Origin of the sequence: Streptomyces sp. NPDC048650, from assembly GCF_043199095.1 — a bacterium.
GTDB lineage: Bacteria > Actinomycetota > Actinomycetes > Streptomycetales > Streptomycetaceae > Streptomyces.
Window position 1 is genome coordinate 57,672 of the sequence record NZ_JBICVM010000005.1, and the last position, 113,798, is coordinate 171,469.

Genomic DNA, 113,798 nt, shown 5'->3' on the forward strand with positions numbered 1-113,798 from the left:
CGGGGGTGTGCGGGAGGGGCATCACCTGGGGGTGCACGCGGCGTCAGGTGGTGGGCGTGGTCCTCGACTCGGCCAGGTTCGCCGTCAGCTGGAGCCCGTCGAGCGTGGACCGCGGATCGCCGTGCGCCATGACCGCGTCGCCGATCCGGTCCCGTACGGCGTCGCGGACCTTGGGCCAGGAACTCCGGTTCACCGGGTGGAACTCGGCCTTCGGCATCTGGTCGACGAACTTCCACAGGGGCCGCTGCGTCTGCTGCCGGTGCAGCGACTCCGAGCCGGAGACCGTCACCGGCAGGGTTCCCTGGCCCGCCGCGAACCGGGCGGCGTCCTTGTTCGTGAACAGGAAGGCGAGAAAGGCCGCGCACTCCTTGCGGTGGCCGCCCCGGTTGAACGCCATCAGCCAGTCGCTGAGCCCGACCGGGGGAGCGGCGCCGTTGCCGTGCCGCATCGGGAAGGCGGCGTGTCCGTAGGCGAGTCGGGCCTGCTCGGCCGCCTTGATCAGTACCGGATGGGCCAGCATCATGCCGACCTCACCCTTGAGGAACGCCGCGTACGCGGGCGTCCGGCTGAACCGCGCCGGGTCGTCACCGGCCAGCCCCGGCGCGACCAGCCGGCTCTTCAGCCAGTCCAGCGTCTCGACGTTCTCCTTCTTCGCGAAGTCGTATCCGGACGGGCCCGAATAGCCGCCGCCCGCCGCCAGCATCCACGCCAGGGCTTCGTCCTCGGCCGCCTCCGGGCCGAGTTGCAGCCCGTACGGGGTCTTGACCCCGGCCGCCTTGAGCGCCGCTGCGGTGCTGCGCAGCTCGGCCCAGGAGGACGGCGGGCCGGCGACGCCCGCCCGGGCGAAGAGGCCCTTGTGGTAGAAGAGCCGCGGCGTGCTGGCCAGGAACGGGATCCCGTACTCGACGAAGCCGACCTCTCCGGCGCGGGCGAAGGAGGTGATGAAGTCGGCCTGTGTGGTGACGTCGAAGAGCTCCTCGGCCCGGTACAGCTGGTGGGCCTCGGCGTAGTCGGCGAAGGCGTAGGACTGTGCGATGTCGGGTGCGTTGCCGTTCCTCACCCGGCGGGCGAGCGTCGCGTCGATCCGGCCGATGGGGACGAGTTCCAGGTCGATCCTGATGTGCGGATGCCGCTTCTCGAAGGCGGCGATGGTCGCGTGCCAGCGGTCGACGATGGAGGCGCCCACGCTCTTGCCGTAACTCGCCGCCAGCAGGGACAAGGTGACGTCCCGGCCGCCCGTGTCGCCCTCCGAGCCGCAGCCGGTGAGCCCCCAGGCCGCCGCGCCCGCCATACCCGCCGTACGAGAGAGAAAGAGCCGTCGACGCACTGCTGTTGCCACCTCTGCTGCGCTGCCCGAGCCCAAGGATGGGCCACCAACCGTATGGATCAAGGGTCACGGTACGCGGTGAATGGCAGAACGTGCCATGCAGGCATGGCTTGTCACTACAGACTCGCCCTGATCGTCAACTTCGGGTTGACGTTCAGAGGATCGTCAACTTATGGTTGACGCATGGGGAATTCAGAGCGCACCACCAATCCGGTCCGCCTCGACGACCTGATCGAGGCCATCAAGAAGGTTCATTCCGACGAGCTGGAGCAGCTCTCCGACGCGGTCCTCGCCGCCGAGCACCTCGGTGACGTCGCCGACCACCTGATCGGCCACTTCGTGGACCAGGCGCGACGCTCGGGCGCGTCCTGGACGGACATCGGCACGAGCATGGGGGTCACCAAACAGGCGGCGCAGAAGCGCTTCGTGGTGAAGGGCTCCGGCGAGCCGTCGGACCTCGACCTCCAGCAGGGGTTCAGTCGCTACACGGATCGCGCACGCAAGGTCGTCGTGGCGTCCCAGGAGGAGGCCCGCGCGGCGTCCGGCGTGGATATCCGCCCGGAGCACCTCGTGCTGGGGCTGCTGGCCGAGCCGGAAGGGCTCGGCGCCCGGGCGATCGCCTCGCAGGGGGTCACCGCGGAGGCCGTACGGGAGGCCGTCACCGCGCTGCTGCCGCCCGCGGCCGAGAAGATCCCGGCCCTCATCCCGTTCGACGCCGGGGCGAAGAAGGTCCTGGAGCTCACGTACCGGCAGGCCCTGCGGCTGGGGCACAACTACATCGGTACCGAGCACGTCCTGCTCGCCCTGCTGGAGCAGGAAGCCGGTGCGGGGGTGCTCACCGGTCTCGGTGTCGACAAGGAGGCCACCGAAACGGCCATCGGCGCCGCCTTGGCCGCGATCCACGCCGAACGCGGGCAGGGCGGCTCCTGACAGACGGTTTCCTCCCCCGCACCGGGGGTGCCCAGCGGCACCGCCGGTGCGGGGGAGGTCGTCGCCGTGCCGGTTGCGGGGCGGTCGGCGCCGCGGTCAGGTCGCGGCGAGGTCGCGCTGGATGACCTGCGCGGCTCCTTCGATGGTGGCGACGCCGTAGTCCATGGTGCGGTTTCCGTGCGAGAGGACGGCCATGCCGTAGTCGTGTCCGCTACCGGTGAAGGCGCCCACGCTGTGCACCCGCCAGCCGTTGGTCGTGCGCGGCAGCCAGCCGTTCTTCACGTGCACCGTGGCGGAGGCGGGCGCCCCGGCGGGCACCCCCCACTGCTGGTCGCGCTCGACGTGGTGCATCAGGCCGAGGGCGTAGGCGCGGTCGGAAGCGGTGAGCACGGTGTTGTGCTCGGTCAGCAGCCGCATCAGCTTCAGCTGGTCGCCCGCGGTGATCTGGGTCAGACCCCACGAGCCGCCCTTGCCCGGCACGGTGTGGCGCATGCCCGCCAGGTCCAGGAAGTGCTTGATGCCGGCGGGGCCGATCCGGTGCCAGAGGGCGTTGGTCGAGGCGTTGTCCGACTTGGTGATCATGGCTGTGGCCCAGTGCGCCTCCTTCGGCGTGAGGTGGCGGTGGGCCTCGCCGGCCTGGCGGAGCAGTGCACCGAGCACGGTGACCTTGATGACGCTCGCGGAGTCGAAGTGGGTACCGGCCTGGTAGCGGCAGCTCGTCCCGGTCGGCCGGTCGTAGACGGCCAGCGCCGACCGGCCCCGGCGCCCGTCGAGGGCGCCGGCTATGTCATGGGACAGCTTGGGCGCCAGGCCCGGCTTCTTCGACGTGCACACGACCCGTGAGCCGCCCGCCGGGGAGCTCGCCGTGCTCGCGGCGGCCGGGCTTGTCGCGTGGAGCACGGACAGGAGGACCGACCCGCCGGCCAGCACCGCGACCAGCCCGCGGCGTGCGCAGCGAGAGATGCGCGATGCGTGCATAAGGGATTCCGTTCCGGCCGCCCGGTGCGGGGTGCGGCTCTGACTTCCGTTCATGGGCGACGGTGACGATACGGGGCCCGACAGGGTTCACCTCGAATAAATCGGGCGGAATGTCCGTATTTGTCGGCTCCGCCGACATGTGACGTTCGTCAAAATTGGTCCGGTTTCTCCGTCCCCTTCTACTGGCCCGCCAGTACCTCCGGGCGCAGCAGCTCCGCGAGCCGCTCGGCCGGCAGCAGCCCCTGCTCCAGTACCAGCTCCGCCACCCCGCGCCCGGTAGACAGCGCCTCCTGTGCGATGGCGGTGGCGGCGAGGTAGCCGATGTGCGGGTTGAGCGCCGTGACCAGGCCGATGGAGCTCTCCACGCTCCTGCGCAGCGCCTCGGTATTGGCGGTGATGCCGGACACGCAGCGCTCGGCGAGGGTGTGGCAGGCGGCCCGCAGGTGGGTGATGCTCTCCGACAGCGAGTGCAGAATCACCGGTTCGAACGCGTTGAGCTGGAGCTGGCCCGCCTCGGCGGCCATGGTGATGGTGACGTCGTTGCCGATCACCTCGAAGGCCACCTGGTTGACGACCTCGGGGATCACCGGATTGACCTTGCCGGGCATGATGCTCGAACCCGCCTGCACCGGCGGCAGGTTGATCTCCGCGAGCCCCGCCCGCGGCCCCGAGGAGAGCAGCCGCAGATCGTTGCAGCTCTTGGAGAGCTTCACCGCGATCCGCTTCAGGACGCCGGACAGATGGACGAAGGCCCCACAGTCCTGAGTGGCCTCCACCAGGTTCGCCGAGGTGACCAGCGGCAGTCCGGTGAGGTCCGCGAGGTGGCGGCGGGCCGCCTCCGCGTAGCCCCGGGGAGCGTTGAGCCCGGTGCCGATGGCGGTGGCCCCGAGGTTGATCTCATGGATGAGGAGAGCGGCCTCGGCCAGCCGCCCCTGGTCCTCCTCCAGCATCACGGCGTACGCGGAGAACTCCTGCCCCAGCGTCATCGGCACGGCGTCCTGGAGCTGGGTGCGTCCCATCTTGAGGACGTCACGGAACTCCGCCGCCTTCGCGGCGAACGCCTCCCGCAGCACGGTCATCGCGTCGAGCAGCTCATGTACGGCGATGACCGTCGCCACCTTCACGGCGGTCGGGTACACGTCATTGGTCGACTGGCCGAGGTTGACGTCCTCGTTGGGATGCAGCGGGCCGTAGTCGCCCTTGGACCGGCCCAGGATCTCCAGCGCCCGGTTGGCGATGACCTCGTTGGCGTTCATGTTGGTCGAGGTGCCGGCGCCGCCCTGGATGACGTCGACGACGAACTGGTCGTGCAGCAGCCCCTCTTCGCGGATCTCCCGGCAGGCGCCCGCAATGGCGTCGGCCTTCTCCGCGGTGAGCAGCCCGAGGTCCTGGTTCGCCCGCGCCGCCGCCTCCTTGACGGCGGCGAGCGCGTTGATCAGATGCGGGTAGGCGGAGATCGGCGTCCCGGTGATGGGGAAGTTCTCGACGGCGCGCAGGGTGTGGATGCCCCAGTACGCGTCGGCGGGTATCTCGCGGTCCCCGAGGAGGTCGTGTTCGCGGCGGTGGCCGTCGACGGCAGTCATGGCGCAAGTGGTCCTTCGTGAGAGGGGAGGGGAGGGGAGGGGAGGGGAGGGAAATACGGAGGTGCGGGCGGAGGGGGGGACGCCGGCGCGCGACGGGGACGCGGTCAGGGCGCCGGGTGCAGGAATCGGCTCACGCGTGTCCGTGGTACGCAGGAATCGGTGAAACCATCGCCCCCGCAGCCCGCAGTGAACCGATCTGCTCGCCGCCCCCGACGACCGGCGCGGTGGCGAAGACGGCCAAGGTCCGGGGATCGAGGCCGCAGCGTTCGAGGGCCGCGGCGGCCACCGGCATCCGGGCGCGGTCGGCGCCGTCGGCGATCTTCACGCCGATCGCCCGGCCGTCCGGCAGCGCGGCGATCTGCACCCCCTCGAACCCGTCCTTGGCGATCAGGCCGGGCACCGCACGCATCAGCCGGGTGACGTCCCGGCCTTCCCCGGCGACCATCTCCGGGTGGTCGCGCATGGCGTCCGCCACCCGCCCCTCGGCGGTGCCGGGCGCCGCCGTCGCCAGCCGGGCCATGGCCCTGGTGAGACCGTGCAGGGACACGGAGAACAGCGGCGCACCGCAGCCGTCGACCGTGACATGGGCGATGCCCTGCCCGGTCAGGTCCTCCACCGTCGCCGCGAGCGCCCACTGGAGTGGATGACCGGGATCGAGGTAGGTGTCCAGGCTCCAGCCCCGCGCATGGGCGGTCATCAGCATGGCGGCGTGCTTGCCGGAGCAGTTCTGGGCGAGCCGGGACGGCCCGAGGCCGCGCCCCAGCCAGGTGTCCCGGGCTGCCGGTCCGTACGGCAGATCCGGCACATTGCGCAGAGCGTCCTCGTTCAGGCCGGCCGAGTGCAGCATCCGGCGGGCGGTCGCCAGATGCCGCTCCTCGCCGGAGTGGCTGGCGGCGGTGAGGGCCAGGGACGCGGCGTCCAGCGGCGGCAGTCCCGCACGCAGCAGGCCGACCGCCTGGATCGGCTTGAGTGCCGAGCGCGGCAGGAACGCGGCCTCGATGTCGCCCGCCTGGAACTCCACGCTGCCGTCCGCCGCCAGCACGACGACCGAACCGTGGTGGACGCCCTCGACGATCCCGCCGCGCACCATCCGGGCGACCGGGACATGGCCCGGATCCCGGACGTCGGGCGGCGCTCCGGGGGCCCTGCGGGGCGTCGCCGCGATGTCCTGACTGTCCATCACTTTCCTTCGCTCTCCGTACCCTTGAGGCCCGGTACCGCTCCGGTCGCGCCGTCGCCGGTGGCCGCTGCCCTGATCGCCCCGACCCGCTTCCGCACCAGGAACCAGCCCGCGACGAGCGCGGCCGCAATCACCGGGAGGCAGGCGACCGTGGTCCGTCCGGCCCCGCCGTCGGCCCACATGAGCACCAGCACCAGCGCCAGGAAGGCCAGCGTCACGCACTCGGTCCACGGTGAGCCGGGGAGGCGGTAGCCGGGGCGCGCGAGCCGTCCGGCGCGGGCCTGCCGCCAGAAGAGCAGGTGGCAGATCATGATCATCGCCCAGGTGCTGAGGATGCCGATCGCCGCGAAGTTCAGCACGATCTCGAACGCCTGGCTCGGCACCACGTAGTTGAGGCCGACGCCCAGCACACAGATGCCGGAGGTGAGGAGGATGCCGCCGTAGGGGACCTGGCTGCGGCTCATCACGCCGGTGAACCGCGGCGCGGATCCGGACATCGCCATGGAGCGCAGGATCCGACCGGTGGAGTAGAGGCCGGAGTTGAGGCTGGACATCGCGGCGGTGAGCACCACGAGATTCATCACGCCGCCCGCCGCGGGCACCCCGACATGCGACAGCACGGTCACGAAGGGGCTCTCGGCCGCCGAGTACGCGCTCCACGGCATCAGCATCGCCAGCAGCACCACCGAACCGACGTAGAACAGCGCCACCCGCCACATGATCGAGTTGATCGCTCTGGGCATGACCTTCTCCGGCTCCGCCGTCTCGCCCGCCGTGACCCCGACCAGCTCGACCGAGGCATAGGCGAAGACCACGCCCTGGACGACCAGCAGCATCGCGAGCGTGCCGGTCGGGAAGAGGCCGCCGTGGTCGGTGATCAGCGAAGGGCCGGGGGAGCGGCCGTCGACCGGGTGCCCGGTGGACAGCAGGAAGATGCCGATCAGCAGGAAGACGACCAGTGCGCCGACCTTGATGATCGCGAACCAGAACTCCAGCTCGCCGAAGATCTTCACGGAGATGAGGTTCACGGTCACCACGACCGCCAGCGCTATCAGTGCGACCACCCACTGGGGCACGCGGGCGAACATCCCCCAGTAGTGCGTATAGGTCGCCACCGCGGTGATGTCGGCGATCCCGGTGGTCGCCCAGTTCAGGAAGTACATCCAGCCCGCGACGAACGCCCCTTTCTCGCCGAGGAACTCCCTGGCGTACGAGACGAACGCACCCGACGACGGCCGGTGCAGCACCAGCTCGCCCAGCGCCCGCACCACGAGGAAGGCGAAGAGCCCGCAGACGGCGTAGGCGACCGCCAGCGACGGGCCGGCATCGGCGAGCCGGCCGCCCGCGCCGAGGAACAGCCCGGTGCCGATGGCTCCACCGATGGCGATCATGTTCACATGCCGGGACGTCAGGGACTTGCGGTACCCGGCGTCGCCGGCGTCGACATGTCCGCCGCCCGAGTGCCCCGGATCCGGTGGCTCGTGCTGTGGTCCGGACTGTCGGAGGGACTGTTCGCTCACGGCTGGTCCTCGTCGTCGGGGGCGGGTGTCGTGCGGTCGGGCGGCCGCACGATGGTGGTCAGCGTCGACTCGACGCGGGCCAGATGGTGGGTCATGGCGTCCACCGCGTCCTGCTCGGAGCGGTCGATCAGCGCCTCGACGATCGCCCGGTGCTCACGGTTGGACTGCTCGCGCCGCCCACCGAGCTCGTTGAGGAAGGCCGACTGGCGGGCCAGCGCGTCCCGGATCTCCTCGATGACCCGCCGGAAGACCGGGTTCCGCGCCGCCTGGGCGACCGCCAGGTGGAAGAGGGTGTCCATCGCCACCCATGCGGTGGTGTCGGTCTCGCGCTCCATCCGCTCCAGCAGATGGGTGAGGTGATCGACGTCCTCGGGCGTACGGCGCACGGCCGCGTAACCGGCCACCGGGATCTCCACGTGCCGCCGCACCTCGAGGAGGTCGCTCGCCGCGTAGTCGCCGAAGGTCGGGTCCGCCACCGCGCCGTCGGACACCACAAAGGTGCCCTTGCCGGTCCGCGAGACGGTGAGCCCCATCGTCTGCAGCGCGCGCAGCGCCTCCCGGAGCACGGGCCGGCTCACCTCCAGCCGGCGGCACAGTTCCGCCTCGGACGGCAGCTTGTCCCCGACCGCGTATTCGCCGCGTTCGATCGCGCCGCGTAGATGGGTCAGCACCGCTTCCATGGCGCTGACCCGCCTGGGCATATCGCCAGCTGTCTGGCTGTCTGACAGGTTCACCCTGGGATGGTCGTTCGGGTGGGGGCGAGGTGTCAAGGGGGTGCGCGTGGCGGAGATCGCACGGCGCCCGTTGCGACGACGGGGGCGCTTCTGTGATCGTCGTGCGCCCTGTCCGGATGTCGGACCCGCCCGCCACCATGGGGGCAGCAGCGCCCACGACCGGCTCGGAGGCCGCCTGATGGACGTCCACACTCTCACCCGGCTCGACGACGCCACCTATGAACGGCTTGTCCTCGACAACGCCCACCCTCCGGCGCGTGACCAGGAGATCTGGGGATTACTCCTCGGCCGGCCGCTCATCGACCGCACCCGCGACACCCTCTCCGCGCTGGTGCAGCGCAATGTCTCGGCCCTGCGCAAACGGAAGGCCGAACGTGACGCGTTTCAGGCCGCGTGCTTCGCCCGGGGGCCGGCCGGCAAGAAGGACTGGTTCGATACCCGCAACGACTACGAGGAGTGGCGGCACCGCGCCGCGAATTTCGCCCGCACCGTGCAGAACGCCCTCGCCGACGTCAACCGCGCCCGGCGCGACCTCAATCGCGCCGCGAATCACAGCGTGGCGCAGGAACACCGCGAGTGCCTGCGGGATCTGGCCCTCGCCGTGCAGCGGCACCAGGCCGCCCACGCCCGGGCCGGCGGCATCGCCGAGCAGCCCGACTACGAGCTGTGGCAGGCGCTGGACCGGATCACGGTACCGATGGGCCCGAGCTGCGAGCCGACGTCGCTGCGGACGATGCTCGACATCTACTGGACCGACGTGGCGTCGGTGGAGGGCGGGGCCGAGCAACGGGCCGGTGCGGAACGGGTGATGCGGTCGGCGCCGGCCGGCCGGTCCGGACGGTTCAGCGGAGTGCCCAAGGCCCGCCATGTGGACAACGGCAAGCGACTGGCCTGAAGACGTCGTTCTCTTTGGTGGAACGCCGCTACGACGTCGGGCTGCCCTGGGCGCTGTCGTCCCCCGCACCTGACGGGGCCAGGACCGAGGCTGCCAAGCGGTCACGGAACCAGCGGTGCCCCGGGTCGGTCGAGTTGCGGGGGTGCCAGGCCATTCCGAGGTCGAGGGGTGCCAGGTCGAGGGGGATGGGGAAGGTGCGCAGCCCCAGTGCGGAGACGGCCTCGGGGAGCCAGTCGGCCAGGGCGAGCGCCACGAGGTCGGTGTCCCGGGCGAGCATCATCGCGCTCGTGTGGCTGGGGACGACGACCGCGGTCCGGCGCCGCAGCCCGAGTTCCGCGAGCGCGCTGTCGATGGGCCCGAGGCGCTTGCCGAGCCGCGAGATGCCGATGTGGTCGGCCGCGGCGAAACGGCGGGCGTCGATCCGCCCGCCGAAGAGGGGATGACCGCTGCGGGCGATGCCGAGCAGCGTCATCTCGGTGAGCCGTTGGGTTCGGATCTCCGGGTCCAGGTGTCCGAGGACGCCCAGTTCGACGTCCACCCAGCCCTGCCGCAGCGCGGGGCCGCCCTCCAGGGCCTCCGGCAGGAAGACCACGTTCACCTGCGGGGCCTCCGCGTGGATCTGCTCGGTCAAGGTCCCGGCCAGCCCCACCAGGAGCAGGTCGGTGGCCTGCACGGTGAAGGTGCGCTGGAGATGCGCGGCGTCGAAGCCGGCCCCGGGCCGCAGGACGTTGTCGCAACCGCGCAGCACCTCGCTCACCTCCTCCCGGAGTTCCAGGGCTCGCGGGGTCGGGACCATCCCCTGGCCCGCGCGGACCAGCAGGGGGTCACCGACGGCGCGGCGGAGCCGGGCCAGCGTGCGACTGGCTGCCGCGGGTGACGTGCCGAGTCGCTCCGCGGCGCGGGTCACGCTGTTCTCCTGGAGCAGCGCGTCCAGGGCTCGTAGCAGATTGAGATCCATTGACGCTCCTGAGCTGCAGTTTTACGCCTGAGTCAACTATGAGATGCCAATCTTTGCATTGCTGCGAAATCCTCTCGCGCCGAGAGTGGAGGTGTCCGCGAGGTCGCGTGACATCCCCTTCGCCCGTTCAAGGAGCCCTCTGTGCAACAGTCCCCCCGCGCCGGTCGAGAAGGCGATGTGCTGGCCGTGGTCAGTCAGAGTGGTCCGACGGTCTCGTTCTTCGACGCCGCCCATGACCGGCACATCGGTACGACGGAAATCCTCGCCGAGCCCCATGAGTTGTGCTTCGACCCGACGCAGCGACTGCTGTGGTGCACCACGGCCTATCACTCGGGCTACTACCACGCGAACAGCGGCCGACGCACCGAGCTGACCGTCATCGACCCCGACACACGCCGCATCGTCGAGGTCATCGACCTCGCCCCGGAACACGGGCCGCACGGGCTGGCGTTGGACACCGCGCGTCGTCGCCTCTACGTCAGCGTGGAGGGCTCGGCGGATCGCCCCGGCGGTGTCGTGGTGATCGACACGGAGACCCGTCGGCCGCTGGGCAGGATCGACACGGACGCGCCGGGACCGCACTGGTTCGCCATCGACCCGGCGGGACGGACGGGTTACGCCTCCAACAAGGAGGCGCCGTTCGTGTCGGTCGTCGATCTCGAACGGGGCATCCTCACCGCGAAGGTCGAGGTGCCGGGCAGTGAGGGGCTCGCCGTCTCCGCCGACGGCGCGCACGTCTTCGTCGCCGCGCCCTACGGCGGTTCCTTCTCCGCCACCCTCGAGGAGCGGCCGGCCACGGGAGTCCGGGTCATCGACGCCCGGACGGCGTCCGTCGTCGACACCCTGCCCACGGAGGACATCGTCCTGCCGGTGCACCTGACGTCGTCGGGCAAGCTGCTCGCCGGCGAAATGCGCAGCGAACCCGACCCGGTGGCCCCACTCGGGCGCCACGCGCCGGGCCGCCTCACGGTGTTCTCCGCCGACACCCACAAGCAACTGGGGGAGGTCGAGGTGGGGCTCTGCCCGCTGACCATCACCTCCTCGCCCGACGGCCGGCTCGCCTATGTGGCCTGCGTCGCCTCGTCCACCGTCGACATCGTCGACCTGGAGACGCTGCAGCGCCTGGCCCGGCTGGACATCGCCAGGCTCGGCGAGCCCGGCGCCCACGGCCTGGCCTACATCCCGCGCCCGGCCTCACCCCTGTGAGGACAGGGCGCCATGCCGTCGGCGGCTGAACCCCGCCGCGATGCCGCGGTGGCCGCACAGCGCAGTCCCCCCGGGCCTCCGACGGCCCGTTCGTTCATGGACGTCGAACCGGGCCTGCCCTCGACGTGGCGCCCCCGTCGCCCACCGACACCCAGGAAGAGAAAGAGACATACGTGATCGTCATCACCGCACCCACCGGCACCATAGGCCGCCGGCTCGTCGACGACCTGCTCGATCGCGGGGCACCGCTGCGCCTCGTCGCCCGCGACCCCTCGCGGCTCGCACCCGAGGTTCGTGAACGGTCCGAGGTCGTCGAGGGCTCGCACGGCGACGCCGCCGTCATCGACCGGGCGTGTGACGGCGCCGAGGCCGTCTTCTGGCTCGCGCCGGACGATCCGGCCGCACCGAGCGTCGAAGCCGTCTATGTCGACTTCACTCGCCCCGCATGCGAGGCGTTCGCCCGCCACGGCGTCCAGCGCGTCGTCGGCATCTCCGCACTCGGCCGCGGAACGCCGATGGCCGATCAGGCCGGCCTGGTGACCGCATCGCTGGCGATGAACGATCTGATCGCCGCCTCGGGCGTCGCCTACCGAGCGGTGAGCTGCCCGTCGTTCATGCACAACCTGCTCCGCCAGGTCGGCGCGATCAAGAACCACGGAACGTTCTCCTTGATGATCGACCCGGACCTGAGGAGCCCCACCGTCGCCACCCGCGACATCGCCGCCACCGCCGCGCGGCTACTGCTCGACGATTCCTGGGAGGGGGCCGGCCAGGTCCCCTGCCTCGGTCCCGAGGACCTGACGCCCATCGAGATGGCACAGATCCTCTCCGAGGTCCTCGGGACCGAGATCGGCTATCGGCAGATTCCGGGTTCGGCGTTCAAGGAGCGCCTCACCGGCTTCGGGACGACCGACGCGATGGCGCAGGGGATGGTCGACATGTTCGACGCGAAGAACAAGGGCCTCGACAACGCCGAGCCGCGCACCGCGGAGTCGACGACCCCGACGACGTTCCGGCAGTGGTGCGAGGAGGTCCTCAAACCGGCCGTGACGGCCTGAACGCGCAGCCCGACGGATTCGCCACCGATCACTCTGCGCCGCGTCACCCGCCGGCGCGAGCGATCGGTGGGAGTCGGCGGCCGGGCCGGGCCGGGCCGCGCTGCCCGGCCCGGCCCCCCTGCCCCACTCCGGCTTGACCTCAACTCGACTCGAGGTCGGAGACTGTCCCCATGGCTGCAGAACCGACCGATCGCATCACCCTCATTCGCGAGGAACTGGCCGTCCTGGGTCTCACCCAGCCCCAGTACTGGATCCTCCGTTACCTCGCCCCGGACGATCTGGGGCCCGCTGTTGCCGGCCGCAGCCTCGACGAACTGACCGGCATCCTCCAGGAGTACCTTCTCTCGGGCGACGACCTCCCGGCGGACGCGGCCGACCTCGCCGCCCGGGCCCTGATCACGCGGACCCCCGAGGGCCGTCTTCAGCTCACCCCCAGTGGCCGGGCGGCCCACACCCGGGTGAAGGCGAGCCTCCCGGCCATACGGGCCCGCCTCGGCGAGGGGCCGCCCTCGTGACGAGGGCGATGTGTCAGGAGGCGAGCACTTCCGTGTTCTGGCAGGCGACCAGGCGCCATTGCCCGTCCTCCTTCGCCATGACGTAGAGCGGAGTGCCCGGGTTTCCGATCGGTCGGCCGTCGAGCGTCCAGTACTGCGCGTGCGCCTTGACCGCGGCGACGTCGGGCCGGATGAACAGCACGTGCAACACCTCGTACGTGGCCGTCGAGTCCTTCATCGCACCGGGGAGCACGTGGTGGGTGAAGGCCGAGATCTCCTCTCGACCGGTGAGGCGCTTGCCGTGGCCCGTTGTCCAGATCGCGTCGGCCCGGAACAGGCCGACGAACTCCTCGGGGAGTTCGTTCTGTTGGGAGTGCTCAAGAGTGGCGATCACCTGCTTGATCGCTTCGATCTCGGTTTCCTGCGTCTGCTCGTCCATGACTGTCGTCTCCATGCCGATCATCATGGAACCTCAACTCGACTTGAGGTCAAGTCCTCCAGTCAAGGAAATCACCCCCAGCACGCCTCAGTTGGTCGCCGGCTGTGCCTCGCGGCCGAGTTCGCGTCGCAGGCGCATGAAGGGGCGGGGGCGGTTGAGGGCGAGTACGGCTGTGGTGTGGCCGTCGCGTTCGTAGCGGGCGAGGAAGCTGCGGTCGTCGGGGGAGCCTTCGATGATGCGCGGCCGGTCGGTGGGCAGCCGCCGACCGGCGAACTGCAGCCGCACGCCGTACTGGTCGGACCAGAAGTACGGCACCGCCCGATGGGTGGCGACGGTGCGGCCGGCGAGGAGGTTCCGGGCGGCGACGGCGGCCTGTTCGGTGGCGCTGGTCCAGTGCTCGGCGCGGGTGCCGTCCGCCCTGGCCACGTCGCCGACGGCCACGATGCCGGGGACCGGGGTGACGCAGCCCGCGTCGCACCGCACCCCGTCGTCCAGCGGCAGCCCGGAGTCCGCCAGCCAGTCGGTGCGGGGGCGGACGCCGATGCCGATGACGGCCACGGAGGCGGGGAGCAGCCGGCCGTCGGCCAGTTCGACTCCGCGCAGGCGGCCGTCCGTGCCGCCGCTGTGCAGTTGGGCGACGCCGGTGCCGGTCAGCAGCCGGACCCCGTGATCGGCGTGGAGGGCGGCGCAGATCCGGGCCATGCCCTCGCCGAGCTGGGGAGCCAGGGGGAGTGGGGCGGCCTCGACCACGGTGACGTCGTGGCCCAGGGCGGCACAGGACGAGGCGACTTCGGCGCCGATGAAGCCGCCGCCGATCACCACGACCTCGGTGCGGCCGCGGGCGAGATCCGCGCGCAGGGACCGCGCGTCGTCGAGGGTGCGCAGGGTGTGGGTGCCGACGGGCGCGGGGCCCGGGAGGCGGCGCGGGGTGGCTCCGGTGGCGATGACCAGGCCGTCGGTGACGAGGGAGCGGCCGTTGTCGAGCAGGACCGTGCGGGAGCCGGTGTCGAGTCCGGTGGCGCGGGTGCCGAGCAACCATTCGGCGTCGAGTTCGGCGATCTCCTCGGCGTCGGTCAGGGCCAGTTGTGCCTCACTGGCGGTGGCGTCCGTGAGGAATCCCTTGGACAGCGGCGGCCGGTCGTAGGGGCGGTGCGCCTCCTCCCCGACGATGACCAGGCTGCCGTCGTAGCCCTGGGAGCGCAGGGCCCGTGCGGTGTACAGCCCCGCCAGCGAGGCCCCGATGACAGTGATGGACTTCATGTGGCGGTGTCCTCCCGAAGGGTGTGGCGGACGTGGCCCGCGCCGGACCGTGCGGTCACGGTGCGGTGCGGTGGGGCCGGGCGGGCCGCTGCCCTGCTGCGGAAACCGAATGAAGCGGTGGGCAGCGGGCATCCGACCAGACACCCCTCCGGCCGGTCGGTGCGATGTGCGGCGTCCCGGCGGTTGCTGGTGTCGTCGGCGGAGCGCGGCGCTCCGTCGGTGTGACGGACGGCGATCGGAGGAGCGGAAGTGGTGTGTGCGGATACGGCGCGGACGGATGTGGGTGCGTCGTCCTCGGGCGGACGGCGGAGGCGGCGGACGGGCATCACGAGGCCCCTCAGTTACTGTTCGGTACAGTTCCGGTTTCGCGGTGCGCACGGTGAAGCGTTATGCGCAACAGAATCCAGATGGGGAGCCGGTGCGTCAAGCACTCCCCGTGAATGCCGGCCCGGATCGGGCCGCCGGGGCGGGAGGCCGAGCGGATGACGGACGCGACAGCGGCGGGGTGTGCGGCGGTGGAGCCGCCGAAGGGCCCGGTCAGCGCGGTGCGGTCGGTGGACCGGGCGGTCACCGTCCTGGAGATCCTGGCGCGGCTGGGCGAGGCGGGGGCGAGCGGGATCGCCGAGGAGCTCGGCGTGCACAAGTCGACGGCGTTCCGGATCCTGGGGGTGCTGGAGAACCGGGGGCTGGTCACGCAGGAGCAGGAGCGCGGCAAGTACTACCTCGGCGCGGGGGTGTTGCGGCTGGCCGGTGCGGCCGCCGTACGGCTCGACATCGCGCAGGAGGGTGCGGCACTCTGCCGGGACCTCGCCGACGAGCTGGGTGAGACGGTCAACATCGCGGTCCTCGACGGCACCGCGGCCGTCAACATCATGCAGGCGCACGGCCCGGCGGCGGTCACCGCGCAGAACTGGCTCGGACGGCGCACCGCGCTGCATGCGACGTCCAGCGGCAAAGCGCTGCTCGCCTTCCAGCCCGAGCCGGTCCGACAGGCCGTCCTGGACGGCGCGTTGCCGCGGCTGACCGGGCGGACGATCACCTCACCGGCCGCGTTGCGCCGCGAGCTGGCGGAGGTCGCCGAGCGGGGATTCGCCCTGGCGACCGAGGAGTTGGAGGTCGGACTGCGCGCGGTGGGCGCGCCGGTGCGGGCGCACGACGGCGCGGTCATCGGGGCGATCAGCGTGTCGGCGCCCGCGTACCGGCTGTCCGAGGAGCACCTCACGGAGGTGGTCGAGCGCACTGTTGCGGCCGCGTGGGAGCTCTCGCGGCGGATGGGATACGTCCGTTGAGCGGATGACGAGGGCGGGGGGCGTACGCGGGGCCGGAGCGGTGAGCCGGCCCCGCTGTCGTGTGTGCGGCCGTAACCAGCCCTTTACGAAGAGCTAGCCCGGACCTCTTGACGCTGCCGAGTCGGCGCTCCCACGATGTCTCTCATCGCGCAACCATTCGTGCACTGCGCAACACCGAGCATTGCTGAGGGGTAGGGCATGCCACACGAAGTCCGTGCCGTCGTCGCGGCGAAGAGGGGCGCACCGGTCGAGGTGCGAACGGTCCTGGTGCCGGATCCGGGCCCGGGGGATGTGCTGGTGAATGTGCAGGCCTGCGGCGTCTGCCATACCGATCTGCACTACCGCGAGGGCGCGGTCGGGGACGACTTCCCCTATGTGCTCGGCCACGAGGCGGCGGGTGTGGTCGAGGCGGTCGGCCCCGGCGTGAACGGACTGGCGCCCGGCGACTACGTGGTGCTGGCCTGGCGGGCGCCCTGCGGCGGCTGCCGATCCTGCCGCCGCGGCCGCCCCTGGTACTGCTTCGACTCCCGTAACGCCGGCCGTCCGATGACCCTCTTGGACGGCACCCCGCTCACCCCCGCCCTGGGCATCGGCGCCTTCGCCGAGAAGACCCTGGTCGCGGCCGGGCAGGCGGTGAAGGTCGACCCCGCCGCGCGTCCCGAGGCGGCCGGACTCATCGGATGCGGGGTGATGGCCGGCTACGGCGCCGCCGTCCACACCGGCAACGTCGGCAGCGGCGACACCGTCGCCGTCATCGGCTGCGGCGGCGTCGGCAACGCCGCCATCGCCGGGGCCGCCCACGCGGGCGCCCGCCGCGTCATCGCCGTCGACATCGACGACGGCAAGCTGGACGCCGCCGAACGGTTCGGCGCCACCGACACCGTCAACTCCCGCGGCACCGACCCCGTCGAAGCGGTCCGCCGGCTCACCGGCGGCCACGGCGCCGACGTCGTCATCGACGCCGTCGGCCGGCCCGAGACCTACACCCAGGGCTTCGCCATGCGCGACCTCGCCGGAACCCTGGTTCAGGTCGGCGTCCCCGAACCCGACATGACCATCGAGCTCCCGCTCATCGACCTCTTCTCCCACGGCGGTTCCCTCAAGTCCTCCTGGTACGGCGACTGCCTCCCCAGCCGCGACTTCCCCGTCCTCATCGACCGCTACCTCAGCGGACGGCTCGACCTCGACGCCTTCGTCACCGAGACCATCGCCCTCGACGAGGTGGAGTCCGCCTTCGACGCGATGCGCGCCGGCCGGGTGCTGCGCTCCGTCGTCGTCCTCTAGCGGCGCCGCACCCCGGCCGGTCCCCTTCCGGACGGCCACTTCCCAGACGACCACCCGATACCCAGGAGGAGGGTCATGTCCCCTACGCCCGCGCACGGTTCCCGTGTGGTGGTCATCGGCGCCGGCATCGTCGGCTGCTCCCTCGCCGACGAGCTGACCGCCCGCGGCTGGACTGACGTCACCGTTCTCGAACAGGGTCCGCTGCCGGCCCCCGGTGGCTCCACCTCGCACGCTCCGGGCCTGGTCTTCCAGACCGGTCCGTCCAGGACCATGACCGAGTTCGCCGCGTACACCGTCGAGAAATTCCGCTCCCTCCACGTCGACGGACTGCCCTGTTTCCATCCCGTCGGCGGCCTGGAGATCGCCACCACCGAGGCCCGCTGGGCCGATCTGCACCGCAAGGCCGGACTCGCCGCCTCCTGGGGCGTACGTGGGGAACTGCTCACCCCGCGACAGTGCAAGGAACTCTGGCCGATGCTCGCCGAGGAGCGGATCCACGGCGGCTTCCACACCGAGGACGACGGCCTGGCCCGCGCCCTGCTCGCCTGCCGGGCCCAGATGGCGCGGGCCGAGAGCCGCGGCGCCCGTTTCCTGGAGCGGCACACCGTCACCGGCATCGAACGCGCGGCCGGCCAGGTCACCGGAGTGGTCACCGACCGCGGCACCTTCCCCGCCGACCACGTCGTCTCGGCCGCCGGATTCTGGGGCCCGGTGATCGGTGCCATGGCCGGCGTCGACGTCCCCCTCCTCCCACTGGCCCACCAGTACGCCAGGACCGAGCCACTGCCCGAGCTCGCCGGCGCCAACGAGGAAGCCGGCCGGCCGATCCTGCGCTTCCAGGACCGCGACCTCTACTTCCGCGAGCACCACGACCGGATCGGGATCGGCTCCTACGCGCACCGACCGATGCCCGTCGACCCCTTCACCGTGCCCGCCTTCGACGACACACCGGTCATGCCGTCCGCGCTGCCGTTCACCGCGGAGGACTTCGCACCGAGTTGGCAGGACAGCGTCGGACTGCTCCCCGCACTGGCCGGCTCCCGGATCGAGGAGGGTTTCAACGGGGTCTTCTCGTTCACCCCCGACGGGATGCCGGTACTGGGCGAGTCCCGTGAACTGCGCGGATTCTGGCTCGCCGAGGCCGTCTGGGTCACCCACTCCGCGGGCGTCGCCAAGGCCGTCGCCGAATGGATGACCGACGGGCGGCCCGCCATCGACATCCACGAGTGCGACCTCTACCGCTTCGAGGACGCCCAGCGCTCACCCGCCTACATCGAGGACCGCGGCGCGCAGAGCTTCGTCGAGGTCTACGACGTCATCCACCCGCTCCAGCCCATGGAGGCACCCCGGCCACTGCGTACCAGCCCCTTCTACGCCCGCCAGCAGGACCTCGGCGCGTACTTCCTGGAGGCCGGCGGCTGGGAGCGCCCGCACTGGTACGAGGCCAACGCCCCACTCGCCGACGGGCTCCAGCTCCCCGAGCGGGACGCCTGGTCCGCCCGCTACTGGTCGCCGATCGCCGCGGCCGAGGCCAGGGCGACCCGCGAGAAGGTCGCCCTGTACGACATGACCCCACTGCGCCGGCTGGAGGTCACGGGCCCCGGCGCGCTGGACTTCCTGCAGCGCATGACCACCAACAACCTCCGCAAGAAGCCCGGAGCGGTCACCTACACCCTGCTCCTCGACGAGGCGGGCGGTATCCGTTCCGACCTCACCGTCGCCCGCCTGGCCCCCGACCGCTTCCAGATCGGCGCCAACTCCCCGGCCGACCTCGACCACCTGCTGCGGCACGCCCCGGACACCGGGGTCCAAGTCCGCGACATCACCTCCGGCACCTGCTGCATCGGCGTCTGGGGGCCACTCGCCCGCGACCTCGTCCAGCCGCTGACCCGCGACGACTTCTCCCACGAGGGCTTCGGCTACTTCCGCGCGAAGCAGACCTCCCTCGGCCACGTACCGGTCACCGCGATGCGGCTGTCCTACGTAGGCGAGCTGGGCTGGGAGCTGTACACCACCGCCGACCTGGGGCTGCGGCTGTGGGACACGCTCTGGGAGGCGGGCCGGGAGCACGGCGTGATCGCCGCCGGCCGCTCGGCCTTCAACAGCCTGCGCCTGGAGAAGGGGTACCGCTCCTGGGGACACGACATGACCACCGAGCACAACCCGTACGAGGCCGGGGTCGGGTTCGCGGTCCGCACGGACAAGGAGTTCCTGGGACGGGCCGCACTGGAGGGCAAGGAGATCCCGACGCGCAGGCTCACCCCGCTGCTTCTCGACGACCCCGCCGCCGTCGTCCTGGGCAAGGAGCCCGTGTACGTCGACCACGTCCCGGCGGGCTACGTCACCAGCGCCTCCTACGGCTACACGCTGGGCCGGTGCATCGCGTACGCCTGGCTGCCGACACTCCCCACCGGCACTGGCGTGCACCTCGAGTACTTCGGCGAGAAGATCCCGGCGACGGTCGCCGACGAGCCGCTCTTCGACCCGAAGATGACCCGTATCCGCCGGTAGCGCCCCGACCCGCCCGACCGCCCGACCCGCCCGATACGCCGAAAACGCCAGGAGGCCCCGTGTCCCCCACCTACGACGTCATCGTCCTCGGCCTCGGCGGCATGGGCAGCGCCGCCGCCCACCACCTCGCCGCCCGGGGTGCCCGCGTCCTGGGGCTGGAGAAGTTCGGTCCGGTGCACAACCGCGGCTCCAGCCACGGCGGTTCACGGATCACCCGCCAGTCCTACTTCGAGGACCCCGCCTACGTTCCGCTGCTCCTGCGGTCGTACGAACTCTACGAAAAGCTGGAGCGGGACACCGGCCGCGCGGTGGCCACCCTGTGCGGCGGGGTGATGGTCGGCCGCCCGGACAGCCGTACGGTCGCCGGCAGCCTGCTCTCCGCCCGGCAGTGGGACCTCCCGCACGAGCTGCTCGACGCGAAGGAGATCCGGCGGCGCTTCCCGACCCTGACCCCCGCCGACGACGAGATCGCGCTGTACGAGGCGCGGGCCGGGCTCCTGCGGCCCGAGAACACCGTCGCCGCCCACGTCCAGCTCGCCACCCGGGACGGCGCCGAGCTGCACTTCGAGGAGCCGGTGATCCGCTGGGACGAGCTGCCGGGCGGGGCCGGCGTCCGTGTCCACACCCCCGAGGACACCTACACCGCCGGGCAGTTGGTCATCTGCCCCGGGGCATGGGCACCCCGGCTGCTCACCGACCTCGGCGTGCCCTTCACCATCGAGCGGCAGGTCATGTACTGGTTCGCCCCCGAGGGCGGCACCGCACCGTACGAGCCCCATCGTCACCCCATCTACGTCTGGGAGGACGCGGCAGGCGTCCAGATCTACGGCTTCCCCGCGATCGACGGCCCGGACGGCGGCGCCAAGGTGGCGTTCTTCCGCAAGGGGACGGTCTGCACGCCGGAGACGATCGAACGCACCGTCCACGACGACGAGGTACGCGCCATGGCCGACCAGGTCCGCCCTCGCATCCCCGCGCTCGCCGGCCGCTTCCTCAAGGCCGCCACCTGCATGTACTCCAACACCCCCGACGAACACTTCGTGATCACCCGGCACCCGGCGTACCCGGAGACCGTCACCGTGGCCTGCGGATTCTCCGGCCACGGCTTCAAATTCGTACCGGTGGTCGGCGAGATCGTCGCCGACCTGGCCCTGACCGGTGCCACCGAGCACCCCATCGAGCTGTTCGACCCTTCCCCCCGCTTCGCCGGGGAGACCCCTGACCGGCCCGCCACCGCGGCCGTTTGAGGAGGGCACCCATGACGACCTCACCCCTGACGACCGCCGCCGCCCAGCCCGCGCCCGCCGGCACGCCGAGCCTGATCGCCACCCTCCCCGGCCGCTACTACACGGACCCCGAGATCTTCCGGCAGGAGCAGGAGAAGATCTTCGAGCGGCTGTGGTTCTGCGCGGTGCGCGGCGCCGATCTGGCGAAGCCGGGCGCCTTCCGCACGGTGCGGATCGGCCGGGAGAGCGTACTGATCACCCGCAACCGGGCCGGTGCGCTGCGCGCCTTCCTCAACGTCTGCCGGCACCGGGGCGCGCAGCTGTGCACCGAGGAAGCGGGCGAGGTGCGGCGCAACCTCCAGTGCCCGTACCACGCCTGGACCTACGACCTGGACGGCCGGCTGATCGCCGCGCCCAATCTGCAGAGCATGCCGGACATCGACCGCACCGAACGCGGCCTGGTCGCCGTGCCGCTGCGCGAATGGCTCGGCTATGCGTGGGTGTGTCTGGCCGACGAGCCGCCGTCGTTCGAGGAGTCGGTGATCGGCGCGGCGGTGGAGCGGCTGGGCGACTCGGCCGCCATCGACCGCTACCGCACCGAGGGCCTCGCCCTGGGCAAGCGCCTCACCTACGACGTCCGGGCCAACTGGAAGCTCATCATCGAGAACTTCATGGAGTGCTACCACTGTGCCACCATCCATCCCGAACTGACGGATGTGCTGCCGGAGTTCGCGGACGGCTTCGCGGCGCAGTACTACGTGGGCCACGGCGCCGAGTTCGCCGCGGAGGCAGAGGGGTTCACGGTGGACGGGGGCGCGGGCTTCGGGCGGCTCCCCGGCATCGAGGACACCCAGGACCGCCGCTACTACGCGATGACGGTCCGGCCGCAGGTGTTCGTCAACCTCGTCCCCGACCACGTCATCGTCCACCGGATGTTCCCGATGGCCGCCGACCGGACCGTCGTGGAGTGCGACTGGCTCTATCTGCCCGAGATCGTCGATGCAGGAGTCGATGTCTCCCACTCCGTCGAGCTCTTCCACCGGGTCAACACCCAGGACTTCGACGCCTGCGAGCGCACCCAGCCCGCCATGGACTCCCGCGCCTACCGGGACGGCGGGGTGCTCGTGCCCAGCGAGCACCACATCGGCGCCTTCCACGGGTGGGTACGGGACTGCCTGCGGTGAACGGGAGCGCACCGCCCGCCGACGGGATGCCTTCCGTCGGCGGGCGGTGCGCCGGATGCGCCGTGCCGTCCCTCAGTCCTGTGCCTCCGCCGCGACCGGCTTGGGGATCAGGAACGACGTCGCGATGGCGAGTGCCAGGATGACGACGCCCGCGATCATGCCCGCCGTGTAGCCGGCGGTCGACGACGGGTCCGCGGGGGCGCAGGCGGTCTTGACCGCGTACAGGGCGGCGAAGCTGAGGCCCGCGCCGAGGTTGAAGGCGCCGGCGTTCAGACCGGGCAGGAAGCCCGGGTTCTCGCTGGGGGAGAGGACGATGCCGAGCCCGTTGAGGACGATGTTCGCGACACCCGCGTAGGTGATGCCCACCAGCAGGGAGGCGGCCAGCAGCAGGAGGTGCGAATGGCTGCCGAGGGTGAGGAACATCAGGACGACGGTCGCCACCGAGCCGATGAGGCCCAGCCGCAGGATCCGGCCGTAGCCGAAGGTGGCGGCGAGCCGGCCGGCGACCGGTCCCATGGCCAGACCGGCCAGGGCGTACGGCGTCAGGGTCCACCAGGCGGACTGTTGCGCGCTCATGCCGAGCCCGGCCTGGGCGTCCTGGGCGAACGCCGGGATCAGCCCGTTCATCACGGCGAAGACGCCCGTCATGGTGAGCACGGTGGTCAGCAGGGTCGCCCAGGTGGCGCGCTGCTTGAGGTGCCGGGTGGCGACCAGCGGGTGGCCGCTGCGGTTCTCGGTCCGCCAGAAGAGGGCGAACGCGGCCGCGGCCACGACCACCAGCACGGCGACCAGCGACCAGTCGGCGGCGGCCAGCTTGCCGGCCTCGTTCAGCGCGGTCAGCAGCGAACCGATGGAGACGACGAGGAAGGCAACCCCGGGCCAGTCCATGCGGGAGGCGGCGGCCGCCCTGGATTCCGGGGTGAGGGTGGCGACCAGGGCCGTGGCCACGGCCGCGACGCCCGCCATCGCCCAGAAGACCGACTGGAAGCCGTGGTTGTCGGCGAGGTAGCCGCCCGCGAGGGAGTCCACGCCGGCGATGCCGCCGTTCACGGCGGTGATCACACCCAGCAGGGTGCCGTACCGCTTCGGCTCCGTCACCTCGACCCGCAGCATGATCAGACACAGCGGGACCACCGGACCGGACGCACCCTGGATGATGCGGCCGACGAAGAGCATCGGGACGCTGGTCGCGAGGGCCGCGACCACACAGCCGACGACCATCAGGCCCAGCATCCCGGCCAGCACCTTGCGGCGGCCGATGATGTCGCCCAGCCGGGGCAGGAACAGCGAGAAGAGGGCCGCCGAGGTGAAGAACGCGGTCTGGGTGAGACCGATCTCCGCGGAGCTGGCGCCGAGGGTGTTCTGGATGCTCGTCAGCGCGGGGCTGAGCATGCTGGCGTTGAGCTGGAAGGCGAAGCAGGCCACCAGCAGCGCGGTGACCAGCACGCCTATCCGTACGCCGGAACCCTTCGGCGCCGTGGCCGGGCGGACCGATGTCGTGGTGGTGCTCATGCGGCCACGTCGCCGATCCGCTGGAGCGCGTCCACCACGAGGTTCCAGAACCGCTCGTGGTCGAGCGTGACGGCGACCTGGGTCGTGCAGTCGGCGGGGGCCGGCGCACGGAAGTCCGTCACGGTCATGCCGAGGGTGAGCTCGCCACGGAGCTCGATGTCGACCGGGGCCTTGCGGACGGTCATCACGTCCGGGTCGATGACATACGCGACCGCGCACGGGTCGTGCACCGGCGGGTGGTCGAAGCCCTGGTTCTCCCGGTAGGCCTCGCGGAAGAAGTCCAGCAGCTCCAGCACGAACGTCGCGGGCTTGGTGCCGACGGCGGCGATCCTCGCCTCGACCTCGGGGGTGGCCAGCGCCTGGTGGGTGAGGTCCAGGCCGACCATGGTGACCGGCCACCGCTCGTTGAAGACGATGTGCGCGGCCTCGGGGTCGATCTTGATGTTGAACTCGGCGACCGCGCTCCAATTGCCCTCGTGGTAGCCGCCGCCCATCAGCACGACCTCGCGGACCCGCTCCGCGATCCGCGGCTCCTTGCGCACGGCCATCGCGATGTTGGTCAGGCCGGCGGTCGGCACGATGGTGATCTCGCCCGGCTCATGGGCCATGACCGTGTCGATGATCAGGTCGACGGCGTGCCGGCGGTCCAGCTCGATGTCCGGCTCGGGCAGGTCGGGGCCGTCCAGGCCGGTCTCACCGTGGATGTCCGGGGCGGTCTCGATGGCCCGTACCAGCGGTCGGGGGCAACCGGCGGCGAACGGGACTCCGGTGATCCCGGCGATCCGCGCCACGGACAGCGCGTTACGGGTGACCTTCTCCAGGGTCTGGTTCCCGACCACGGTCGTCACCGCGACCAGCTCGACGTCGGGATTGCCGTGCGCCAGGAGCATGGCGACCGCGTCGTCGTGCCCCGGGTCGCAGTCGAGGATGATCTTTCTGGCCATCGGAAGAGCCCCTTTGCTCTGCGGAACGGTGCGGCGGTGGAGAACCGCTGCGAGTGAACTCGATCTCTGGGGTGCGCCGCAGGAGGCTGCTACCTCGGGAAAACGTTCTCCGGAAATTTCGCTCACCACGCGCGTGGATGTCAACGGAGTGTGAGGCACCTGACCTGCTACCGACCGGTAGGGAGCCGGGGCGAGGGCGGTGATAACGTTTGCCGCCAACATCCGGGACGGTGCCGTCCGCGCGGCCGGAACCCGTAGTGGAAGGGCGCGCCACCGTGGCCGAAGTCACCTTGCGAGACGTCGCGCAGGCGTCCGGCTGCTCCGTCGCCACCGTCTCCCGGGTCCTGGCCGGCACCCGCCCGGTCGGCGCCGAGACCGCCCGCACGGTCCGCGCGGCCGCCGAACGCCTCGGCTACCGCCCCAACCAGGTCGCCCGCGCCCTGCGCAGCCGCTCCACCGGCACCGTCGGCCTCGTCCTGCCGCAGATCACCAACCCCTTCTTCCCCTCCCTCGTACGGGAGTTGGAACACGCCCTGCATGCCGAGGGCCGGGCCGTCCTGCTCGCCGACTGCGACGACGACCCGCTGACCGAGGCCGCCCGGATCGGCGCGCTGCTGGACCGGCAGGTCGACGCCCTGCTGCTCATACCGGTCGACGAGCGCCACAGCCGGGACGCGGTGACGGACGCGGCGGCCCGGGTCCCGCTGGTGCTGCTCGACCGGGGCTGCGGCCCCGGCGTCGCCGACTCGGTCGCCGTCGACAACGCCGCCGGGACGGCCCTCGTCCTGGCGCACCTGGCGGCCACGGGCCGCCGCCGCCCCTGCTTCGTCGGCGCGGCCGGTACCGCCTCGGCGGCCGTCGAGCGGCGGGCGGCATACGTGGCGGGGGCCGCGGCGCTCGACCCGCAGGCTCCCGGCCGCGTCGCGCTCGGCGACTTCTCGGTGGAGTGGGGGCGCGCCGCCGTCGACCGCCTCTGGCCCGAGCGCCCCGACGCCCTCGTCTGCGCCAACGACCTCATCGCCGTCGGCGCCCTCCAGCGGCTGCGCCAGCTGGGCGCCGACGTCCCCGGCGAGATCGCGGTCACCGGCTTCGACGACATCCCCCTGGCGGGCCTGGCCGACCCGGCCCTGACCACCGTCCGCCAGCCCGTCGGCGAACTGGCCGCCGAGGCCACCCGGTTGCTCACTCGGCACACCGGCGCGGCCGGGCCCCGGCGGGCCGTCCGGCTCACCCCCGAACTGGTCGTCCGCGCCTCCAGCACGCCGGCCGCGCCCGGCACGCCGGCCGAGCGCGCGGCCGGCCTCAGGACTTAGGGCCTGTGTGGTGGCTGCGGATGCCGGGGCGGTGAGGCAGCGGCCGCTGGCCGCCGTCGCCGTAGGCGTCGCGGAGACGCACGTGCACGGCGGCCGGCTGGGTCCGGGCGCCCCCGTAATGGCTCCGTGGGCACCCGCGCACAATAAGGGCTGCTGCGCTGCCGCCCGAGGGCGGCGCCACAGGGGGGAGCTGAGGTGCAGAGGGTGAATGGCGAGGCAGCCTTCGTCGTACTCGTGGTGGTGGTCGGCTTGGTGATACGTCAGCAACTGCGCACCCGTCCGGTGCGGCGCATCGGATCACTGATCGCCCCGGGGGGCCTGGGCGTCCTGGGGGTCGCGGGAATCGCCTTGGGCGTCCTGTCGGTCGTCAAGGACCACTCGCTGACCGCGCTGCCGGTCGTCCTTCTGGTGGTGAGCCTGGCCGTCGCGGCGGGCTTCGGTGCTGTCAGGGCGCGGACCGTGCGGGTCTGGCGTGGCCCTCAGGACGTCGTGCTGCGCAAGGGGACGGCGGCCACTACGGGACTGTGGCTGGCCTCGGTGGGCGTACACCTCGGGCTGGGTCTGTGGATCGATCATGCGACCGGGGTCGGCGTGCTCGGGGCTGTGTCGCTCTACGCATATCTGGCGCTCGGTCTGGGGACGCAGAACCTCCTGGTACGCAACCGGGCCGCCGCGCTGTGAACCGGGCCTGACTCGCCCCCCGAAGGACCTACGGAGCCGACCGCTGGACCTGATCCGAACGACAGGCCCTAAGCGCGCCGCAGCACCCCGCGGACGAAGGCGGCCTGTCCGGCATGCTGAAGGTCGTCGGCGATCACGCTCATCAGCCGGATCCCGAGGGTCACCGGTGGCGCCCAGTCCTCGTCGACGACCCGCTCAAGATCCTTGACCTGGAGCCCCTTGAGGTACCGGACGGTGTTGTCGTGCACCGCCGTGTGATAGCCGTTCAGCAGCTGCCGGCTCACGTCGCGTACCGCCGCCACATCATCGGCGGAGTGGCCGAATCCGGTGTCGGCCTCCGCGAACGGCAGGGCGAACCGGTCGTACCAGTCCTGCGCGGTCCAGATCTGTTCGGTGCCCGCCGCGTCGGCGATGTGGTCGTCCTGGATGCGGGTGAGGTGCCAGACGAGCCAGCCGATCGAATTGGCGTCGTCGATGCGGGCGCTGAGTTCGTCGGTGCCCAGTCCGGAGAGCACATCGTCGACGGTTTCCTGGATACGCCCGAAGGCGTCGATGAGGAGGTCATTACTGGCGGTCATGGCGGGGCTCCCTTCTCACTGGATCGGGTAACCGGCGGGGCCCGCCGGGAGGTCGAGCCACCGGGTCGCCCCGGGGGCGACGGTGAAGGTCCGTCCGTCGAGCCGTACGGCCACCGGTCCGTTGCCCCCGCCCGGCACGGCGACCCGTAGCCGCTCCGCGCGCAGCTGCAGGCCGATGTCCCAGTGCCGCCGATAGCGGATGCGGACCGCGAACTTGGAGAGTTGAGGGAGCGGTGCGGGCGCCAGCCACAGGGCGCCGTCCCGGGTCTCCAGGCCGGTCATGCCCCGCTGCACGAGATCCAACGTGCCCGCCATCGCGCCCAGATGGACGCCCTCCGTGGTGGTGCCGCCCTGAACGTCGGCGACGTCCCCGGTCAACGCCTCCTCGCAGTACGTCCAGGCGTCGTCGTGGCGTACCCGCGCCAGCACCCAGGCGTGGACCAGGGCGCTCAGCGTCGAACCATGACTCGTCCGGGCCAGGTAGTACTCGACGGTGTCGCGCCAGATGTCGTCGTCGATGGCGTAGCCCAACTGCCGGAAAAGGCCGGCGAGTTCGTTCGCCGAGAAGAGGTAGCCGAGCATCAGCACATCGGCCTGCTTGGACGCCTGGTAGCGGTTGGCGCTGTCGCCCTCCGCCTCCAGGATCCGGTCCAGCCGCCGGATGTCGCCGTACCGGGCGCGGTACGCCGCCCAGTCCAGCTCCGCCAGGTCCTGATAGCCGGCGAACTGGCTGATGACGCCGCGGTGGTAGGGCACGTACAGCCGGTGCGCGATGTCCTCCCAGCGCTCCAGTTCCGCGTCCGCCAGGTGGTCGCGCTCGCGCAGCTCCCGGCGGCACGAGTCGGGGAGCAGCCGGCCGAGCTCGAGCGCCCGCATCAGCACCCACGCCGCGGTCACGTTGGTGTACGCGTTGTCGTCCAACCCCGGTTGCGCCGCCCCGGGGTAGCCGTCGTGGTACTCGTCCGGCCCCACCACCCCACGGATGCGGTACCGGCCGATGCTCCCGTCCCATTCCGCGCAGTCCGCCCAGAACCGGGCCACCCCCAGTAGCATCTCGGCGCCGTGGCCGAACAGGAACTCCGTGTCGCCGCTGGCCTGGCAGTACTGCCAGACGTTGTACGCGACCGCCGAGCCGACGTGGTGCTGCAGCCGTGAATGATCGGGCAGCCAGCGCCCCGACCGCGGGTTGAGGTGCAGCTGCTGGGTCTCCTCGCGGCCGTCGCTGCCGCTCTGCCACGGATACATCGCCCCCGACCGGCCCACCGCACGTGCCGCCCGGTAGGCCGCGGGCAGCCGCCGGTGGCGGTAGTCGAGCAGCGCCCGCGACACCTCCGGCAGATGCAGGTTCAAGAAGGGCAGCACGAACAGCTCGTCCCAGAAAACGTGGCCGCGGTACGCCTCACCGTGCAGCCCGCGGGCCGGCACTCCCACATCCAGTTCGGCGGTGTGCGGCGACAGCGTCTGCAGCACATGGAAGAGATGCAGCCGCAGGATCCTGCCCGCGTCGCCGGGCACGTCCAGTGCGGCCCGCTGCCACAGGTGTTCCCAGGCGGCGCGGTGCCCGGCCAGCAGCTGCGGGAAGTCCGGTGCTCCGGCCGCGCCGTCGACGGCGGCCCGCAGCGGACTGCCGATCGCCGGATCCCGCGAGGTGTACAGGGCGACGGTCTTGTCGACGACGGCGGTCGACCCGGTCCCCAGGACGGGCAGCCGCAGCCGCTGAAAGGCCCGCTGCGGCGTGCGCTCGGTCGTCCGGGCGGGCGCTCCCTGCCCCGCGCCCGCCCGGATCCGGGCCGCCAGCGCGATGCGGATGTCCGATTCGACGGTGCGGCAGCTCAGCCACAGGGTGTCCCCCCGCCCGGTCTCGCCGTCGGGCTCGGATCCGCTGTCCCAGCCGTCCAGGTGCCGGCCGGCCAGATCGTGGTAGCGCGCCACGCCCGCATTGCGCACCTCGCCGTCGATCCCGGTCTCCACCTCGACCTCGCCGGCCCAGCCGTCCGCGGTGAACAGCGCCCGCTGCGCGGCCAGATGCGGGTCTCCCATGTGGACGAGCCGGGTCTGCTTCACCCGCAGCCGTCGCCCGGCCCCGTCCGTGTACGTCGACCAGACCGTGAGCGTGCCGTGCCGCAGGTCCAGCGTCTGGCGGTGAGCCGTCAGCTGCGGATGGTCCGGGGCGAGCCAGGGGCCCGGGGGCGCGTCCGACGGGCGGATGCGGTAGCGCAGCGGCAGCCAGTTGGGCAGGTTGACCATGTCCTCGTTCTCCACCTCCCGGCCCGCCACGGTGGAGGTCAGCCGGTTGTAGCAGCCCGCGGCGTAGGTGCCCGGATAGTGGGTGGGCCCGGCGGACACCTCCGAGGCCGCGCCGCGCGTGACGAAAAAGCCGTTGCCGAGCGCACACAGCACCTCGCGCAGCCGCTCCGCCTGCGGGTCGTACCCCTCGTACGACCAGGTCCAGGCCGACGAGGTCATCGGTCCTCCCCGGCCAGGAGCAGTTCGCCGGGGTCGGCCACGACGAGATCCGCGCCGCTGCGCCGCAGGCCGGCCGCGCGGTCCGGGGCCGGCCCCCGGTCCACACCCACCACCAGCGCGAAGCCGCCCCGCCGGCCGGCCTCGACACCGGCCGTCGCGTCCTCGACCACCGCGGTGTCCCCGGGCGGGGCGTCCAGCCGCCGGGCCGCCTCCAGGAAGAGCGCCGGATCCGGTTTGCCGGGCAGTCCCAGTCGGCGCGCCTCATTGCCGTCCACCACGGCCTGCAGCAGCCCCAGCACGCCTGCCGCCGTCAGCAGCTCGACCGCGTGCCGGGAGGCGGAGACGGCGGCACACGGCACCCGCTCGCGCCGCAGCACCTCCAGCAGGCGCACCGTACCGGGCCAGGGGGCGGCCCCGGCCCCCCGCAGACCGGCCGTGAACAGCTCGTCCTTACGCGCTGCGACCGCCCGCACGGTGCCCGTGCCCGGGGCGTCGTCCGGCTCCCCCAGCGGCAGTCGCACGCCCCGCGAGGCGAGAAACGCGGCCGCCCCGTCCTCCCGCGAGCGGCCGTCGACGTACCGCAGGTACTCGTCCACCGCGTCGAACGGCCGCTGCCCGCCGACGGCCCTCAGGCAGGCGTCGAAGGCGCCCTGCCAGGCCGCCGCGTGCACCGGGACGGAGTCGGTGATCACCCCGTCCGTATCGAAGACCACGGCCTGCATCGAGCGCAGGCACGCGGCCAGGGACAACGCGCCGCTCATGATGACGCATCCCTTCGTCAGGGCCTCCTCGCCGTTCTCCGCTCCGGACCTTTCTCCATGGCACCACGACTTCCGCCCGGGGGCGCGTCCGGACCTGATCGCGCCCACCGCACGCACGCCGGGCCCGGGTCAGCCGTGCACGACCGGTCCCGGGGATCGGCTGTGCGAGCCCCCCACCGATCCTCGTTCCCCGGCCCCCTCCGCCCGGCAGCCGCGCCCCGGTTCCGGAGCCCGCCGCGAGCCCGTGGTGAGCGACAATGTGCAGGAACAGCAGGGCGGATGGCGGGACGCCAGAACGTGGGAGGCCGAGGCGGAATGGACCAGGTGGGTGATCGGCAGAGGGGAGAGCTGGCCGTGGCCGGGGCGTGCTGCCGGGCGTTGGCGGCCACGCCGGCGCGGCTGCTGCGGCCCCGGAGGCCGGACCGGCGGCTGCTCTCGCGGCTGGTCGATGCGGGGGTGCCCCGGGCGGACCGGACGGTGCGGCTCACGTCCCTGGCCCAGGGCGGCCAGCGCGCACCGCGTGCCGTGGTGGCCGAGGGAGTGTGGCGGCCCCTCACGGTCGACCTCGGCATGACGAGCTTCCTCGTCGAGCATCCCCGGGCCAGGATCCTGATCGACCCGGCGATGTGCGCGGATGTGCACTCCCGCGTGTTGCGTCATATGCCCACTGCACTACGGGTGTTGGTGAGTCCTGGAAGGCCGATCACCGGAATGCCCGCCGCGCTGGACTCCGTCGGCCTGACCCCTGCCGACATCGATCTGGCACTGCCCACCCACCTCCACTGGGATCACGTCTCGGGTCTGCTCGAACTCCCTCCCGACCTCGCCGTCGCCACCAGCCGGGCCGAGCGCGACTTCGCCCTCGCCGACGTGGCGCCGCTGGGCATCGTCACCGGCCCCCTCCGCGACCGCTCCTTCACGGATGTGGACCTGGAGGACCGTCCGGTCCTGACCTTTCCCCGCAGCCATGATCTCTTCGGCGACGGGTCGGTCGTCCTCGTGGGACTGCCCGGTCATACCCCGGGCAGCGTCGGGGTGCTGCTGGCGCTGGAGGGCGGCCGGTCGGTCCTGCTCGCCGGCGATGCCGCCTGGCACACCGCCCAGATCGTCCACCTGCGGGAGAAGGCGCCGCTTCCCGGGCAGCTCGTCGACGCCGACCGCGACGCCGCCTTCGCCACCCTCCACCGCCTGCACGCGCTCCCGGACTCGGTGACCGTGATCCCGACGCACGACCGCACCGCGGCCGCGGAATTCCGTCCCTGAACCGCCCCTGCCGGAAGCGGTTGTGGACGGTCGGCCAGTCACCGAACTCCTTCGGCGTCTCCCGCCACTGCCCCGCCGGTCTTCAACCGCCGGACCACGCCCTCGGACTGCGGCCGCGGCCGCTCGGGGTACGCGCCGTACCTGCCGATCGATGGGCGGGTACGGCGCGATGAACTCCCTCTCCTTGCACGCCAGTTGCACTCACGACACGCAAGGAGATCTACCGGTATCCACCGGGCCAGGTCCCGTCGCGAGGGTGAGTCCCGCAGATTGGTCACGACTCGACACGGCGATGCACCGCCTCTGACGCCGCGCGCTGATCCACCAGGCGTGACGGGACAGCCCTTAGTGAACTCGGCCCGGCAGGCCGGGCAAGTTCGCCCCGATGGGCAGCGGGTAGCCGGCATCCGCTCTGTCCGCGGCGATGTCGTAGCGTATGTATTGGTTGTCGTGGAAGAAGTAGGCCTTGCCGTTGTTCCACACGATTCCCGTGTCGACCCGGTCGGCCCAAAGACCCGGCCAGAATTGCCCGATGGACAGCGGGTAGCCGTTATCGGCTCTGTCCGCGGCGATGTCGTAGCGTATGTATTGGTTGTCGCGGAAGAAGTACGCCTTGCCGTTGGGCCAGAGAACGGCCGCATCGATCCGGTCGCCCCAGAGACCGGGCCAATTTCCGGCGATCGGTTTCGGGTAGCCGGGATCGACCCGGTTGGCCGCGACGTTCCAGCGCATGTATTCCGAACCGCGGAAGAAATAGAGGTAACCGTTGGGCCAGGGGATGCCCGAGTCGACTCTGTCCCCCAGGCCGGGCCAGTTCCCGGCGATCTCCAGCAGATAGTCGGGGTAGATGACCCGGTCCTGGGCAATGTCGTAAACCCGGTAGGACGTTCCGCGGAAGAAGTAGGCGTTTCCGTTGTTGTACATGACCGCTGCATCGATATGACCGTTTGCCCACAGGCCGGGCCAGTTCTCTCCGATCGCTCGCGGATAGGCCGGATCGGTTCGGTCCGCGGCGACGTCATAGCCCATGTACTGCCATCCACGGAGGAGGTACGCCTTGCCGTTGTTCCACATCACGGAGCCTTGGATCCCGTCGCCCCCCAGGCCGGGCCAGTTGCCGGCGATCGGTTTCGGATATCCGGCGTCGGCCTTGTCAGCGGCGATGTCGTAGCGTATGTATTGGTTGTCGCGGAAGAAGTACGCCTTGCCGTTGTTCCACACGATTCCCGCGTCGATCCGGTCGCCCCAAAGGCCGGGCCAGAATTGCCCGATGGGCAGCGGATACCCGGCATCCACCTTGTCCGAGGCGATGTCGTAGCGCATGTACTCGCGGTCGCGGAAGAAGTACGCCTTGCCGTTGGGCCAGATGACGCCTGAGTCGATCCGGTCGCCCCACAGGCCGGGCCAGTTTCCGGCGACAGGTTTCGGGTAGCCGGGATCCACCTGCTGCTTGGCGGGGTCGTAGCGGTAGTACTGGCCGCCGGTGAACAGGTACGCCTTGCCGTTGGGCCAGAAGACGGGCGCGGTCACCATCCGGCGAGAGAGCGTCTCGACGAAGTATGAGTAGTTGTCGGCGTTGTTCAGTGCCGCGTTCGGATTGGCGATGGCGAGTTCGCGTGCGCCGTCCTCCCCGTAGACGATGTCGTCGGTATTCGCGGCTGCGTGGGTCCATTCGTGCGCGAGGGTGCCGAACTGCGAATCGGGGCCGGTCGCCGGTGAGCTGAAGAACAGCGGACAGATGGAGACCGTGTCGGATCCGGGGTGGGTGTAGGCGACTGTGTCGGCGGTGCAGTCCGACGGGGTCAGGTCGTAGGTGATGTGCCTGTCCATCCAGGAACGTGTCGCGGAGAAGCGGTCCCGCACGGTCTGGAACCGGGAGGTGCTGTCCGCCCCGAACCACTCCGTGTAGAGGGTGTTGTCCGCTCGGCCGCTCCAACTCGCCAGCTCGGCCTTTGCCGAATCCAGCCAGGCGCGTGCGTTCGCGTCGGCGGCGAACACTTCGGCAAACCCCGGAGGAAGGGTGAAATCGCGCACCTCGAAGTCCTGCTGGACCTCGTGCGGATCGATCCTGAGCCGCCGGGGTCCGTCCTTCGACTCTTCGCGGCGCGCCTGTTCACCGGTGGTGGGGCGTGCGCTGCCCTCCGGAAGAAGCTCGAATCCCGCGGTCACCGGGCCGAGGGTGAATCCTCGGTGTTCCTCGCGGGTGCGCGCCGCGAGTGACATTCCGACGTCCGGGATGGCATCGACGAATTTCACCAGCAGGGTGACGTCGTAGTGGCCGGGTTCGTCCAGCGCGTACGATTCCGAGATGTCGAGTTCTTCCACAAGGGTGTCGCCGGCCGCGATCGTGCGGTAGGAGTCCGGCGACGGGTCTCCTCGTCTCACGAGACGCCCATCGTAGGGAAGGACGTGATCTCCGCACCGCACCTCCAGGAAGTTGAAGACTTCACCTTCGAGGGGGGTGTTCCAGACCAGAATCCTGTAATCGGTGTCGCTCATGTTCTCGATCTCGAAAGTGAGAGAGACCGGTTCGCCCCGGCGATAAGTCGGTTCCCCACTCATTGCCAGACGGAAATCATCGCGCATCGCTTCGGCTCCTCAACGCTGGAAGGGCGATCCCAGGGATTTCGGAAGAAGAGGGGTGGGCAGCCCGAGGCCGACGCGCTGGGGCGGAGTCGATAAAAGGCCGGACCCACCGCCCTGAAAGAGAGTCATGAAAGGACAACATGACTCTCATGCCCCCAGTTTCGGTCACACTCGGTCGCCACGCATCCTCAGCGCAGCGCCGGCCCTTGCTGACGCGCAAGGCGCTGCCTGCTCGGCGCGGGCGTGCGAGCCACTGGGGGCGCAGCTGCTGCCGGTCGCGAGGTGTGGCCGGGGCCGGCAGCCGGCGGATGGGGCCGGCGGGTCACCCCTCCCACCTTGGGAGTATCCGCCCGGCCCGTCCCCGTCCAGCCGTGCTTGATCGGCCGTCAGCGCCCGGCGTGCGACGCCCCGAGCGTGCCGCTCAACAGGTGGCCCGCGCCCGGCACCCAGGGCTCCAGGCGGAGCTCCTGGAGGATGCGGTACGTCGTGGCCGTCGCCGCCGACAGCACCGGCAGGCCCGCCGCTTCCTCCACCGGCCGGAGGGAGGGGAGCGAGGGCATCTGGACGCAGGCCGACAGGACCAGGGCGTCGGCCCGGCGCAGGTCCAGCTTTCGCCAGTGGTCGCGGAGGGCTGCGGGATCCAGCCGGGCCACCGCCAGATTGTCGGGGACCTCCAGGCTGAGCGCGTCGACCACCTCCACCCCGGCGTCCTCGATGTAGCCCGTCACCAGCCCGGTGAGGTCCTTCAGATACGGCGTGATCACCGCGATGCGGCGCGCGCCGAGTGCGGCGATGCCGTCCAGCAGGGCGCCCGCGCTGGAGATCACCGGCGCCTGTGCGCCCTCCTCGCGCAGCGCCGCCGTGATCTCGGCCTCGGCGGTGCAGTGGTGGCCCGGGCCCTGCGCCATGATGGCCACCAGGCAGGCGGAGGCGACGACATCCGGCCGGGCGTCGGCGAGCTCCCGCGCGGCCCGTTCGGTTTCGGCGTTCATGCCGCGCAGCTGCTCGGGTGTCACCTGCCGCATCCGCATCCGGCTGCTGTGGAGGACGAAGTGGTCCTCGGGGCGCTCTCGCTCCCGTGCGTGCAGCATGCGCGGCAGCTCGGTCTCCATCGTGAGGTTGGAGCTGGGGACCATCAGGCCGATGCGGTGGTCGATGTGCTGTTCCGTCACGGGGTCTCCTCGGGCAGGGGCGGTGGTGGCGCACCCGAGCGGGACGACGGGTGCGGTCAGGAGTCCTCGGCCAGGCTCTCCCAGTGTTCGGCCAGGGACGTGAGCAGGTGCATGAGGTCGGCGCGCTGTCCGGCGTCGTACGGCTGCAGGAGCCGTTCGTCCAGGCGGCGGGCGCGGTCGTGGGCGTCGCGCAGGGTCCGTTCGCCCTCGGCGGTCAGATACAGCAGCTTGCGGCGGCCGTCCGCGGTGTCCGGACGGCGCACCAGCAGACCGCGGTTCTCCAACCGGCGGGCCACGTCCGCCATCGTGGAGGTGTCCAGGGCCACCGCCGACGCCATGGACCGCTGATCGCTCCCCGGGGCCGCGTCCACGGCCGTCAGCACCGCGAACTGCGGCCCGGTGAGCGTCGCGTCCACCGCGCGTACCCAGACGGCGAGGTACGCCTGGTACAGGCGGCGCACCTGATAGCCGGGCGCGGCGGTCAGGGCCTGCGGAATCGCCGGGGCGACGCTCGGGGAAGCACTCTCATCAGCCATGGGGCAACTCAATCACGGGGTGGCGAGGCGGCGCCGACCGCTGTGTCACCGTCGGACGATCACCCAAGCATCGGGCCCAGCGCTTCTCGTAGAGCACGCAGAGAGGCGGGCGGGTTGTCCCAGAAAATCATGTGCCCGGCGTCCGGGACCGCGCTGCAGGAGGCCGCGGGCAGCCGCGTCTGCGCCTCGGTCGCCCCCGCCGCCGTCACCACGGGGCTGTCCGCGCCGTACAGCAGGGCCGCGGGCCCGGCGACCGCGGGCCACCAGGCGAAGAAGTCCTCCGTCTCGAAGCCGCGGTGGGTGGCGACGATCGCCTGCCGCGCGCAGCTGGACAGCCAGCGGGCCCGCAGCTCCTGTTCCCGGCGCGGCCACCGTGGCCAGGAGAGTGCCACCTCGTCGGCATCGGTGCCGCGCTCGGCCTGCGTCAGCTGGTCGAGGAACGCCTCCAGTGCCGTCGGATAGGGTCCGCGGCCGGGCCCGCTCATCGGCGGGTCCGCCAGGACGCTGCCCGCGACGGCCACCTTGCCGCGCGCCGCGACGGCGGCGGCGATCCGGGCGCCCATCGAATGGCCGAGGAGCAGCGGGCGACGCAGTCCGAGACCGTCCACGACGGCCTCGGTGTCCTCGGCGTACTCCTCGAGGGAGTACCCGCCGCCCTCGTCCGAGAGCCCGCGACCGCGGACGTCCACGATCAACGGCCGCACCAGGTCGGTGAGTTCACGGGCGACGAAGTCCATCGTGACGGCCGGGCTGGTGATGCCCGGCAGGATCACCAGGGCGGGGCCACGGCCCCCGTAGTCCAGGACGTGCAGCCGGGTGGTGCCGGAGCGGACCCAACGGCTGGTGGCCGGGATGTCGGCCAGATCGGCGAGCGCGGACTGCGGGACGGCACGCGGGGCGTGGGGCACGGAATCCTCCTGGGGGGAAGGGGCCGCCGGCTGGGAGAGATAGCCGACGGCGTCGGCCTGGTCGATGACATCGCCGTACTTGGCCTGGATGTCGAAGAGCGCCGCGTCGTGCGGCCCCTGCGCGCGGTCGCCGGCGCAGGCGCGGGGGACGAGGACGGGGAAGCCGGACTGTACGGCGTCGACCACGGTGGCCCTGACGCAGCCGCTGGTGGTCGCGCCGCAGATCACCGCCGTATCGCAGCCGAGGCCGGTCAGGGTGGCGGCCAGTGAGGTGCCGAAGAACGCCGAGGCGCCCTTCTTGACGATCAGGTGGTCCGAGGGGAGGCAGGGCAGCCGGGGGTCCAGCGCGACCTCCGCGCTGCCTTCGGTCAGCGCACGCATGCCCGGTGCCTTGCGCAGCCAGGCGACGGCGTCGCCGGCGGCCTCGGCGGGCGTGTAGGCGATGGCGGTGAAGACGACGGGGACACCGCCGGCTCGGGCGGCCGCGATCAACTCGGCGGTGGCGGCGACGACTTCGGTCAGGTCGGCGCCGGAGGGGAAGCGGTCCTCGGTGAAGCCGCGGGTGAGGTCGACGACGACGAGCGCGGGCCGCCCGCCGCGGCGCACCGGGGCGCCGAAGCCGGCGCGGGCGTAGACGCGGTCGGTGGCCGGACCGTAGGAGCCGGTGCTCATGTGCGCCGCGCCTCCTTGACCTGGCGGCTCAGGCCGTGCAGTCGGCCGAGCAGCCAGCCCTCGAACACGCCGAAGGCGAAGGCGGCGGCCAGCGGGCCGTACTTGGCCAGGGCGGGCCCGCCCAGAAGCGACACGACGTCGAGCCCGGCGGCGGGGGAGGGGGCGCCGGACGGGGCGGACGCGGCCGCCGGCGCGGCCGGCCGGGCCGGTTCCGCCGCGGCTCCCGCCGGTTCCTGCGCGGCCAGCAGTCCGCCCAGATTGCCGGCGAACTGTTCCAGGATCCGGTGCGAGACCGTGCCGATCGCGCCCTTCCCGAACTGCGCGAGCTTGCCCCGGATGATCAGGTCCGTCGACAGCTCCAGCCGCGCGCCCTCCGGAGCTTCGGCGACCGTCAACGTCACCTCCGCCTCCGCATCGCCGCTGCCGTGGGTGTCGGCGCCGCGGGCCTGCACCCGCAGCCGTCGCCGTCCGGCGTCGGCTTCCAGGAAGCGGACGGTGCCGGCGTAGGCCGCGGTGATCGGGCCGACCCGCACGGTCACCCGGCCCTGCCAGGAATCGCCGTCCTGGCCGTCCAGCGCCGCGCCCGGCATACAGGACGCCACCCGCCGCACGTCGTTCATCAGGGCGAACACCTCGTCCGGGGCGGCCGGTACGGGCACGCTGTGGGTGAGTTGCATGCTCATCGCTCCTTGCCGGCGCGCCGGGCGGTGGCGCAGCCGTCGATCGCCTCGACGATGGACTGGTAGCCGGTGCACCGGCACAGATTGGCCGCCACCACCTCGCGGATCTCCTCCTTGGTCGCCTGCGGGTGCTCGGCGAGGAACCCCTCCGCTAGCATCAGGAAGCCGGGCGTGCAGAAGCCGCACTGCAGACCGTGGTGGGCGCGGAACGCCCTTTGCAGATCGTTGAGTTCGGGCCGCTCCGGGCCGCCGGACGAGAGCGATTCGACGGTCCGGATGCGCGTCCCCTCCGCCTGGGCCGCGAACATCAGGCAGGCCCGCACCGGACGGTCGTCGACGAGGACCGTGCAGGCACCGCAGATGCCGTGTTCGCAGCCGACGTGGGTGCCGGTCAGCCGGAGTTCGTGGCGCAGGACGTCGACGAGCGTGCGGCGCGGTTCGGTGATCACCTCGTGCTCTTCGCCGTTCACCTCCAGCGTCATCAGTTGCCGCTCCGGCTGCATCGGGGACGCGGTGTCCAGGTCGCTCATCAGGTGTGCTCCAGGGGCCGGGTCTGCCGCAGTGCGGTGTGCACCGCTTCCGGGGTGATGGGGGTGTTGTCGAGTTCGACGCCCGTGGGGCGCAGGGCGTCGTTGACGGCGTTCAGCACGGCGGCGGGGGCGCCGATGGTGCCGCCCTCGCCCGTGCCCTTCGCGCCGGTCCCGGTGAACGCGCAGGGCGTCTCGAGATGGTGGATCGCCACGTCGGGGATCTCGTGGGCGGTGGGCACCTTGTAGTCCATGAAGCTGGTGGCCGACGGCTCGCCCTGCGCGTCGTAGGTCACCTGCTCGAAGAGCGCACCCGCGATGCCCTGGGCGATGCCGCCGCGGCACTGGCCCTCCACGACCTGCGGGTTGATGGCCACCCCGCAGTCCTCGACGCAGACGTAGCGCAGGATCTCCACCTGGCCGGTGCCCTCGTGGAGTTCGACGACGACACCGTGCGTGGCGTTGGAGAACGTCCCGTCGTTGAAGGAGTCGAAGGTGGCGGTGGCCGTCAGCCCCGGTTCCATGTCCTTGGGCAGCAGATGCGCCTGGAGATAGGCGAGGTCGGCCAGCTCTTCGTAGCCGAGCGCACAGGATGGGTCGTCCCGCCGCTGCACCCGGCCGCGCCCGAGCTCGGTCTCCTCCCACGGGATGTCCCAGCGGGCCGCGGCCAGTCGCCGCAGTTTCTCGCCGAGCCGGCCCGCCGCCAGCCGTACGGCGCTGCCGCCGATCGTGATGGACCGGCTGGCGAAGGTGCCCCAGCCGTAGGTGATGCGGTCCGTGTCGCCCTGGTGGAGCCGCACCTTGGCGAAGTCCAGGCCCAGTTCGTCGGCGACGATCTGCGCCATCGTCGTCTCGTGGCTCTGGCCGTGGCTCACGGTGCCGGTGGTGACGGTCACGGCGCCGCTGGTGTCCATCCGGACCTCGGAGATGTCGAAGCCCGGTACCACCCGCATCTTGCGCTGCGCGAAGGCGGCGGAGCCGTAGCCGGTCCGTTCGTTGAAACAGGCGTACCCGATGCCGAGATGGCGTCCTTCGGCCGCTGCCGCGGCCCGGCGTGCGTACCAGCCCTCGTCGCGCAGGACACGCTCGCACAGGTTCAGCGACTCCAGATAGGAGCCCGGGTCGTAGGTGATGCCGTTGACGCCGGTGTACGGGAACTCGGTGATCAGGTTGCGCCGGCGGATCTCCACCGGGTCCAGGCCGAGCTCCCGGGCCGCGCGCTCGAAGAGCCGCTCCACGACCATGACGTACTGCGGCCGGCTGACCCCCCGGTACGGCGCGGTGGGCGCCTTGTTGGTGGTGACCGCCCGCCCGCGTACCCGATAGGAGGGGACCTTGTAGACACCCGGCATCTCGGCGGACGCCATCAGCGGCTCGATACCGGCGGTGAAGGGATAGCAGGAATAGGCGCCCATGTCGCACACCACCTCCGCGTCGAGTCCCAGGATCCTGCCGTCGGCACCGAACGCGGCGCGCACGTCGTAGCGCTGCTCGCGGGCGAGGAACGAAGCGGTGAGGGCGTCCTTGCGGTCCTCGATCCACTTCACCGGCCTGCCCAGGCGCAGCGCGGCGGCCGCGGTGGCGATCTCCTCCCGGCCGACCACGCACTTCAGCCCGAAGCCGCCGCCCATGTCCGGGACCAGGACGCGCACCGCCCGCTCGTCCAGCCGCAGGCAGCGCGCCGCCACCGTCCGCACCTGGTGCGGGACCTGGGTGCAGGTCTGGAGCACCAACTGCTCCTCGCGGCCGTCCCAGTTGGCCACCGCGCCCCGGGTCTCCAGCGGCAGCGCGTTCTGCCGGCCGGTGCGGGCGCGGACCCGCACGACGCAGTCGGCGGCCGCGAAGACCTCGTCGATGCCGTCCGTGGCGAACAGCGACACGTCGACGAGGGTGTTGCGCGGCGCCTCCTCGTGGACCAGCGGCGCGCCGTCCGCCAGCGCCTCCTCCGCGCCCAGCACCGGCGGCCGCACGGTGTAGCCGACCCGCGCGGCCTCCAGGCCGTCCTCGGCGGCGTAGGCGTCCTGGGCGATGACGATCGCCAGCGGCTCGCCGACGTAGCGGACCCGGTCGCGGGCCAGCACCGGCATGGCGGTGGGCACGAACTCCTCGGGCGGGCGGCCCAGTTCGGCGGTGATGTCCCCGAGGTCGAGGTCGTCGGCGGTGAAGGCGGCGACCACACCCGGTACCCGCCGCACGGCGGAGAGATCGACGCAGGTGACCGTACCGTGCGCGACGGTACTGCGGACGAACTGGGCGTGCAGCATCCCGGGCAGCGCGATGTCGTCGACGAACCGGCCGCGCCCGGTCAACAGCCGGGGGTCCTCGCGGCGCGCCACCGACCGCCCGATCAACGGCCCGGCGTCCTGCGGCGTCGGCTTCATCGGGTCATCGCCTCCTCGCAGGCACGCCGAACGAGCGTCCTGATCAGGTGTTTCCGATACGCGGCGGAGCCATTGGCGTCGTCCGGCGGATCGACCGCGGCGGCGGCCGCCTCGGCGCAGTCGGCGAACGAGCCGCCCTCGTCCAGCACCCGCCCCGCATCCGGCACCCGCACCGGCACCTGTGCCACCCCGCCGAGCGCCACCCGCCCGCCGCGCACCGCCGGGCCCTCGACGTCCAGATCGACCACGGCCGACACGATCGCGAAGTCGCCCCGGCGCTCGGCGAATTCGGTGAGCGCGGCATGCGGAGCGGGTCGCGGGAAGACGATCTCGACCAGGATCTCGTCGTGGTCGAGGGCGCTGATGTACGGGCCGAGGAAGAAGCCCGCGGCCGGGATGCGGCGCTCGCCGCGCGGACCGCGGGCCACGAACACGGCGTCCAGGGCGACCGCCAGCAGGCACCACTCGGCGGTGGCGTCGGCATGCGCGATGCTGCCGCCGACCGTGCCCCGGGTACGGATCGGCAGATGACCGATCCACCCCATGGCCCGCCGCAGGACGGCGAAGCCCGCGCCCAGCCGGGCGTCCGACGCCGTCTCCACCGTGTGGTGCGTGGTGAGCGCGCCGATGTGCAGTGCGCCGTCGGCGTCGGTGCCCAGGTGGTCGAGGGCGCGCAGCCCGCCGAGATCGACCAGATGCCGCGGCCGCGCCAGCCGGAAGTTCATCATCGCGACCAGGCTCTGACCGCCGGCGATCACCTTGGCATCGGCCCCGAGCTCGGCGAGCAGCATCGTGGCCCCGTCGACATCGCGGGCCCGGTGGTAGCGGAAGGGGGCGGGTTTCATGGTCCTCCAGTCGTACGGCGGACGGGACGGGCGGTCACGGGCGGGCGCGCGCCGGATCGCCCTGCCGTGGCAGCCCCGGCGGGACCGACGGGGCGCCGGCCGTGCTCTCGCCGTCCAGGGCGCGCCCGTTCGTCTCCGGCGCCGCGTACGCCATCCAGACCACGGCGACCAGGACGGCCAGGCCCAACACTCCGAAGGTGAGCGGCAGCCCGAGCACCGGCCACATCACCGTGCCGAAGAGCAGCGGCGCGAACCCGGTGAGCGCCCGGCTGACCGACGAGGCCCAGCCGAAGCCGCTGGCCCGAAGGTGTGTCGGGTACAGCTCGGCCACGTAGGCGTACAGCACGGGGACGGCCAGCTGGATCAGGAAGCCGAAGACCGCGATGGCGACCACCGAACCGGTGGGCATGCTCAGCGTCAGGGCGCAGACCACCAGCGCGGCGGAGGCGAGCGGCGCCGAGAGGCCGAGCAGCCATTTGCGCCCGATCCGATCGACGAGCGCCGTGGACACCAGCACCCCGATGATCCCCACCCCGCTCATCACCGTGGTGCCCATGAACGCCGCGGTGTCGGCCAGGCCCTGCTCCTTGAGGATGGACGGCATCCAGCTGAGCGCGGCGTAGTAGACGAGCATGACGGTGACGAACAGCAGCCAGGCGGCCGAGGTGATACGGGGGCTGAACGACCAGATGCGGCCGAGCTGTTCGGCGACGGCACGCGGTCCCCGCCGCCCCGCGGGAGCCACCGGCGCCGGGATCACATAGGGTTCCGGCGCCGCGCCCGTACGGGCCACCAGCGCATCGATGACCGCCCGCGCCTCCGCCTCCCGGCCCTTCTTCGTCAGATAGACCGGCGACTCCGGAACGCCGCGGCGCACCCAGAACAGCAGCAGTGCCGGCAGGCTCATCACGGCGAGCATCCACCGCCAGCCGTCGTCCAGCGTGAGCATGGCCGTCGACACCAGCCCGCACAGCGTCACCCCGATCGGCCACCACACATCCAGTGCGGTCAGCACCCGCCCCCGGTACTTCCGCGGCGCGAACTCGCCCACCAGCGCGTAGTCGACGGGAATGCAGCCGCCGAGCCCCACCCCGGCCAGGAACCGCAGCACGAGGAAGACGGGGTACGTCGGCGCACAGGCCCCCGCCACCGAGAACAGCGCGAAGATCAGCAGCGTGACGCTGAAGGCCCGCTTACGGCCGATCCGGTCCGCTACCGCGCCCCAGGCCACCGCGCCGACCGCCATCCCCACCAGATTCGCGGTGGCGACCAGGCCCCGGGCTCCTAACGTGAGGTCGAAGTGCTTTCCCAGCAGCGGCATCAGAAAGCCGTTCAGGGCGATGTCGTATGCGTCGAAGAGATAGCCGAGGCCACCGATGAGGAAGATCTTGCCTTGAACTCCCCATTTCCAGGGGAGTTCCTGAACGATGTGGTCGCCTGTTTTCACGAGGGCTCCTGACGGCCGGAGGTCAGCGGGCGAACTGATAGGAGAACGCGACCGGATCGGGGTCGTGGAGCGGTGTGCCGCGCCACAACCAGTCGTAGGACAGATCCGATTCACCGTCGAAGTGTCGCAGCTTCGCGTCACGGGCCCGCTGTTCGGGGCCGTCGGGGAAGTGGTAGAAGGTCTTGTTCTGCAGGGACGCCTCCTGCACCATCCCGGCGTGCTGGGCGCGCCGGTCGACGTACCGCCGCAGCGCGCCCTCCACGCCGGCCGCGGTGACCGCTCCCAGCTCCTCGGCGAGTACCGCCGCGTCCTCCATCGCCTGCGAGGCCCCTTGTGCCTGGTAGGGGAGCATGGCGTGGCAGGCGTCGCCGAGCAGGGCGACGTGCCCGTCCATCCACACCGGGTCCCGCCGCCGGTGGTGGAGCGCGAAGCAGCCGACGTTCTCCTTGGCCTTCGACAGCATCGCCGGCACCCGGTCGTCCCAGCCGGGGAACGCCTCCACCAGATCCTGAGCGGTCGCCGGTACCGTCCACTGCTCGGCGACCTCGTCGCTGCACGGCACGCACGCCACCACGTTCAGATACTCACCGCCGCGGATCATGTAGTGCACCAGATGGCGGTCCGGCCCGTACCAGATGGTGCTCTGGAAGCGGTCGACCAGCCAGCGCGTCGCCGGGTCCGCGGCGATCAGATCGCCGGGGATGAGCGCCCGGAACGCCATCTCGCCGGAGAACAGCAGGGTGTCGGGGGCCCCGATCAGTTCGCGTACCCGCGAGCGGACACCGTCCGCCCCGATCAGGACGTCACAGGCGAACCGCCGCCCGTCCTCGGTGACCGCCGTCGGCCGTTCGGGGCGGCTGCGGTCCACCGCGACGACCCGGCTCGCGGTGTGCATCGCGACCACCGGCCCCGGACCCGCCGGATCCAGACAGGCATCCATGATCACACGGTGCAGATCGGCCCGGTGGTAGTGCCAGTAGGGGGCGTTGAACCGGTCCTTGCAGAACTGGCCGAGCGAGGTCAGCCCGATGACGCTGCCGTCCGCCCAGCGCCGCCGGACCTGGTCGAGCGGCTCGGTGTGGATCGCCTCGAGTTGCCGTCGCAGCCCGAGCCCGAGCAGCACCCGGCTGGCGTTCGGCGCGGTCTGGATCCCCGCGCCGACCTCGCCCAGCCGGTCGGCCTGCTCCAGCACGGTGACCCGCAGACCGCGCCGGCGCAGTGCCAGCGCGGCGGTCAGACCGCCCAGGCCGCCGCCGGCGACGGTGACTTCGTACGACTGGCTGGACACCACATTTCCTCCAGGGGGTGGGGCGACGCGGACCGTAGGGGGGCGACGGTGTCAGGGAGCGTCGGCGAGCCGTCCGTCCGTGACGACCTCCGTCCCGTCGACCGACACCGAACAGCCGCGCATGGCGATGTCGAGGTGCGCGTACGACTCCCGGCCCAGCACCGGATGCGGTCCGGTGGACCACAGGAAGTTGCCCGCGAAGGCCCGGGCGTCCATGCCCATCAGCTCGTCCTTGCCGTACATCGCGGTGGCGAACCAGTCGGCGCTGCGCATCAGGCCCCAGCCCATGTGGGAGAGGCTGCGCGCCCAGGTGTCCCGCGAGTCCGCGAAGAAGGTGGTGAGCAGATCGGCCTCGGCGCCGCCGCTGACCTTCTCGATGTGCCCTCCCGCGATCTGGAGGGTCACCGGCTCACGGACGTACTCCTTGAAGGGCAGCAGGATGTCTCCCGGCGCGAGGACCAACTGCCCGTCGGAGATCTCCGGCCAGCACAGCACCATGGTGCTCGGCCAGTGGTCCCAGCGGCCCGGGTCGTCGGCGAAGCCGCACTGGAACTCCGGTTTTGCCCCCGCGAGTTGAACGGTCAGGTCGGTGCCGGCCGCGGAGGTGACCCGCATCACCGACGACCGCTCGAGCAGTTCGACGCCGCGCAGTACCTCGTCCTTGTCCGACGCCGTCGGCAGGTTGCGGATCAGGACCTCGGGTGCGTCGCAGACGAAGATGATGCGGGTGCCGGCCCGCAGGATCTCCTGCTGCACCGGGGCGTGGATGAAGCCCTCCCGGGTCAGATCGACCACCAGATCGGCGGACTTGAGCAGTTCCTGGGCCGTGGTGTCGTGCAGTACGGAGGTCAGGCCGGGGCCGGCGCCGGTGTGCGTGCTGGGCATCGGCGCCGGCGTCCCACCGGGCACCGTGGCCGCGATGACATGCGCGCCGCACGCCTTGGCGGCGCCGAACGCGGCCGCGACGTAGTCGCCGCGGCTGTCCGGTTCGGCGAGGACGACGACGTGCTCGCCCTCGCGCAGTTTGCAGAGCCGCAGCTGACGGGTGAAGGCGTCGAGCAGATCGACGGCGGAGAGATCGAACACGGGTGACCTCCAAGGAGGTGTGGGCGGGCTCGGTGACGTGCGAGGGATTGCCTCCGAAGCGGACGGAGGCGGTCGTGACCGGTCGTGAGGTGGCGGCGGAGCCGGAGTGCGGACCTGCGGGCATGCTCTGATCTGCGGTGATGCCCCAGATGTGGAGCACCCGACGGAGATAATCCGAACACGTACTATCCGGCTTGGCAAGGGGCGCGCGGCGACTTGGCGGCCGTTTCCGCATCAGGGCGGAAAAGCGGCCGGCCCCGTTCCGGTACTGCCGCAGGGCGGGCACGGGAACGGGGCCGGCCGCTTTTCCGCGACTGTCCCGAGGACGCCCCGTCCACGGCCGTGGACGCGGGCGACGATCCGGCGCGCGCTGGGCATGGTGAGGGCCTTCGGCCGGGATGACGACGGGGGACCGGCCCCGCCGGCCCCGCCGACCCCGCCGGCCCCGCCGGGCACGCCGTCTTGGACGGGCGGTGCGGCGGTGCGGCGGTGATCGGCCTTCGGTCCGGAGAGGAGCGCGGCCGGTGACCCTCGGGCCGTACGGGCATCCGCGAGGACGCCCTGGCCGCCGGGGTCACCGGCCGGTGTCTGCGGCGTGGGGTGTCACTTGGACGGGAAGATGTCCCCGCCGCCCATGCTGCTCTCCTGCTCGGTCCGGCTCTGCAGCTTGCGTGCCTTCTCCTGAAGTCGCTCCCGCTCCTTGGGGTCCTTGGCGTGCTCGGCGGCCTCGGTCAGCTGCTGGGCCTTCTCGCGCATCTGCTGGAGACGCTCACCTGCTTCATCCGTAGCGCCCATGATCACTCCTCGGTCGGTGGCGGACAGTCGCCATACCTCAGCCAACCAGGGTCCGCGCATCCCGGCACTTCGGAGGGCGACCCTGTGTGACCCGCGCATCACACGAGGGTCGGCCGGCCCGCCGAAGCGCCGGTGCGCGGGCTCGCCGGCGCTCCGCCGACGCCCGGCTTCGTCGGCACCCGGGGACCGGCATCGCCGATGAGCGGCGGTCGCGCCGGCCGGCCCGGACGCCGCTGCCGTCGACCGGAAGCCGCGCCGGACCCACGGCAGGGTCCACCGTGCGCAAACCGCCGTACCACGCGCCACCCCCGGGCGTAGGGTCGGTTTCCGTGACCTCGAACCCCTTCTTCCAGCAGAGTGAACTGCCCTACGAGCTGCCGCCGTTCGCCCGGATCCGGCCCGCGCACTACCGGCCGGCCTTCGAGCGTGGGATGGCCGACCAGCTGGCCGAGGTGGCGGCCATCGGGGGCCGTGCCGAGCCCGCGACCTTCCAGAACACCGTCGAGGCCCTGGAGCGCAGCGGCTCGGTACTGCGCCGGGTCCGTCGCGTCTTCCGCAACGCGGCGGACGCGGACACCGACGCGGAGATCCAGGCCATCGAGGCCGAGATCGCGCCCCGGTTGGCCGCCCACGACGACGCCCTGCTGCTCGATCCCGCCCTGTTCGCCCGCTTCGACGACCTCTTCACACGGCGCGGCCGACTCGACCTGGACGACGAGCAGCTGCGGATTCTGGAGCGCCACCACACCCAGCGTGTACGGGCCGGCGCCCGCCTCACCCCCCAGCAGCAGCGGCGGCTGCGCGAGCTGAACGCCGAGATCGCCTCCCGCTGCACCGAGTTCCAGCAGAACCTGCGCACCGCCACCGCCGACGCCGCACTGGTGCTGGATCGCGCCGAGGAACTGGCGGGGCTGCCCGCGGACCAGATCGCGGCCGCCGCCGAGAACGCCGACGCCCGAGGCCACCACGGTAAGTACGTGCTCAGCCTGAAGAACTTCTCCCACCAGAGCGAGCTCGCCGCGCTGGCGGACCCGGCGCTGCGCGAGCGGCTGCTCGCCGCCTCCCTGGGGCGCGGCAGCACGAGCAACGGCCCGGTCGCCGTCGCCCTGGCCACCCTGCGCGCCGAGCGCGCCGCCCTGCTGGGCCACCCCAGCCACGCCGCGTGGGTGGTCGCCGACGGGACCGCCGGATCCACCGGTGCCGTCGAGGACATGCTGGGCCGGCTGATCGCCCCCGCCCTCACCAACGCCGCCCGCGAGGGCGATGCGCTCGCCGAGGCCGCCGGAGTGGACGAGATCAGCGCGGCCGACTGGCAGTACTACTCCGAGCGGATCCGCAAGGAGCGGTTCGACGTCGACGCCGCCGCGCTGCGCCCGTACCTGGAGCTGGACAACGTACTGCGCAACGGCGTCTTCCACGCCGCCGAGCTGGTCTACGGCATCACCTTCACCGAGCGCACCGACCTGGTGGGGCCGCATCCCGACGCCCGCGTCTTCGAGGTGCACGACACCGACGGCGGCCCGCTGGGCCTCTACATCGGCGACTTCCACGCCCGCCCCTCCAAGCGCGGCGGCGCCTGGATGGACGAGCTCGTGGCCCAGTCCCACCTGCTCGGTCAGAAGCCGGTGGTCATCAACCACCTGAACATCGCCAAGCCGCCGGCGGGCGAGCCGGTGCTGCTCACCTGGAGTGAGGTCACGACCCTCTTCCACGAATTCGGCCACGCGCTGCACGGCCTGTTCTCCGACGTCCGGCACCCGACCCTGTCCGGCACGAAGGTGCCGCGCGACTTCGTGGAATTCCCCTCGCAGGTCAACGAGATGTGGGCGGACCGGCCCGAGGTGCTGGCCCACTACGCGCGCCACCACCTCACCGGCGAGCCGATGCCGCCCGAGCTGCCGGCACGGCTGCGCGAGGCGGAGAGCTTCGGCGTCGGTTTCCGGATGGTCGAGCACCTTGCGGCCGCGCTGCTCGACTGGGCCTGGCACTCCCTCCCCGTCGACGGCGGGCCGCTCGACCCGGACGGCGCCGAGGCCTTCGAGACCGCCGCGCTGGAGCGGTACGGGCTCGCCCTGGCCGCGATCCCGCCGCGTTACCGCACCGGCTACTTCGCCCATGTCTTCGGCGGCGACTACGCCGCCGGTTACTACGGCTACCGCTGGGCCGAGGTGCTGGACGCCGACACCGTGCGATGGTTTCGCGAGAACGGGAAGACGGTGCGCGAGAGCGGTGAGATCTTCCGCCGCGAACTCCTCGCCAAGGGCGGGGGCGTCGATCCCATGAGGGCGTTCCGGGCGGTTGTCGGGCGCGACCCGGAGATCGGACCGCTGCTGGCCCGGCACGGCCTGACGGCCGGCTGACCGCGCCCCCGTACGCCCGTGTTCACACCACGCGTTCCCGCGGCGTCTCGGACTCGTCCGGTTCGTCGGGCAGCTTCACATCGCTCACCGCGGTGTTCACCTCCACGACCTCGAAGCCGGTCATCCGCTCGACGGCGGAGATCACGTTCTCCCGGACGGCACCGGCCACCTCGGGGATGATCTCGCCGTACTCGACGATGATGTCCAGGTCGACCGCGGCCTGCGTCTCGCCGACCTCGACCTTGACGCCGTGGACGGTGGTGCCCGGCCCTCCCGGGACGCGTTTGCGCAGGGCGCCGACGGATCTGGAGAAGCCGCTGCCCAGTGCGTGGACGCCGGGCACCTCCTCCGCGGCGAGGTAGGCGATCTTGGCGACCACGCCGTCCGCGATGGTCGTCCTCCCGCGCTCCCGAGGGGCGCCGGCCCGCTGAGTCCCCTGCGGACGGCGCTCGTTGAAGTCGGTCATGGCGCATCACCCCTTTGCTCCACCGGGAGCAAGAATCGGTCCACCTCTTCACGCTAGGGCGTCCCAGGGGATCCCGCCTCTGCGGACCGGGACGCCGTGGTCGGGGGCCTGGCGGCCCTGCGGTGGCCGGGCGGAACGCCGAACCCGGGGCGGGGTGCCGGCGGGAAGGTTCGGGCGCCGCGGGGTAACAGCGCGCCGGTGCGGGGGTATTGCGGCGCAGGCGCCGACCGGCCCGGTACGTCGCCCGAACCGGGCCGGAGCCGGGCCGCGTCGATGCCCGCTCAACACGGCGGCGCAGGCGGCCCTTCGGCGCCTGCGCCGGGAGTACGGAGGTCGTCGACGTCGTAGCCCCGCGGGAGCCGGGCGACATCGGAACGGCGGATCCGCAGCAGTTCCTGGTCCTCTTCGGGCACCAGGATGGAGACATCGACACCGGCGTCCTCGCCGAGCACCCGCAGTGCCATCACGGACGCCACCTGCACGCTGCGGTGCCCGCCTGTCACCTGCCGTATGAGCAGGTCGACCGCGCCGGCGTCGTCCTGGGCGGCCAACCGTGCGAGTCCTTCGACGGCGGTGGTCCGCAGGATGATCTCCTCCCCGACGGTGGAGAACCGGTGCGCGTCCTCGGGGGCACGCTCCGGTGGGATCGGGGTGGCCAGGATGGTCCCGAAGACGTCGGTCGCGGTCGGCAGCCGAAGGTCGGTGAGCAGTTGGACGACGCCCCAGCGGTCGGGATAGGCGCTCTCCGGCAAGGTGTCCCAGCCCCGTTGCAGCAGTGCGGCGACCTCCTCGGAGGGATACCCGTGCAGCGCGTCGAGTGCCCGCTCATAGTTCTCCTCCGCGTACGCCCCGGTGCCGCTCATGGCGTACAGCGCCTCCGCGAGCGCCGTGCCGAGGCCGCCGGAACCGGCGAAGTTCCATCGGTGTTCCTCCTGGAGGGGGCGGCGTTCGTGCCGCCGCCCGTCCGCCGACGGCGGCTCTCCCAGCCGGGGCGGTGTGCTTGCGGGGGGCGGTGTGCTCTCGGGTCCGTCCTTCACGACCATGAAGTTGCCGTCCCTTCGGCAGTGCCCTTTCCCACCCTGGGTGCTCGCCCAGTGGCGTTCGGAAAGGGGGCAGGTGAACCGGCGCGGCCGGTGGAGAGCCACGAGTCGTCCGCCGACGACTCCGCCCGGCGTCACATTCTCGTCCATGCTTCTCGGCCCTCTCGGGGGCCGCAACCGCAGTCGGGCGCCGCCCGCCCCCACGGGGCCGGTCGGCACCGGGGATACCGGGCTCCCCGGCGGAGGCCGCCCGGCGGCGGGTGGGCCGATCGGGTGGTGGGTGCCACCGGACGCGCCCGCTCCCGGCCGGGTACCGCTCACACCCGGCCGTGGGCCTTCTGGGCGCGCCGGGACAGCGAGTCGATGACCACCGCGAGGAGCAGCACCCCACCGGTGATCATGAACTGAACGGCCGTCTGAATCCCCATGAGCGCCACACCGGACGCGATCGACTGGATGACCAGCACGCCGAGCAGCGCGGACCAGGTCCGTCCCCGGCCGCCGAACATGCTGGTCCCGCCGATGACCGCCGCGGCGATCGCGTCCATCAGCAGGTTGCCGGAGCCCGAGGTCTGGCTGGCGGAGGTGACGCGGGACGCCAGGAACAGGCCGCCGATCGCGGCCATCGTCCCGGAGACCATGAAGACCGAGATCCGCACCAGGCCGACGTTGAGGCCGGTGCGGCGGGCGGCCTCCACGCTGCCGCCGAGCGCGAAGATCATCCGTCCGTAGGGCGTGCGCCGCAGCACCACGTCCAGGCCCACCAGGAAGACGACGAAGATCAGCAGGGCCAGGGGCAGGCCCTGGAACTGGTTGAGGACGGCGGCCGCGGCCAGGCTGACCGCGGCGAGCAGGGCCGTGCGCACGAGGGTCGCGCGCAGCGGCCGGGACGGTACGCCGGCCGCGCGCCGCCGCCTGGTGTCCAGGTAGCAGACGAGGAAGTACCCGGCGGTACCGACCGCCGCCAGGCCGTAGGCGGCGGCGACGTCGGTGAAGTAGTGGCCGGTCAGCATGGCGACCAGCCCCTCGTCGTCGAGGTTGATGGTGCCGTCCGAACCCAGGAGGTAGAGCATCAGGCCGTTCCAGCCCAGCAGGCCGGCCAGGGTCACCACGAAGGCGGGCACGCCGACCTTGGCGAAGAAGAATCCCTGCACGGCTCCGATGGCCGTACCGGTCAGCACCGCCAGCAGCAGCGCCACCCCCTCCGGCAGGCCCTGCTTGACGTTCAGCACCGCGAACGCGGCCGCGGAGAGGCCGCTCACGGATCCGACGGACAGGTCGATCTCGCCGAGCAGCAGCACGAAGACGACGCCGATCGCGATCAGGCCGGTGCCGACGATGTCCACGCTCAGGTTGGACAGGTTCCGCGGCGAGAGGAAGTTGGCGTTGGCGGTCTCGAAGATGATCCACACCACCACGAGGCCGAGGACGACGGGGAGCGAACCGAGCTCGCCGCTGCGGAACCGCCGGGTGAACGCCGCCACGGCCCCGTGCACCCCGCGACCGGCCACGGTCGCCGGACCACGGCCCTGGCCGCCCGCCGCGCCCCCGGCGCGAGGGTCTCCCGCGCGCCGCGGTCCGCGCTTTCCGAGCGGCCAGGTCCGGCTCACGGCTCCAGCTCCCACCCGTGTGTCGTCCGGCGGGTGACGGCGTTGTCCGTGGCCCCGGTGATGGAGGAGATGATCTGTTCGTGCGAGGTGCTCGTCACGTCGAAGAACCCGTTGTTGCCGCCGAGCCGCAGCACGGCGACCCAGTCCGCGACGGCCTTGACGTCCCCCATGTTGTGGCTGACCAGCAGCACGCCCAGACCGCGTTCGCGGAGCTGGTCGACCAGGTCGAGGACCTGGGCGGTCTGCTCGATACCGAGTGCGGCGGTGGGCTCGTCCAGCAGCACCAGCCGGGGTTCGCCCAGGAGCGAGCGGGAGATCGCCACGGTCTGCCGCTGGCCACCGGAGAGGGACGCGACGGGCAGGCGCACGCTGGGCATCCGGATGGCGAGGGTGTCGAGCAGGTCCAGGGTGAGGCGTTCCATCTCGACCTCGTCGAGGACACCGGCCCGGTGGATCTCGCGCCCGAGGAAGAGATTGCCGACGACATCCAGGTTGTCGCACAGCGCGAGGTCCTGGTAGACGGTGGCGATCCCCATGTGCCGGGCGTCGTGCGGCCGATGGATCTGAACTCGGCGGCCCTCCCACTCGATGACGCCCTCATCGGCGGGGTCGACGCCGGCGATCACCTTGACGAGCGTGGACTTGCCCGCGCCGTTGTCGCCCACCAGCGCGACGACCTGCCCGGCGCGGATCTCCAGCGCGACGTCACGGAGCGCCTCCACGGCGCCGTACCGCTTGTAGATTCCGCGCAGTGACAGCAGCGGGGGTGCGGCCATGGGTACCGCCTCATCCGGTCAGGCCCGCCCTGGCACAGGCGGCCGCGAACTTGGGCGTGCAGATCTGATCGATCGTGTACATACCGTCCTTGACGACGGTGCTCTTGATGGTGTGGACGTTCAGGGCGACGGGGTCGAGCAGGACGGCCGGGATGCCGTGTGTCGTGGGGCTGTCGACCTTCTGGTCGGTGATGCCGTCGAGCGATCTGCCGTGGCCCAGCGCGACGGCCATCGCGGCGGCGGTGGCGGCTTCCGGTGCGAAGGGCTTGTAGACGCTCATGAGCTGTTCGCCCCGCAGGATGCGCTGGACGGCGGCGAGTTCGGCGTCCTGCCCGGTGACCGGGGGCAGGGGAGAGATCTTGGCGGCCTTCATCGCGGCGATGACGCCGCCGGCGAGACCGTCGTTGGCGGCGTAGACGCCGTCGATCCGGTCGGCGCCGAGGGCCGAGATGGCCCCCGACATGTTGGCGTTGGCGTTCTCGGGCCGCCACCCCGCGGTCTCGTAGGACGCGCCGATCCGCACCTTGCCGTGGAGGACGGCCAGCGCGCCCCCCTTGAACCAGGCGGAGTTGGGGTCGGTCGGGGCACCGTTCATCATGACGATCCGGCCGCCGTGCGCCTTGCCGCCGAGCGCCGTGAGCAGCGCCGCGCCCTGCAGTCGGCCGACCCGGGCACCGTCGAAGGTCACATAGCCCGAGACCGGCCCTTCCGCGAGACGGTCGTACGCGACGACCTGGATGCCCGCCCGCCGGGCGTTCTCGACCGAGGAGCGGAGCGACCGGGAGTCGACGGCGTCCAGGATCATCACCTGGACCCGCTTGGTGATCATCGCGTCCACCTGTTGCTGCTGGGTGGCCACATCGTGCTGCGCACTGGCGAACTCCACCGTGCAGGTGGGGCACAGCTGGTGGACCTTCCGCTCGATCAGGGGCCGGTCGAACTTCTCGAAGCGGCTGGTGTAGTCCGGCAGCAGCAGGCCGATCTTCACGCCGCCGGAGGCGTGGCCGCCCGGTGGGTGCGCCTCGCCGGCGTTTCCGCAGGCCGCAGCGCCGACGGCCAGGCACAGCCCGGCGAGGACGACGGCGGCCCTACGGCGGCGGCCGGTCACCTCGGCGGTCCTCCTCGCGGCCGTGGCGGAGCGACTCCCGCCGCGGGCAGCCGTTCGCCGGGCGACAGCTCGACCTCGCTCCACACCTGCTTGCCGCCGCTCAGCGGCACCGAGCCCCACGACGCCGACACCGCCTCGACGAGCAGCAGCCCGCGGCCACCGGTCGCCTCCCAGTCCACGCCGGCGGGTTTGACGGGGGCCCGCGGCGACGTGTCGTTCACCGCGATCCGCAACCGGCCCGCGGCCAGGGTCAGATCCAGCCGGACCTCGCCCTGGGTATGGGCGATGGCGTTGGTGACCAGCTCGGACACCACCAGCAGGGCCACGTCCATCTCCTGCGTCGCCTGCCAGGACCGCAGCGTGCGCGCGGTGAAGCGCCGGGCGTGCATCACCGCGTCGGGAAGCCGCCACACCGTCCAGCGGGCCCGGGTCGGGCGGCTCTGCATCCCGTCGTAGCGCAGGACCAGCACCGCCACGTCGTCGTCGCGTCGCTGGGCGCTGCCGATCAGCTCCTCGGCCACCCGCCCGGCGTCGGCCGGATCCGCCGCACCGAGCGCCTCGCGTACCTTTCGCAGCCCGTTCTCCAGAGGGAGGCTCGCCGACTCGGCCAGGCCGTCGGTGAGCAGCGTCAGGACGGTCCCAGGGGCCAGGCCCACCTCGGTCAGCGGGAACTCACCGTCGACGATCACCCCCAGCGGGGGGCCGCCCTCGACGGACAGTTCCTCGGTGCTGCCGTCGGGATGCCGCAGCAGCGGCGGCAGGTGTCCGGCCCGGACGAACCATGCGATGCCCTCCTCCATGTCCAGATCGACATAGCAGCAGGTGGCGAAGAGATCGGTCTCCATGCCGACGAGCAGGCGGTTGGTGTGGGCGACCACCACGTCGGGCGGGTGGCCCTCCACCGCGTAGGCCCTGATGGCCGTGCGCATCTGGCCCATGATCGTCGCGGCTCCGGCGCTGTGGCCCTGCACATCGCCGATGACCAGCGCCACGTGACCGTCGGACAGCGGGATGACGTCGTACCAGTCGCCGCCCACGTCGAGCCCCACGGTGGCCGGCAGATAGCGTGCGGCGGCCACCCCACCGGCCAGTTTCGGCAGCTTCCGGGGCAGCAGACTGCGCTGGAGCATGGTGGTCAGCTCGTGCCGGGCGTCCAGTGCGTGGGCGCGGACCAGGGCCTGTCCGGCGAGCCCGGCGGTCGCGGTGAGCAGCGACCGCTCCTCCGGCCCGAACCGGTGCTCCCGGTCCCAGCCGACCAGGCACGCTCCCACCACCCGGCCGTCCGCCGGCAGCGGCAGTACGGCCAGGCCGCCGGGGCCGACACCCATGAGGCCGGGTTCGAGGACGGCGTCCGGGGGCCACAGGGACACCTGACCGGCGCGTAGCGCGGCCTCCAGGGTGGGCAGGGTGTGGCAGGAGGCGTCGGGCCATTCGGAGCGCCACTCCGAGCGCCATTCCGCGGGCCAGGCATCCGGATCCGCGGGATCGAGGACGGTCACCACGAACCGGTCGGCCTCCAGCTCGGCGACCGCCACCCGGTCGGCGCCCAGGGGCACCCGCAGGGCGCCGGCCACCACCCGGCTGACGTCCCGGATGGTCGTCGCCCCGGCCAGCGCCGCCGACAACCGCTGCACAACGGCGACCTCGTCTGCGCTGGGTCGCAGACAGGAGGCGTCGGCGACCACGCCCAGCACACGCTCCGGTGTGCCGTCGGTGCCCACCGGCACTCGGCAGCGCAGGCTCAGCCAGCGCAGTTCACCGTTGGGCAGGCGGATCCGGAACGACAGCTGCTGACCAGGGGAAGGCAGCCGGCCCGGCTCCACGATGGCCATCAGCGCCGGCACATCGTCCGGGGCGGTGCGCGCCAGCAGCGTCTCCACCCGGCCGTCGAACTCCGCCGGCACGATGCCGAACAGCTCCAGCACCCGCGCCTCCGCCGCCATCCGCCCGGTGCTCAGCCGCAGCGTGAACGCGCCGCCCCACAGAGTGGCCAAACCGCGGGCCGGCAGCGTGCGTCGGTCCGGCGCGGTACGCCCCCCGGTCCGTCCGTCGCCGCGGGCCGCGATGCCCTCCAGACCCGCCGCCACCTGGTCGGCGTGCAGCTCCAGCAGGCTGCGCCGTTCGGCACGGAAGCCGTTCGCGCCCTGGTCCACGACCACCAGGCACCCCAGCCGCTGGGTGTCCCCGCCCAGCGGCAGTACGCCCACCGGCCCGCCGGCCGCGAATTCCGCCGGGCCCAGCCACAGGGGGCGCCCCGTGCGGAAGGCCGTGGCGATCGGGGAGTCACCGGAGAGGGGGCAGCGTCTCGGCAGTCCGCGGGGGATTCCGACGCCGACGGCCGGCCCGGCCAGCAGAAGATCACCGTCGTCATCGGCCGGCACATAGACGGCGGTCAGTTCGGTCCCGGAAGAGCCAAGGACCTGCGCGGTCACTGCTTGCACCGCCTCCGTACGCGGGAAGCCGTCGTTGTACGCCACGGTCGCCGTATCCGCCCTCGGGGTCGGGGCGTCCACCCCGGCCTGCCCTCATCGGGCATTTCGCCATTTACCGCTTTCCTTCCATGGTGCGGCATCAAGGGAGAGGCAGCTAGGTCGGTGGTTCGGAGCAGGGAGCGGGGTCTGGTGTGTGCCCCCGGCCCGTCGGGCCGGTCAACCGGGTTCCCGTACCGCGGCCCCCTGGGCCCGGTCGGCCGCCGGATCCGTGAGCGCGTCCGGAGTCCGGTCGAGCGGAGTCCGGTCGAGCGGATACCGACTGACCGTGACCGGGATTCCGATCCGGGCCGCCGCCCGGAGGAACTCCTGCCCGTCCTGCCGTGCAGGGGAGGTCAGGCTGCGCAGGTTGCGTTGGGCGCGACGGCGCGTTCCGGCGGCGTCACAGGTCCGCCTCCTCGCCGATGTACAGCCCCGCGAACGCCTTCGCCGCGGACTTCGAGCCGAGCAGCCGCCGCAGCCGGGCCGCGGCGGTGCCCGCCCGGAACCGGTCGCCCGACGAGGCGCCGTGCAGCACGTCCGACAGCCACTGCGAGAACTCCAGGTACTGCCAGACGCGCCGCAGACATGCCTCCGAATAGCCGGCGAGGCCGCGGTCGTCGCCCTGATAGTGCGCGATCAGGGCGTCGCCGAGCAGCAGCGCATCGTTGATCGCGAGATTCATGCCCTTCGCGGCGATCGGCGCGACGAGGTGCGCCGCGTCGCCCGCCAGGAAGAGGCGCCCGTAGGACATGGGCTCCACCACGTAGTTGTGCATGCCCAGGACCACCTTCTCGATCAGCGGTCCTTCGGTGAGCGGCGGGGCGCCCGCGGCGGCGAGCCGGGTGCGCAAGGCGTCCCACACCCGCTCGTGCGACCACTCCTCCGCCCGTTCGCCGGGCGCGACCTGAAGGTAGTAGCGGGTGACCTCGGGGCTGCGGGCCATATGGGCGCCGAGCCCGCTCTCGTGGATACCGAAGACCACCCCGGCCGCGGACGGCGGCGCCTCGGCGAGCAGCGCGAGCCAGGCGACGCCGTGGTCGTACCGCGTCATGACCATCCGGTCGGCGGGTATCGCGGCCCGGCTCACCCCGCGGGCACCGTCGCAGCCCGCGATGAAGTCGCACTCGATGAGATGCCGCGCGCCGGTGACCGGATCGGCGTACGTCACCGCCGGCCGCTCGCCGTCGACCTCGTGCAGCCGCACCTCCCGTACGCCGAAGCGCACATCGCCGCCGGACCCGTCCGCGTATGCCGCGACGAGGTCGGTGACCAGCAGCGGCTGCGGATAGACGTAATGACGGCTGCCCGACAGCTGCGCCGTCCGCAGCACATGCTGCTCCCCACCGAAGCGGAAGGCGAACTCCGCCTGGGTTTCGGCCCGTTCGAGCAGCCGCTCGGCGAGGCCGTGCCGGGACAGGGCGCGCACCGCCCATTCCTCGATGAACCCGGCACGCGGCCGTTGCTCGACGAACTCCCGGCTCTCCGCTTCGAGCACCACACAGTCGACACCGGCCGCGTGCAGCAGATTCGCCACGGTGAGCCCGGCGGGACCGGCCCCCACGATGACGACGGACGTGCGGGCGCGGGTGGCGGGGGGAGTCGACACGTCGAGGGGGTCCCTTCAGGGCGCGGACGAAGATCGTACGCAGTATGGCGGTTGACGGGTACGGCCGGTCCGGCGGCCTGCACCCGAAGGCGGCATGCCGACGCGAGCCCGGTGACCGGGGTGCGTACGCTGACCTGGCCGTCTCGTCGATGGCCGAAAGCTTTCGCCGTACGACAGGAGCGCACGATGAGCTCGCCCGCCCCGGCAGGTTCTGCTGCCAGGACCCCCGCACGCAGCCGCCTGCGGGCATGGATGCTGGAGGGACTGGCCGATATGGCCAGGCATCAGGAGGGCGCACAGCCCACGCCGGAGCCCGCCCACCGCGGGCAACGCTGGTGGCGGGTGATGTGCCTGACGGGCGTGGACTACTTCTCCACCCTCGGGTACCAGCCGGGCATCGCCGCCCTGGCCGCCGGCCTGCTGTCGCCGATCGCCACCATCGTCCTCGTCATCGTCACGCTCGCCGGCGCGCTGCCGGTGTACCGCCGAGTGGCGGAGGAGAGCCCGCGCGGCGAGGGCTCGATCGCGATGCTGGAGCGGCTGCTGTCCTTCTGGAAGGGCAAGCTGTTCGTCCTGACCCTGCTGGGCTTCGCCGCCACCGACTTCCTCATCACCATCACCTTGTCGGCGGCCGACGCCTCCACCCACCTGGTGGAGAACCCGCACGTCAACAGCGTTCTGCACAACCAGCAGATGGTCATCACCCTCGTCCTGGTCGCCCTGCTGGGTGCGGTGTTCCTCAAGGGGTTCCTGGAGGCGATCGGGGTGGCGGTCGTCCTGGTCGGGCTCTACCTCGGGCTGAACGTGGCCGTGGTCGTCGTCGGGCTGTGGCACGTGGCCGCCGCGGGCCATGTGGTCACCGACTGGTCCCATGCGCTGACCACCGAGCACGGCAACGTCCTGGCGATGGTCGGCGTGGCCCTCCTGGTCTTCCCGAAGCTGGCGCTGGGCCTGTCCGGATTCGAGACCGGTGTCGCCGTCATGCCGCACGTCGAGGGCGACGAGCAGGACACCGAAGCGCGCCCCACCGGCCGGATCCGCGGCACGAAGAAGCTGCTCACCACCTCCGCCGTGATCATGAGCGTCTTCCTGATCATCACCAGCTTCATCACGACCCTGCTCATCCCGGAGAGCGCGTTCAAGTCCGGGGGCAGTGCCAACGGCCGCGCCCTCGCCTACCTGGCCCACGAATACCTGGGCTCCGCCTTCGGCACCGTCTACGACGTCTCCACCATCGCCATCCTCTGGTTCGCCGGCGCCTCCGCCATGGCCGGACTCCTCAACCTGATGCCCCGCTACCTGCCCCGCTACGGCATGGCGCCCCACTGGGCGCGGGCGGTGCGCCCCATGGTGCTGGTCTTCACGCTGATCGCCTTCCTGGTGACCTGGATCTTCAACGCCGACGTGGACGCCCAGGGCGGCGCCTACGCCACCGGCGTCCTCGTCCTGATCAGCTCCGCCGCGATCGCCGTGACCATCGCCGCCCGGCGCGCCCGCCAGCGCGGCTGGACCATCGGCTTCTCGGTGATCTCGGTGGTGTTCCTCTACACCACCGTGGTCAACGTCATCGAGCGGCCCGACGGTGTGAAGATCGGCGCCTGCTTCATCGCCGGCATCATCCTGGTGTCGTTCCTCTCCCGCATCGCCCGCGCCTTCGAGCTACGGGTGACCAGCGTGGTCCTCGACGACACGGCCGAACAGTTCGTCCGCGACGCCGCCGGGCACGGCATCCGCTTCATCGCCAACGAGCCCGACCAGCGCGATGTGGCCGAATACCGCGACAAGCTCGAGCAGATCGGCGCCGACAACGACATTCCGCCCGAGGACGACCTCGTCTTCGTCGAGGTCACCGTCGGCGACCCCTCCGAGTTCGAGAGCGAGCTGCGGGTGCGCGGCGAGCTGCTGCACGGCCGCTACCGGGTGCTCTGCGTCGACAGCTCCACCATCTCCAACGCCCTCGCCGCCCTGCTGCTGCACGTGCGGGACATGACCGGGCAGCGGCCGCACATCTACTTCGAGTGGACCGAAGGAAACCCCTTCGCCCAGTTCCTGCGGTTCTTCCTCTTCGGCCAGGGCGAAGTGGCCCCGGTCACCCGCGAGGTGCTGCGCGAGGCCGAACCCGACCGCGACCGCCGCCCCCGCGTCCACGTCGGATGAGCGCCCCGCGGTGGCCCGTGCCAACTCTTTCGCGCACCGGCCACCGCGGGAACTCCACCCGCCCCATGGCGAGTTGATACGGCGTGCACGAACGCCTGCGCAGGATCGCCGCCAAGCTCGCCCTCGTCCCCGGTCTGACCGGGCGGGCCCACTCCTTCGGTGAAGAGGCCCACCGCTTCCGGCTGGGCCGGCCGCTGCCCGAGGCCCGGGTGCGGGAGTTCGAGACCCGGCACGGCATCCGCCTCCCGGAGGGCTACCGCGGCTTCCTCACCACGCTCGGCCACGCCGGCGCCGGTCCGCATTACGGCCTGCTGCCGCTGGAGGACTGGGACCTCGCCGTCCTCGATGCCGTCCGGCCGGGCCATCTGCGCACCCCCTTCCCGCTCTCGCCCACCGGCCCCGTACCGGGACCCGACGGGTACGACGCCTGGGGCGACCCGGATGCCGAGCCCTTCCCCGGCGCCATCGCGCTCACCAGTCAGGGGTGCAGCGGCTACACCCTCCTCGTGGTCTCCGGCCCCGCCAGGGGGCGCCTCGTCAACGCCGACATCGATCTGCGGCCGCCGTTCTTCTGCCACGACAGCGGCTTCCTCGCCTGGTACGAAAGATGGCTCGACGAAGTCTCCGCCGGGATGAGCACGGCCGGCTTCGACCTCTCCCTGCCGTCCGGCCCGCCCGCGCCGGCATGCGTACTCCGCGATGCACCCGACCCGGTCCAACGGCATGCGGCCGCTTGGACATTGGGCCGTCATCCGGCACTCACCCCGGCCGCCAGGTCGGATCTCCGGGCCGCCGCGGTGGGCGACGCCGTCGCCGAGGTCCGCCGGGCGGCCGTCATCGCGCTGGGCCGCCGCCCGGTGCCCGCCGACGACCCCACGTTCCTCCGCGCCCTGACGGACACGTCCGAGGACGTCCGCGCCACGGCGCTGTCCACCCTGGCCCGCCGCGGCGGTGCCTGGCATGCGCGGGCCCGCGCCCTGCTGTGCGATACCAGTCCCGAAGTGCGCCGGACGGCCGCCCACGTCCTCCACGACTCCGGCGCGATCACCGAAGCCGATCTCACCCCGATGCTGTCCGACCCCGACCGGCCGGTCCGCGAGAAGGCCGGCTGGATCCTGCGCCAGCTCGCCGGCGGACCTTCCGCCGACGCCTGACCCGGGCACGCTGCCGCACCCGGGTCACCACCGTCACTGCACGATGCGCGCCTCTTCCGTGACCGCCACCTGGGCGGGCCGCAGCAGCCTGCCGCCGACGCGGTATCCCCGGCGGAGGACGGCGGCGCACACGGCGCGTTCCGCCTGGCCGGCGGGGAGGTCGGCCGCGGTGTAGGTGATGGCCTCATGGCGGACCGGGTCGAAGGGGGCGCCCGGTGTGCCGAAGGATTCCAGCCCCAGCGCGGCCAGTTCGGCCTCCAGTGCCTCGCCGACCTGCCGGAAGCCACCCGTCAGCTCGCCCTGCTCGGCGGCCTCCGCCAGGGCGTCGAGTACGGGCAGCAGGCGGGCCAGCACATTGGCCACGGCGGCCTCACCGACCGCCAGGCGGTCGCGGCGGACCCGCTTGCGGTAGTTGTCGTACTCGGCCTTCAGCCGTTGCAGATCGGCCGTGCGCTCCCGCAGCTCGGCGCCGAGTGCCGCCTCGGGCGACACCGGCTGGACGACGGCCGCGTCCTGGTCGGCCGGCGTGCGGCCGTCCGGATCCGCGGGATCCGGAGCACGGCAGGCCCGGGGAGGGAGCACCGCGGGACCCTCGTGCGGCCGGTCCCGGACGATCGACAGCGGCGGATGGGGGTGACCGCGGGCGCCGGTGGGGCGGTTCATCGCGACCCCTCCTGCTTGTCGTCGTCGACGATCTCCGCGTCGACGACGTCGTCCTCGGCCTTGCCCTGCTCACCGGACGCACCCGACGCGCCGGACGCACCCGCGCCCTCGGCGCCGCCGGCGGCCTGCGCGTCGGAGTACAGGGCCTGGCCCAGCTTCTGCGAGACGGCCGCGACCTTCTCGGTGGCGGCGCGCAGCTCGGCGGTGTTGTCGCCCTCGGCGGAGCCCTTGAGCTTCTCCTTCAGCTCGCCGACGGCTTCCTCGACCTCGGTCCTGACCTCACCGGGGACCTTGTCCTCGTTGTCCTTGAGGAACTTCTCGGTCTGGTAGACGAGCTGCTCGGCCTGGTTGCGGGTCTCGGCGGCCTCGCGGCGCTTGGTGTCCTCCTCGGCGTGCCGCTCCGCCTCCTGGACCATCCGGTCGATGTCGTCCTTGGGCAGCGAGGAGCCGCCGGTGACGGTCATCTTCTGCTCCTTGCCGGTGCCCAGGTCCTTGGCCGTGACGTGCATGATGCCGTTGGCGTCGATGTCGAAGGAGACCTCGATCTGCGGGATGCTGCGCGGTGCGGGCGGCAGGCCGGTCAGCTCGAACATCCCGAGCTTCTTGTTGTACGCCGCGATCTCGCGCTCGCCCTGGAACACCTGGATCTGCACCGACGGCTGGTTGTCCTCGGCCGTCGTGAAGATCTCCGAGCGTTTGGTGGGAATGGTCGTGTTGCGCTCGATGAGCTTGGTCATGATGCCGCCCTTGGTCTCGATACCGAGGGACAGCGGGGTGACGTCCAGCAGGAGGACGTCCTTGACCTCGCCCTTGAGGACGCCGGCCTGGAGGGTGGCGCCGATGGCGACGACCTCGTCCGGGTTGACGCCCTTGTGCGGGTCCTTGCCGGTCAGCTCCTTGACCAGCTCGGTCACCGCGGGCATCCGGGTGGAGCCGCCGACCAGGATCACGTCGTTGATGTCGGAGATCTTGATCCCCGCGTCCTTGACGGCGTTGTGGAACGGGGCCTTGCAGCGCTCCAGAAGGTCGGCGGTCAGCTGCTCGAACTGGGCGCGCGTCAGCTTTTCGTCCATGTGCAGCGGCCCGTCGGGCGATGCGCTCAGATACGGCAGGTTGATCGTGGTCTCGGTCGCCGCGGACAGCTCGATCTTCGCCTTCTCGGCGGCCTCGCGCAGCCGCTGGGTGGCCATCTTGTCCTTCGACAGGTCGATGCCGTACGCGTTCTTGAACTGCTTGGCCAGGTGGTCGACGACGCGCTGGTCCCAGTCGTCACCGCCGAGACCGGTGTCGCCGTTGGTGGCCTTCACCTCGACGACGCCGTCGCCGATCTCCAGCAGCGAGACGTCGAAGGTGCCGCCACCGAGGTCGAAGACCAGGATGGTCTGGTCGTTCTCCTTGTCCAGGCCGTAGGCCAGCGCCGCGGCGGTCGGCTCGTTGACGATCCGCAGTACCTTCAGGCCCGCGATCTCCCCGGCCTCCTTGGTCGCGGTGCGCTGCGCGTCGTTGAAGTAGGCCGGGACCGTGACGACGGCGTCCGTCACGTCCTCGCCCAGATACTGTTCGGCGTCCCGTTTGAGCTTCTGCAGCACCCGCGCGGAGATCTCCTGCGCGGTGTAGCGCTTTCCGTCGATGTCGCCGCTCTCCGGGAAGCGCCACTGGGCATCGCCCATGTGGCGCTTGACCGAGCGGGCGGTGCGCTCGATGTTGGTCACGGCCTGCCGCTTCGCGATCTCGCCGACCAGTACGTCGCCGCCCTTGGCGAATCCGACCACCGACGGTGTGGTCCGGGCACCCTCGGCATTGGTGATCACGGTGGGCTCACCGCCCTCCATCACGCTGACCACCGAGTTCGTCGTACCGAGGTCAATGCCCACTGCGCGTGCCATGGTTCTCTCCTCACCTCGCGGCCGCCCGCTCACGGAGCGGTCGCCGACTCGGGCAGCGATGCTGCGCCGTACGGTCCACCACACAGGCCCTCTCACCTGCTGGTACGGAGAGCAAGCCACCTACACCATTTGCATAAATCGTGCCAACTCGCCTGTCAAGTTGCTCCGAATTCGTGGCAAATAGGCCAGATGGCCACCCCTTGCGGGGTGGGAGGCCGGTATCGCGGCCCGCGGGGTTCACCCGGCGCGGACGGCGTGCTCCAGCGCCCGCGCGACCCGCTGGACGTCCTCGTCCGTCGTGCGCCAGTTGCTGAAGGCGGCCCGCAGGGCGGGCTGCCCGGCGTACCGGGTCGGGGTCATGAAGACCTCGGCGGTCAGCCGGTCGGCGAGGGCGGCGAGGCGTTCGGGGGTGGGCCCGTCGGCCAGGGTGAAGCAGACGACGTTCAGCCGGACCGGTGCGAGGAGCCGGAGTCCCTCGATCTTCTCGATGGCGGAGCCGAGCGTGCGGGCGCAGGCCACATTGCGCTCGACGATCTCGCGGTGGCCGGCGCGCCCGTACGCGCGCAGGGTGAACCATGCCGAGAGCGCGCGCAGCCGGTGGGAGTTCTCGGGGGTGAGATGGACGAGATCGGGTTCGGCGCCCACGGCGCCGAGGTAGACGGCGGCGTTCTGGAACACCCGGGCCTGCAGGTCCCGGCGCCGGGTGAACTGCACCGCGCTGTCGTACGGCACGTTCAGCCATTTGTGCAGGTCGACGCAGACGGAGTCGGCCAGGTCGAGGCCGTCGGTCAAGTGGGCGTGATCGGGGGAGAGCGAGGCGAAGGCGCCGAACGCGGCATCGACGTGCAGCCAGCAGCCGTAGCGATCGCGCAGCGCCGCCAGGGCCCGCAGATCGTCGAAGTCGACGGTGTTGACCGTGCCGGCGTTGGCCACGACGATGCACGGGCCGTCCGCGTCCCGCAGCTCCGCCTCCAGCGCCACCGGGTCGACGGCCTCCCGCCCGGGGAGGGTGGCCACCGTCCGGAGCGCGGCCCGGCCCAGGCCCAGCACGGACAGGCCCTTGGCCACGCTGGAGTGCGGGCTGCCCGACAGGACGCGTACGGCACCGAGTGCCGCCACCCCCGCCTCGGCGGGTGAGACGCCGCGCCGCTCACCGAGCCATTCGCGGGCGATCGCCAGGCCGACCGTGTTGGCCATGGTGGCCCCGCTGACCAGGGCCCCTTCGTGATCCTCGGAGAGCCCGAACAGCTGGCGCAGCCAGCCGACCGTCTCCCGTTCGAGGTGCTGACCTGTGGCGTCCAGCGACGACGTCGCGTTCTGGTCCACGGCCGCGGTCAGCCAGTCGCCGGCCAGTGCGGCGGGCGTCGCGCCGCCGGTGACGAACCCGAGGTAGCGGGGCCCGGCGCTCGCGGACATGCCCGGCTCCCAACGGGCCGCGAAATCCCGCAGGGCACCGGACAGTCCGACGGCCTCCTCGGGCAGCGGCACCGCTCGCCGGGCCGGCACCTCCGGTACGACCGGCGCCTCTGCCAGGCCGTCGAGAAATGCCACGGCGTGCCGTTGCGCGGCCTCCAACAGCTCCGGCAGTTCGGCGAGATCGGCGGCGAGTCGCGGGTGCATACGGGCTCCGTTCGCAGCGGGGGCCAGGTGGCCCTCCTGCCATGAGGCTAGATCGCCGACGGCTCCGCCCGCCCGGTCCAATCACGAAGAACTGGACCGGTGTTCGGGAGGGAGGAGCGGCCGTCAGGGGCCCCAGAACAGCCGTCAGGGGCCCTCAGGGAGCTCGGGCCGGTACGCGCTGGCCGTTACCGTCCGTCCGTCCATCGGTAGCGGTGCTCCGGCCGGCCGGTGTCGCCGTATTTCAGGGTCAGGGTGATGTGGCCGGTGCGTTCGAGGTGTTTGAGGTAGCGCTGGGCGGTGGACCGGCTGACCCCCGCGCGGCCGGCCACCTCGTGGGCGGAGAGCGGTTGGGCGGCCTCGCCGAGGACGTGGCGTATGAGGTCGACGGTGGCTGCCGAGTGGCCCTTGGGGAGTTCCGCGCGCGGGGCGTCGACGGTCCGGAAGGCGCCGAATATCCGGTCCACCTGTTCCTGCCCGGCCTCGCCGCGTCCGCCGACGCCCGCGACCGTCCGCCGCAGGGCGGCGTAGCCCTCCAGCTTGGCGCGCAGGCCGGAGTAGCCGAACGGTTTGACGAGGTACTGCAGCGCGCCGCAGCGCATCGCGTCCTGGACGGTGGCCACATCGCGGGCCGCCGTCACCATGATCACGTCGGCGTGGTGGCCGAGCTGACGCAGCCGCCGCATCAGCACCAGACCCGTCTCGTCCGGCAGGTAGTGGTCGAGCAGCACCAGATCGACGTGGGTGCGCTCCAGGGCGGCCAGCGCCTGCGCGGCCGAGTGCGCGCGGCCGGTGACGCGGAAGCCGGGTACCTGGGAGACATAGGCGGCATTGATCTCGGCGACATGGAAGTCGTCGTCCACGACCAGGACGTCGATCACGTGGTCCCTCCGGTGGCCGGCAGCGGGGTGCAGGAGTCGCCCGGCGCACCCGGGCACTCGCCCGGGGCCGAGTCCTCCCGGGCGAGTGCCTCCGGCAGTACCACGGTGAAGACCGCGCCGCCGCCCGCGCGGGCGGTGACCCGGGCCATCCCGCCGTACCGTTCGGCGAGCCGGCGGACCAGCGCCAGGCCGATGCCCCGGCCGCGGTGGGCGGCCGCGGGAGGGGCGGCCTTGGTGGACCAGCCCTCGGCGAAGATCTCCTCGCGCAGCGCGGGCGGCACGCCGGGGCCGGTGTCCGAGACCCGCAGGACGGCCGTACTGCCCTCGGCACGCAGGTCCACCTCGACGAACGGCTCGGCGCGGCCGTGGCCGCCGACCGCGTCCAGCGCGTTGTCGAGGAGATTGCCCAGGACGGTCACCAGGTCCCGCGGGTCGACCACCGTGGCCGGCAGCAGGGTGGTCGCCGACACGCGCAGCGACACGCCGCGTTCGGCCGCGACGGCCGCCTTGCCGACGAGCAGCGCGGACAGCAGCGGGTCCGGCACCCGCTCGGCGATCTGCTCCGCGGACGCCCGGTGGGCGCCGGCCACCTGGGCGACGAACTCCACCGCCATCTCGTGCCGCCCCAGTTCGAGCAGCCCGCGCAGGGTGTGCAACCGGTTGGCGTGCTCGTGGTCCTGGGCGCGCAGGGCATCCAACAGGCCCTGCGTACTGTCCAGTTCACGGCCGAGCAGTTCCAGTTCGGTGCGGTCGCGCAGGGTCACCACCGCGCCGCCGTCCCGGGTCGGCACCCGGTTGGCGACCAGCACCCGCCCCCCGCTGACCGCCAGCAGGTCCGTCCCGGCCACCCGCCCGGTCAGCACCTCCGTCGTCCGGCCGGCCGGCAGCACCTCGTCCGGCACCCGGCCCGCGGCCCCCGCACCGAGGCCGAGCAGTCGCGCGGCCTCGTCGTTGACCAGCCGGATCCGTCCGTGCCGGTCGCAGGCCACCACGCCTTCGCGGATGCTGTGCAGCATCGCCTCCCGCTCGTCGAGCAGCGCGGAGATATCGGCGAACGCGACGCCGTGCGTACGGTGCCGCAGCCGGCGCGAGACGGCGATCGCGGCGAGCACGCCGACGGCCAGCGCCGCGCCCGCGTAGCGCAGCAGCCCGGGGATGGTGCCGAGCAACCGCCCGCGGACGCTGTCGTACGCGATGCCGACCGACACCGCGCCGACGATCCGGCCTCGGCCGTCTCGCAACGGCACCTTGGCGCGGGCCGACCGCCCCAGAGTGCCGGTGTCGATCTGCCGGACCTCCCTCCCGGCCAGGGTCCGGCTCGGATCGGTGGACACATGCCGGCCGATCTCACCGGTGTTCGTGTGCGACCAGCGCACTCCGCGGGTGTCCATCACGACGACGTACAGGGCGCCCGTGGCCGTGCGGATCCGCTCGGCGCCGGTCTGCACCGGACCACGCGGATCCGGTTCGGTGGCGACCAGTTCCCTGGCGAGTTCCGGGTCGGCCGCGGTGGTCTGGGCGATCGACAGGGCCCGTCGCATCGCCTGGTCGTCGAGCTCCGAGCCGAGGGGAGCCAGGAACAGACCGGTGGTCAGCACCATCACGCCGGTGGTGATGGCCACCTGCGCGGTCAGGACCTGCGCGAAGATCCGACGGGGCCAGTGGATCCGCATGCCGTCCCCCCCTCGTCGCCCGTGTCGCCGGCCCGTCCCGGCTTCCGCGGCGCCACCGAAGAGGACCTTCCGTGGCGCCGCGATGACCGCACCGTAAGCCGTGGGTGAGCGGCTGCCCACCCCCTGGTCATGCTTCCGTCGTTCCGGCGTGAGCAAAACGAGCACAACAGGTATTGCGCGCAGAACGGCGGCTTGCGCCCACAAGGCTGCCGTACCGGGCCGGATCGCTCCTAGCCTCCCGGGCCATGAGCCGCCATCCCAGTCCCGCCATCGAACTGCGGGGTACGAGCAAGGCGTTCCGGACCCCGTCGGGAGCACTGCACACCGCCGTCCGGGATCTCGACCTGGTCGTCGAGCGGGGGGAGTTCGTCGCCGTCGTCGGGCCCACCGGCTGCGGCAAGTCCACCACGCTGACGCTGATCAGCGGGCTCGAGGAGCCCACGACGGGTGAGGTGCGCGTCGCCGGCGAGCCGGTCCGCGGCATCGGAGACAAGATCGGATTCGTCTTCCAGCAGGACGCGGTCTTCCCCTGGCGCACCGTGCTGTCGAACGTGATGGCCGGGCCGCGCTTCCGCGGCGTGCCGAAGCCCGAGGCGAAGGACCGGGCGCACGAGTGGCTCGCCAGGGTCGGCCTGGCCGCCTTCGCGGACCGCTATCCGCACCAGCTCTCCGGCGGCCAGCGCAAACGCGTCGCGCTCGCCGCCACCTTCGTCAACGACCCCGAACTCCTGCTCATGGACGAGCCGTTCTCCGCCCTCGACGTCCAGACGCGGGCCCTGATGTCGGACGAACTCCTGGACCTGTGGTCGGGGACCGGTGCCTCCGTCGTCTTTGTGACGCACGACCTGGAGGAGTCCATCGCCCTCGCCGACAAGGTGGTGGTGATGACGGCGGGCCCCGCGACCGTCAAGGAGGTCTTCGCCATCGACCTGCCCCGCCCCCGCCGGGTCGAGTCGGTGCGGCTGGAGCCACGCTTCATCGAGATCTACCGGGAGATCTGGTCGTCGCTCGGCGAAGAGGTACGGATCACCCGCGAGAGGGGCGCCGCAGATGCCGCCTGAGACCGTCGTCCCGGCCAAGTCCGGCGCGGGGACGGGCCGTACGGACCGTGCACAGGCCCGGGCGCGCGCCGCCCGCAATCGCACACTCCTGGTGCATGGCACCCGGGTGCTGCTCCTCATCGGACTGATCGGGCTCTGGGAGGGGCTGGCACGCGCCGCCGTCATCGATTCCTTCAACTTCTCGATGCCCTCGAAGATCTGGGACCAGATCAGCCAGTGGGCGCTGCACGGCACCCCGCAGGGCTCGCTGTGGGAGCAGATCTGGTACACGCTCTACGAGGCGCTCCTCGGCTGGGTCATCGGCGTGATCGGCGGCGTCGTGCTGGGCATCGCGCTCGGCCGGATCCGCTTCCTCGCCGATGTGCTCGGCCCGTACATCAAGGTGCTCAACGCCCTGCCGCGGATCGTCCTCGCGCCCATCTTCCTCATCTGGTTCGGTCTCGGGCCGGCCTCCAAGGTGGCCTCCGCGGTCGTGCTCGTCTTCTTCCCGGTGTTCTTCAACGCCTTCCAGGGCGCCCGGGAGGTCGACCGCAATCTGGTCGCCAACTCCCGGATCCTCGGCGCGAGCCCGCGCCAGGTCACCCTGCAGGTCGTGATCCCCTCCGCCACCTCCTGGATCTTCACCAGCCTGCACGTCAGCTTCGGTTTCGCCCTCATCGGCGCGATCGTCGGCGAGTACATCGGCGCCACCAAGGGCCTGGGCCTGCTGGTCTCGGCATCGCAGGGCACCTTCAACGCGGCCGGTGTGTACGCGGCCATGGCGATCCTCGCCGTCGTCGCCCTGCTCGCCGAAGGGCTGCTGGCCTTCCTCGAACGGCGACTCTTCCGCTGGAAGCCGGCCGATGCCGGCGCCGACCGCTGAACCACCCCAGCCCTCTCCCCAAGGACGTGATCATGCGTATCCCCCTCAGACTGTCGGCCGCCGCCCTGGCCCTGGCCACCCTCACCGCCTGCGGCGGCGGTGGCTCGCCGGCCGCGGGTTCCGATGCCGAGGACGGCAGCCTCAAGATCATGGTGGGTGGCCTCGACAAGGTCATCTACCTCCCCGCGCGACTCACCCAGCAGCTCGGCTACTTCAAGGCCGAGGGCCTCGACGTCACGCTGCTCACCGAGCCGGCCGGCGTACAGGCCACCACCTCCCTCGTCTCCGGCGATGTGCAGGGTGTGGTCGGCTTCTACGACCACACCCTCGATCTCCAGGTCAAGGGCAAGCAGGTGGAGTCGGTGGTCCAGCTCGCCCACGCTCCCGGCGAGGTGGAGGTGGTCTCCCGCAAGGCGGCGGGGAACCTCACCTCCCCGAAGGACTTCAAGGGCAAGAAGCTCGGCGTGACGGGCCTCGGCTCGTCCACCGACTTCCTGACCGAATACCTCGCGGTCAAGAACGGCGTACGGACCGACGAGTTCACGCCGGTGGCGGTCGGCGCCGGCCAGACCTTCCTCTCGGCCCTCCAACAGGGCTCCATCCAGGGCGGAATGACGACCGACCCCACGGTCGCGCAGGTCGTGAACAAGAACCTCGGCAAGGTGCTCCTCGACATGCGCACCCCCGAGGGCTCGAAGCAGGCGCTCGGCGGGCCGTACCCCTCCTCCAGCCTCTACATGAACACCGACTGGGTGAACGGCCACAAGCAGACGGTGCAGAAGCTGGCCAACGCCTTGGTGAAGACCCTCAGATGGATGTCCACCCACACCCCCGAGCAGATCGCGGCCAAGATGCCGTCCGATTACGCCCAGGGCGGCGAGAAGCTGTATGCCCAGGCGATCAAGGACACCCTGCCGATGTTCACCAAGGACGGAGTGATGCCGCCCGACGGACCCGCCACCGTCGAACGCGTCCTCAAGTCCTTCAACCCCAACCTCAAGAACGCCTCGGTCGACTTGGCGAAGACCTACACCACGGAATTCGTGAAGAAATCGGGCTGACCGGCCCCGGAGCGGCGCCGGTTGCCGGCGGAGCCCCCGTGCGACAACCGGCCGTCGCGGCGGTGGCCGCCGCGCCCGCCGATCAGGCGTGCAGGGTCAAGGTGGGATGCGTGCCGTTCAGGTAGTGGTCGCCGATGTCGCGGAGGCTGTGGGTGGCGGAGCCCTGTGCCGTCAGGACGCGCGCGTTGCGCCAGAACCTGTCGAAGCCCGGACCGTCGGCGGGGGTGTCGGCGGCGTCGGTGAGTTCCATGATGCGGGTGGTGATGCGCATGGCGGATCTGCTGGTGACGGCCTCGGCCGCGGCGACGAGGACGGCGATGTCGGCACGTTCGTCGACACCGAGTTCACCGCCCAGAAGGAGCCCCCTCGCCAGCGCCTCCGTGGCCGGCTCGACGACCGCCGCGGCGGTATGGGCGGCGGCCACCATTTCGCCGTAGGCGAGCAGGAGGTAGGGATCCCGGCCCGGTCGGTCCGCGTACCCGCCGTCGTCCGGGACCGTGACGGGCCAGGTACGCGGCGCGGCGCGGCTGAAGTCCCGCGCCTCGGCCAGGGCGCCCTCGGCGATGCCCAGGGCGACGTGGACGAGGGCGAGGCGCAGCGCCAGCGGGGCCAACGCGGCGAACGGCGAGAGGTCGTGCTCGTCCCGGGGGACGGTGCCGAGGATCTGGTCGGGGCGCACGGGGACGTTGGTGAAGCCGATGCTGCCGGCCGCGGTGAGCCGCTGGCCGAGCCGGTCGTGCGCCAGGTCGGCGGCTACGGCGGGATGCGCCGGGTCCACCAGCACCACCCGGGACTCGCCGGTTTCGGTGCAGAGCGCACCCAGTACCAGCCGGTCGGCGACGGTCACTCCGGCGGCGAAGGACTTGCGCCCGTTGAGGACGTACCCTGCCGCGGACGGGGTGACGGTGAGCTCCGGCCCGGTCTCCGTCTCCCTGTCCGTCCCCGGGACGTCGATGCCACCGCCCCAGAGCCACTGTTCCTCGGCCGCCCGGAGCTCCAGTGCGTCGGCTCGCTCCGGTGCGCCGAAGAATCGCGCACTCCACGACAGGGCGTGGTGACGGGCGAGCAGTTCCCCGATGGAGCTGTCGGCCGCGGCGATCTCCCGGATCACCCGGCACGCCGTCCGCCAGTCACTGCCGCGGTCCGGCGGGCCGGGCGGCAGCAGCAGCGCGGGCAGGCCGGCCTCGCGCAGCCGGGCGATCTCGTCGAAGGGCGGCTTGCCCGCCCGGTCGCGGGTGAGTGCGTCGACGGCGAGATCGTCCGCGAGTTCACGGGTGACGCGGGCCCACATCCCGTCCTTGGTCGAGTGGCCGGCCTGCGGGGCGGCGGAACGTGCTGCGGACTTCTTCGGCATGACGCCGGTTCACCGTCCTGTCGGGTCGGGTGGGCCGGTGGGCGCCGGCCGGGAAGAGGCGCGGAGCGGCGGTGGCCCGGCTCGGCGTTCGCACGTCCGCCGCCTCCCGTATTCCCTAGTTTTCCCACTGGATTGGTAGGGAATAAGGATGCTTCCGGACTCCCGCCGGGGCAAGGGGCGTTCAAGGGGTGGACACTCAGGGACCGGATTCCGGACGGCCGCCGGTAAGGCCGCGTCGGCCGACGCGGCTCGGCGAACCCTTAGGGGTTCGTCCAGGAGGCCGGGTCCTCCGTCAGCGCGGACACCCGGGTGGGCAGCTCGGCGGCGGCGACATCGGCCAGTGACACCCCGTCGAGGATCTCGCGGACATTGGCGCGCAGGGCAACCCACAGCGGCAGCAAGGACTCCGCCGGCCCGCTGTAGGACAACTCCGGCGGCCGCACGCCGCGAACCGACACCAGCGGTCCGTCCACGACGCGGATGACGTCCGCGATGCTGATGGCCTCCGCGGGCTTGGCCAGTCGGTAGCCGCCGTTGCCGCCGCGCTGGCTCAGGACGAGCCCGCCGCGGCGCATGTCGTTGAGGATGCCTTCGAGGAACTTGTGCGGAATGTCCTGAGCATCGGCAATGGCCTCCGCCTTGAGCGGGCCCGCGTCCTGGGCATCAGCGAGCTGCAGCGCGGCCCGCACCGCATAGTCCGCCCTGGCTGAAATCCGCATGTGCGCATTATCCCGCAGGGGAGCGGGGACGGGGCCTCCGGGCCCGCACGGGGTGGGCCGACCGGCTCTCCCAGGGCAACCCCCTCCCTGGCGAGAGCCGTCGGAGAGGCGTTCGGCGAGGTCCGCCGGCGCCCCCGGCACCCCGCACGCCGGGTCACACCGACGCACCACCCTTGACGCCGCCCACCGCCGCCTCGACACTCAGGGACGGGAACCCTAGTGAACGGGTGGGAAATCATGGGGCGTACGCCGCTGGACACCTACCGCGCCGTCTGCGCGGCCCAGCTGCTTCCCCTTCTCACCTCGCGCCGCCACATCGATCTGCTGCGCGTCTGCAGCGCGGCCAGTCCCCTCGGCTGAGACGGCGGCGGCTCCGGCCTCGCCCCGCTGTCCGCCCGTACGCGGCCCCGTCCCGTACGCTGCCCCGTCCCGTGTGCTCCCGCCGTGCGCCGTGCCGCACGGGGCGAGAGTCGGCATCCGCTCCGCCCACGGCCCGCCGAGGCCACTCGCCATGCCTGCTGCCGGGACTGCCGGGACTGCCGCACCGAGGCTTCCCCGTCCGTCCGTACGCCGCCTCATGCGTCCGCCCGTACACCCGCTCCGTACACCCACCGAACGCTGCCCCGTACATCCGTGCACCGGCCCGAGCCCAGGGAGTCCGCATGACCGCTACGCCTGCCACACCCCCCGCCGCCCCGTGGGCGCCCCGGACCGCCGAGCCGTCGCTCCGGGGCCGCATCGGCGGCGATGCGCGCAGCGGCCACTACGCGGTCGCGCACCGCTACCGACTGCACCTCTCGCTGTCCTGTCCGGACTGTCTGAGAATCGCCGTCACCCACAGCCTGCTGAACCTTGGTGAAACCCTCCCGGTGACACTCCTGCCGACCGTGCCCGACGGGCCGCACGGCGAGCACTCCGCGCTGCGGCCGCTGTACGAGGCGAGCTCGCACCAGCACCCCGGGCCGGCGGCGGCGCCCGTGCTCAGCGACGGGTGGACGGGGCGGATCGTCAGCGCACACGCCCCCGACATCCTGCGCGACCTGGCGGATCGGTTCGGCGGCGAGGGCCCCGAGCTGTATCCGTGTCACGCCCGGCACGACATCGGCGTGGTCGAAGGGCTCTGCGAGGACATCAACGAGGCCGCGCAGCGCGCCGGCCGACTCGGCACCGACAGCCCGGAGTACGAGGTCGCGCTGGACACCCTGTTCGGCGCGCTGGAGTCGCTGGAGCGACGACTGGCCGGCCGGGACCACCTGCTGGAGGGCACGCACGACGAACCCACCTTCGCCGACGTCCGGTTGTGGACGACGCTGGTGCAGCTGGACACCGTGCACCGCTGCCACCTGGACGCCGCGGCCGTGCACCGCATCGCCGACCACCGGCGGCTGTGGTCGTACGCCCGACGCCTCGCGGCCCTCCCCGCCTTCGGCTCCCACCTCGACCTGGAGGGCATCGCGCGCCGGCATCACGCCCGCTGCCGGGGGCACGAGGCGGCGGGCGCCGCGGTGCAGATCGTGGACTGGGCGGCGGCGCGGCGGCCCGGCCCCGTCACCCTCTGGCCTCGCTGACTCCGGAGGACGGCAGCTACGGCCCGCGCCCGCAACGCAGGAAGGGCGGCGCGGAGCGGCCCGGTCCGGCACCGCGGCTCACCGCCGTCCCAGCGGTGGGCGGCGGTGCCGGACCGGGCCGCTGTGCTCATGGGCCGCGCACTTCCGATCGCCCGACCGTCGGCGGCGGTTACGCGGAGTGTGCGGCAGGCGGTCGCTGTCACCCGCCGCACCGGCGACTGCGTGGATGCTCGGCGTCCGTGCAGGTCAGGGGCCGCGGTAAAGGCCGACTGTCGCAGACAAGGCCGCGTCGCCCGCCTTCGCCGCCCCGTCACGCTGCGGCGGCCTTCCGTCCCGCAGCGTCACCCGCTGCCCTCTCGGGATGCGCAGGCGGCGAGCCGGATCACTCTTGAGGTATGGGAGAGCACATCCGAATGCCCTGTTTTTCCCCATCGGTGCTCGCCCGAAGGTGCGCCGTGCCGGGCCGTTCGGCGCTGGGGCGTCGGCATGCGATGCCGTCGAGTTGAGGCGTTCGGACGTGGCACGGAACGGCCGCTCAGCCGTTGCCCGGACGGTAGGCCGCACGCCGATGAAGAGGTGATGCACGTATGAATGACGGCACCAAGGTCCTGCTCGCCGCTGCCCTGGCCGGCGGCTATGTTCTGGGCCGCACGAAGAAAGGGCGCTTCGCGCTGAGTGCGGCGACCTACCTCGCCGGACGCGAATTCGGCCTCCAGCCACGTCAGCTCGTGGCGGAGGGCATCCGCAGGCTTGCCGAGGTACCTCAGGTCACCGAGCTGGTCGACCAGCTGCGCGGGGAAGCGATGGACGTCGGCCGACAGGCTCTCGCTGCCGCCGCCAAGCGTCAGTTGGGGACGCTCGCCGACACACTCCACGACCGCACCCTCAAGCTCGGGGCCCTGGGGGAGGAGTCGGACGAGGAGGGCGAGGAAGGCGAGGAGCCGGAAGAGGAGTACGAGGAGGAGGACGAAGAGGAGGAGGAAGAGGAGCCGGAAGAGGAAGAGGAGGAGGAAGAAGAACCGGAGGAAGAGGAGCCCGAAGAGGGCGACATGGAGGAGGAGCCGGAGGAGGAAGAGCCGGAGGAGGAAGACGAAGAAGAGGAAGACGAAGAAGAGGAAGACGAGGAAGAAGAGGAAGCCGAGGAGGAGCCGAAGGCGCGCCCCCGGCGCCGTACTTCGCGGGCGTCCGCCAAGGCGCCACCTCCGGCGAGACGGGCCGGAAGGAAGCCGGCAGCGAAGAAGTCCGCCGCCACGGAGGAGAAGGCAGCGGGCGGAGGAAAGGCTGCGAAGAAGTCGGCTCCCGCCAAGAAGGCTCCGGCCAAGAGGACCGCCGCCACGAAGTCGGCCCCCGCCGGGAAGGCCGCCGCGAAGAAGACCGCGGGGAAGAGGGCGGCTCCGGCCAAGAAGGCAGCTGCGAAGAAGTCGGCTCCCGCCAAGAAGACCGCGGGGAAGAAGTCGGCTCCCACCAAGAAGACCGCTGCCAAGAAGACCGCTGCCAAGAAGTCGGCCCCGGCGAAGAAGTCGGCTCCGGCCAAGAAGGCTCCGGCCAAGAAGGCCACCGGCGGCAAGGCCCCGGCCAAGAAGACGGCCGCACAGAACAAAGCGGCGCCGTCGAGAAAGAAGGCAGCTTCGTCGAAGCGGACTGCCAAGAAGACATCATCGCGCGCCGCGCGCCGGAGGTAGCCGGTCATGGCCAAGACGGAACGAGAGAACGGCGACGCAGGCGAATCGGGCATGGACCGACTGCGTGGCGAACTCGGGAACTACGTGAACGCCTGGGTGGGGAACCTGGCCGAGAAGGCCGGCGACAAGCTGGGGGACGTGACGGGCCAGCTCACCGATGTCGCCGAGAACGGCGGATCGCTGGGCAAAATCGGAGCGAATCTCCTCCAGGGTGATTCCCCGGTCAAGGCCGCGATCACCGGTACGGCCTCCCAGGTCAAGGACAAGGTCGTCGGGAAGGCCAAGGAAGTCTTCGGTGGTGGCGGAAAGAAGAGCAAGGCGGGCGACACCAAGGTCACCAACATCATCGAAGTCCTCGACGTCGGTGTGCCGCTGCGTACCGCCTACGACTACTGGACGCAGTACGAGAAGTTCAGCGGCTTCACCAAGGGCGTGCGGAATGTGTCGCAGAGCGACGAGATGACCAGCGACTGGAAGGCCAAGGTCGGTCCGTCAACAAGGAGCTGGAAGGCGACCGTTCAGGAGCAGGTGCCCGACGAGCGCATCGTCTGGACGTCTGAGGGAGCCAAGGGGACGACCCGGGGCGCCGTCAGCTTCCACGAACTGGCACCCAATCTCACGCGCATCGTCCTGGTCGTCGAGTACTACGCGTCGGGTTTCTTCGAGAAGACCGGGAATCTATGGCGCGCCCAAGGCCGGCGTCTGCGGCTGGATTTCAAGCATTTCCAGCGCTACGTATCCCTCACCGACGAAGAGCCGGAGGGCTGGCGCGGGGAGATTCGCGACGGCGAGGTCGTACGGACACATGAGGAGGCCGTCGAGGACGAGGAAGCCGAGGACGAAGAGACCGAAGGCGAAGAGGGAGAGGACGAAGAGGACTACGACGAGGAGGAGGAAGGAGAAGGCGAGGAGGAGGACGACGAGGAATACGAGGACGGCGAGGCCGAGGGGCGTGACGGGGAGGACGGCGACGAAGAGGAGTACGACGAGGAGGAAGAGGAGTACGACGAAGACGAGGAATGAGTTCCTGACGGGACCCGTGCCGGCGCACCCCCGTCCCGACCCGAGTCGACCCTGCCCGGCACGCCCCGTCCTGACGTGACGAGCGCCTGGCGTCACGTCAGGAAGTGCGGCCGGACGGCACCACTGCCACCGGGCATCCCGACGTGTGCAGCGCCTCCCCGCTGACGGAGCCCAGCATCAGCCGCCGCAGGCCGCTGCGTCCGTGTGAGCCGACGACGAGCAAAGAGGCGTGCCGTGAGGCGTCCCGCAGGAGGGTGCCGGGACGGATGCGCTCGACGCGGGAGTGGACATGCACCCGAGGGAAGCGGGTGCGGCGTTCGGCGGTCTCGGCCTCCAGGATGAGGAGGGCCGACTCGTCGAGTGCCTGGTGGTCGGGTGCCACCAGTCCCGGGCCGGCGGGCAGCTCGCCGGGGTGGAAGGTCGCATGCAGGATCTCCAGGTGGGCGCCGCGCAGTTCGGCCTCGGTGAAGGCCAGGTCGAGGGCCTCCTCGGAGACGTCGGAGATGTCCACACCGGCCACGACACGGTTTTCAGGGTCCGCGGGCGTTTCTCCCGGGCGGATGACGAGGACCGGGCAGTCGGCATGGGCGGCGACCTCCCAGCTGACGGAGCCGAGGGGCAGGCGGGGGGAGCCGCCGGTTCCGCGGTGACCGAGCACGAGGGCGGCCGACCGTGACGAGCGGCGGAGGAGCTCTTCGGCTGCTCGGCCGGGTGCGGTCTCGGCGGTCACCGGCAGGTCGGGGAACTCCGACCGCACCAGCGCCACGAGCCCATCGAGGACGGATCCGCCCGTGGACGGACCGGATGTGTCCCCGTCGTCGGGCAACGTCCCCTCCGCTTCCGGACGGTCGGCGACATGAAGCAGGTGCAGCGGGCTGTGGTGGCGCCCGGCGTGCAGCGCCGCGTGCCGGACGAGTTCCCCTTGGTCGGGCCCCTCGCCGATCCCCACCAGGACGGGCCGGCCTGTTGTGGCGGTGTCGTTCATCGGGCTGCTCCTGACTCGTATCGGGTACGCCGGCGGGCCGGTTGGCCCGCCGGCTCTTCCTGGTACCCGGGGGATCGGGGGTTCAAGGCGGTGCAGATCGGCCGTTCGGCGACGCGGAGGAGGGGCGGAAGAGGGGCGGAAGAGGATGGATCTGGGTATGACGGGACGGGTGGGGGCGTCTGCGGAGCCATGTCCCGGTGCCTGGCGCGAGCTCCCGTGGGCGGGGGTGCCCGCGGAAGCCGGCAGATGGAAGCGGGGACACGCGGTGTGTTCGGCCGCTGACCCGGTGTGGGGCGTCGACCGCGCCGGTGAACGGGCGTGACCGGCATGGGCGCTGGACGCCGTGGCCGATCTTCGTCGACCGCCTTCCCTGGACGATGGCACCCCCCCCCGTGGACGGTGACCTCCGAACGCACGCGATTCCCTGCGAGCGGGACGTTTACTTGAATGTGACATTTTCGCGAACGGCGACGCAAGGCGCTGTGTGCGCGACTCGCGGCACGAGGCCCAGGGGGCGTGCCCGCGGGCGGACCATGACGGTTCGCCGCAGTGCCGGTCGGTCGGCGTGCGTGGGTGGTCAGGGGGTGGTCGCGGCTTGGCGAGGCGAGCAACCTGCCCGGGTTGCATGGATCTGCTGCCGTATATCATGTAATAGCGCACCTTGAGGGTGGCGCAGACCGCGTGTCGTCTCCGATTTCGGAGAGAGAGCATGGCCGCAGACGAAGAGGACGACACGGAGCAGGTGCGGCGTCCGTCCACCAAGAAGACAGCCAAAAGGACAGCCAAGAGGACAGCCGGGAAGACGGTCGGGAAGACCGCCGGGAAGGCCGTCAGGGCGCCCGACAGCGACCGGGACGCCGGCCCCACGAGTGAGGGCGGGGCGAAGCACACCGCCCGCCGCGTCGGGGCTCCGCGGGCCATGCGATACGCGTCCGAGCAGCTCCAGGAGCTGCTCGGACGGGCGCCCGAGTCCGTCTCCGCGGTCAAGCCGACCGCCGACGGCTGGCAGGCCGACGTGGAAGTCATGGAGCTGGAACGGGTCCCCCAGACCACCAGCGTGATGGCGACCTATCGCGTGACGCTGGACGCGGAGGGTGAACTGATGGCGTATGAGCGCACCCGCCGCTACACGCGAGGACAGATCGACCGGGGTGCCTGACGGGCCCGCAACGACAGAGAGTCGCCGATCGACGAGCGACCGATACGGCTTGCTCCGCCCAGGCAGGGTGAGCCGGCGAAGGGAGGCACCGTGACCGTGGTGCCGCAAGGCGGCGGAACCGTCTCCAGAGGTGGCGGAGGCGGCTCCGGAAATCTCTACGACATCCTCGATCTGATTCTGGACCGTGGCCTGGTCATCGACGTCTTCGTGCGGGTGTCGCTGGTGGGCATCGAGCTGCTCAAGATCGACGCCCGCATCGTTGTGGCGAGCGTCGACACCTACCTGCGCTTCGCCGAGGCGTGCAACCGCCTCGATCTGGAGTCGGGCGAGAAGGCCCCCGCCCAGCTGACGGACATCGTCGGCGAGGCCACCGAGAGTGGCGCCAAGGGCAAGTCCAAAGGAGCGTTGGAAGGGGCCAAGGAAGTGGTGTCCGACGCCCTCACCGGAGGGGGCAAGGACGACGAGGAGCACGAGGAACGGCACAAGGAGCCCGCGGAGAAGCGGGAACGGCCGGCCCGCAGGCCGGCCCGGCGCCGGAAGGAATGAGCTATGGCCGTGTACGTCTACTCCGTTGTCGCGTCCAGCCATCCGCAGCAACTGGACGACCTCGGCGGGGTCGGGGACCCGCCGACCGCCCTGCGCACGGTGCAGAGCCGAGAACTGTACGCAGTCGTCAGTGACGCTCCGGAGGGCCTGCGTCCCAAACGGCGGGACCTCGCCGCGCACCAGGCCGTCCAGGAGCGCCTGATGGCCGACGGCACCGTCCTGCCGCTGCAGTTCGGCTTCACCACCGAGGACGACGCCGCAGTGCGCGAGGTCCTGGACGAGCGGGCTGAGGAGTTCACCGAACGGCTGCAGGCACTCGAAGGGTGCGCCGAGTATCACCTCAAGGCGGCCCAGAACGAGGACACACTGCTGCGCCAGATCCTCCGCGAGTCGGACGAGGCACGCGAGCTCAACGACCGCATCAGGAACGGCGACGAAAGTCCGCAACTGCCGCTCGCCCTCGGTGAACTGCTCGCACAGGAGGTGCAGCTGCGCAACGACCGGCTGGCCGCGGGCGTCGTCGACGTCCTGCGTGAGTTCGCGCGGGAGGAGCGCTCGTCGAAGCCGGGTGGGGACGATTTCGTGAACGTGTCCTTCCTGGTCGACCGGGACCAGGAGGCGAAGTTCCTCGCCGCCGAGCGGGACATCGCCGCGGAACTGGGCGAGGCTTGCGACCTTCGCCTGCGTGGTCCCCTGCCCGCCTACAGCTTCGTCTGAGGAGCACCTCATGGGCCTACTGACACAGATCACCACCTTCCCGCTGGCACCGGTGCGCGGCATCACCTGGGTCGTGGGGCGCGTCCTGGAAGCCGCGGAGAACGAGTACTACGACCCCGAGCCCGTCGAGCGGGAGCTGGCCGAGCTGGAGCGGGCGCTGCTGGCGGGGGAGATCGACGAGGAGACGTTCGACCGGCGAGAGGACGAACTGCTCGACCGGCTGGACGAGATCCGCGCCCACCTCCAGGGCATCGACAACGACAACCCCGGCGCATGAGCGTGCGAGCAGGGCACGGCGGCCCGCCCGGCACTGCCGCCGGCCCGCCGCGGCACCAGGGAGCAGAGGCGGAACGGCCGTGAACGAACCCGTCGCCAGGAAGCTGGGCGACTACCAGTCCAGGTCCACCACCCCGTACGGGCAGGGTTCCTCGGCCAACCTCGCCGACATCCTGGAGCGCGTCCTGGACAAAGGCATCGTCATCGCCGGTGACATCCAGATCAACCTCCTGGACATCGAACTGCTCACCATCAAGCTGCGCTTGCTGATCGCGTCGGTGGACAAGGCGAAGGAGATGGGCATCGACTGGTGGGAGCACGATCCCGCACTGTCCTCCCGTGCCCGCGAGGACCCTTCGCTGGCCGAGGAGAACGAACGGCTCCGGGCCGAGATCGAGTCGCTGCGCGAGGGCGGGGGCGAACTGCCGCCGGCCGAGGAGGACGCGGACGGCCGCCGGGCCGCCCCCGGCCGCACGGCGCGCGGCAAACGCTCCGAGCCGGCCCCGCGCAGCAAACGCTCCGCTTCGGCCCCCCGCAGCAAGAGGCGGGAAGAGTGATGACCGAGTCCATCACCTATGTGTACGGCGCGGTCCGGGACGCCGACGGACTGTTGGCGGAGGAGCTGTCCGGGCTCCGCGGGGTGGCCGGTACGCCGGTGCATCTGGTGCGCGCGGAACACGGCGGGGAGGTGGTGGCGGCCGTGAGCCCGGTGCCGGCGCAGGACTTCCAGGAGGCAGCGCTGAAGGCTCACCTGGAGGACCTGGACTGGCTGGAGTCGGTGGCCCGTGCCCATCACGGGGTGATCGAGGCGCTGGCCGCCCGCACCACGGTGCTGCCCCTGCGGCTCGCGACGGTCTACCTGGACGACGACCGGGTACGGAGCATGCTCGATGCCCGCCGGGAGGCGTTCGCGGAGCGTCTGGCCGAACTGGCCGCGCACGAAGAGTGGGGCGTCAAGATCTACGTGGAGAAGCCGGCGGAGCCGGGGGGCGGACCGGTGGCGGCCCCGGAACCGGATCTCAGCCCCGGCCGCTCCTACCTCAGCCGACGCAGAACGCAACGGCATGCGCGCGAGGACGCATACCGGGACGCCGAACGGGCCGCCGCCCGTGTCGAGGAGGCGGCGCGCGCCCACGCCGTCGACCGGGTCCGCCACCGGCCGCAGCAGGGCGAACTCGCCCGCGGCCCCGGAGAGAACATCGTCAACGACGCCTACCTCGTGCCGCTCGGGCATGCGGAGCGCTTCCGCACCGACGTCACCCGGGCCGCCGAAGGGCTCGCCGGGGTACGCGTGGACGTCACCGGCCCCTGGGCCCCGTACTCCTTCGCCGGGCCCTCCGAGGCCGGGCCCTCCGAGGCCGGGCCGTCGAAGCGAGCCACGTCATGAGCGCGGGGGAGAGATCACCGGTGCCGGAGCGCACTCTGCCGGAGGGGCCGCTGCCGGAGGGCCCGCTGCCGGACCGGCAGATAGCGCTGATCGACCTCCTGGACCGCCTGCTCACCGGCGGCGTGGTCCTCACCGGGGACGTCGTGCTGTCCATCGCCGACATCGACCTCGTGCGCATCTCCCTGCGCGCCCTCATCGTCTCCGTCACCGAACAGAACCTCTCGCCCTGGCAGGACCGGGCCACCACGCCGACGGGACGGTCCTGACGGTGGCCCCCGAGGACGGCCCCCCGGCCGACCGGTTCCAGGACGTCGCCGACGCCGCCACCCGCGCCGTCCGGCGGCTGCCCGCGGACCCCCGCAGCGCGCCGCCCCGGGATGCCGCCGCGCCGCGTACCGCGGCACAGCGGATCAACACCGACCCGGACACCGTGGAGCGGGATCTCATCAAGCTCGTCCTCACCGTCGTCGAGCTGCTGCGCCAGCTCATGGAACGCCAGGCGCTCCACCGGGTCGACGCCGGAGACCTCACCGAGGAACAGGAGGAACGCCTGGGCACCACGCTCATGATTCTCCACCGCCGGATGATCGAACTCTGCGCCCGTTACGACCTTTCCCTGGACGACCTCAATCTGGATCTGGGCCCGCTGGGGACCCTGCTGCCGCCGCCCGACTGAGGATTTCCCGCCTGCGGTGCCCGAGGTGCAACAATTCAATTGACGAACGCGTGACCCGGGACCTGCGCCCGGGCATCCGATGGGGAGAATCCCACCGGCTCGACCGAGCCCCGAAGGAGCACGACATGGGCATCGGAAGAAAGACCAAGAACTTCGGAGAAATCGCCGGGGGAAAGACCAAGGAATCCACCGGAAAGGCCGTCGGCAACGAAAGCATGGAGATGAAGGGCAAAGCCGAAAAGGTCATGGGCATGCTGAAGCATGCCGCAGAGAAGGCCAAGGACACCTTCAAGCACTGATCCCCGGAAACGCCGGCGCCCGGGTCCCCCCGCCCGGGCGCCGACACGGCCCCCCGGGACCGGCACGGCACCCTCCGGGCCCGGCACCTGAACGGACCGCTCCGCCGCGTTCCCCCGAACTCCGTTGTCGAACGGGATGCTTGAGGCGGCGGAGCCAGCCGCACACCCACCGGGGGACCCATGGCCGGCAATGACGATCCGACGCGTTTCCGGGCCGCGTACGACGCCGTCCTCGACCGCTGGCCGGGACCCGTCGACCGGCTGGACCTCACCTCGGCATACGGCACGACCAGGGTGACCGCATACGGTCCCGAGGGCGGGGAACCGCTGGTGCTGCTGCACGGCGGCGGCGGCGCCACCTCGACGGTGTGGTTCGCCAACGCGGCCGGGCCGGGCCGCACGCGGCGGATCTACGCCGTCGACCGGATCGGCGAGGCGGGCCGCAGCGTCCGCGGCGACCGGCCGCTCCGGTCCACCGACGACCTGCACGCCTGGTTGGACGGCGTCCTCGACGACCTGGGCCTGGACCGCCCTGATCTGTGCGGGCACTCGTACGGCGGCTGGATCGCCCTCACCCATGCTCTGCGCGCACCGCGGCGGGTCCGCAAGCTCGTCCTCCTCGATCCCACGCAGTGCTTCGCCGGGCTCCGGCCGGGCTACCTCCTGCGCGCCCTCCCGCTGCTCGTGCGGCCCACGGCGGAGCGCGCCCGTGCCTTCCTCGCCTGGGAGACCCGCGGCACCGAAATCGATCCCACCTGGAGGGAACTGTACGGACGTGCCGCCGATTCCCGCACGCCAGGGTCGTCGTGGCGAAACGCCCGCGCCCTGAAGAGCTGCGGGCGTCCACCGTGCCGATGCTGGTGCTGCTCGCGGGGGACAGCCCGGGCGCACGACAGCCGGCGCGTCCAGGCCGCGGTGAGCCGCCACCTGCCACGCGCCGATACCGCTGTCCTTGCGGGCCTCTCACACCACGCCATGCCCTTTGTCCGAGCCGCCGAACTCGACCACCGCATTCTGGAGTTCCTGGTGAATTCGTGACAACCGGCGGCGGACCTTGCGGGGGATCATCCGGCTAGTAGTAATGCTTTCGCCCGAAGACCGCATGCCCCATGGAGCCGAGCACCCAGAAGATCACGCCGAGAACGGCGAGCACGATGCCGATCGTCCACAAGATGGCAATGCCCGTCAGGAACCCGATGACAAGAAGAATGATCCCGAGAACTATCACGGTACGCTCCGATCTCGGAAATGCGTTTCTCCTCTCACTCTGATCCCCTTCCAGGGAGACGGCAACCGCTGGCGGGGGCGGGCGCAACGGCATGTGCCGGGTGAAACTGCCCCCTTCGCCGCACCCGCCGACCGTGCACGGAGAGCGCCGCCCCTACTCCGCTGCATCCGCCGTATCCGGCCGGCCGCCGGGGCGGTCCGCGGCCGCCGGTTCCGCGGTCGGGTCGCTCGTCGGTCCGCCGTGGGTGTCCAGATACCAGCGGCCCCACGCATCCAGCTGCCCCGCGATGGCGTCGAGGCTGCGGCCGGTCTCGGTCAGCGCGTACTCGACCCGGGGCGGCACCTCGCGGTAGACGGTGCGCTCGACCAGCCCGTCGGCCTCCAGCTCGCGCAGCTGGCGGGTCAGCATCCGCTGAGTGATGCGTGGCAGACCGCGCTTCAGCTCACTGAACCGGTGGGTCCCGACCAGGAGGTGCTTGAGGATCGCCAGCTTCCAACGGCCACCGAGAACCTCCATGGCGGCCTCGATCGCACAGTAGTCAGGCATGGCACCGACGTTGCTCCGCATGCGAGACAACCCCCATTGGTATACGGATTGGCACTATGGCACATGAATGACCGTACTTGTCCCGACGGTATTCAGGGCATGAGAGTTCTTCCATGAACCACAGTGCAACGCCGTGCCGTGAACTGCCGTGCCGTGAACTGCCGTGCCGTGAACTGCCGCACCGTGACGCCTCGTTACGGGTGCTCCCACCCTCGACCGAAAGGACCGCGAAGCAGCGCTGGCTGGTCCTGGCCGTGGTCTCCAGCAGCCTTCTGCTGTGCGGGATCGACCTGACGGTGCTCCACGCGGTGGTCCCCGACATGAGCCGCGAGCTGCACCCCAGCGGCACCCAGCTGCTGTGGATCGTGGACGTCTACTCGCTCAGCCTCGCCTCGCTCCTGGTGACCTGCGGAACGCTGGGCGACCGGATCGGGCGCAAGAAGATGGTCCTCGGCGGCTTCGCGCTGTTCGGAGCGGCCTCCGCCGCCGCCGGCTTCTCCTCGTCCACCCCGCAGCTGATCGCGTCGCGCGTGGTGTTGGGTATCGGCGCCGCGATGATCATGGCCTCCACCGTGGCGATCATCCGCGTCGTGTTCACCGACGACCGCGAGCGGGCCGTCGCGATCGGTGTCTGGACGGCCGCGCACAGCGTGGGCGCGACCCTCGGCCCGCTGGTGGGCGGGCTGGTCGCCGAGCGGTGGGGCTGGGGGGCCGCCTTCCTCATCAACGTACCCATCGCCCTGGCCATCCTTGTGGTCGGCACCCGCGTCATCCCCGAATCGCGCAACCCCCGCCCCCGGCAGTGGGACCTCGCCGGTGTGGCGCTGTCCGTCACGGGCCTGGCCGGCGTGGTCTTCGCGCTCAAACAGGGCGCCGAGCACGCCGGCGTCAGCACGGCGATCGTCCTCACCGCGGTGGGTGGCGCGGCCCTGCTCCACCTCTTCGTCCGTCGCCAACGCCGGCTCGCCGAACCACTGCTGGACTTCTCGCTCTTCGCCGACCGCCGATTCTCCACCGCCACCGTGTGCGTCATCGGCTGCTTCGGCAGCTATGTCGCGCTGCTGTTCTTCCTCACCCAGTGGCTGCAACAGGTGGGCGGCTTCTCACCGGTCCGTGCGGGTCTGGCCCTGATGCCGCTCGCCGCGGCCAACGCCGTCGGCGCCACGACCGCGCCCTGGGTCTCGGCCCGGTGGGGCAACCGGTGGGCGCTGACCGGTGCGCTGGGCATCTTCGCGACGGCCATGGCGCTCCTGGCGCTGGTGGGCGACACCGGGGCGTTGGCCGTGCTCGTCGCCCCCCTCGTGACCGCCGGGTACGGAGCGGGGATCGTGATGACCCTGGGCGCGGACTCCATCATGGCCGCGGCCGACCCGGACCGCTCGGGCGAGGCCGCCGCCATTCAGGAGACCTCCTTCGAACTCGGCGCCGGACTCGGCGTCGCGGTCCTCGGCGCTGTGCTGATCGCCGGCTACCGGCTCGCCCTGCCCGCCACCCCCGGCCTGGGCGCGGCGGACCGCAACGCCGTTGAGGAGTCGTTCTCCTCCGCCGAGACGGTCGCCGGCAGACTGGACACCCCGGCCGCCGCCCAGGTATGCGACGCGGCCAGAACCGCCTACGACCGTGGCTTCACCGCCGTCGCCGTCTGCGCCGCGGTGGTCCTGGTCGGCACGGCGATCCTGGCGGCCACGCTGCTGCGGCCGCGTTCCACCGACAGCCAGGACCGCTGACGGCCCGGCGCCGCTCACCGTTCCTCGCTCGCACCGCGACGGCCGGTGCGCACCGCGTGCGTCGACTGCGGTCGGCGTGATTCAGGCCCCGGAGTTCTCAGCCCGTGCGACCTGCTTGCGGTAGAGGGCGATGGCCTGCTCCGGCGGATAGTTGGGGACGGTGGAGATCTTCCCGCTGTCCTTCGCCACCACGAAGCTGCTGCCGCCGGGCGGCGCGGGCACCGGCCGGCCGTTCCGGTCGACGGGCTTGGCGAATGTCGCGTACACCAGATATCCCAGGTCGAATTCCTGGACGTGCAGGGGGGCGGGAGTGCCGTCGAAGGAGCGGGGCTCGCCGAATTGCCGGCGAACCGACTCCAGCGCCTCGTCGGGGCTCGAGGGCACAGCCACCGAATCCGCCGGAGAGTTGTGGTCCGAAGTCATGGAAACTCCTTCGTCTTACGTCATTGCCTGTGCAACCGCACAGAAACGGTGAATCACGCGCCGTCTGTGGCGTTGACCGTACTCCACCGGCGGGCCCGGCGTGCCTGCGATCCGCTCGGCTAGGGTCGTTCTTATGAATGAGGACATCGCCGCGCTGGTCCGACTACTCGCCGCCGGAGACGACGACAGGGAGACGAGGGACCGGCTGGTCGCCCTCGGGGCCCCCGTCGTGCCGCATCTGCTGCCGCTGATCCGAGACCCGGAAGGGCCGAGTGCCCCCTCCGCGGAATCGTGCCTGGAACGCCTCGGTACCGCGGCGATCGAGCAGCTGAGAGCGGTGCGCGACGGAGGCCCGGGCGAGTTGCGGGCAGCCGCCCTGCGCATGCTGGCGGAGCTCGGTGGCGGCGATGCCCTGAGCGCCGCGGAACGGGCGGCCGTCGAACGGCTGGTACGGATCAAGCTGCCGGACGAGCAGCCCGGTGACCTGCCGGACGATCTCTGGGTCGCGGTGCCCCGGGCGGAAGCGGCCGATATCGTCCGGGCATTGGAACTGCACGACGCGCGCCCCGTGACGACTGCGCTGGGAATCTCCGCAGCCGTCCGCCACGAGAATTCGGTGAACGAGACCGCCGAGGACGGGACCGAGGCGACGACATACCGCGTTTTCATCACCCCCGAATGTGAAGGCTGGCGGCTCGTCTACGGCACCGACTACCTCAACGACAACTGGTCGGAAGTCATCACCAAGCTCAGCACGCAGTGCGGCGAAGCGCATTTCTACGCGGTCGACGACTACAACGGCGCGCAGGTGTGGTGGGTCTCCGAGAACGGGCAGGACAAGCGCGCGTACCGCACGTACGGCGACCCCGAATGGATCGGCGAACCGCTGGAGTTCGAGCGGAGCCTGATGCAGGACGAGGACGACGACATGTACGACCCGGAGGACGCCGAGGAATACGCCGAGGGCGTTCGCGACCCGCATGAGGCCGCTTCCTATCTCTCCGTCCAGCCGACGACGGTCGAGGTACTCGACACCGTGGGCCACGGCTGGCTCGCCGTGACCGGCCCGGACGCCGACCACGGTCGGTTCCGGGGTGCGCTCGCGATCTGAGCCGGGACGGGGCCGGAGCGCGGTGCCGCCGCGACAGGGCGGCGGCACCGCTCCGGCCGACCGGTCACATCAGGCTCGGCTGGATCTTCCGCCAGGTCGACTCCAAGTGGTCGAAATGCCGGTCCATTTCCCGGGCGATGGCCCTCTTCTCGGGCGTGGTCGCGTCGTCCTTGAGTTTCTTGTAGTCGCGCTCGATGGCCTTCTTGAGCTCTTCACGGGCCTTGTCGTCGGTGAGGTTCCCGGCCGCCGCGACCTGCTTCGCCTTCCAATCGGCCGTCCTGCCCTGGCGGTCGTTGATCGACTCCACGAGGTCCCGTTTCACGTCGGCCGCCGACATCTTGTCGACGTTCTTCTTCTCCACCTGCTTCTGGCTGTCGAGCTGCTTCTTCGCCTTGTCGTCGGCCGGGTCGGTGCGATACGTCGTGCTGTAGTAGACCTTCGTGTCGTCGAGTGTCTTGCCTCGCAGCACCGTTGAGCACTTCGCGTGCCCTCGCCCGTTTCCGCAGGGCTCACGTTCCGTGTAGACCGCCTTGGGCGTGTACTTGGTGTCGCCCTGGTTGACACGGTTCAGCCAATCGGCCAGGTGCTTTTCCGAATGCCGGCCCGAAACGAACTTCTCGCCCACCGGGACCGAGGAATCGGTGACGTAGTGCGTCTCCCGCGCGGGCGGCGGGCCCTCGACCTCCAGCACCGCGTAATTGCGTTCGGTGAGGTCCGGTGCGTTGTCCTTCAGGCTGTCCGGATGGCTGTCCGGGTTCTCCAGGTCCTGGAGGAACTTGTCGCTGCTCTGGCGGTGCCCGCGGACACCCAGCGATTCGACCGAGTCCTTGGCAACGCTGTCCTTGGTCTCCGGCTTGGGGTCGCCCTCGTCCTTGTTGCGGTACGGCTTGTCGATGTTCTCCGGATTCTTGCCCACGCCGTGCTGTTCGTGGAACCCGACGCTGAGCCGGGCCAGGGATGTCACGACGGCCAGTTGCTCGCCGTGGTCCATGTCCTTGAATCCGGGAAGTCGGTTCTCCAGGTCCTTCTTGGTGAAGGCACGTGGCCCATTGCCCGCGTCGGGAGAGGAGGGCAGCGCATGGCCGGTGGAGGCCCGCAGCGTGTTCGCCAGACTCCCGTCGTCAGCCCAACGGTCCAGGTGGTCGCGGACGTTGTCGAGCGGGATGCGGTGCACGGGCCGGTCCCGGCGGAGCTGTGCCTGGAGCTTGTCCGGTGAGAGTCCGTACTCCTTGGATCCGTCGCCTTCCGCGTCGAGAGTGGTCTTCCCCTCCTTCTCCTGGGCGGTCGTGTCGCTGTCGCCACGGTCGTGCGGGTCGGAGTACGGCTCCTTGTCGACGTCCATCGCACTGTCGTCGTGCTCCGGCGGCGAATCGCTGATCTTCATCGCGGCGAACTGGTGGTGATCCGGGTCGGTCCGCTTCTTCTTGTCCGTGGTGCTGGACTCGGCGTTGGCGTTGTCCGGGTCGGCCGGCGGCCCGCCGGCCTTCCGCTTACCGCCGGGAGCCTCCGGAATCGGCGACTTGGGACGCGCCCCGGGTGGCGTGTGCTGCGGCCGGCTGTCGGGGGTGGGAAGCGTGGCATCGGGCCGCCCCGAGGTCGGACGGCCCGCACCGTCGGGATCACCCTCGCGCCGCGGGGCGTCACCGGGAGTCCGGGACCTGTCACCCGGGTCGGCCTGGCCCTGGTTGCCGTCCGGCCGTGGCGGCCCGCCCACCGGCCCGTTGGCGGGCGTGTCGGAGGCCAGCGAGGTGGACTCGTCGTGGTCCGGGCGCGGAGGGGCGTCGGATCCCTCCGGTCGGGAGGCGTCCGGCGAGTCCGGCGTACCGGACGCGGTCGTCGCGGTATCGGACGGGTCGCCATCGGGCTTGCCGTGGTCGCCGGTCGCCTCGCTCGGACCGTCGTCCGGCGACTCCTTGCCCGGGTCGCTCGCGTTCGCGGTGGTGTCGCTGTCGCCAGGTGACGGGTCGGACGGTGTCGGGTCGGACGGTGACTGGTCCTGAGGTGAGTGGTCCTGAGGTGAGTGGTCCGAGGGTGATTGATCGGACGGAGCCTGGGGGGATGGTGACTGGTCGGAAGGCGCGCTGTCCGTCGGCGTGTGGTCCGCCTGCTTGCCGTCCCCCTGCGGGGTGTCCGCCTGCGGGGTGTCGGGTGAATCCGGTGTCTGCTGCGTTTCCGGTGAGTGCTGTGTCGGGTCGGAGGGCGATCCGGAAGCCGGGTCGGAGTGCGGCGCGTCGTGGGCTTGGGAACCGTGGTCCTGCGCGGCGTCCGAAGGTGCGGAAGAGGACGACTCGGCTTCCGGGTCGCCGGAGTGGTTCGATGCCGTGGAGGAGCCGTCGTCCGTCGTGGACGAGTCGTTGTCCGACGCGTGGGAGCCGTCGTCGGCCGTGGACGAGTCGTTGTCCGACGCGTGGGAGTCGTTGTCCGCCGTGTCGGAGTCGTCATTCGACGTGTGGGAGTCGGAGTCCGCATCCGGAGCGGGGTACAGCGGATTCCGGTCGGCATCCATCGGAATGTAGAAGACATCGGTGGCGCCGTCGGTGTTGATGGGCTGATCGCTCACCTCCCCGCTCTGGGTGTCCACCCACACGACCTTGCCGTTGTGGTTGACGGCGTTGAACGCGTGGCCACCGCCCCCGGCCCAGTTGACCTGCACGATCGCCGAGGAGCCCGGACCGGCGTTCAGCAGGTCCTGGGCGATGGCGGCGTGGCCGTCGGGGCTGGTGCCGGCGTACGAGTGCGGCGCACCCGTCCAGTCGATGATGTTCTCGTTGGCGTTCGTCTCCGGCGACCAGCGGTCCGGGCTCCCGTCCGGATTGAGGTCCGGCGTCCGAGGCGCGGAGACCTGTGGGTTTCCGTACCAGGTCTCGAGGAACGAACGGCTGCAGTCCGCGCAGTTGTTGGAGCGGCCGGGCACGTCCGTACCGCCGTCGTTCTGGATCTGGCTCCAGTCCCCGGACGGGTCGGGGAAGCGCTGCGGAGTGCCGTCGTCGTTCCGTGGGACGGCGTTCTCCAGTGCCTGCTGGTCCGCGGTGTCGGGCGGCAGCAGGCCACCGGGAGCCTCCTGGATGCCGGCCCGGACCTCGTCGAGGCTGGGCCGGTCGTCGTGCGCGTCGGGCTCGGTGTCGGACTGCGCGTCGGGGTCGGACTCCGCGTCGGGGTCGGACTGCGCGTCGGTGTCCGTGTCGGCATCCGTGTCCGACGAGCCGTCGTCGCCGGGCTGGTCGGACGTGTCGGACGTCGCGTCGTCGTCCTTGGAGTCGTCGGACTGGCTGTCGTCGGACTGGTCGTCGTGCTGGTTGTCGTCCTGCTGGGTGGAGTCGGCGCTCTCGGAGTCGGGGTCGGAGTCGGAGTCGTGCGATTCCGGCTGCTGCTCCGGGCCCGGGTTGTCGGGAGCCTGGTTCTGGGGGTCGTTCTGATCCTTGTCCGGAGCGGAATCCTCGTCCGGTGCCGGTTCGTTGACGGAGTCCGGCTCGCCGTCGGGCTTCTGCGCGGAGTCCGGCGTGTTCTGGTCATCGGGGCCGGCGTCGGGCTGGTCGGCCGGGTGACCGGCCTCCGGCGTATCCGTGCCGTGATCAGGAGCGGGCGGTGTGCCGTCGTTCGGCGGCGCCGTCTGCACCGGGGGGCTCTGCTCGGGGGTGTCCTGATCCGGCGTGTCCTGGTCCGGAGTGCTCTGGTCCGGAGTGCTCTGGTCCGGAGTGTTCTGCTTCGGCGTGTGCTGGTCGGGGCCGTCGTGCTCCGGCCCGTTGCTGGGCGGCGTCTGAGGCTGATGCGGGGGCGAGTCGTCGCCGCGCGGTTGCTCGGCCCGAGGCTGCGTGGGGCGCGGCGGTTCCGCGCGCGGCGGCGTGGGCCTCGGACGCGACGCCTGGTCGGGCGCGCCGGACCGCTGACGCGGGGACGCGCCGCGCGACTCCCCGGAGGGGACGGTCCGGGGATCTCCGGCGGGGTTGGCGTGGGGCGTTGTGCCGCTGCCGGTCGGTGCCGAACGCGGGGGCGCGGCGGCGGGCGCAGCACCGGCGGGGGCACTCGGGGTGGGCATGGGGCCGCCGCCCATCGCCATGCCGGGCTGCGGGGACTGTGCGCCGGATGCCGTGGAAGGGGCGGACGAACCGGACGAGTCGCCGTGGCCCGGGGCCTGCTGCGGGACGGCCGTAGGGGGCGGCGGTGCCAGGGTCGCGCTCTCCGTGTGCACGGTGGTGGAGGCTTCGTCGTCCGGCCGCCCGGGAGCGTGCTGCTGCGGCGACCCGTACGAGGTCGGAGCGGAGTGTCCGGCGGAAGGAGCGCCCTGGGGCATGGCGCCCTGGGGCATGGCGCCGCGGCCGCCTCCGGTGGCGCCGTTGTCGTGGTCGTTCGGCGGCGTCGAGTGGTCGGGGCCCGGTCCGGCGGCCGGGGCATTGTCCGGCGCGGGCGACGGCGAGGGAACGCTCGCGTGGGACTGGTTCCCCGAGTCCGGGGAGGGCGAGGACGAGGGAGAGGGGTCGGGAGACGGCGAGGACGAGGGAGAGGGGTCCGGAGACGAGGGTGAGGGGTCCGGAGACGAGGACGAGGGGTCCGGAGACGAGGACGAGGGCGAGGGATCCGACGACCGGCTGGTGTCGGGGCCAGGGTCACTGGTCGTGGTGTGGTGCTCCGACGTGGTGACAGCGGGGCCGTCCGCGTGGGCGGGGGTGGGCGAGGCATCGCTGTCCGGTCGCCCCCCGGCGTCCGGCGCGGGCGAGCCGTGGTCCGGCGCCGAGTTGGGCGAGCTGTCCGGCCCGCCGGCTTCGGGGGCGGGGGAGCGGTCCGGGGTCGGCGAGGCGTCCGGGGTGCTGCCCGAGTCGGGAGAGGGGCTCGAATCCGGGGACGCGGTGGGGGTGGACGAGGAAGGCGAGGGGCCGGTCGACGAGTCGGGGGACGAGTCGGCCGATGGGGCGCCGTCACCGTGCGTTTCGCGGTAGCCCGCGTCGAACGGCGTCAGCCCGCTCGGGGCAGACGAGGAGTGGGAGGGAGTGGACGAGCTGCCGCCGTCCGGAGACTGTCCGGGCCCGGCCACCGAACTCGTATCGCCCGGTGTCGAATTCGTCGATGCCGAGTTCGTCGATGTCGAGGGGGCGCCGTCGGAGGTGCTACCGCCGGAAGGGCCGCTGTGCGAGGGGCCACCGCCGGTCGAGCCGCGGTCGCCCGTGCCGCCCGTGGACGACGAGCCACCCGATGGAGAGCCGGACGTACCCGACGACGAGGAGTCGTTCGACGACGAAGAATCGCCCGACGACGAGGAATTGCTCGACGAGGAGTCGTTCGACGTCGACTCGGTGCTGGGATTCCCCCTGTCCGAATTGCCGCTGGTTTCGTTCCCACCACCGGAATCCGATCCGGATTCATGTCCGGAGCTCTCGCCGTTGTTGTGGCCGGCGGCCGACTCCAGCCCGTTCCGCGCGTGGTGCCCGGCCTTGGCGCCCGCACCGTCCCGCAGCGCCTCGGTGAACGTCTGCCCGGAGTTCTTGAGCGCGTTGACGCCCTCTTCGGCGCCCTTCTTCACCGTGCGGTTGACGTCGAAGCCGTTCTGGGCGTCGAAGTTCATGTTCACGGACTGCGCGATGACGTCCGAGATCATGGCCTGGAGCGCCGAGACCGCGGGCTCCTTCGCCGTCTCCAGTGCCGCGTCGAGAAGCTGCTTCGCGGCTTCCTTGATGAGTTTGCGGACGATCAGCCGGGTCGCTCCCGTTGCGGCCGCGGCTCCGATCTCGGACAGTCCGAAGGTGAAGGGCGCCGCCGCTTGGGCCGCGATGATTTCCGCCGCGAGGATCGCCAACTGGGCGATCACCGCGACTTTCATACCGATGACGAGCCCGGCCGCGGCGTCCAGGGCGATGGCGATGGCGTCCGCGGCGTTGCGGGCGTCGTCCAGATAACCGGACCCGCCGGCGAACTTGTCCCAGGTGGTCTGGAAACCATCGATGGAGTCACCGGTGTTGGCCGACAGGACGTTGCCGGCCGACTTGACGCCCTGATGTTGGAGACCCTCCACGCCGGCCGAGAAATCCCGCCACTTCTGGGCGGAATCCATCAACTTGTCCTCGTCGGCCGTGGGCCAGTTGAACCCCAGCATTTCAAGGACCCACTCAAGTGCGTCCGGCAGCATCAGCGACACGGCTGCGTTCCCCCAGCTGGCTTTGGTTCGTGGATGACGGAATCGAGGACACCGGGACCCCTGGAATCAGTGGCCGAGGGGCGTGGTCGGTGACCGGTCGGTGGTGGAGCGGCCGCGGCTCGCGGCTAGACGTTCGGGCTCTTGAAGCGGGCGAGCACCTGACTGTCCGCCTCGGCGTTCGCGATGTGCTGCTTCAGCATGGAGTCGTTGAAGTTCTCGTCGGCCTCGTGGTTCTTGGCCATGTTGTTCAACCCGCCGCCGATCTCCTGGAGCTTGGCGGCGAGATGGCCCATCGACTCGTACATGCCGTCCCGCAGACCCTCGTAGACGACACCGAACTTCTCCCCGAGGTCGTCGTCCCCCCACGGCGGCGTGTCCTGGCCCTCCAGGGCCGTCAGACCGCTTTGCAGCGTATCGACCAACTTCTGGTAATCCTTGCCGATTCGGTCGAAATCTCCGCCGCCCGTACGGAGCGACTGGATGTCGGCCTTGAGTCCGTCTCCCACCAAGGTGCCCTTCGCTTGGATCCCGCCATGACCGCGCAGATGCTGATTGATACCGATCGGTACTGAAAATTTTAACCACCAGACCTGACATGTCCTCAAGCTGGTGTTTGCTACGGCTTCGTTACAACCTGCGGTGCCGCCTGTGGTGAAGACGTGAAGGGGCGGGGTTCGCCGCTGTGGTCGGGCGCCCCGGCCGGCCACGCCGGATGCTCGGCGAGGCCGACGGCGGTACGGGGGAAGTCCACACAACATGCCGCAGAGTACGTGATGTCCGTGGTGTGGTGGCGTGGAACGTATCGAAAGCCGCATGCCGACGCCACGAGAGGGCCATGAACCGGGTGAGCGGAGATGCGTCCGCTTCTCCTCCCGGCGGTGGCGGTGGCGGTGGAGGTGGAGGTGGAGGTGGCAGCGGCGGTGGTCGTCGTCGCGTTCACGCCGCCGGGCGTTCATATCGCCGGCAGGAAGTCGTCACGGCGGATCGGAATGCCGACCGACCGGATCCGGTTCCGGCCGACATGACTGCCGGAACGCGCCCTCGGCGCCAAGCTCCTGACCGAGGCGGGCTTCGGTGTGCGGTTCGAGCGGCCCATCTCCCGGCCGTGTGAACTCCTCACCGTCCTGGGTCAGTTGACAGGATCCGGTGCCGCCGACTGCCACGGCGAACTGCTCACCGCGGCCACCCCGATGCCCGCGCGGGTGCCGGGTGCCGGGTGCCGAGGCCGGGGCCGGGGTGCCGCTGACCGTTGGGGACGGAGGTCGCGGGGGACGCCGACCGCCGTCGGACCTGGTGGCTCCTGGGGGAGCCGGCCGGGCCAGGTGACGGGCGGCGGCCGGCCCCCAGGCGTCCAACCGGCCTATACTGTCCGGCGGATCAGGTCTGCCGCCTTCTCCGCGATCGCCATCGTCGCCGGGTTCGTATTGACGGAGACGATCGTGGGCATGACCGACGCATCGACCACCCGCAGGCCCGCCAGGCCGTGGACGGTCAGGTCCGGGGCCACCACCGCGTCGACCCCGGTGCCCATCGCGCAGCTGCCCACGGGGTGGAAGTACGTCCCGGTGGCGGCCCCCAGGTAGCGGCGCAGCCCCGCCTCGTCGGTGACGGGGTCCCCGGGGAGGGCCTCGCGCGAGCGCCACGGGTCGAACGGTCCCGCCGCGGCGATGTCCCGCGCCACCTCGATGCCGTGGAGCATGCGCCGGACGTCCGACTCCGTGCCGAGGTAGTTGGGGTCGATCAGCGGCGCGGTGTGCGGGTCGGCATCGGCCAGACGCACCGAGCCCCGGCTCTGCGGCACCGTTGCCACGGCGAGGGTGAAGCCGTGGGCCGGGGCCGGCATCGTCGGCGGGAGGTAAGGGGCGTGGATGAACATCAGCTGCATGTCCGGCCCCGGCAGGGACGCCTCGCTGCGCCAGAGCAGTGAGGACTCCGCGAGGTTGGTGAGCGCCGGCGGGATCGGTCGGCTCGCCTCGTAGACGACCGGGCAGAGCGGGTGGTCGTGCAGGTTGCGCCCGACCCCGGGCAGGTCGTGGCGGACGGCGACACCGGCCCGCCGCAGCTCGTCCGCGGGGCCGATGCCCGAAAGCAGGAGCAGGCGGGGCGAGTCGACGGCGCCGGAGCTGACGATCACCTCGGCGTTGGCTCGCGCGATGAGCGTCTCGCCGTCCCGCTCGAACTCCACGCCGGTGCACCGGTTGCCGTCGAAGAGCAGGCGGCGTGCCCGAGAGCCGGTCGAGACGGTCAGCCGCGGCCGTTCGGCGCGGACCGGGTGCAGGTACGCCCGTGCCGTGCTCTGCCGCGTGCCGTCGGCGATGTTCATGTCGTGCCACCCGGCGCCCTCCTGGTCGGCGCCGTTGAAGTCCTCCGTCGGCGGGTGGCCCGCCGCGACCGCGGCGTCGATGAAGACCTGCGACAGCGGGTTGGCGTCCTGGGGCCGTGCCTGTGCCGGGCGCATCGGGCCGCTGTCGCCGCGGAACTTCGGATCCTTCCCGGCGACGGTCTCCATCTGCCGGAAGTACGGCAGGAGCGCGTCGTAGTCCCACCCGGCGCAGCCGGACGCCGCCCAGCGGTCGAAGTCGTTGCGGTGTCCGCGGAGGAACACCATGGCGTTGATCGCGCTGGAGCCGCCCAGAGTCCTGCCGCGCGGGTACGGGAGTGCCGCGCCGCCGATTCCGGCCTGCGGCACGGTGCGATAGCCGTGGTCGACCTCGGTGCCCCCCAGTGCGGGCCAGGAGGGCGGCGCGGCCAGTTCCGCCTTCGTGTCCGCGGGCCCCGCTTCGAGCAGCAGCACCGTGCGGTCCGTGTCCTCGGACAGTCGCGCGGCGAGCACGCAGCCGGCCGATCCGGCGCCGACGATGATGTGGTCGAACTCCTGCGACACCACGGTGTCCCCTCCCCATGCCGATGTGCTGACCGACCGCGCCCGTTCGGCGTCGTCGGCGTACAGGTTCGCCCGGCTGACGACGGTACGGATGTCACCCGGGCCGGGGTCGATTGTCGCGTGACGCCGGCCATCCGGTGGGCGGAACGACGCAGCGGGGTGCGGCGGCCGCCGGTCAGCGCACGATGATCCGCGCGGCCACGCAGGGATCCTCGTTGCGGTAGCCGAGGCGGGTGTAGAGCCGCTCGGCGGGGGTGTTGTCGGCCAGCTGCCACAGGGTGCAGAAGCCGTAGCGGCGAACGGCGTAGCGGGTCAGCCACGACGTCAGCGCGGCGCCCAGGCCCTGGCCGCGCTGCGCGGCGTCCGTCGCGACGGACGCCATCAGCGGAGCGCCGCTGTCCCGCAGGCTGCTCAGGGCGCCGCAGGCCACCAGCCGCCCGTCCGCACCGCGGATGCCGACCCACAGACTGACGGCGGCGGAACCGGGTCCGGTCGAATGGCCCGGGCTGTGTTCGTTGAGGAAGGCGAGCAGCTCGTCGTGGTGGGATGCGTCGAGCTCGACGACCCGTTCCTCCGCCCGGTGGACGGGGGGTTCGTCCAGCGTCCAGCGGAAGACCCATTCGACGACATCGGTCACCGGCAGGTGGCGGCCGACCAGGGCCTCCGTGTGCCGCGGGCCGGTGAACTCCGTTACCTGATCCGACAGTCCATGGGCGGCACGCAGGACGAGACCGGCCGCGGCGTCGGGTTCGCCGACGCTCCACAGGTGACCTCGGGCATCGTCGAGCCAGGCGGCGGCGCCGTTGCCGGACCAACTGACGCGGTCGGCCGCCCGTCGCCGCGCGGCGCCGAAGCGCAGCAGGGCGGAGCCGGCCTGACGCTCCAGGCCCTCGTGGAACAGGTCTGCGGTCCGGGGGACAAGTGTCGTTGCCTGCATCGCTCTCTGGGAAGGACGTAGGTGAGGTGACGGCCCGGACGCGCGCAGGGCGCGGCCGGAACCACGGTCTGGGGTATGGGGGTTCCCGGCGGCGGCTGCGCACACGGGCGCGCCCGGCCGACCGGGGCGGTCCACTGTCGCACACCGCCCCTGGCCTGGGGCAAATTCACGGAACGCAGCACGAACGATCACCGGGTGTCATGTCCGGCACCGGTCGGAGCCGGCCGGACCCGCCGCTCGCCGGGCCCTCCCGACGGCGAAGCTCCGCCGCCCGCTGCCCGTCGATGGCGGCCGCCACGTCCGGTGCGGCCCTCTCGCCACGGACCTCCCTGCCGTACGACCATGACCACGCGCCGCATGCACTCCTCGTACGCTCCGTAGCCCTGCCCGGGAAAGGACGCTGCCCATGAGCAGACCCCTCGCCGTACGCGCCCGTGCCGTCCTGCTGTTCGCCGCCCTGCTCCTCGGAACGCCGCTCACCGCGCTGCCCGGACCGCTCGCCCACGCCGCCGACACCCCGCGGGGTCCGGCGGCCACCGACGACACGTACTGGACCCCGCAGCGGATGCGGACCGCGGAGCCCGTCTCCCTGCGCAGGCGCTCGTGGGAGACGCGGCCGGTGGCGGAGCCCGCCCCGCCCAGCCACCCGTTCGACGGCCTGCCTCAGGTGGGGACCTTCTTCTGGACGGACGGCAGCAACACCGGCCGGTTCTGCGGCGGGACGGTCGTCCGCAGCCCGCACCGCGATCTCGTGGTCACCGCCGCACACTGCCTGCGCGCCCCCGACCCGAAGCGCCATCTGTCGTTCGTGCCGCAGTACCACGAGGGCCGGAAGCCCTTCGGGGCCTTTCCCGTCGAGGCGATCTACCGCGACCATCGGTACGACGAACTCGGCACGGACGCGGGCGCCCGATGGGACTACGCGGTCGTACGCCTGGGGGCACGGGCGGACGGCACCGCGGTGCAGGACGCCACCGGCGGCTTCGACCTTCGCCCCTACCCGGGCTACGACCACCGCCGGGTACGGCTCATCGGCTACCCCGGCAACAGCGACACCACCCACCCCCAGCCGCTGGACTGCACCTCCGCCACACACCGGTACACCAGTACCGATCCGGCCGCGCCGGGAGACTTCCTGGAGATCGCCTGCGCGGGCTACATCGGCGGCACCTCCGGCGGGCCCTTCCTGGTGCGAAACCTCACCGGTCATGCCCTGATCGGCGTCATCGGCGGCTATCACACGGGCGGTGACTTCCCCGACGTCTCCTACAGCTCGTACTTCACCCTCGACACGGTCGCCCTCTATCTGCACGCCGTCCGGGGCGACGCCCCCGCCGCGCCGCGCTGAGGCAGGACGGGCCGGAGCTGCGGACGCTCACCAGGGCAGGGGCCCTTCCGCGTCGAAGTAACCCCCGGTAGGGCCGTCCGGGCCCACCTGCGCCATGCGAACGATGATCTCGGCGCCCTCCTCGACCGTCTGCACGCCGGTGTTCCCGTTCAGGTCGGTCTTGGTGAAGCCGGGCTCCACCGCGTTGATCCGCATGCCCGGGAACGCCTTCGCGTACTGCACGGTGATCATGTTGAGCGCGGTCTTCGACGCCGGGTAGGCGACGCCGGGGTAGCCGGCGGCCGGGTGGCCCGGTTCGGCCACGCGCGCGAGCGAGGCCAGGCCGCTGCTGACGTTGACCACGATCGGGGCGGCGGACCGCTGCAGCAGCGGCAGGAACGCGTGGGTGACGCGCACCGTGCCGAAGACGTTGGTCTCGAAGACCTCCCGCATCACGTCGGCGGTGAGGTCCGCGGCGCCCGCCACCTCGTTGTTCTCGCCCCGCGCCTCGATGCCGGCGTTGTTGACCAGCACGTCGAGGCCGCCGTCGGCCTCGATCGTCCTCACCGCGGCCGCGACGGACGCGTCGTCGGTGATGTCGAGCTGTACGAACCGCGCCCGCGGGCCCAGCTGCCCGGCCGCGCGACGGCCGCGGGCCGCGTCCCGGCTGCCGATGTGGACGGTGTGGCCCGCGGCGATGAGGCGGCGGGCGGTCTCGAGGCCGAGGCCCTTGTTCGCTCCGGTGATCAGTGTCGTCGTCATGTCTCCACCGTCCGCCACACCCGCCCGCGCTGCCAGGAGTCCCGCCTTCCTGGGACCAGCGGTACCAGGAAGCCACACGTCCGGCGGGGCACACTGGTCTCATGGCGACGGCGGAGTTCGGCAAGGCGGTGCGCCGCTGGCGCGACCGCGTCCCACCCGAGGCTGCCGGGCTGCCTGCCCGCGGGCAGCGGCGCGCGGCGGGCCTGCGCCGCGAGGAACTGGCCATGCTCGCCGGGATCTCCGTCGACTACGTCACCCGGCTCGAGCAAGGCCGCGCCACCAACCCCTCGACCCAGGTCGTCGAAGCCCTCGCCCGCGCCCTGCGGCTGTCGGAGGAGGAGCGCGCGCACCTGTTCCGACTGGCCGGGCTCGCGCCGCCGGGACCGGAGACGGTGCCCACGTACCTCACCCCGAGCGTCCAGCGGCTGCTGGACCGGCTGACGGAGACGCCCGTGGCGGTCTTCGACGCCACCTGGACCCTGCTCGTGGCCAACGCCCCGTACGCGGCACTGATGGGTGACCCGTCCGCCCGGCGTGGCAACGAGCGCAACGGCGTGTGGCGCCACTTCCTCGGCCCCGGCACCGGGGCCCGCCGCACGCCGCAGGCGCAGGGCGACCATGAAGCCGCGCTCGTCGCCGACCTGCGCGCCGCCGCCGAACGCTACCCGGCCGACCGGTGGCTGCAGCGGCTGATCGCGGAACTGCGCGCGGGCAGCGGGCGGTTCGCCGAACTGTGGGTCACGGCAGCGGCCGGCCGCCACGGGGCCTCGCGCAAGACGATCGACCACCCGCAGGTCGGGCCCGTGACGCTGGACTGCGACGTCCTCACTGTGGCGGGCGGCGACCTGCGCATCATGGTCTACACGGCCGAACCCGGCACCGAGGATGCCGAACGCCTCGCCCTGCTGACCGTGCTCGGCACCCAGGACCTCATCGGCCCCGCTCCGTGACGAGCCCCGCCGGACCCGGCAGGCTCACCAGGTGTCGCGCTCAGCCCCGTCAGGGAGGACGGCACACCCCTTAGCGTGGTGCGATGCAGAACTCCGGGCAGTCGGGCGAGCCCCCGCCCACCAGCGACCGTGACTTTCCGGCACAGCGCGCGGCGTGCTCCGGCGGGCTGGACGAGCTCGACGCGCAGCTGATCGGCTGCCGTGCCTGTCCCCGGCTGGTGGCCTGGCGGGAGGAGGTCGGGGCGGCCCGGCGGGCGGCGTACCGCGACTGGGAGTACTGGGCGAAGCCGGTGCCGGGATTCGGTCCGCCGGATGCCGCCCTGGCGGTGGTCGGGTTGGCACCTGCCGCGCACGGCGCCAACCGCACGGGACGCATGTTCACCGGGGACGCCTCCGGCGACTTCCTGTTCGCTGCGATGCACGCCGCCGGTCTCGCCTCCCGGCCGGACGCCACGCACCCGGGGGACGGTCTGGAGCTGTACGGGGTCCGGATCACGGCACCGGTCCATTGCGCCCCGCCGCAGAACAAGCCGACCCCCGACGAGCGGAACACCTGCCGGCCCTGGCTGTCGAGGGAACTGGAACTCCTCGGCCCGAGCCTGAAGGCCGTGATCGTCCTCGGTGCCTTCGGCTGGCAGGCGCTGCTGCCCGTCCTCCGCGACGCGGGGTGGCAGCTTCCTCGCCCCCGCCCCTCCTTCGGTCACGGCGCGGAGCTGACCCTGCCCCGCATCGGCGGCGGCCGCCCGCTGCACGTGCTGGGGAGCTACCACCCCAGCCAGCGCAACACCTTCACCGGCAGACTCACCCCGGCCATGCTTCTCGACCTGCTGACCCGGGCCGCGTCGCTGGCGGAGCTGGCGGCCGGGGGGCCTACTGGATGACGCCGAGCTCGGTCATCTCGGTGATCGTGCCGCCCTTCAGGCCGATGTCGTAGAAGTTGCCGCCGTTGCAGAACTCCTTGGCCTGCGGGGTCGCCCGCCCGCCGTCGTAGCTGGTGCCGCCCGGGTCGGCGCACTGCTTCACATGCGCGATCCCGCTGTGCGGACCCGACTTGTCGGTGCGTCGTGCGGGCCCGTTCTGCTGCCACACCGTCACCTTGGCGTCAGGGGAGAAGCGGTAGGTGTGGTCCGGGCCGGCGGGGCGGAGGTGGACGCCCTGGGCGCAGGAGAGCTTCGCGGGCCGGGCGATGACGTTGTTCATGGCTCCTTCGACGCCCGTGACCCAGACGAAGGCATGGCCGGCGCCGAGCTTCGGGCATCGCGCGCCGACCTGGCCGCCGTCCGGGGGCGTCGAGGGGTCGGCGCTCACCGAGGGCCCGGCGGCGGCGGGGGAGCCGGTGCTCGCCGAGGGGCTGGGGTCGCCGGCGGCAGAGCCCTTGTCCTCGGGCCCGCAGGCCGTCAGGGCGAGGGCTCCGGAGACGAGCAGGGCCGCGGCGAAGACACGATGCACCGCGAAGACACGATGCACCGCGAAGGCGTGACGCACCGCGAAGGCATGACGAAAGGACAACTTTCCCCCATGTGTGCGCACCCGGTCGGTGGATGACGGGGCGTAGGACGAGTGCCGGTCCGCGGTCGATCGCGGCCGCCCGGCGAAGATCACCGCGGCATCGTACAGTCGTGCGGCCACCCGTCCGGGGGCCCCTGGTAAAGACTTGATGAGGGATCGTCGGGGGCCGCCCTCCGAGGGCGTACGAGGCCGGGAGCCGCTCCCGGGGGTCAGCAACCGGGGCGGAGCAGGTCTTCGGGGGCGAGGGGCAGGTTGCGGATACGGCGTCCGGTGGCGTGATGGACGGCGTTGGCGATGGCCGCGGCGGCGCCGACCTGGCCGACCTCGCCGACGCCCTTCACGCCGAGCGGATTGACGATCTCGTCCGCCACCTCCACGAGTTCGATCTCCACTTCGGGGGAATCGGCGTTGACCGGCACGAGATAGTCACCCAGGCTCGAGGCGACCCAGCGGCCGCGGCGCGGGTCCATGCGGTTGCCCTCCAGGAGGGCTTGGCCCAGTCCCCAGAGCATCCCGCCCATGAGCTGGCTGCGGGCCGTCTTGGGGTTGAGGACCCGGCCGGGAGCGAAAGCGCCGACCATGCGGCGGACCCGGGCGAGCCCGAGGTCCGGATCGACAGCCACCTCGGCGAACTGGGCACCGAAGGTCATCATCGCGTAGCGGGTGCTCTGCGGCGACGGGGACCAGGAGCCGGCCGCCTCGACGTCGGGGAGGAAGTTGCGGTGGAGCAGATCGCTGTAGCCCTCCCCGGTCCCGGGGGCGGCGCGGAGCGCCATGCGGCCGTCCCGAACGGTGATGTCGGCGGGATCGGCGCCGTGCAGGGGAGACTGGGTGTCCGCGACGGCCTGCGCCACGAGCTGGTCGCGCAGACGGGTCGCGGCGGTGTGGACGGCCGCGCTGATCATCCCCGCTCCGGAGGAGCCGACCGCGGCGGCGATGGTGGGCAGCATCGTGTCGCCCCCCTCGAAGCGGCAGCGCTCCACGGGGAGCCCGAGCGCGTCGGCGGCCACCTGGGTCATGACGGTGGCGACCCCGGTGCCGAAGTCGGGCGTCGCGGCCTGCACCACGGCGGTGCCGTCGGCGTACAGCCGGGCCCGCGCGCGCTGCGGGTTGTTGGGCCCGAAGACGGGGTATCCGGAGGCGGCCATGCCGTAGCCGATCAGCCAGTGTCCGTCGCGGTGGGACCCGGGTACGGGGTTGCGCCGATGCCAGCCGAAGCGTTCGGCGCCCCGCCGGTAGCACTCCTTGAGCCCGGAACTGGACCAGGGGCGACCGGTGTTGGGGTCGGCGTCGGTGTAGTTGCGCAGCCGCAGTTCGACCGGGTCGATGCCCAGTTGGTGGGCGAGGTCGTCCATGGTGCACTCGAGCGCGAACATGCCGGACGCCTCGCCGGGGGCCCGCATGAACGTCGGCGTCATGGTGTTGGCGCGGATCAGCCGGTAGACGCCTTCGTAGTGCGGACAGGCGTAGATCTGGGAGGCGACGCTGAGGGAGGGCTCGGCCCAGTCGTCGAAGTGCGAGGTGGGCGAGAGCTTGTGGTGGCACAGCGCGATGAGCCGGCCCTCGCCGTCCGCGCCCAGGCTGATGTGCTGCTCCTGCTCCTCGCGGTGGCCGACCGAGGTGAACATCTGGTCACGGGTGAGGGCGAGTCTGACGGGGCGTCCGACCCGGCGGGCGGCGAGCGCGGCCAGCGCGGGGTGCGCCCAGATCATGGCCTTGCAGCCGAAGCTGCCGCCGACGTAGTGCGAGAGCACACGCACCTTCGACGGCGTCACGCCGAGCAGCGCGGCCACGGTGAGCTGGGTGGCCGCCACTCCCTGCGTGGCGTCGTAGAGCGTGAGCTGGTCCCCGTCCCAGGCCGCGGTGGTGGTCGAGGGCTCGATGGGATTGTGGTTGTTCGCGGCGAAGGCGTAGGTGGCGTCGATGCGCACCTCTGCCCCGGAGAGCCCGGTCTCGACATCGCCGCGCCGGTTCCGGCCAGGGACGAAGCCGGCGAAGATCGCCTCGGGCTCGTACGCCGCGCTCCGGGCCTGGTCGAGGGTGGTGACCGAGGGCGTCTGCTCGTATGTGACACGGATCAGCGCGCTCGCGTGCTGGGCACGCTCCAGGGTGTCGGCGACGACGAGGGCGACGGGCTGCCCGGTGTAGTGGACGACGTCGTCCTGGAGGGGGAAGAAGGTCTGGCCCGGGGCGGGCATCCCCGCCAGGGAGGGGAGCAGCGGGGGCTGCGTGGCGATCCTGGGCAGATTCTCGTGGGTCAGGACGGCGAGCACTCCGCCGGCCTGCAGCGCCTCGGCGGTGTCGATGCCGGTGACCCGGCCGCTCGGCACCCGCGCACCGACCAGGGCCGCATACGTCATGTTGGCGAGGAGGACGTCCCCGGAGTACTGCGCGCCACCGGTGACCTTGTGGCGGCCGTCGACCCGGTCGACGGGTCGGCCGATCGCGAGGGCTGTGGTCATGACCGCCCCTCCGTACCGGTGAGCGTTTCGAGTACGCGGACCATGGCCCGCTGGGCCAGCTCGGCCTTGAAGGCGTTGAGCGGCATCGTGCGGGCAGCGGCGAGCTCCTCGCGGGCGGCCCGCGCGAAGACCGCGGTGTCGGCGGTTGCACCCCGGAGGATCTCCTCCGCGCGACGGGCCCGCCACGGCTTGGTGGCGACGCCGCCCAGTGCGATCCGTACGTCGTCGAGCACGCCGTCCGTCACGGTGACCGCGGCGGCGACGGACGTCAGGGCGAATTCGTACGACTCGCGGTCGCGGACCTTCAGATAGCGCGAGGTACGGGCGGCGGGGGTGCCCGGCACCTCGATCCCCACCACCAGCTCCCCGTGCTCCAGTGGATGCTCCAGGTGCGGGGTGCTGCCGGGCAGCAGGAAGAAATCGTCGATCGGGTACACCTGCCGGCCGCGCGGGCTCTCGGTGTGGACACGGGCGTCCAGCGCCGTCAGCGCCACGGCGACGTCCGACGGGTGGGTGGCGATGCAGTGATCGCTGACCCCGAGGACGGCATGACCGCGGTGGAAGCCGTCCAGTGCGCTGCACCCGCTCCCCGGGTCGCGCTTGTTGCACGGTGATGTGGCGTCGCGGAAGTAGCCGCAGCGCACGCGCTGCATCATGTTGCCGCCCACGCTGGCCATGTGGCGCAGCTGCGCCGAGGCGCCGAGAACGAGCGCCTCGGCGATCACCGGGAAGCGCTCCCGCACGGCGGGGGCCTCGGCCACCTCGCTCATCCGGGCCAGGGCACCGATGTGGACGCCGCCGTCGGGCCGGTCCTCGATCTGGGCGAGGGGCAGATCGTTGATGTCCACGAGACGGCGCGGCAGCAGCACGTTCTGCCGCAGCAGATCGATCTCGGTGGTTCCCCCGGCGAGGAAGTCGCTGGTGGGGTCCGCGGCGACGGCGGCGACCGCGTCGGCCACCGCGCTGGCGCGGGAGTAGCTGATGGGCCGCACGACGGGCCTCCTCAGGTCTGGTCGCGGACGGCGCGGATGGCGGCCCGGATGTGGGGGTAGGCCGCGCAGCGGCAGAGGTTGCCGCTCATCCACTCCCCGATCTCGGCGTCGTCGGAGGCATGGCCCTCCTCCAGCAGCGCCACCGCGGACATGATCTGGCCGGGGGTGCAGAAACCGCACTGGAAGGCGTCCTGCTCGATGAAGGCGCTCTGCATGGCGTGCAGCGCGTCCCCCTCGGCGAGCCCCTCGACGGTGGTCACCTCATGCCCTTCGCAGGTGATCGCCAAGGTGAGGCAGGCCAGGACGCGACGCCCGTCGACCCAGACGGTGCAGGCACCGCAGGTGCCCTGGTCGCACCCCTTCTTGGCGCCCGTCAGCGCCAGCCGTTCACGCAGCGCGTCCAGGAGGCTGACCCGCGGCTCGATGTCGAACGTGTGCTCGGTTCTGTTGATCGACAGGGTGACGCGTACCGGCTCGGGGCCCCGCTCCGGGAGAACGGCGGCCGTGGTCGCCCGGGACGGGATATGGGGGGCAGACACTGGCATTACCTCCTCGGGACGGCTATTTCATCCTGTTTCATCCCCGAGAAGGTCGCGACCGGACGTGCCTGACCTCGGCGGACGCCGGTCCGCATCGGAAGAGTGGCGCCGCATGCCGGCGCCGCGCGGTCCGGACGCGCCCGCTGGTGACACAACGGTGACCTGACACCCCACAACCGTCAACGGGCCTGAGCGGTCTGTTCCTTCGGGCGCAGGGAGCGCCCGCGAGAGGGACTGGGGGAGTGCCATGGGGAGTGCCATGAAGCGTGGGCAACGAGGCATCGTCGTCACCGCACTGGCCGCTGCGGGGACGATCGGCGCGACCGGGTTCGCGGCGCCCGCGTCGGCGGCGACGGCCCCGCTGGCCGCGTACAACGGCGCCTGCGGGGCCGGGTACACCGTTGTGGACTCCAGCGACGTCGGCACGCTGGGCACGGTGTATCTGACGTGGAACGACCGGAACGGTGAGAACTGCGTGGTGACCGTGCGCACCAAGCCGGGCGCGGCGGTCTACATGCACGCGAAGGTGTTCCAGACCGACGACACGCAGATCAGCTCGTCGGATTCGGGCGCCTACACCTCCTACGCAGGTCCCGTCCACATCCCGGCGCGCTTCGCGTGCGTCACCTGGCGAGGGCAGATAGCGGACCAGTACGTCGTGAACACCGGCCACTGCGGCTGACCGTCGTGAACACCGGCCACTGCGGCTGACCGGGCCCACTGCGGCGGCTCGGGCCCCACCGCCGACGGCCGCAGACGAGGCGCTGCCGCTGCCGCGCCCGACCGCCCGACCGCCCGCCCGCTCAGCTCCGCGGTCCGGGCGCCGGCCGGCCGGGCGCGATGCGCGGCGGTGTTCCGTCCAGGACGGCGGTGACGAGGTGCGTGGTCAGCCGGTGCCAGTGGCGGGCGCCGCGGAGCATGGCGTGCCCGCCGGAGGGCATGGCGATCGCATGGACCCGGCTTCCTCCCATCCGGGCGCGGTCGGCGAAGTGCCAGGTGTCCTCGGCCCGGGTGACGCGGTCGCACGGGTCGTGCAGCAGCGCGAGCGTCCGGCCCCGAAGGTGGCCGACGGGTTCGTCCTCCGGGCACCACGGCGCGAGGGCGACGATGCCGCGGACCGCGGGATGACCGCCGATGCGCAGCGCCGCCCGGCCCCCCATGGAGTGGCCGACGAGCACTACCGGCACCCCCGGTGCGCGGGCGGCGAGCTCGTCGAGGGCCTGCCCGGCGTCCTGGGCGGCGTCGGCCCGTGCGCCGTTCCAGCCGCGGTGGCGGTAGCGCACAAGGGCGAGCAGCGGGTCGTCTGCGCGCAGGCTGCGCGCGAGCGCGGACCCGAAGGGCCGCATCCGCAGCGCGGGCAGATGGAGCCGGGGCGGCGGAGCGAGGCTGTCGGCCCGCCCGCCGTGCAGCAGCAGGACGGCCGTCCGCGGGGCCGTCGGCGCGGTGAGCAGGCGCAGCGGGCCGGGGGCGCCCCGGTGCCCGCCGCTGTCGCCGGACCCGGGGCCGGGGCCCATGAGCCCGGTGGTGCCGGTCGTCATCGCCGTCCCGCCTCCCGATGCGCCCGGCGGCGCGGCGGCAGCGGAAGGAATCCGCTGGTGCGCGCCCGGTACGCGGCGTATCCCGGACGGTCCGCCAGATGGTTCTCCAGCAGCCGTTTGCCGCTGCCGTACGTCAGCAGCCAGCTCATGACCAGCGGCGAGACGACGGAGACCGCGGCCGACTGCACGGTGCCGCAGGCCAACAGGAACAGGCCCCACCAGACGAGGAGGTCGCCGAAGTAGTTGGGGTGACGGGTCCAGGCCCACAGCCCGCGGTCCATGACCCGGCCGCGGTTGTCCGGGTCGGCCCTGAAGCGGGCGAGCTGGAAGTCTCCGATCCCTTCGAAGGCGAGACCGACGGCCCACAGCAGCCCGCCGGCGACGGCCACGGCGTCCAGCGGGGCGGCGACGTACCCGGCCGCCTGTACCGGAAGCGACACCAGCCACACCAACGCCCCCTGGAGGAGATAGACCTTGCGCAGTGCACAGACGTTCCGGTTGCCCCGGGCCTTCGCCAGCATGCGTGCGTAGCGGGGGTCCTCCCCGTGGCCGCGACTGCGCCGGGCGATGTGCACGGCCAGGCGCAGCCCCCAGACCACCGTGGCGAGCGTCACCAGGAGGCGCCGCCCGTCGTCGCCGTGTCCCGCGGACAGCACCCAGCTGACCAGTGCGACCGCCGCGAACGCGGCACCCCAGGCGACGTCCACGACGCGGTGTACGCCCTTGGCCAGGGCGACTCCGAAGGTGGCCAGCATGACGGCGAACGCGGCGCCCGCCCCGGCCGCGAGGTTGACGGCGAAGGCCGCCCAGGGGAATCCGTTCACCTGCGGACCTCCGACGCGTACCGGTCGTGGGGCGCGTACCAGTCGTGGGGCGTCGCGGGGAGGTCCGCCGCCCCCTCTGCCGTCGGGCGCACGGCGAGGACCTGGTCCACGCCCATCCGGCGCTCGGTGAACGCCAGCCCGCCGCCCGCCAGATAGAGCCGCCACACCCGCGCGGTCGCCTCCCCGCCCAGTGCCACGAACTCCGCCCAGTGCTCCTCCAGCGTCCGGTGCCAGGCGGCGATCGTGTGTGCGTAGTGCTCGCGCAGCGACTCGACCGACCGTACTTCCAGCCCGGCCGTCTCCAGCAGGCCGACGGTCTCACCCACCGGGCGCATGTGCATGTCGGGTGCGATGTAGGACTCGATGAACGCACCGCCTCCGGGGGCGTTGGCGCCGCGCGACATCTGCTGGATCAGCAGCCGGCCCCGGGGGCGCAGCAGGCCGTGGAGCCGGGCGGCGAACCCCTGGTACTCGGCGTCGCCGACGTGCTCGCCCATCTCGACGGCGCAGATGGCGTCATGGCCGCCGGACGCGGCCTCGATGTCGCGGTAGTGGCGCAGTTCGACGTCGACCAGGTCGTCCAGCCCCTCCTCCCGGACTCGGGCGGCGACGACGTCACGCTGTTCCCGCGAGAGCGTGACCGCCGTGACGGAAGCCTTGAACTCCCGTGCCGCGTACAGCGACAGACTGCCCCAGCCGCAGCCGACGTCCAGCAGCCGGGATCCGGGCGCGAGGTCGAGCTTGCGGCAGATCAGCTCCAGCTTGTCCCGCTGCGCCTGGGCGAGGCCGTAGGACGGGGTCTCGGGGCGGGTCCAGTAGCCGCAGGAGTACGCCATCGACTCGTCCAGCAGCAGCGCGTACCAGTCGTTGGACATGTCGTAATGGTGGCTGATGGCGGCCCGGTCGCGGGTGGTGCTGTGCAGCCTGCCGCTCAGCTCGGCCCGCCGGGCGCGCGGCGCGGGCGGGCGGGGGCCGAGGGCTCCCAGGCGCAGCGCGGTCACGGCAGCCCTGGCCCGGTCCGCGAGTCCCGGCGCGGTGGGTGGCAGACCCCGTTCGCGCACGGACCGCCGGACCCGGCTCAGACCGTCGGCCAGGTCGCCGTCGATGTCCAGATCGCCGGCGATGTACGCCTGGGCCAGGCCGAGTTCGTCGGGTTGCCACAGCAGCCGGCGCAGCGCACGACGCGAGCGCAGCACGACCACCGGCGCCCCGGGCGGACCCGCTTCGCTGCCGTCCCAGGCGCGCATCCGTACCGGCACACTCCCCGCGAAGTACTCCTCCAGGAGCTGCATGAGCTGAGGGGCGACGCGCGTCACCGGACACCTCCGTCGTGATCGTCGCTGGTGCTGTCCGCGGTCAGCAGCATCTGGCGTACGTCCAGGTAGCCGGCGCGGAACCCGGCCTCGGAGTAGGCCAGGTAGAACTCCCACATCCGGCGGAACGTCGTGTCGAACCCCAGCGTCGTCACGTCGTCGGCCCGCTCGGTGAAGCGTTCGCGCCACAGCCTGAGGGTTTCGGCGTAGTGCGCGCCGAAGCCGTCGTCCTGAGCGACCCGCAGCCCGCAAGCCGCTGCCTCCTGCTCGATGGCGTCGACGGAGGGAATGATGCCGCCGGGGAAGATGTATTTGTGGATCCAGGTATAGGTGGTGCGGGTGGCGAGCATCCGCTCGTGCGGCATCGTGATCGCCTGGATCGCGATCCTGCCGCCCGGGGCCAGGAGGCGCCGGAGGGCGGCGAAATAGACGGGCCAGTACCGCGCGCCCACGGCTTCGATCATCTCGACGCTCACCACGGCGTCGTAGGTGCCCTCGACCTGCCGGTAGTCGCGCAGGTCCACCGAGACCCGGTCCCCGTAACCGGCCTGGGAGACACGCCGGGTGGCCAGCGCCCGCTGTTCCTGGGACAGGGTCACCGTGACCACCTCGGCGCCGCGCCGGGCGGCGCGCAGCGCCAGCTCGCCCCACCCCGTGCCGATCTCCAGGAGTCGGGTGCCCGCACCGACACCCGCCAGGTCCAGCAGCCGGTCGATCTTGCGTTCCTGGGCGGCGGCCAACGCATCCCACGTGGCGGGAAGGCCGCGGAAGACGGCCGACGAATAGGTCATGGTCGTGTCCAGGAAGAGCGCGAACAGGTCGTTCGACAGGTCGTAGTGCCGGTGGATGTTCTCCCGGGAGCCCGCCAGGGTGTTGCGCTGCGCGCTCGGCTGCCGCCGCGCCCAGACAGCGCGCAGCCGCTGCAGCGGGCGGGGCACCAGGGAGCCGACGTGGGAGGCGAGGACGGTCAGCGCGCCGACCAGGTCGTCGGCGTCCCACTCCCCGGCCATATAGGACTCGCCGAAGCCGATCAGCCCGTCGCCGCCGACCCGGCGGAAGAACGCCTGCGGATCGTGTATCCGCACCAGCGGACCCTCGGTACCGGAGACGGCGCCGTTGCCGCCGGCGCACCGAAGCGGCAGGGCGGCCAGCGCCCGCCGCACGATCTGCCGCGTCACGGCGGTTCTCGCCGCGGAGGCACGCGGCGGGCGCGCCACGTCGGGCCAGGCCGCCGCGTCCACCTGTGTGCGCGCCGCCGGCACGTGGGTCACCGGCCGGGCGGCGGCGACGGGAGCGGTGCGGTCCGAGACGGAAGTCTTCACTTCGGGCACTCCTGGATACGGTGACGGGGGCGGGGGACGAGAGGCAGTCGGCGCAGGAACAGGCAGATGCCGTGCCGGCGGATCCCCGCCGCGACGGAGGCCGTCGACCACGGATGGCGGAACGCCGCGGACAGCAGCTGCCCGGTGGTGGCCGGGCGCCGGCTGCCGCGCACGGTCGCGGTGAACGGCCGGGTGTCGCCGCGCCGCAGCGCCACCGTCAGGTCGAGCCGGTCGCCCGGTTCGGGCAGCCGCATCCGGTAGTCGCCGTCCACGGGGAAGAACGGCGAGACGTAGAACTCCTTGGGGACGTCCGCCCGGCCCCGCGCGTCGGGGCGCAGCAGGTAGCAGTGCCGCTCGCCGTAGGTGTTGTGCACCTCGGCCACCACGCAGACCGGGGCGCCGTCCCGGTCGTGGCACCAGTACAGCGTCAGCGGGTTGAAGACGTATCCGAGGACCCGGGCGTGCGCGAGCATCAGCACCCGGCCCCCGTCCAGCCGCACATCGTGGGCGGCCAGGAAGCGTTCCAGACCGGCCCGGACGGTCGGCCCGGTGCCGGCGAAGTGGTCGCGGTGGTCGAAGCGGGCCAGCGGGCGCAGCGGGCGGGGCAGCCGTGGGAGATGGTCGAGGTCGACCAGCCACAGATAGGTGCGGTGACGGAACGAGTGGCGTATCGGTGCGGTGCGGGCGTGTGCGACCACACAGTCGTAGAGCGCCGGTTCAGGGGCGCCGGTGACGATCGCGCCGGTCGGCACGGCGGTACGGGTGCTCACCACCGCACCCCCAGCGCCGCGGCCGCCTGCACCCCGGAGCGGCATCCGTCCTCGTGGAAGCCCCAGCCGTGGTAGGCGCCGGCAAACGCGGTCACCGCCGTGTTCAGCTGCGGCAGATGCTGCTGCGCGGCCACCGACTCCGGTGTGTAGACGGGGTGTTCGTACGTCATGCGGGCCAGGATCCGGTCGTCGGCGATCCGGTCGGTGGCATTGAGGGTGACGACGAAGTCGTCGCCGGAGGACAGCCGTTGCAGCCGGTTCATGTCGTAACTGACCTTCACCTCGTCGGCGGAGGTGTGGCAGGAGTCCATGAGGTAGTTCCACGAGGCCCGCGCCGCGCGGGCGCGCGGCAGCAGCGAGGTGTCCGTGTGCAGCACGGTGGTGTTGCGCGAGTACTGGAAGGCGCCCAGGTACCGCCGTTCGTCCGCGGTGGGCTCGGCGAGGAGCTCCAGCGCCTGGTCGGGGTGGACGGCGACGACCACGGCGTCGTACGCGCGTTCCGTACCGTCCTCGGCGACCACCCGCGCCCGGTCCGCCGAGCGGTGCACGGCGCGTACCGGAGTGCCGGTGTGGACGGCGGTCAGCTCCTTGCCGATCCGGCCGACGTACTCCGCCGAGCCGCCCGTCACCGTCTTCCACTGCGGCGAGCCGCTGACCGACAGCATGCCGTGGTGCTCCAGGAAGCGGAACAGATAGACGGCCGGGTACCGCATGGCGGTCTCCGGCGCGCACGACCACACCGCGGACACCAGCGGTACGACGAAGTGGGTTTCGAAGTACCGGGAGAAACCGCACGTGGTCAGGAACCGGCGGAGCGTCAGCGTGTCGTCGCCGCGGCCCTTCGCCAACGTCGTGCGCGCCGCACGGTGGAAGGCCCGCACCTCCGTCAGCATCCGCAGATAGCGGCCGCGCAGCGCACTGCGCGGCCGGGCGAACAGGCCGGCCGGCCCGCGGGCCCCGGCGTACTCCAGACCGCAGCCCTCACACCGTACGGACATGCTCATCTCGGAGTCCTGGGTGGCGACGCCGAGTTCGCGGAACAGCCGCAGCAGCAGGGGGTAGGTGCGCTCGTTGTGGACGATGAACCCCGTGTCCACCCGGATGACCCCACCGCCCCGCGCGGGCAGGTCATGGGTGTGGGCATGACCACCGAGACGGTCCGCCGCC

At 71.7% G+C, this 113,798-nt stretch carries 99 protein-coding genes and 2 pseudogenes (1 of these 101 only partly in view); 41 read left to right on the plus strand and 60 right to left on the minus strand.

Translation table 11 applies throughout. The features are described from left to right. Positions 1–43 precede the first annotated feature (43 nt). On the minus strand, positions 44–1,327 hold the full coding sequence (locus ACGFML_RS15455) for an extracellular solute-binding protein (protein WP_393543872.1): 1,284 nt from the start codon (positions 1,325–1,327) through the stop codon (positions 44–46). A 183-nt stretch (positions 1,328–1,510) separates the two neighbouring features. Between ACGFML_RS15455 and ACGFML_RS15460 the strand changes: the two genes are divergently transcribed. After that, a complete protein-coding gene (locus tag ACGFML_RS15460) occupies positions 1,511–2,257 on the plus strand; it encodes a Clp protease N-terminal domain-containing protein (protein WP_393543874.1) in 747 nt (248 codons plus the stop codon). A 96-nt stretch (positions 2,258–2,353) separates the two neighbouring features. Here the strand turns inward: ACGFML_RS15460 and ACGFML_RS15465 are convergent, their stop codons facing one another. The 5 genes from ACGFML_RS15465 to ACGFML_RS15485 form a co-directional block, all read right to left on the minus strand. After that, positions 2,354–3,235 carry a serine hydrolase gene (locus ACGFML_RS15465; RefSeq protein WP_393543876.1) on the minus strand — a complete coding sequence of 294 codons (882 nt, stop codon included), beginning with the start codon at positions 3,233–3,235 and terminating at the stop codon, positions 2,354–2,356. A gap of 179 nt (positions 3,236–3,414) precedes the next feature. Continuing rightward, complete coding sequence (gene aspA, locus ACGFML_RS15470; RefSeq protein ID WP_393543877.1) at positions 3,415–4,818, minus strand: aspartate ammonia-lyase; 1,404 nt, start codon at positions 4,816–4,818, stop codon at positions 3,415–3,417. A 130-nt stretch (positions 4,819–4,948) separates the two neighbouring features. Next, complete coding sequence (locus tag ACGFML_RS15475; protein WP_393543878.1) at positions 4,949–5,998, minus strand: asparaginase; 1,050 nt, start codon at positions 5,996–5,998, stop codon at positions 4,949–4,951. Next, positions 5,998–7,518 carry an amino acid permease gene (locus ACGFML_RS15480; protein ID WP_393543880.1) on the minus strand — a complete coding sequence of 507 codons (1,521 nt, stop codon included), beginning with the start codon at positions 7,516–7,518 and terminating at the stop codon, positions 5,998–6,000. The genes ACGFML_RS15475 and ACGFML_RS15480 overlap by 1 nt, the downstream gene beginning before the upstream one ends. After that, positions 7,515–8,252, minus strand: coding sequence for a FadR/GntR family transcriptional regulator (locus tag ACGFML_RS15485; protein ID WP_393543882.1), 738 nt, complete (start codon positions 8,250–8,252; stop codon positions 7,515–7,517). Before ACGFML_RS15485 ends, ACGFML_RS15480 begins: the two co-directional genes overlap by 4 nt. 178 nt (positions 8,253–8,430) lie before the next feature. Between ACGFML_RS15485 and ACGFML_RS15490 the strand changes: the two genes are divergently transcribed. After that, positions 8,431–9,147 carry a hypothetical protein gene (locus ACGFML_RS15490; RefSeq protein ID WP_393543884.1) on the plus strand — a complete coding sequence of 239 codons (717 nt, stop codon included), beginning with the start codon at positions 8,431–8,433 and terminating at the stop codon, positions 9,145–9,147. A gap of 28 nt (positions 9,148–9,175) precedes the next feature. Here the strand turns inward: ACGFML_RS15490 and ACGFML_RS15495 are convergent, their stop codons facing one another. Then, positions 9,176–10,105, minus strand: coding sequence for a LysR family transcriptional regulator (locus ACGFML_RS15495; protein WP_393543886.1), 930 nt, complete (start codon positions 10,103–10,105; stop codon positions 9,176–9,178). 141 nt (positions 10,106–10,246) lie between these two features. On the opposite strand from ACGFML_RS15495, the gene ACGFML_RS15500 reads away from it, so the two are divergent. The 3 genes from ACGFML_RS15500 to ACGFML_RS15510 all read left to right on the plus strand — a co-directional run bounded on the left by ACGFML_RS15500 (position 10,247) and on the right by ACGFML_RS15510 (position 12,884). Continuing rightward, positions 10,247–11,311, plus strand: coding sequence for a YncE family protein (locus tag ACGFML_RS15500; RefSeq protein WP_393543888.1), 1,065 nt, complete (start codon positions 10,247–10,249; stop codon positions 11,309–11,311). Positions 11,312–11,484: 173 nt separating this feature from the next. Then, a complete protein-coding gene (locus tag ACGFML_RS15505) occupies positions 11,485–12,369 on the plus strand; it encodes an NAD(P)H-binding protein (RefSeq protein WP_393543890.1) in 885 nt (294 codons plus the stop codon). Positions 12,370–12,539: 170 nt separating this feature from the next. Next, on the plus strand, positions 12,540–12,884 hold the full coding sequence (locus ACGFML_RS15510; RefSeq protein ID WP_393543892.1) for a hypothetical protein: 345 nt from the start codon (positions 12,540–12,542) through the stop codon (positions 12,882–12,884). A 13-nt stretch (positions 12,885–12,897) separates the two neighbouring features. On the opposite strand, the gene ACGFML_RS15515 is transcribed toward ACGFML_RS15510, so the two are convergent. Both ACGFML_RS15515 and ACGFML_RS15520 read right to left on the minus strand, forming a co-directional pair. After that, complete coding sequence (locus ACGFML_RS15515; protein ID WP_393543893.1) at positions 12,898–13,317, minus strand: SgcJ/EcaC family oxidoreductase; 420 nt, start codon at positions 13,315–13,317, stop codon at positions 12,898–12,900. Positions 13,318–13,389: 72 nt separating this feature from the next. Continuing rightward, positions 13,390–14,562 carry an NAD(P)/FAD-dependent oxidoreductase gene (locus ACGFML_RS15520; protein ID WP_393543895.1) on the minus strand — a complete coding sequence of 391 codons (1,173 nt, stop codon included), beginning with the start codon at positions 14,560–14,562 and terminating at the stop codon, positions 13,390–13,392. Positions 14,563–15,044: 482 nt separating this feature from the next. Between ACGFML_RS15520 and ACGFML_RS15525 the strand changes: the two genes are divergently transcribed. The 5 genes from ACGFML_RS15525 (at position 15,045) to ACGFML_RS15545 (ending at position 22,056) form a co-directional block, all read left to right on the plus strand. After that, positions 15,045–15,851, plus strand: coding sequence for an IclR family transcriptional regulator (locus tag ACGFML_RS15525; protein ID WP_393543897.1), 807 nt, complete (start codon positions 15,045–15,047; stop codon positions 15,849–15,851). 198 nt (positions 15,852–16,049) lie between these two features. Continuing rightward, positions 16,050–17,135 (plus strand): S-(hydroxymethyl)mycothiol dehydrogenase, encoded by a 1,086-nt coding sequence (locus ACGFML_RS15530; RefSeq protein WP_393543899.1) that lies wholly within the window; start codon positions 16,050–16,052, stop codon positions 17,133–17,135. Between the two features lie 75 nt (positions 17,136–17,210). Further along, positions 17,211–19,646, plus strand: a complete 2,436-nt coding sequence (locus ACGFML_RS15535) for an FAD-dependent oxidoreductase (protein ID WP_393543901.1) — start codon at positions 17,211–17,213, stop codon at positions 19,644–19,646. A 59-nt stretch (positions 19,647–19,705) separates the two neighbouring features. After that, on the plus strand, positions 19,706–20,893 hold the full coding sequence (solA, locus tag ACGFML_RS15540; RefSeq protein WP_393543903.1) for an N-methyl-L-tryptophan oxidase: 1,188 nt from the start codon (positions 19,706–19,708) through the stop codon (positions 20,891–20,893). Between the two features lie 11 nt (positions 20,894–20,904). Next, positions 20,905–22,056 (plus strand): aromatic ring-hydroxylating dioxygenase subunit alpha, encoded by a 1,152-nt coding sequence (locus ACGFML_RS15545; protein ID WP_393543905.1) that lies wholly within the window; start codon positions 20,905–20,907, stop codon positions 22,054–22,056. 72 nt (positions 22,057–22,128) lie between these two features. Here the strand turns inward: ACGFML_RS15545 and ACGFML_RS15550 are convergent, their stop codons facing one another. Continuing rightward, positions 22,129–23,568: an MFS transporter gene (locus tag ACGFML_RS15550; RefSeq protein ID WP_393543907.1), complete on the minus strand. Its 1,440-nt coding sequence runs from the start codon at positions 23,566–23,568 to the stop codon at positions 22,129–22,131. Then, the gene (locus tag ACGFML_RS15555) at positions 23,565–24,512 is read right to left on the minus strand and encodes a nucleoside hydrolase (protein WP_393543909.1); all 948 of its coding nucleotides are present in this window, start codon (positions 24,510–24,512) and stop codon (positions 23,565–23,567) included. Before ACGFML_RS15555 ends, ACGFML_RS15550 begins: the two co-directional genes overlap by 4 nt. 275 nt (positions 24,513–24,787) lie before the next feature. Between ACGFML_RS15555 and ACGFML_RS15560 the strand changes: the two genes are divergently transcribed. Both ACGFML_RS15560 and ACGFML_RS15565 read left to right on the plus strand, forming a co-directional pair. Continuing rightward, positions 24,788–25,825 (plus strand): LacI family DNA-binding transcriptional regulator, encoded by a 1,038-nt coding sequence (locus ACGFML_RS15560; protein ID WP_393543911.1) that lies wholly within the window; start codon positions 24,788–24,790, stop codon positions 25,823–25,825. Positions 25,826–26,029: 204 nt separating this feature from the next. Beyond that, a complete protein-coding gene (locus tag ACGFML_RS15565; protein ID WP_393543913.1) occupies positions 26,030–26,506 on the plus strand; it encodes a hypothetical protein in 477 nt (158 codons plus the stop codon). A gap of 68 nt (positions 26,507–26,574) precedes the next feature. Here the strand turns inward: ACGFML_RS15565 and ACGFML_RS15570 are convergent, their stop codons facing one another. From ACGFML_RS15570 to ACGFML_RS15580, 3 genes are read right to left on the minus strand one after another with little or no spacing between them, the layout of a single operon-like run. Next, positions 26,575–27,084, minus strand: coding sequence for a DUF664 domain-containing protein (locus tag ACGFML_RS15570; protein WP_393543915.1), 510 nt, complete (start codon positions 27,082–27,084; stop codon positions 26,575–26,577). A 15-nt stretch (positions 27,085–27,099) separates the two neighbouring features. After that, positions 27,100–29,550 (minus strand): glycoside hydrolase family 65 protein, encoded by a 2,451-nt coding sequence (locus ACGFML_RS15575; RefSeq protein WP_393543916.1) that lies wholly within the window; start codon positions 29,548–29,550, stop codon positions 27,100–27,102. Beyond that, positions 29,547–30,311, minus strand: a complete 765-nt coding sequence (locus tag ACGFML_RS15580) for an HAD family hydrolase (RefSeq protein ID WP_393543918.1) — start codon at positions 30,309–30,311, stop codon at positions 29,547–29,549. Before ACGFML_RS15580 ends, ACGFML_RS15575 begins: the two co-directional genes overlap by 4 nt. Before the next feature lie 315 nt (positions 30,312–30,626). Here ACGFML_RS15580 and ACGFML_RS15585 point away from each other — a divergent pair, with 315 nt between their 5' ends. Then, entirely contained in the window at positions 30,627–31,574 is a 948-nt protein-coding gene (locus ACGFML_RS15585) for an MBL fold metallo-hydrolase (protein WP_393543920.1), read from the plus strand. 345 nt (positions 31,575–31,919) lie between these two features. Here ACGFML_RS15585 and ACGFML_RS15590 read toward each other — a convergent pair whose 3' ends face one another. The 13 genes and pseudogenes from ACGFML_RS15590 to ACGFML_RS15650 form a co-directional block, all read right to left on the minus strand. Then, on the minus strand, positions 31,920–34,160 hold the full coding sequence (locus ACGFML_RS15590; RefSeq protein ID WP_393543922.1) for a hemopexin repeat-containing protein: 2,241 nt from the start codon (positions 34,158–34,160) through the stop codon (positions 31,920–31,922). A 386-nt stretch (positions 34,161–34,546) separates the two neighbouring features. Further along, positions 34,547–35,296, minus strand: a complete 750-nt coding sequence (locus tag ACGFML_RS15595) for an aspartate/glutamate racemase family protein (RefSeq protein ID WP_393544671.1) — start codon at positions 35,294–35,296, stop codon at positions 34,547–34,549. A 92-nt stretch (positions 35,297–35,388) separates the two neighbouring features. Next, positions 35,389–35,868 (minus strand): MarR family winged helix-turn-helix transcriptional regulator, encoded by a 480-nt coding sequence (locus tag ACGFML_RS15600; protein ID WP_393543924.1) that lies wholly within the window; start codon positions 35,866–35,868, stop codon positions 35,389–35,391. A 59-nt stretch (positions 35,869–35,927) separates the two neighbouring features. Further along, positions 35,928–36,776, minus strand: coding sequence for an alpha/beta fold hydrolase (locus tag ACGFML_RS15605; RefSeq protein WP_393544672.1), 849 nt, complete (start codon positions 36,774–36,776; stop codon positions 35,928–35,930). A 30-nt stretch (positions 36,777–36,806) separates the two neighbouring features. Next, positions 36,807–37,448, minus strand: a pseudogene (locus ACGFML_RS15610) (isochorismatase family protein); the annotation flags it as partial. Then, positions 37,445–38,125, minus strand: a complete 681-nt coding sequence (locus ACGFML_RS15615; protein ID WP_393543926.1) for an SRPBCC family protein — start codon at positions 38,123–38,125, stop codon at positions 37,445–37,447. The pseudogene ACGFML_RS15610 and the gene ACGFML_RS15615, both read right to left, overlap by 4 nt. Positions 38,126–38,127: 2 nt before the next feature. Next, positions 38,128–38,658: a (2Fe-2S)-binding protein gene (locus ACGFML_RS15620; protein WP_393543928.1), complete on the minus strand. Its 531-nt coding sequence runs from the start codon at positions 38,656–38,658 to the stop codon at positions 38,128–38,130. After that, entirely contained in the window at positions 38,658–41,036 is a 2,379-nt protein-coding gene (locus ACGFML_RS15625; RefSeq protein WP_393543930.1) for a xanthine dehydrogenase family protein molybdopterin-binding subunit, read from the minus strand. The genes ACGFML_RS15620 and ACGFML_RS15625 overlap by 1 nt, the downstream gene beginning before the upstream one ends. Then, positions 41,033–41,881 carry an FAD binding domain-containing protein gene (locus ACGFML_RS15630; protein WP_393543932.1) on the minus strand — a complete coding sequence of 283 codons (849 nt, stop codon included), beginning with the start codon at positions 41,879–41,881 and terminating at the stop codon, positions 41,033–41,035. Before ACGFML_RS15630 ends, ACGFML_RS15625 begins: the two co-directional genes overlap by 4 nt. A gap of 34 nt (positions 41,882–41,915) precedes the next feature. After that, positions 41,916–43,328, minus strand: a complete 1,413-nt coding sequence (locus ACGFML_RS15635) for an MFS transporter (protein ID WP_393543934.1) — start codon at positions 43,326–43,328, stop codon at positions 41,916–41,918. Between the two features lie 22 nt (positions 43,329–43,350). Continuing rightward, positions 43,351–44,619, minus strand: coding sequence for an FAD-dependent monooxygenase (locus tag ACGFML_RS15640; RefSeq protein WP_393543936.1), 1,269 nt, complete (start codon positions 44,617–44,619; stop codon positions 43,351–43,353). Between the two features lie 48 nt (positions 44,620–44,667). Continuing rightward, entirely contained in the window at positions 44,668–45,702 is a 1,035-nt protein-coding gene (locus tag ACGFML_RS15645; protein WP_393543938.1) for a hypothetical protein, read from the minus strand. 603 nt (positions 45,703–46,305) lie between these two features. Beyond that, entirely contained in the window at positions 46,306–46,497 is a 192-nt protein-coding gene (locus tag ACGFML_RS15650; RefSeq protein WP_393543940.1) for a DUF6381 family protein, read from the minus strand. A 329-nt stretch (positions 46,498–46,826) separates the two neighbouring features. On the opposite strand from ACGFML_RS15650, the gene ACGFML_RS15655 reads away from it, so the two are divergent. Further along, positions 46,827–48,857, plus strand: a complete 2,031-nt coding sequence (locus ACGFML_RS15655) for a M3 family metallopeptidase (RefSeq protein ID WP_393543942.1) — start codon at positions 46,827–46,829, stop codon at positions 48,855–48,857. 22 nt (positions 48,858–48,879) lie between these two features. On the opposite strand, the gene ACGFML_RS15660 is transcribed toward ACGFML_RS15655, so the two are convergent. The 7 genes from ACGFML_RS15660 to ACGFML_RS15690 form a co-directional block, all read right to left on the minus strand. After that, positions 48,880–49,323 carry an Asp23/Gls24 family envelope stress response protein gene (locus tag ACGFML_RS15660; RefSeq protein WP_393543944.1) on the minus strand — a complete coding sequence of 148 codons (444 nt, stop codon included), beginning with the start codon at positions 49,321–49,323 and terminating at the stop codon, positions 48,880–48,882. A 281-nt stretch (positions 49,324–49,604) separates the two neighbouring features. Then, positions 49,605–50,360: a hypothetical protein gene (locus ACGFML_RS15665; protein WP_393543946.1), complete on the minus strand. Its 756-nt coding sequence runs from the start codon at positions 50,358–50,360 to the stop codon at positions 49,605–49,607. Positions 50,361–50,680: 320 nt separating this feature from the next. Further along, the gene (locus ACGFML_RS15670) at positions 50,681–51,973 is read right to left on the minus strand and encodes a sugar ABC transporter permease (protein ID WP_393543948.1); all 1,293 of its coding nucleotides are present in this window, start codon (positions 51,971–51,973) and stop codon (positions 50,681–50,683) included. After that, positions 51,970–52,749, minus strand: a complete 780-nt coding sequence (locus ACGFML_RS15675) for an ATP-binding cassette domain-containing protein (protein WP_393543949.1) — start codon at positions 52,747–52,749, stop codon at positions 51,970–51,972. The genes ACGFML_RS15670 and ACGFML_RS15675 overlap by 4 nt, the downstream gene beginning before the upstream one ends. Positions 52,750–52,759: 10 nt before the next feature. Then, complete coding sequence (locus ACGFML_RS15680; protein WP_393543951.1) at positions 52,760–53,857, minus strand: substrate-binding domain-containing protein; 1,098 nt, start codon at positions 53,855–53,857, stop codon at positions 52,760–52,762. Continuing rightward, a complete protein-coding gene (locus tag ACGFML_RS15685) occupies positions 53,854–56,289 on the minus strand; it encodes a SpoIIE family protein phosphatase (protein WP_393544674.1) in 2,436 nt (811 codons plus the stop codon). The genes ACGFML_RS15680 and ACGFML_RS15685 overlap by 4 nt, the downstream gene beginning before the upstream one ends. Positions 56,290–56,728: 439 nt before the next feature. Continuing rightward, positions 56,729–57,934, minus strand: a complete 1,206-nt coding sequence (locus ACGFML_RS15690; RefSeq protein WP_393543953.1) for a 4-hydroxybenzoate 3-monooxygenase — start codon at positions 57,932–57,934, stop codon at positions 56,729–56,731. Positions 57,935–58,120: 186 nt separating this feature from the next. On the opposite strand from ACGFML_RS15690, the gene ACGFML_RS15695 reads away from it, so the two are divergent. Continuing rightward, entirely contained in the window at positions 58,121–60,091 is a 1,971-nt protein-coding gene (locus ACGFML_RS15695; protein ID WP_393543955.1) for an amino acid transporter, read from the plus strand. Between the two features lie 83 nt (positions 60,092–60,174). Next, positions 60,175–61,245, plus strand: coding sequence for a HEAT repeat domain-containing protein (locus tag ACGFML_RS15700; protein ID WP_393543957.1), 1,071 nt, complete (start codon positions 60,175–60,177; stop codon positions 61,243–61,245). A gap of 33 nt (positions 61,246–61,278) precedes the next feature. On the opposite strand, the gene grpE is transcribed toward ACGFML_RS15700, so the two are convergent. The 5 genes from grpE to ACGFML_RS15725 all read right to left on the minus strand — a co-directional run bounded on the left by grpE (position 61,279) and on the right by ACGFML_RS15725 (position 67,965). Continuing rightward, positions 61,279–61,908 (minus strand): nucleotide exchange factor GrpE, encoded by a 630-nt coding sequence (gene grpE / locus ACGFML_RS15705; protein WP_393543959.1) that lies wholly within the window; start codon positions 61,906–61,908, stop codon positions 61,279–61,281. After that, positions 61,905–63,794 carry a molecular chaperone DnaK gene (gene dnaK, locus ACGFML_RS15710; protein ID WP_393543961.1) on the minus strand — a complete coding sequence of 630 codons (1,890 nt, stop codon included), beginning with the start codon at positions 63,792–63,794 and terminating at the stop codon, positions 61,905–61,907. The genes grpE and dnaK overlap by 4 nt, the downstream gene beginning before the upstream one ends. 237 nt (positions 63,795–64,031) lie before the next feature. Next, the gene (locus ACGFML_RS15715) at positions 64,032–65,414 is read right to left on the minus strand and encodes a pyridoxal phosphate-dependent decarboxylase family protein (RefSeq protein WP_393543963.1); all 1,383 of its coding nucleotides are present in this window, start codon (positions 65,412–65,414) and stop codon (positions 64,032–64,034) included. Between the two features lie 185 nt (positions 65,415–65,599). Continuing rightward, the gene (locus tag ACGFML_RS15720) at positions 65,600–66,292 is read right to left on the minus strand and encodes a response regulator (protein ID WP_393543965.1); all 693 of its coding nucleotides are present in this window, start codon (positions 66,290–66,292) and stop codon (positions 65,600–65,602) included. After that, a complete protein-coding gene (locus tag ACGFML_RS15725; protein WP_393543966.1) occupies positions 66,289–67,965 on the minus strand; it encodes an ATP-binding protein in 1,677 nt (558 codons plus the stop codon). The genes ACGFML_RS15720 and ACGFML_RS15725 overlap by 4 nt, the downstream gene beginning before the upstream one ends. A 245-nt stretch (positions 67,966–68,210) precedes the next feature. Here ACGFML_RS15725 and ACGFML_RS15730 point away from each other — a divergent pair, with 245 nt between their 5' ends. Genes ACGFML_RS15730 through ACGFML_RS15740 form a run of 3 tightly spaced genes read left to right on the plus strand, consistent with a single transcriptional unit; the run spans position 68,211 to position 70,949 of the window. Then, positions 68,211–69,026, plus strand: coding sequence for an ABC transporter ATP-binding protein (locus ACGFML_RS15730; RefSeq protein ID WP_393543968.1), 816 nt, complete (start codon positions 68,211–68,213; stop codon positions 69,024–69,026). Next, complete coding sequence (locus tag ACGFML_RS15735) at positions 69,016–69,888, plus strand: ABC transporter permease (RefSeq protein WP_393543969.1); 873 nt, start codon at positions 69,016–69,018, stop codon at positions 69,886–69,888. The genes ACGFML_RS15730 and ACGFML_RS15735 overlap by 11 nt, the downstream gene beginning before the upstream one ends. 32 nt (positions 69,889–69,920) lie before the next feature. Then, entirely contained in the window at positions 69,921–70,949 is a 1,029-nt protein-coding gene (locus ACGFML_RS15740; protein ID WP_393543971.1) for an ABC transporter substrate-binding protein, read from the plus strand. Between the two features lie 82 nt (positions 70,950–71,031). On the opposite strand, the gene ACGFML_RS15745 is transcribed toward ACGFML_RS15740, so the two are convergent. Together ACGFML_RS15745 and ACGFML_RS15750 are read right to left on the minus strand one after the other, a co-directional pair. Then, on the minus strand, positions 71,032–72,303 hold the full coding sequence (locus tag ACGFML_RS15745) for an acyl-CoA dehydrogenase (protein WP_393543973.1): 1,272 nt from the start codon (positions 72,301–72,303) through the stop codon (positions 71,032–71,034). A gap of 260 nt (positions 72,304–72,563) precedes the next feature. Beyond that, positions 72,564–73,022, minus strand: a complete 459-nt coding sequence (locus ACGFML_RS15750; RefSeq protein ID WP_393543975.1) for an RrF2 family transcriptional regulator — start codon at positions 73,020–73,022, stop codon at positions 72,564–72,566. A gap of 237 nt (positions 73,023–73,259) precedes the next feature. Between ACGFML_RS15750 and ACGFML_RS15755 the strand changes: the two genes are divergently transcribed. The 4 genes from ACGFML_RS15755 to ACGFML_RS15770 all read left to right on the plus strand — a co-directional run bounded on the left by ACGFML_RS15755 (position 73,260) and on the right by ACGFML_RS15770 (position 77,295). After that, positions 73,260–73,382 (plus strand): putative leader peptide, encoded by a 123-nt coding sequence (locus ACGFML_RS15755; protein ID WP_393543977.1) that lies wholly within the window; start codon positions 73,260–73,262, stop codon positions 73,380–73,382. 302 nt (positions 73,383–73,684) lie between these two features. After that, on the plus strand, positions 73,685–74,590 hold the full coding sequence (locus tag ACGFML_RS15760) for a glutathione S-transferase C-terminal domain-containing protein (RefSeq protein WP_393543979.1): 906 nt from the start codon (positions 73,685–73,687) through the stop codon (positions 74,588–74,590). 587 nt (positions 74,591–75,177) lie between these two features. Then, complete coding sequence (locus tag ACGFML_RS15765) at positions 75,178–76,272, plus strand: histone protein (protein ID WP_393543981.1); 1,095 nt, start codon at positions 75,178–75,180, stop codon at positions 76,270–76,272. A gap of 6 nt (positions 76,273–76,278) precedes the next feature. Continuing rightward, complete coding sequence (locus ACGFML_RS15770; RefSeq protein WP_393543983.1) at positions 76,279–77,295, plus strand: SRPBCC family protein; 1,017 nt, start codon at positions 76,279–76,281, stop codon at positions 77,293–77,295. A 97-nt stretch (positions 77,296–77,392) separates the two neighbouring features. Here ACGFML_RS15770 and ACGFML_RS15775 read toward each other — a convergent pair whose 3' ends face one another. Further along, positions 77,393–78,280, minus strand: a complete 888-nt coding sequence (locus ACGFML_RS15775) for a universal stress protein (RefSeq protein WP_393543985.1) — start codon at positions 78,278–78,280, stop codon at positions 77,393–77,395. A 709-nt stretch (positions 78,281–78,989) separates the two neighbouring features. On the opposite strand from ACGFML_RS15775, the gene ACGFML_RS15780 reads away from it, so the two are divergent. From ACGFML_RS15780 to ACGFML_RS15825, 10 genes are all read left to right on the plus strand, one after another. Next, positions 78,990–79,439 (plus strand): gas vesicle protein, encoded by a 450-nt coding sequence (locus ACGFML_RS15780; RefSeq protein ID WP_393543987.1) that lies wholly within the window; start codon positions 78,990–78,992, stop codon positions 79,437–79,439. Positions 79,440–79,529: 90 nt separating this feature from the next. Then, positions 79,530–79,985, plus strand: coding sequence for a gas vesicle structural protein GvpA (locus tag ACGFML_RS15785; RefSeq protein WP_393543989.1), 456 nt, complete (start codon positions 79,530–79,532; stop codon positions 79,983–79,985). 3 nt (positions 79,986–79,988) lie between these two features. After that, positions 79,989–80,702, plus strand: coding sequence for a GvpL/GvpF family gas vesicle protein (locus ACGFML_RS15790; protein ID WP_393543991.1), 714 nt, complete (start codon positions 79,989–79,991; stop codon positions 80,700–80,702). 10 nt (positions 80,703–80,712) lie between these two features. Next, positions 80,713–80,979, plus strand: a complete 267-nt coding sequence (locus tag ACGFML_RS15795) for a gas vesicle protein GvpG (RefSeq protein WP_393543993.1) — start codon at positions 80,713–80,715, stop codon at positions 80,977–80,979. A gap of 79 nt (positions 80,980–81,058) precedes the next feature. Continuing rightward, positions 81,059–81,535, plus strand: a complete 477-nt coding sequence (locus ACGFML_RS15800) for a gas vesicle protein (protein ID WP_393543995.1) — start codon at positions 81,059–81,061, stop codon at positions 81,533–81,535. Then, the gene (locus ACGFML_RS15805) at positions 81,535–82,365 is read left to right on the plus strand and encodes a GvpL/GvpF family gas vesicle protein (protein ID WP_393543997.1); all 831 of its coding nucleotides are present in this window, start codon (positions 81,535–81,537) and stop codon (positions 82,363–82,365) included. The genes ACGFML_RS15800 and ACGFML_RS15805 overlap by 1 nt, the downstream gene beginning before the upstream one ends. Continuing rightward, a complete protein-coding gene (locus ACGFML_RS15810) occupies positions 82,362–82,631 on the plus strand; it encodes a gas vesicle protein (RefSeq protein WP_393543998.1) in 270 nt (89 codons plus the stop codon). Before ACGFML_RS15805 ends, ACGFML_RS15810 begins: the two co-directional genes overlap by 4 nt. Positions 82,632–82,633: 2 nt before the next feature. Then, complete coding sequence (locus ACGFML_RS15815) at positions 82,634–83,041, plus strand: gas vesicle protein K (RefSeq protein ID WP_393544000.1); 408 nt, start codon at positions 82,634–82,636, stop codon at positions 83,039–83,041. 125 nt (positions 83,042–83,166) lie between these two features. Further along, positions 83,167–83,340 (plus strand): CsbD family protein, encoded by a 174-nt coding sequence (locus ACGFML_RS15820; RefSeq protein WP_393544002.1) that lies wholly within the window; start codon positions 83,167–83,169, stop codon positions 83,338–83,340. A 180-nt stretch (positions 83,341–83,520) separates the two neighbouring features. Continuing rightward, positions 83,521–84,378, plus strand: a complete 858-nt coding sequence (locus ACGFML_RS15825; RefSeq protein WP_393544004.1) for an alpha/beta fold hydrolase — start codon at positions 83,521–83,523, stop codon at positions 84,376–84,378. 34 nt (positions 84,379–84,412) lie between these two features. Here ACGFML_RS15825 and ACGFML_RS15830 read toward each other — a convergent pair whose 3' ends face one another. Next, positions 84,413–84,568, minus strand: a complete 156-nt coding sequence (locus ACGFML_RS15830; RefSeq protein WP_393544005.1) for a DUF6131 family protein — start codon at positions 84,566–84,568, stop codon at positions 84,413–84,415. Between the two features lie 153 nt (positions 84,569–84,721). Next, positions 84,722–85,114 (minus strand): winged helix-turn-helix transcriptional regulator, encoded by a 393-nt coding sequence (locus ACGFML_RS15835; RefSeq protein ID WP_393544007.1) that lies wholly within the window; start codon positions 85,112–85,114, stop codon positions 84,722–84,724. 113 nt (positions 85,115–85,227) lie between these two features. On the opposite strand from ACGFML_RS15835, the gene ACGFML_RS15840 reads away from it, so the two are divergent. Beyond that, on the plus strand, positions 85,228–86,841 hold the full coding sequence (locus ACGFML_RS15840; protein WP_393544009.1) for an MFS transporter: 1,614 nt from the start codon (positions 85,228–85,230) through the stop codon (positions 86,839–86,841). Positions 86,842–86,922: 81 nt separating this feature from the next. Here the strand turns inward: ACGFML_RS15840 and ACGFML_RS15845 are convergent, their stop codons facing one another. After that, entirely contained in the window at positions 86,923–87,264 is a 342-nt protein-coding gene (locus ACGFML_RS15845; RefSeq protein ID WP_393544011.1) for a hypothetical protein, read from the minus strand. Positions 87,265–87,397: 133 nt separating this feature from the next. On the opposite strand from ACGFML_RS15845, the gene ACGFML_RS15850 reads away from it, so the two are divergent. Further along, positions 87,398–88,375: a hypothetical protein gene (locus tag ACGFML_RS15850; RefSeq protein WP_393544013.1), complete on the plus strand. Its 978-nt coding sequence runs from the start codon at positions 87,398–87,400 to the stop codon at positions 88,373–88,375. Between the two features lie 64 nt (positions 88,376–88,439). On the opposite strand, the gene ACGFML_RS15855 is transcribed toward ACGFML_RS15850, so the two are convergent. After that, positions 88,440–94,493 carry a toxin glutamine deamidase domain-containing protein gene (locus ACGFML_RS15855; RefSeq protein WP_393544675.1) on the minus strand — a complete coding sequence of 2,018 codons (6,054 nt, stop codon included), beginning with the start codon at positions 94,491–94,493 and terminating at the stop codon, positions 88,440–88,442. A 134-nt stretch (positions 94,494–94,627) separates the two neighbouring features. Then, entirely contained in the window at positions 94,628–95,008 is a 381-nt protein-coding gene (locus ACGFML_RS15860; protein ID WP_393544014.1) for a hypothetical protein, read from the minus strand. Positions 95,009–95,356: 348 nt separating this feature from the next. Here ACGFML_RS15860 and ACGFML_RS15865 point away from each other — a divergent pair, with 348 nt between their 5' ends. Then, complete coding sequence (locus tag ACGFML_RS15865) at positions 95,357–95,527, plus strand: hypothetical protein (RefSeq protein ID WP_393544016.1); 171 nt, start codon at positions 95,357–95,359, stop codon at positions 95,525–95,527. A gap of 12 nt (positions 95,528–95,539) precedes the next feature. Then, positions 95,540–95,716 (plus strand): annotated as a pseudogene (locus ACGFML_RS15870) (LLM class F420-dependent oxidoreductase); the annotation flags it as partial. 146 nt (positions 95,717–95,862) lie between these two features. Here ACGFML_RS15870 and ACGFML_RS15875 read toward each other — a convergent pair. Together ACGFML_RS15875 and ACGFML_RS15880 are read right to left on the minus strand one after the other, a co-directional pair. Then, the gene (locus ACGFML_RS15875; protein WP_393544017.1) at positions 95,863–97,389 is read right to left on the minus strand and encodes a GMC family oxidoreductase; all 1,527 of its coding nucleotides are present in this window, start codon (positions 97,387–97,389) and stop codon (positions 95,863–95,865) included. Between the two features lie 172 nt (positions 97,390–97,561). After that, a complete protein-coding gene (locus ACGFML_RS15880; protein WP_393544019.1) occupies positions 97,562–98,323 on the minus strand; it encodes a GNAT family N-acetyltransferase in 762 nt (253 codons plus the stop codon). Between the two features lie 406 nt (positions 98,324–98,729). Here ACGFML_RS15880 and ACGFML_RS15885 point away from each other — a divergent pair, with 406 nt between their 5' ends. After that, positions 98,730–99,671: a trypsin-like serine peptidase gene (locus tag ACGFML_RS15885; RefSeq protein WP_393544021.1), complete on the plus strand. Its 942-nt coding sequence runs from the start codon at positions 98,730–98,732 to the stop codon at positions 99,669–99,671. A 27-nt stretch (positions 99,672–99,698) separates the two neighbouring features. Here the strand turns inward: ACGFML_RS15885 and ACGFML_RS15890 are convergent, their stop codons facing one another. Next, a complete protein-coding gene (locus tag ACGFML_RS15890) occupies positions 99,699–100,412 on the minus strand; it encodes an SDR family NAD(P)-dependent oxidoreductase (protein WP_393544023.1) in 714 nt (237 codons plus the stop codon). A 101-nt stretch (positions 100,413–100,513) separates the two neighbouring features. Between ACGFML_RS15890 and ACGFML_RS15895 the strand changes: the two genes are divergently transcribed. Both ACGFML_RS15895 and ACGFML_RS15900 read left to right on the plus strand, forming a co-directional pair. Further along, a complete protein-coding gene (locus ACGFML_RS15895; protein WP_393544025.1) occupies positions 100,514–101,362 on the plus strand; it encodes a helix-turn-helix transcriptional regulator in 849 nt (282 codons plus the stop codon). A gap of 83 nt (positions 101,363–101,445) precedes the next feature. Continuing rightward, the gene (locus tag ACGFML_RS15900) at positions 101,446–102,243 is read left to right on the plus strand and encodes a uracil-DNA glycosylase (RefSeq protein WP_393544027.1); all 798 of its coding nucleotides are present in this window, start codon (positions 101,446–101,448) and stop codon (positions 102,241–102,243) included. Here ACGFML_RS15900 and ACGFML_RS15905 read toward each other — a convergent pair. The 4 genes from ACGFML_RS15905 to ACGFML_RS15920 form a co-directional block, all read right to left on the minus strand. After that, positions 102,233–102,871 (minus strand): hypothetical protein, encoded by a 639-nt coding sequence (locus tag ACGFML_RS15905; RefSeq protein ID WP_393544029.1) that lies wholly within the window; start codon positions 102,869–102,871, stop codon positions 102,233–102,235. The genes ACGFML_RS15900 and ACGFML_RS15905 overlap by 11 nt on opposite strands. A 209-nt stretch (positions 102,872–103,080) precedes the next feature. Beyond that, positions 103,081–105,333 (minus strand): xanthine dehydrogenase family protein molybdopterin-binding subunit, encoded by a 2,253-nt coding sequence (locus ACGFML_RS15910; protein ID WP_393544031.1) that lies wholly within the window; start codon positions 105,331–105,333, stop codon positions 103,081–103,083. After that, positions 105,330–106,325 (minus strand): FAD binding domain-containing protein, encoded by a 996-nt coding sequence (locus ACGFML_RS15915; protein ID WP_393544033.1) that lies wholly within the window; start codon positions 106,323–106,325, stop codon positions 105,330–105,332. Before ACGFML_RS15915 ends, ACGFML_RS15910 begins: the two co-directional genes overlap by 4 nt. A gap of 11 nt (positions 106,326–106,336) precedes the next feature. Then, on the minus strand, positions 106,337–106,870 hold the full coding sequence (locus tag ACGFML_RS15920; protein ID WP_393544034.1) for a (2Fe-2S)-binding protein: 534 nt from the start codon (positions 106,868–106,870) through the stop codon (positions 106,337–106,339). 253 nt (positions 106,871–107,123) lie between these two features. Here ACGFML_RS15920 and ACGFML_RS15925 point away from each other — a divergent pair, with 253 nt between their 5' ends. Next, on the plus strand, positions 107,124–107,546 hold the full coding sequence (locus ACGFML_RS15925; protein ID WP_393544036.1) for a spore-associated protein A: 423 nt from the start codon (positions 107,124–107,126) through the stop codon (positions 107,544–107,546). 121 nt (positions 107,547–107,667) lie between these two features. Here the strand turns inward: ACGFML_RS15925 and ACGFML_RS15930 are convergent, their stop codons facing one another. The 6 genes in view from ACGFML_RS15930 to ACGFML_RS15955 are tightly spaced (at most 20 nt apart) and all read right to left on the minus strand, a layout consistent with a single transcriptional unit that may run on beyond the window. Next, positions 107,668–108,402 carry an alpha/beta hydrolase gene (locus ACGFML_RS15930; protein ID WP_393544038.1) on the minus strand — a complete coding sequence of 245 codons (735 nt, stop codon included), beginning with the start codon at positions 108,400–108,402 and terminating at the stop codon, positions 107,668–107,670. Then, positions 108,399–109,226, minus strand: a complete 828-nt coding sequence (locus tag ACGFML_RS15935) for a DUF1295 domain-containing protein (RefSeq protein ID WP_393544040.1) — start codon at positions 109,224–109,226, stop codon at positions 108,399–108,401. The genes ACGFML_RS15930 and ACGFML_RS15935 overlap by 4 nt, the downstream gene beginning before the upstream one ends. After that, positions 109,223–110,518, minus strand: a complete 1,296-nt coding sequence (locus ACGFML_RS15940) for a class I SAM-dependent methyltransferase (protein ID WP_393544677.1) — start codon at positions 110,516–110,518, stop codon at positions 109,223–109,225. Before ACGFML_RS15940 ends, ACGFML_RS15935 begins: the two co-directional genes overlap by 4 nt. A 20-nt stretch (positions 110,519–110,538) precedes the next feature. Then, positions 110,539–111,861 (minus strand): class I SAM-dependent methyltransferase, encoded by a 1,323-nt coding sequence (locus ACGFML_RS15945; RefSeq protein ID WP_393544041.1) that lies wholly within the window; start codon positions 111,859–111,861, stop codon positions 110,539–110,541. Continuing rightward, positions 111,858–112,631 (minus strand): DUF1365 domain-containing protein, encoded by a 774-nt coding sequence (locus ACGFML_RS15950; protein ID WP_393544043.1) that lies wholly within the window; start codon positions 112,629–112,631, stop codon positions 111,858–111,860. Before ACGFML_RS15950 ends, ACGFML_RS15945 begins: the two co-directional genes overlap by 4 nt. Further along, on the minus strand, positions 112,628–113,798 hold the 3' portion of the coding sequence (locus ACGFML_RS15955) for an NAD(P)/FAD-dependent oxidoreductase (RefSeq protein ID WP_393544045.1). 98 nt of this gene lie beyond the right edge of the window; only the last 1,171 of its 1,269 coding nucleotides appear in the window; its start codon lies off the right edge, out of view; it ends in the stop codon at positions 112,628–112,630. Before ACGFML_RS15955 ends, ACGFML_RS15950 begins: the two co-directional genes overlap by 4 nt.

Excerpts from the sequence above, each read along its gene's own strand:
- ACGFML_RS15460 (WP_393543874.1), top strand. The coding sequence starts at position 1,511 with ATGGGGAATTCAGAGCGCACCACCAATCCGGTCCGCCTCGACGACCTG.
- ACGFML_RS15465 (WP_393543876.1), bottom strand. The coding sequence starts at position 3,235 with ATGCACGCATCGCGCATCTCTCGCTGCGCACGCCGCGGGCTGGTCGCG.
- aspA (WP_393543877.1), bottom strand. The coding sequence starts at position 4,818 with ATGACTGCCGTCGACGGCCACCGCCGCGAACACGACCTCCTCGGGGAC.
- ACGFML_RS15475 (WP_393543878.1), bottom strand. The coding sequence starts at position 5,998 with ATGGACAGTCAGGACATCGCGGCGACGCCCCGCAGGGCCCCCGGAGCG.
- ACGFML_RS15490 (WP_393543884.1), top strand. The coding sequence starts at position 8,431 with ATGGACGTCCACACTCTCACCCGGCTCGACGACGCCACCTATGAACGG.
- ACGFML_RS15495 (WP_393543886.1), bottom strand. The coding sequence starts at position 10,105 with ATGGATCTCAATCTGCTACGAGCCCTGGACGCGCTGCTCCAGGAGAAC.
- ACGFML_RS15510 (WP_393543892.1), top strand. The coding sequence starts at position 12,540 with ATGGCTGCAGAACCGACCGATCGCATCACCCTCATTCGCGAGGAACTG.
- ACGFML_RS15515 (WP_393543893.1), bottom strand. The coding sequence starts at position 13,317 with ATGGAGACGACAGTCATGGACGAGCAGACGCAGGAAACCGAGATCGAA.
- ACGFML_RS15520 (WP_393543895.1), bottom strand. The coding sequence starts at position 14,562 with ATGAAGTCCATCACTGTCATCGGGGCCTCGCTGGCGGGGCTGTACACC.
- ACGFML_RS15525 (WP_393543897.1), top strand. The coding sequence starts at position 15,045 with ATGACGGACGCGACAGCGGCGGGGTGTGCGGCGGTGGAGCCGCCGAAG.
- ACGFML_RS15530 (WP_393543899.1), top strand. The coding sequence starts at position 16,050 with ATGCCACACGAAGTCCGTGCCGTCGTCGCGGCGAAGAGGGGCGCACCG.
- ACGFML_RS15535 (WP_393543901.1), top strand. The coding sequence starts at position 17,211 with ATGTCCCCTACGCCCGCGCACGGTTCCCGTGTGGTGGTCATCGGCGCC.
- ACGFML_RS15545 (WP_393543905.1), top strand. The coding sequence starts at position 20,905 with ATGACGACCTCACCCCTGACGACCGCCGCCGCCCAGCCCGCGCCCGCC.
- ACGFML_RS15550 (WP_393543907.1), bottom strand. The coding sequence starts at position 23,568 with ATGAGCACCACCACGACATCGGTCCGCCCGGCCACGGCGCCGAAGGGT.
- ACGFML_RS15555 (WP_393543909.1), bottom strand. The coding sequence starts at position 24,512 with ATGGCCAGAAAGATCATCCTCGACTGCGACCCGGGGCACGACGACGCG.
- ACGFML_RS15570 (WP_393543915.1), bottom strand. The coding sequence starts at position 27,084 with ATGACCGCCAGTAATGACCTCCTCATCGACGCCTTCGGGCGTATCCAG.
- ACGFML_RS15575 (WP_393543916.1), bottom strand. The coding sequence starts at position 29,550 with ATGACCTCGTCGGCCTGGACCTGGTCGTACGAGGGGTACGACCCGCAG.
- ACGFML_RS15580 (WP_393543918.1), bottom strand. The coding sequence starts at position 30,311 with ATGAGCGGCGCGTTGTCCCTGGCCGCGTGCCTGCGCTCGATGCAGGCC.
- ACGFML_RS15585 (WP_393543920.1), top strand. The coding sequence starts at position 30,627 with ATGGACCAGGTGGGTGATCGGCAGAGGGGAGAGCTGGCCGTGGCCGGG.
- ACGFML_RS15590 (WP_393543922.1), bottom strand. The coding sequence starts at position 34,160 with ATGCGCGATGATTTCCGTCTGGCAATGAGTGGGGAACCGACTTATCGC.
- ACGFML_RS15595 (WP_393544671.1), bottom strand. The coding sequence starts at position 35,296 with ATGGTCCCCAGCTCCAACCTCACGATGGAGACCGAGCTGCCGCGCATG.
- ACGFML_RS15600 (WP_393543924.1), bottom strand. The coding sequence starts at position 35,868 with ATGGCTGATGAGAGTGCTTCCCCGAGCGTCGCCCCGGCGATTCCGCAG.
- ACGFML_RS15615 (WP_393543926.1), bottom strand. The coding sequence starts at position 38,125 with ATGCAACTCACCCACAGCGTGCCCGTACCGGCCGCCCCGGACGAGGTG.
- ACGFML_RS15620 (WP_393543928.1), bottom strand. The coding sequence starts at position 38,658 with ATGAGCGACCTGGACACCGCGTCCCCGATGCAGCCGGAGCGGCAACTG.
- ACGFML_RS15625 (WP_393543930.1), bottom strand. The coding sequence starts at position 41,036 with ATGAAGCCGACGCCGCAGGACGCCGGGCCGTTGATCGGGCGGTCGGTG.
- ACGFML_RS15630 (WP_393543932.1), bottom strand. The coding sequence starts at position 41,881 with ATGAAACCCGCCCCCTTCCGCTACCACCGGGCCCGCGATGTCGACGGG.
- ACGFML_RS15650 (WP_393543940.1), bottom strand. The coding sequence starts at position 46,497 with ATGGGCGCTACGGATGAAGCAGGTGAGCGTCTCCAGCAGATGCGCGAG.
- ACGFML_RS15660 (WP_393543944.1), bottom strand. The coding sequence starts at position 49,323 with ATGACCGACTTCAACGAGCGCCGTCCGCAGGGGACTCAGCGGGCCGGC.
- ACGFML_RS15675 (WP_393543949.1), bottom strand. The coding sequence starts at position 52,749 with ATGGCCGCACCCCCGCTGCTGTCACTGCGCGGAATCTACAAGCGGTAC.
- ACGFML_RS15695 (WP_393543955.1), top strand. The coding sequence starts at position 58,121 with ATGAGCTCGCCCGCCCCGGCAGGTTCTGCTGCCAGGACCCCCGCACGC.
- grpE (WP_393543959.1), bottom strand. The coding sequence starts at position 61,908 with ATGAACCGCCCCACCGGCGCCCGCGGTCACCCCCATCCGCCGCTGTCG.
- dnaK (WP_393543961.1), bottom strand. The coding sequence starts at position 63,794 with ATGGCACGCGCAGTGGGCATTGACCTCGGTACGACGAACTCGGTGGTC.
- ACGFML_RS15715 (WP_393543963.1), bottom strand. The coding sequence starts at position 65,414 with ATGCACCCGCGACTCGCCGCCGATCTCGCCGAACTGCCGGAGCTGTTG.
- ACGFML_RS15725 (WP_393543966.1), bottom strand. The coding sequence starts at position 67,965 with ATGCGGATCCACTGGCCCCGTCGGATCTTCGCGCAGGTCCTGACCGCG.
- ACGFML_RS15730 (WP_393543968.1), top strand. The coding sequence starts at position 68,211 with ATGAGCCGCCATCCCAGTCCCGCCATCGAACTGCGGGGTACGAGCAAG.
- ACGFML_RS15735 (WP_393543969.1), top strand. The coding sequence starts at position 69,016 with ATGCCGCCTGAGACCGTCGTCCCGGCCAAGTCCGGCGCGGGGACGGGC.
- ACGFML_RS15740 (WP_393543971.1), top strand. The coding sequence starts at position 69,921 with ATGCGTATCCCCCTCAGACTGTCGGCCGCCGCCCTGGCCCTGGCCACC.
- ACGFML_RS15745 (WP_393543973.1), bottom strand. The coding sequence starts at position 72,303 with ATGCCGAAGAAGTCCGCAGCACGTTCCGCCGCCCCGCAGGCCGGCCAC.
- ACGFML_RS15750 (WP_393543975.1), bottom strand. The coding sequence starts at position 73,022 with ATGCGGATTTCAGCCAGGGCGGACTATGCGGTGCGGGCCGCGCTGCAG.
- ACGFML_RS15755 (WP_393543977.1), top strand. The coding sequence starts at position 73,260 with ATGGGGCGTACGCCGCTGGACACCTACCGCGCCGTCTGCGCGGCCCAG.
- ACGFML_RS15760 (WP_393543979.1), top strand. The coding sequence starts at position 73,685 with ATGACCGCTACGCCTGCCACACCCCCCGCCGCCCCGTGGGCGCCCCGG.
- ACGFML_RS15765 (WP_393543981.1), top strand. The coding sequence starts at position 75,178 with ATGAATGACGGCACCAAGGTCCTGCTCGCCGCTGCCCTGGCCGGCGGC.
- ACGFML_RS15770 (WP_393543983.1), top strand. The coding sequence starts at position 76,279 with ATGGCCAAGACGGAACGAGAGAACGGCGACGCAGGCGAATCGGGCATG.
- ACGFML_RS15775 (WP_393543985.1), bottom strand. The coding sequence starts at position 78,280 with ATGAACGACACCGCCACAACAGGCCGGCCCGTCCTGGTGGGGATCGGC.
- ACGFML_RS15780 (WP_393543987.1), top strand. The coding sequence starts at position 78,990 with ATGGCCGCAGACGAAGAGGACGACACGGAGCAGGTGCGGCGTCCGTCC.
- ACGFML_RS15790 (WP_393543991.1), top strand. The coding sequence starts at position 79,989 with ATGGCCGTGTACGTCTACTCCGTTGTCGCGTCCAGCCATCCGCAGCAA.
- ACGFML_RS15795 (WP_393543993.1), top strand. The coding sequence starts at position 80,713 with ATGGGCCTACTGACACAGATCACCACCTTCCCGCTGGCACCGGTGCGC.
- ACGFML_RS15805 (WP_393543997.1), top strand. The coding sequence starts at position 81,535 with ATGACCGAGTCCATCACCTATGTGTACGGCGCGGTCCGGGACGCCGAC.
- ACGFML_RS15810 (WP_393543998.1), top strand. The coding sequence starts at position 82,362 with ATGAGCGCGGGGGAGAGATCACCGGTGCCGGAGCGCACTCTGCCGGAG.
- ACGFML_RS15820 (WP_393544002.1), top strand. The coding sequence starts at position 83,167 with ATGGGCATCGGAAGAAAGACCAAGAACTTCGGAGAAATCGCCGGGGGA.
- ACGFML_RS15825 (WP_393544004.1), top strand. The coding sequence starts at position 83,521 with ATGGCCGGCAATGACGATCCGACGCGTTTCCGGGCCGCGTACGACGCC.
- ACGFML_RS15835 (WP_393544007.1), bottom strand. The coding sequence starts at position 85,114 with ATGCCTGACTACTGTGCGATCGAGGCCGCCATGGAGGTTCTCGGTGGC.
- ACGFML_RS15840 (WP_393544009.1), top strand. The coding sequence starts at position 85,228 with ATGAACCACAGTGCAACGCCGTGCCGTGAACTGCCGTGCCGTGAACTG.
- ACGFML_RS15845 (WP_393544011.1), bottom strand. The coding sequence starts at position 87,264 with ATGACTTCGGACCACAACTCTCCGGCGGATTCGGTGGCTGTGCCCTCG.
- ACGFML_RS15850 (WP_393544013.1), top strand. The coding sequence starts at position 87,398 with ATGAATGAGGACATCGCCGCGCTGGTCCGACTACTCGCCGCCGGAGAC.
- ACGFML_RS15855 (WP_393544675.1), bottom strand. The coding sequence starts at position 94,493 with ATGCTGCCGGACGCACTTGAGTGGGTCCTTGAAATGCTGGGGTTCAAC.
- ACGFML_RS15865 (WP_393544016.1), top strand. The coding sequence starts at position 95,357 with ATGCGTCCGCTTCTCCTCCCGGCGGTGGCGGTGGCGGTGGAGGTGGAG.
- ACGFML_RS15880 (WP_393544019.1), bottom strand. The coding sequence starts at position 98,323 with ATGCAGGCAACGACACTTGTCCCCCGGACCGCAGACCTGTTCCACGAG.
- ACGFML_RS15885 (WP_393544021.1), top strand. The coding sequence starts at position 98,730 with ATGAGCAGACCCCTCGCCGTACGCGCCCGTGCCGTCCTGCTGTTCGCC.
- ACGFML_RS15890 (WP_393544023.1), bottom strand. The coding sequence starts at position 100,412 with ATGACGACGACACTGATCACCGGAGCGAACAAGGGCCTCGGCCTCGAG.
- ACGFML_RS15895 (WP_393544025.1), top strand. The coding sequence starts at position 100,514 with ATGGCGACGGCGGAGTTCGGCAAGGCGGTGCGCCGCTGGCGCGACCGC.
- ACGFML_RS15900 (WP_393544027.1), top strand. The coding sequence starts at position 101,446 with ATGCAGAACTCCGGGCAGTCGGGCGAGCCCCCGCCCACCAGCGACCGT.
- ACGFML_RS15910 (WP_393544031.1), bottom strand. The coding sequence starts at position 105,333 with ATGACCACAGCCCTCGCGATCGGCCGACCCGTCGACCGGGTCGACGGC.
- ACGFML_RS15920 (WP_393544034.1), bottom strand. The coding sequence starts at position 106,870 with ATGCCAGTGTCTGCCCCCCATATCCCGTCCCGGGCGACCACGGCCGCC.
- ACGFML_RS15925 (WP_393544036.1), top strand. The coding sequence starts at position 107,124 with ATGAAGCGTGGGCAACGAGGCATCGTCGTCACCGCACTGGCCGCTGCG.
- ACGFML_RS15930 (WP_393544038.1), bottom strand. The coding sequence starts at position 108,402 with ATGACGACCGGCACCACCGGGCTCATGGGCCCCGGCCCCGGGTCCGGC.
- ACGFML_RS15940 (WP_393544677.1), bottom strand. The coding sequence starts at position 110,518 with ATGCAGCTCCTGGAGGAGTACTTCGCGGGGAGTGTGCCGGTACGGATG.